This window comes from Ruegeria sp. SCSIO 43209 (assembly GCF_019904295.1).
Taxonomy (GTDB): domain Bacteria; phylum Pseudomonadota; class Alphaproteobacteria; order Rhodobacterales; family Rhodobacteraceae; genus Ruegeria.
Genome location: NZ_CP065359.1, coordinates 3,333,015 through 3,446,613 on the forward strand (window position 1 = coordinate 3,333,015; position 113,599 = coordinate 3,446,613).

A 113,599-nucleotide genomic window follows, 5' to 3' on the forward strand; every position below is an offset into this window, starting at 1 on the left:
TGTGATCCAAATGATCACCGATGCGATCCGAACGGTCCCGGCCATCCCTCTGTTCATGGCGATTGCGGCCTTTATCCCGCCGGAATGGTCGGCCGAGACACGGTTTTTCGTGATAACGGCCATATTGGGACTGGTCGGCTGGCCGACGCTGGCGCGGCGGGTGCGTACCCATCTGCTAACGGAACGCAATCAGGAATACGTGCTTGCGGCGAAACTGTGCGGCGCGTCGCCGGGCCACATCATCCGGCGTCACCTGCTGCCCAGCTTCACCAGCTACATCATCGTCGATCTGGTGATCTCGTTCCCCTATATGGTCCTCAGCGAAACCGCGCTCAGCTTTATCGGGCTGGGGCTGAAAGATCCGGTCAACTCACTTGGCGTGATGTTGCAGAATGTGACCAAGGCGGATGTTCTGCTGAATTACCAATGGTATTTCATCCCGGTCATCTTCTTTGTCGTTCTCGTGATGTCTTTCGTGTTCGTCGGCGATGGCCTGCGCGATGCGGCTGATCCTTATTCGGAGACCCGCAAATGAGCCTGATCGATGTCGAAAACCTGTCCGTTCAGTTCAAAACCGATGAAGGGTTGATCACGGCGGTCGAGGATGTTTCGTTTTCACTCGTCCCAGGCGAGGTGCTCGGGCTGGTCGGCGAAAGTGGATCGGGAAAATCAGTGACGGCAAAGTCACTGATGAAACTAAATCCACCCAACGCGATCTATGCGCCAGAAAGCCGGATCGATCTGCATCTCGACAGCGGCCCGGTTGATATCATGGCGCTGAAGCGGCCCAAGGACATGGAGATTGTGCGCGGCGGGGCGATCAGTATGATCTTTCAAGAGCCGATGGCCAGCTTTGCCCCCGCGATCACCATCGGCAAGCAGATGGTTGAACAGTTGCTGATCCACACGGACCTCAGCAAAAAGCAGGCCAAAGAACTATCGATCGAAATGCTGGACCGAGTGGGTATCCTTGAACCAGCGGCCCGGTTCAACCAATACGCTTTCGAATTGTCGGGCGGGATGCGTCAGCGGGCGATGATCGCCATGGCGCTTTCGACCAAGCCCAAACTGCTGATCGCGGATGAGCCGACAACGGCGCTGGACGTGACCATTCAGGCTCAGGTTTTGGATCTGATGAAGGATCTGGTGGCCGAGTTTGGCATGGGCATCGTCTTCATCACCCATGACCTAAGCGTCGTCGCCCAAACCGCCGACCGGGTTGCGGTGATGTATCTGGGTCGGATCATGGAAAGCGGACCTGTGCGTGAGGTGATCCGCCATCCGGCACATGCCTATACGCGTGGCCTGCTGAACGCGTTACCCAAACTCGATGATCTGGACGCACCGCTAACCCCGATCCCCGGCGATATCCCCTCACCTCTGGAGCGGCCATCAGGCTGCGTGTTCCATCCACGCAACCCGGAACTCAAACCCGGATCGCGATATGAAACGGAACGCCCACCCTTGACCGAGGTCAGCCCCGGCCATTTCGCAGCCATTTTCCCCGAAGACGTGCCAGGCCAGCCATGACAAACGCATTGATCAAAACCGAAAACCTGTCAGTCGAATTTCCCATTGGTGGCGGGTTGTTTAACAAGCGCACGCTAAAGGCGGTCGACAATGTCTCGATCGAAATCCCGCAAGGGGCATTTGTTGGAGTGGTCGGCGAGTCCGGCTCGGGCAAGACAACACTCGGCCGCGCATTGCTGAATGCGGTTCCAATCACCAGCGGTGGCGCAAGCTATGACGATGGTGAAGAGCAGTTCGATCTGACCAAAATGTCGGCAACCGATCTCAAGTCCTATCGCCGTCGGGCTCAGTTGATTTTTCAGGACCCTTACGCGGCGCTTAGTCCTCGGATGACCGTGCGTGATATCATAGCCGAACCGCTGGATGTGATGGGCCTGACCGCATCGCGTGAGGAAACCGATGCGCGGGTTCGCGAGATTGCGGGCAAATGCCGGTTGAACCTTGAACATCTGCGACGCTATCCGCACGCGTTTTCGGGCGGTCAGCGTCAGCGGATTTCTATCGCGCGGGCTCTGGCCTGCAACCCGCGTTTTGTAGTTGCCGATGAATGCGTGGCGGCGCTGGACGTGTCGATTCAGGCGGATATCCTGAACCTGCTGAAATCCCTTCAGCGAGATATGGGCCTGACCTTCATGTTCATCAGCCACGATCTGTCGGTTGTGGCCCATACCTGCGATTTTGTGGTTGTGATGTATCACGGCAAGATCGTCGAAAGCGCCCCAACGCGCGAACTGTTTGCCGCTCCCAAGCAAGACTATACCAAGCGGTTGCTGGATGCGATCCCATCGCTGGACCCCGATCATCGAATGCGTGCCTGATCAGGGCGCGCTGACCTGCGCCTGTCCGGTCTCGGTCAGCACAATCTCGGTCGCGCCATCTGCGCTGCGTTCGCTGGGCGGGACAAGGACATCGATGCCAGGCCGGTCGGGGCCAAAGGTGTTGCTGACCCGGCGGACCGAACTGAGAATGGCCAGCAGCGCCGGAGACGTCGCCGCCACGAAATGAGATGATCCCGCATCGCTGTTGAATGCAGTCGTGTCGATCACGCTGATCGGATATTCGGCCAACGCGTCGACTGAACTGATATTACCCAACCTCTGACTGTCCGCGGTGCCGCGCAGCCGAGCCGACAGGTTCAGAATCTTGTCCTTCTGGGACACCATCACCACAAACGGGTCGGGCGGGCTCTTGATGCTGTTCATCTGGGATCGGAACAGATCCACATCCAGATCAGGTGAGATCAGGATGACCCCCTCAAGATTGCGGCTTGCCCATCCCGGCTCGCGCAATTCGGCTTGCCGCATCATCTCCATCGATAGTGCGCTGCCCATCGAATGCGCTATCAGGACGACCCGCTTTACGCCCATTGATTTGAGCAATCTAATGGTCTGTTCCAGCCCGTCTCGGGCAAACAGCATACTGTCCAGATCATAGGCGTAACCGGTGCCGCGTGCCTTACTGGGCCAGGAATAAATCAGAATAGTTCCGGGGATACCGATATCATGGCTCAGCTGAGCGGCCCGAAATGCGGTCTCGGTCTGCGTGGCGTTATACCCGTGAACAAAGATGACCACGTCATCCACGCCACGCAGACGGGACTTCAGATCCTGCGGACCCGAGAACTCGGTAACATCGGCCACGACAAACTGTTTGTTCGGATTCGGGTTCGCGTATGAGAACTTGAGTTCACCCGGCGTGTGCGACGGCGGAATCGAGACGGTCATCTCAAGGTAACGCAATGCCTCGGCACGGTTAGCTCCGTAGCTGCCATCCGGCTCGCGCGCCCGGGTAGTGGCGGCAAAGACCGTGGCGGGGGTGCCGACCTTAAGGGCTTCGGGTGTGATCTCTGTGATAGACCGATCCGCACAGGCGGTCAGCACAGACAGCGTCACAATGATGATGAAATAGCGCAGCACGCTCTGCCCCTGTGAAGTTACAGGGCTACGCTACCGTATTCCCGCCCCGCGTCCAGCCTGAGGGCACGACTCATTGGCAAAATCCGGCTGGCACCTGTTACAAAACGTAACGGCTGAGGTCTGTGGATTTTGTCAGCTCGCCAAGATTGTCATTCACGAAACCTGCATCGACGGTGATCTCAGCCCCCGCCTGATCCGGTGCGGTGAACGAAAGCTCTTCGAACACGCGCTCCATCACCGTGTAAAGCCGCCGCGCACCGATATTCTCGATGCTTTGGTTCACATCCGCCGCAATCCGGGCCAAGGCTGCGATCCCGTCTTCGGTGAAACTGACCGTGACCTCTTCAGTGCCCATCAGGGCAGTATACTGCAGGGTCAGAGCGTTGTCGGTCTCGGTCAGGATACGTACGAAATCCTCTTCTGTCAGGGCGCGCAGCTCCACGCGTATCGGCAAACGGCCCTGAAGTTCTGGCAGCAGGTCCGAGGGCTTGGCGATGTGAAACGCACCGGATGCGATGAAAAGGATATGGTCGGTTTTCACAGGGCCATGTTTGGTGCTGACAGTGGTGCCCTCGATCAGAGGCAGCAGGTCGCGCTGAACCCCTTCCCGGCTGACATCGCCTCCGCGCGCATCGGATCGGGCGCAGACTTTGTCGATCTCATCCAGAAACACGATGCCGTTCTGTTCGACCGATTCCAAAGCCACACGGTTGACAGTTTCGTCATCCAGCAACTTGTCGGCCTCTTCGCCAATTAACGCCTCATAGCTTTCAGCCACAGTCATGCGTTTCTTGACGGTCCGTCCACCGAAGGCCTTGCCGAAGATATCACCCAGATTCATCATCCCCATCTGACCACCCGGCTGGCCCGGAATATCGAACATCGGCATCGGGTTCGTGGTATCGGACAGTTCCAACTCGATTTCGGTATCGTCCAGCTCACCAGCCTTCAGCTTCTTGCGGAACATCTCGCGCGTCGCTTCGCGGGCGTCGGTTCCTGCAATCGCCTCGATCACGCGATCCTCGGCGGCCTGATGGGCGCGGGCTTTGACATCCTCGCGCATATACTCGCGGGTTTGCAGGATTGCGGCGTCAGCCAGATCACGCACGATCTGTTCAACGTCCCGACCGACATAGCCGACCTCGGTGAATTTGGTGGCTTCAACTTTGATGAAGGGTGCGCGAGCCAGTTTGGCCAGACGGCGGCTGATCTCGGTCTTGCCAACGCCGGTGGGTCCGATCATCAGAATGTTTTTCGGATAGACCTCATCGCGGATGTCATCTGGCAACTGCTTGCGCCGCCAGCGGTTGCGTAGCGCCACGGCGACGGCGCGTTTCGCGTCTTTCTGCCCGATAATAAAGCGGTCCAGTTCCGAGACAATCTCGCGCGGGGTCAGGTCGGTCATATGTGTTCTATCCGTATGTTTCGCAGCGGAACCTAATCATACGGCGCGAAAACACAAGCCGATCACGAGAAGATCACGGCAACTCACGGGCAGCACACGGAATTTCGTGGTGATGTGAATCGCCAGATGCACAGCGTCTGCGGCATAACCTTTCGCGACGGACTCTGCGTCCGTATGACATTAGGGAGATACCTCATCATGATGACTCGTCGTTCGCTTTTTGTGAAAGCTGCAGCTACCGGCGCGGCCCTGTCTCTGGTCGGCACCACCGCTGCCCTGGCCGGTGGCGCAAAAAAGAAAGGCACATTTGAAGGCCGCTCGAACCACGTCACTACCGGTTCGGTAAAACTGGTCAAAGATGGCGAGCGTTACATCGTTGAACTGGGCGACGACTTTTCGCTGGACAACGGCCCCGACCCGCGTGTCGCATTTGGTAAGGACGGCACATACGCCCCAGACAGCAAACTGGGCGCGCTGCTGCACCTGACCGGCAAGCAATCCTATGCCGTGCCGCCAACCATGGATGTCTCGGGCTACAACGAAGTTTACATTTGGTGCGAGGTTGCCGGCGTCCCGCTGGGCGTTGCTTCGTTGAAGTAATCACACCCTTCAGGGGTCGGGCTTTCCGGCCTCTGACACGCCGTTAGGTGACAGGGCAACTGTCTGTTACACTCGCCCCAAGATATTGGAACTGGGGGCGTTTTCATGACCAAGATTGCCAAGATCACCCTGCTGTTTGTGGTCTTTGTTGACCTGATCGGACAAGGGCTGGTGTTTCCCATCATCAACTCCCTGATCATGGAAACGAAGTCCGGCTTCTTGCCGGAAAGCACGGCCATGGGCACAAGGCACTTTTATTATGGTCTGGTGATCGGCTGCTTCTTCCTGTCTTGGTTTCTGGGGGTGGTCTATGTCTCGAAGGTTTCAGACTCTATCGGGCGCAAGAATGCCCTTTTGGTCTGTTTGACCGGGGCGCTGGTCGGCTACGCCCTGACCATCGCAGCGCTTTATCTCAACAGCCTGCTTCTGCTGATCATTGGTCGTTCGATCACCGGGTTTACGGCTGGAAATCAGCCCATTGCGCAGGCGGCAATGATCGATGGCAGCACCGACGCTGCCGACCGCGACCGCAACATGGGTTATATTGTGACCGGTGTCAGCTTTGGCTTGGTCGGAGGACCGATCATAGGCGCGGTTCTGTCCGATGCAGCCTTATTGGGCAGCGCGGCGACATTGAAAACGCCTTTCTACGGGGCGTTTGTACTGGTCCTGATTGCAATCTTTCTTGTGACCGCGTTCTTCAAGGATACCAGAACCGAGCGTGAACCTTTTGTTTTCCGCCCACGCGACATCACCGACAGTCTTATTGCTGTGCGCGAGCACCCGCTGGTTCTGAAGATCATGCCAGTTTACGCCCTGTTCATGGTCGCCAACGTTACTTTCTATGTATTCGTCGACAACTTCCTGACCAGCGCGTGGGGTTATGGCGTAATTGGGGGCAGCATGGCGATGGTGGTCATTGGCGTTGCGCTGGCCTTTTCCAGCACTTTCCTTGTGAAACCAGCGCAAGAGAGGTTCAGCAAGCACCAGATCATCTACACCTCATTGGTCACCATGGTGATCTGTGGCTTTGCCTTCGCATTCAGCCCCAGCGGGGTGCTGAGCTATATTCCGGTCTTTTTCTTCTACTTCTTCTTCGGCGTTTCTTACCCGACGCTGCTAGGCCTGTTCTCATCCAGCGTTGCCGAAACGGATCAGGGCTGGGTCATGGGCGTGACCACAGCCGTGTTCTGCCTAGCAGGCGGTATCATGTCCCTGATCGGAGGCGGATTGATGAGCATCGACATCCGCGTCCCCTACTACATTGTCATCGTCACTGCCCTGATGGGCCTGATCGGGATGCATCTGAGGTGGAAGGGTAAAGAGATCAAAGCGCTATTGGCGTAAAGAGCAGCCGATAGAGCGGAGGGGGTCACCTACTCCTGCTCTTCCTCGATTTCTTCTTCGTCAAGTTTGCGCTGGCTTTCCTGTAATGGCGCGCGCTCTATCAGTGCCCAAATTTCCTTTTTGGTCTTCTTTGAAACAGCGCCTCTGGCTTCCAGCTCGATCAATAGCGAGCGTGTCTGATCTTCGGTACAGCCAATTGTTCTGCTGAGCCGTTCCAGAGTTTTGAACTTGTATTTGGTATCCCTCAACATGGACTCAAGCAGCTTCTTGCGAGGCTCTTTCCATGTCTTGGCGTGCTTCCGGTTCCGATATTCCTCAAGCACAATCGGCCCAACAATACCGCCAATCAGCCCACCAAATATCGCTGCCAGAACCGCACTCATGACCCGATCGTCTCAACCGTCAGATTGCCGTTGGTATACACGCAGATATCCGCAGCAATTGCCATAGCTTCACGCGCTACATCCTCGGCTGGTTTGTCGCTATCCATCATCGCACGGGCCGCCGCCAGGGCAAAGTTGCCGCCCGACCCGATTGCAGCGACGTTGTGTTCCGGCTCAAGCACGTCCCCTGCCCCAGTGATCACGAGCAGATCCTTGCCGTCGGTCACAATCAGCATCGCCTCGAGCTTCTGCAGATACTTGTCGGTGCGCCAGTCCTTGGCCAGCTCGACCGAAGCACGCGCCAGTTGGCCGGGCGTCGCCTCAAGCTTGGCTTCCAGACGTTCCAGCAGCGTGAACGCATCCGCCGTAGATCCGGCGAATCCGGCGACCACTTCGAACCCGCCCGGTGTCAGGCGACGCACCTTTCGCGCAGTGCCCTTGATCACGGTTTGGCCCAGGCTGACCTGCCCGTCCCCGGCGATGACAACCTGCCCGCCCTTCTTAACGCCAATAATAGTGGTGCCGTGCCATCCGGGAAAATCGCTGTCTGCCATGAATGCCTCCGTTATCCGTGCTGCCATATATGGGCCGGGCACGGGTTCTGCGCAACCGGTTCTAAAACTGCCCAAAAGATATGCAGTAAACGCAAACCGGGGCTGTTGAGTCAGCATTTGTGAGACTCAGCCGCCGGAGTTACATGAGGCTTACAACCGACAACGGGTCGGCTGTTTCTGTTAAAAGGACTAAGCACATGGCAAACGCAATCGCAAAAACCCATGCGCCGCGCGGAGCAGTCACCATCCTGCACGCAGTGGACGCATTCTCTCATGCATTCGAAAACGTTGTCGAATGGTACAAATCATATCAGACACGCAACGAACTGTCGCAACTGAGCGACGAGCAGCTGGAAGACGTCGGGCTGACCCGCGCTGATATCTCCAAGTTCTGATCCAGGATTTGAACACTTATAAGATGAGCCGCTCGATTGAGCGGCTTCTTCTTTTTCAGCTTTCGACGAATTTACCTGCGAGATCAGGCAGATAAGCCTCAACTGCAGCAGTGGCTACGACATGCCGGGTACCCGCCTCGGCATCCTCGACATCCAGTCCCCCTTTGACCGCCCGAACCGAGGCGCGGCCCCGCGGCAGATCCGAGGCGACAAGATCACAATCAACCTTCTCAGGCTGCTGAACGCCAATCGTGACCTCAACGCGCATCTCCTCATGACTGATGCCCAGTTTGGAAAACAGCGTGATGGACGAGTGGTGCAGCGCGTCCTGAACAGCGCGGCGCGCGGCCTTGGTATAGTCCTGACCATACAGATCGTTGCCGGTCCCCATCTCCAGAATGATGCGTTTTTCCGTCATCGGGCGGGCTCCATATCAAATGAGACAACGATCGCGGCGTTGGCGATCACCGTGCGACCTTCAGAATGGGGTTTGTCGATATCCAAGCCACCATGTGTGACCGTGATGTTGGGCTGGCCGTAAGGGAAAATGACCTTCAACGCCTGCGAATCCACCCGGTCCGGTTGCTGTACTCCGATTTCCGCGTCGATGATCATGGTCTCTTTCGGGAATCCGAACAATTCCGCCATATTGACCGAGTTATGCCAGAGCGCATCCTTGAGCGCGCGCAGCGCTGCTTCGGTATAGTCTTCGCGCCGAAGCGACGTACCCATACCGAATTCCACCAATACCCGAGTTTTGGGCATGTCGCCTCCTTATTCCTGATGACCCGACAATCTGCACGAGTTCTTGCGAATTGAAAGAACCAGTACAGTGAACTGCATCCGGCCAAACCACGAAACCCGAATGTTTGGTGTGTACCGCCGCTATCGACTAGAATTCTGTCTGTTTAAGCACACGATCTATGAAAGGTTTGATTCCATGACGTATTTTCGGCTCATGTCATCATTGTTGTTGTTTGGACTTCTGGCGCCAGGCGTATCCGCTGAAGTCATAGAAAACAAAGCGAAATTTATGAACCTGATCGTTGATAAGAAGCTGGTTCAGGGCGAAACCTGGGTGACAATTCACAAGGACGGCACGGTTGAGGGCAAAGGCCCGAAAGGTGGCAGTATCAGCGGCACGTGGGAGTGGAAAGACAGGTATTACTGTCGGAGAATCGTGATCGTCGGTGAAGTGATGCCCCATGACTGTCAGGTGGTTTCAATCGCAGACGACACCGTTACATTTACCCACAAAGACGGCGCGGGAGTATCGGTGAGGTGGACCATCAAGTGAGTCTAAACTCTTGTCACGCAGTGGCTTTCACAAAAAAAGGCGCCCAATGCGGGGCGCCTTTTTTTCGTTCGCACACTAGCGAAGGTCAGATCGACTCGTCGATCCAGCTTTGCAGGGCCGCTTTCGGGGCCGCGCCAGCGCGGTTCGAAACCACCTGACCGTCTTTGAAAATGAACAGCGCCGGAATGCCGCGCACGCCCATGGCCGCGGCTGAGTTTGGGTTGCTGTCGACATCGACCTTGGCAATCTTCACCTTGCCACCATATTCGCTGGCCAGCTCTTCCAGGGCGGGGCCGATCTGCTTACAGGGGCCGCACCACTCGGCCCAGAAATCCACCACGACGGGGATATCGGAATTCTTGACTTCGGCGTCAAAGGTGTCGTCGGTAACGGCTACGGTCGACATGTCTGTCTCCTGACTGGGAATGCTTGGGCTCAGAACCTAGGTGCGGCACCGGGCAAGGTCAAGATATAGGGTTCGGTGTCAGGGCGTCCGTCACCATATCGTGTGGCAACCACATCAGGTGCGCGGTTCGCGTCCACAAGATAGCGGTGCGGATACTGTGATTGGGATAGATTTGCGACAGGGCATGGGCGTAGGCCGCCATCTGGCGCAACAGCCCTTCGGGGCAGGATTCTGGCCCGGTCGGAACAGTCGCATTGGATTTGAAATCAATCACATGCACCTCTTTATCCGTGATAATCAGCCGGTCGATGACCCCATGCATTCGTGTGCCGTTCAGATCGGCAGAGACCGAAACCTCGGTCAGCGCATCCGAGCCAAAGACCGGTTTCAGATATTCGGCCGTCAGCACCGAAGTGGCCTCAGTCAGCAGATCTTGCCGCTCAACATCTTGCATATCGGCCAGAAGCCGTGCGCAAAGCTGCGGCCATTGATCCTGTGCGGCAGCAGGAAGATGTTCGAGCAACAGGTGCAGCTGCGATCCGCGTCGTTTCGCCGCCTCTTCATCCTGCCCCGCATCTCCGGGCAAGGCCTTCGCACCCCCTAGATCAGAGGGGCTGAGCGTTTCGGCTGGCGCGGGTGCATTTGGCGCGGGGTGGTCAAAAAATACAGGCAAATGCTGTTCGTTGTGCGGGATGCTGCCCTGTTCAACGGCAGACAAAGCCTCCCAATCTCCATGCGCCAGTCGAAGGGTCTGGGTGCCGGGCACCTGAGTAGCCCCTGCCCGCGCCATCGCGGCCTCAACCATCTGATACCAACTGTTGCCATCCTTGCCTACATCCCCGGCGGCCGCCACTATTAACCACTTTTCTGCCCGTGTTAGAGCCACATAGAGCAGCCTCAGCCGCTCATTCTCCTCGCGCGTTCTGGCTTCTTGGCGCGCAGCTGCGATCAATGCAGGTGAGGCATCAGAAGGCACTTTCCACAACGGAGTATCGCCCGCCATCATGATCTCGGCATCTCGTGGTGGCTGTCGTTTACCAGTGTCCGGCAGGATTACGATCGGTGATTCCAATCCCTTCGAGCCATGAACGGTCATCACCCTGATCATATTGCCGACTCCGCTCATCTGGCGCTTGATCTCCAGATCGTCGGTTTGCATCCAGACCAGAAAACCGGTGAGGCTTGGGATATCTGTCCGTTCATAGGCCAGCGCCTGCGACAGTAACGCGTTGATACCATCCTCAGCCTCGGCCCCAAGCCGACCCAGCAGTTTGCGTCGCCCGTCATGGCGCGTCAGGATACGTTCGATCAGATCATAAGGACGCAGAAAGTCGGTTTGACCGCGTAGGTCGTTCAGAATCGCAAGCGTTACCGGGAACTCCTCGGCACGATTGCGCAACGCTGCCCATAGATAAGTTTCCTCCCTGCGATGTGCCAGATCGAACAACTGTTGTTCCGTCCAGCCAAACAGTGGGGATTTCAGGACTGTCGCCAGTGACAAGCTGTCTTCGGGTGTGGCCAGAAAGCTAAGCAAAGCAGCCAGATCCTTGACCGCCAATTCCGCGCCCACCTTCAGGCGATCTGCCCCCGCGATGGGCAGACCCTCGCTTTTGCAGGCGCGAATGATCTCGGCAAACAGGTCCGAGCGGCGTTGGACAAGGATCAGAAAGTCGCGGGGCTGCACTTTGCGCCGGACAAATGTCCCCGACGCATCGCCATCATCGGGAATGGTGGCGCCATCCCTGATCATATCCTTGATCGACCGGGCAACCTGTTCTGCCAGAATGACGGTGTGATGCCGTGCGCCAGGTCGATCAACGGGATCGGTCCAATCGCTGTCATCCTCGTCTTCAACCTTCTCGATCACCGGCCATAGGTCGACGCGCCCAGGAAGATCGGCCTTGAATGCCCGGTGCAAGGCATCCTTGTGGAACCCGGCCTCTACATGGTTTTCGAACAGTATATCGACCAGCCCAAGGATCGCGCTGGACGAGCGGAACGAATATTCCAGCGTTGAATCCCACAGTTTAGAGCCTGATTCTCGGAGTTTTCGTCCAAATTCGGCCTGCATCTGGTCAAAGGCTTGCGGGTCGGCACCTTGGAAGGAATAGATTGACTGTTTCTTGTCGCCGACCACAAAGATCGTGCGCTCAACCCCGGATCGGGCCCCTTCCCCGCTGGTGAATTCTTGTGCCAGCTTTTCGATCACGTCCCACTGATCTGGGCTGGTGTCCTGCGCTTCGTCCACCAGAATGTGATCGATGCCACCGTCGAGCCGGTACAGCACCCATTCCGCCACCGCTGGGTCGTTCAGCACCTGACGTGCGCGCAGGATCAGGTCATCAAAATCCAGCCAACCCCTCACCTGCTTGCACCGCTCGTATTCCGGAAGGAAGGCCGCGGCAAAGCGATGTAATACATGGGTTTTCTGGGCCGCAACCAGCGCCAGTCGTTGTTCCCGCGCGGCTTCGACCCGCAGCATCAGGGCCTCGAGCTGGGGCATCCGATCTGCCAGCACCCCTTCACGCAGCGCCTTGGTTGGAAAGCTGTTGAGTTTTGCGGCAAAGGGCTCTTTCGCACCCTTACCCGACAATAGGACGTTTTCAAGTATCGTCAGTTTGCTGAGCCGGGCGTCGGTAAAGCCGACAAGCTTGTCGGCGGCCTTGGCATTGTTCCCTCCGCTTTCCGAAAGCGCGGGTAAAATGGACTGGATCAGTTCGACCTCACCGCCCAGAAACACGTTACGCAGCAGGACCTGTTCATCAAAACCTTCGGGCAGATCAAACCGTTGCAGAATGTCCGGCCATTGCAGCACATGTTCAAACTGATTTCGTTTCTGCGCAACAGCGGCAGTCAGTTTGTCAAAACCGGTATCGGTGACAAAGCGGGCAACGTCTTCGATCAATTCGGCCTGAGGGCCGTCGGCAAAACTTTCAATGATCTCTTCGCGCAGCAACGCCGCAGCCCGGTCTTCCATTTCGGAGAACTGAGGGCTGACCCCCGCCTCAAGCGGGAACCGTCGCAGCAGCGAAGCACAGAAGGAGTGGATCGTTTGGATTTTCAGGCCACCAGGCGTCTCAATAGCGCGGGCAAACAGGGTCCGTGCTTGCGCCAACCGGTCGGGATCGATCACGCCCGGTACGCCAAGTTCGACCAACTCAGACTGAAGGTCGCCGTCGCCCAACATTGCCCATTTGCCAAGACGTTTGAACAACCGGTTCTGCATCTCGCTGGCCGCGGCCTTGGTATAGGTCAGGCACAGGATATGCTGCGGCTGTACGCCATCCAGCAACAGCCGCGCCACCCGGTCGGTCAGCACCCGGGTTTTGCCCGAGCCCGCATTGGCCGCCAGCCAGGTTGAGGCGTCCGGGCGCGCGGCCTGAACCTGCCGTTCGGTGGCATCATTGCGGGGGGTCATGTCAGGTCCTCCGGTTCGGTTTCCGCCGAACGATCCCACTCGCCGAACCGGGCGAGGTGATCATAGTCCCCTATATCTGTGTCCTTGTGCAGCATCCTGCGTGAAGAGAACCCCTGATCAGGCTCTAAATAAGCTGAAATGAGCTCTTTCAGTTCGGCCAGCACCTTGTCGGTCGGCTCTTTTTGCAGCGGTGCGGGCACTTCTTTATAGGTGCCGCCCATGCCAATGAAGATCGCCTGTGCAACGGGAAGCGGATCGAATCCTTCGATACCGCCCTGCTCGGCCATTGCGGCCTCGATCAGCAGTTGTTTGTCGAATTTGGCTTGCTGACTTTCCGTTGGCGGAGTGCCCGTCTTGTAGTCGATGATACGCAAAGCCCCTTGCCCGCTTCGATCGATTCGGTCGGCACGTCCGGCAATGGTGAAGTCCAGCGGCGTCAACGCCAGCCGCATTCCAACTTCAAATGCTACAGGCCCGCCATCGGCGCGGCGGTGAATCTCGGCGGACAGAAAGCTATCGGTAATCCGCTCTAGCCGCGCCAGCCACAGCTTTCGGGCAGTTGGCCACGCAACGTGGTCGTCCAGCAGAGCTTTGGCGCGTTTCAGGAAATTTTCTCGGGTCAATAAAGCCGGATCCAGAACGCTGTCGCGCACGAATTGTTCCATCACCTCGTGGATGACGATACCGCGTAGCAGGGCATCTGGCGCCTGAACCAGCGGGTCCAGTTGTCTCAATCGCAGGACATGTCGGGCATATATGGCGTACGGATCGCGGATCAGGCGTTTGATTTCGGTCACCGATAGCCGCCGTGGCCGCGCCGCGACGGGTGGTCGTGGCGACGGGCGGTGCGCGGGTGCGATTCGGGGTGCATGTTCCAGCATCTCTGCCCAATCCAGCCACCGTTGGCCCCGCGCTTGCATTGCTTCTAACGCCCTAGTTCCACCCTGTTCAGGCAGGCCTTGCAACAGGTTGGTCATGCGGTTCAGCCAACGGGATGGTACGGTTTCCGCATCATCCGAGCGGGTAGCGCGGGTCAAAACCACCTCTGCAGCACCTGCCGCCTGCTGGAAGTCATGCGCGGACAGACCCATCCTGCGTTCGGGCAGTAAAAGACCGGCCTCATTGCGCATCTGACGGTTCAGCCAGGGGTCGGGTGCCGCAGCCTCGGGCCAGCTGCCTTCGTTCAAGCCACCCAGAATTAGCAGATCCGCACCCTGAACGCGCGCTTCCAGCGTGCCCCAGATCATCAGATGCGGGTGAGGTGCATCGCGGTCGCGGACTTCTTCACCTGCCAACAACGCGCCCAGAAGGTCGGCAAAGTCATGGGCGGTCATCGCGCCGCCATGCTGTGCTTCGGCTTCCAAAGTAGAGATCACCGCAAGCGCCTTCTGGCCCGCGTTCTTGTCCCACAATGTGCCAGATTCACCGGTTCCACCTGCCGAGATTATCTCGGCCAGCGTGCGAAGCCGGGCGACCCAGTCCGGCAGTGGCTGTTCGGTGGGGTCGTATTGATCGCAAAATGCCTGGGTAACCCAGCGGACCCAGTCCTCGGGCGCTTCAGTACGAATGGCGAAAGCGGTCAGGCTGGCGCTGTCGGGAAAGGGCGGGCCATAGCGACGCAGGTCAAGCTCAAGATCGCGGGTATGCAGCAGGTGGCTGCCCCGGTCGCCCCCGTCATGGCACAGTGGGTGTTTGAGCAGCGTCAGCAGAGCCTCGCTATCCAGGCGGCGCGCGAACAGCCCGGCGACATGGCGCAGGAACCGCCCGGGCGGAGACAGCTGCAGTGGCAGGCCCGCGCTGTCATCGGGCAGGATATTCCACCGGTCCAGTGCGGCGCTGACCTGCCGGGTTAGCATCCGGTCGGGGGTGATTAGCGCGGCGGTCTGGCCGGTCTCGGCCGCTTGCCGTAGGCGCAGCGCAATCGCCAAGGCCTCGGCCCGGGGCGAGGGTGCCTCGATCAGCGTCACATCCTTGGTCGCACCGTTCAGGTCGGGCAGGAGCGGGCCTTCAGCCATCCATGCGTCGGTGACCGGGGCAGGGCGCAATGCAAGCGAAATCAGCTTGTTACGGGCAGGTGAAGGGGCCTGATCCGTGGTCCATGGCCGGATTTGATCCGGGCTAAGCCCTAGCCCAAGCATCAGCTTGCGGAACCGGTATTGAGGATGATCCTCAGATGTCAGCGGGTTATCCAGATTGCTCCAAACATGTTCAGGCTGGTCGAAATCATAGCCGGGTAGCACCATCGCCCCCTGAGGCAGACGCGCAACCGCCTGCATCAGCATCAGGGTGGTCCCGCGAGACCCGGTAGAGCCTGCCAGAATGACAGGATGTTCGGGCGGCGACGCCTCCCAGCGCGCGATCAGGTTCTCGACCACGCGCCGCTGTCGGGCCTGCGCGTCCAGCGCCTCCGAACCGGATTCCATGAACTGATCAGCGATGCCTATAAAGGCCTGTGCCCGCGCCCAATGGCCGGACATGTCGCTGACATCCAGTTGCCTGATCGCATCGGGAGAGACACCTTCCCCCTGCATCTCGTCGATAAGCCCGGCCAGGCTGTCAGATAGATCGAACAACGAGGACCGGGCCGCCAGATCGGGTTGCTGGTCCAGTAGTTTTGCGATCAGCTGCGTCAGCTCCAGCCTGCGACGCAGAGGCGGGATTGCGGGTGGGATCTGCGCCAGATCGGCGCTTTCGCCAAGATCGGTGACCAAAGAGAGGCGTGGCAAAAGGCAAGCGGGACCCTGATCAAACAGATCGCGCACCCGGCGCGCCATCCGGCGGGTGTTGATTACCAGTTGCACCCGGGCCAGCGCGTCGGGCGGCTGCCCCACAAACCGCTCATGTAGCCCGTCAACCAACACCTTGGGAAAATCCGCTCCCGGAGGAACGGCGAAGACCCGGGGCAGGGCGCTGGGCTCAAACATCGGCAATCAACCCCTCGGCCAGATCAATACCCTCGGGACGCCCCACATCGCACCAGCGACCGGGGTAAGACAGTGCGAACAGGCGCTTTTGCTGCAGCATTCGATCCCACAATACGTTCAATGAAAACACGTCCTCAGCGATATCATGCAGCGCTTCGGTTTTCAGAATTTGTGCCCCGCCGTAAACAAGACCTGCACCGCGGACGATCCGCCCTGTGCTGTCCTGAGTGAAGTCACCAGGGCCTGTGTGGCCAAGGGTTTGCCCAACTGGAACGCACATCAGCAGCGCATCCATTTTATCTGGGTTCCACTGATCCTTCAGTAAATTCAGTGGGTTGGGCCCAGCCCAGATTGCGTCGCTGTTCAAGGTGAATACGGGGTCGGATCCAAGCAGAGGTAGCGCTGCGCGCAGCCCACCACCAGTATCCAGAATGCGCGGTTCTTCCCGCGATATCATAACGTCGCAGCCCGCCAGATGATCAGCCAACTGATCAGCGTGATAGTGCAGGTTGGCAACAACCCGCAGCGGCCTGAGTGCATCGACCAGATCCAGTGCGTGATCAATCAGGGGCCGCCCGGCCACCTCGATCAGCGGTTTGGGCCGGTCTTTGGTCAGGGCACCCATGCGGGTGCCAAATCCTGCGGCAAACAGCATTGCAGCTTGGGGGGTGCCGGTCATTGCGCCCTCAGCTTTTCCAGGTTTTTGGGGCTTGGGGCGGGCAGAGCGCTGCGCAACAGGTCTGCCACCGGCACCAACCCGGGATGTTCGAGATCGCGCATCAAATGTGCCCACGCAGCCGGGATCAGGTCGACGTAGTGTGGCTTTCCATAATCGGTCGCCAGCCGGGCAAAACCGCCCAGAATGCGCAGGTTACGCTGTGCGCCCAGAACAGCATATGCGGTGCGGAAATCATGCCCATCGACGCCGGTTGCGGTGATATAGCGGTCGATCATCCGCATCTCGATCCCGGCGGGCACAGTCCGACGCACATCCTGTAGCAGTGACATCAAATCATAGGCGGGATGCCCCAGCATCGCGCTTTGGAAATCCAGCAGACCGACACGCGCCAGACCTTCGCGCTCGGGCAGCCAGATCAGGTTTTCTGCGTGGTAATCGCGTTGCACAACAACCCGCGTTCCGCCGGTTTCCCGGTGCAGGATATCCGCAAAGCGCAGCTCGAACCGGGCGCGGGCCTCGTCGTCGTGCGATCCAAGAATGCCTTGTGCATATTTCGTGAACGACAACGCCGCCAATTCGGTCATCATAGCGGGGTCGTAACTGTCGAGCGAAAGCGTCGGCGCCGCGTGAAGATGGACAAGTACATCGGTTGCGGCGTCATACAGCGTGCGCTCAAGCGTCGGATCGTCCCGCAAGACGCGTGCGAACAGATCGTCGCCCAAATCTTCGAGCAACAGAAACCCGTATTCGCAGTCCTCGGCGTAGATTTCCGGCGCACTCAACCCAATGGAACGCAGGTATTTCGACATACGCACGAAGGGTTCAACAGCTTCGCCCTTGTCGGGCGGAGCATCCATCAAAACGGCGGTCCGGCCGGTGGCAGGGTCGGTCAGACGCTCGTACCGGCGGTTCGAGGCATCACCCGCCAAAGGCGTATGCCGTGCGCCGTTCCATGGTGTCTGCGCGATCAAGGCTTCTGCCAGAATGGCCCGGTTCGTCATTGGATCCCCTCCAGCTTGGCGTTCCATTTCGGGTCTGTCCACGACATCTTAAGTTGTCGCGTATCTTGTTCGTTGGCGTCTGTGGTGAACCGGATCAGTAAGGCCGGCTCTGGCGTCAGAGGACCCAGCTTTTCAGGCCACTCGATCAGGCAAATGCCGGCGTCGAAGGCGTCGACCAGCCCGAGCTCTTCGATCTCTTCCACGGCAGAAAGACGATAGAGGTCTGAATGCCAGACCTCTCCAAGCTGCGTCTCGTAAACCTGAACCAGAGTAAAGGTCGGCGAAGGCACATCTTCGGGAGCGGACAGAAGAGATTGAATCAATGCGCGTGCGAAATGGGTTTTGCCGCTGCCGATGGTACCTTCAAGCAGGATAGTATCGCCAGACTGCAATGCGCCTCCCAGTTTGGTGGCAACTTCAGCAGTGTCGAATGGGGATTTCGAGGTCAGAGTCAGCGGTGCGTTCATGGCGTCACAATGAACCTGCGCCGGGTCGGCTGCAACCGGTTCACGCGCTGATTTTTTGTATTTCCGTGATGTTCCTGACCGGGTTGTCCGAGGCGAAACGGACAATTGTTGCCCCGTTTTGCATGGGGCTGACCGTGCAGTTCAAAGAGCCGCCGGATTTTAGGATCAGTTCAGCCGACCATTCGGCCCGATTCTCGCGCGCGGTGACGAATTCGCGGATCTCGCCAAGGATCGGCGTGGCGGTGCAGTGCTCCTGCCATTGGCGTGTGATTTCCAGCACCGTTGCTGGTTCGAATCCTACTTCGCCGCTGTCGCCCCACAACACCTGATAAGCGTAATTTGTAATCGCCAGCGAACCGTCATCCGAAAACACCGCGATGGCATCAGCCAGCTTGTCCAGAATGGATTGCATAAGGTCCGTTTCAGCGCGGAACCGTCGGGTCAGTGTGATTTCGGCGGTGATATCTTCGAACAGGAAAGCCACGGCCCCATCGGGATGCGGGCGACCACTGACGGAATAGACCGATCCTGATGGCAGCGACCAGGTTTCCTGATAGTTCCCGTCCTGTGCCGCCTCCAGAAGGTCGTTCATCTGGCGCCGCCAACTGCGATAGTTCTTAGGCTCGGGCATCATATGCTGGTCGCGAAGCCGGTCAAAAAAGCTGGACAGGCTTGGGCGCAGGCTCAGGAAGTCGGGTGGCAGGGTGGTCAGATCAATCAGCGCTGGATTGAACAGGGCCAGTTGCCGGTTGCGGTCAAAGATCGCTAGGCCAATGGAGAGCTGTGCGAAGGTTTTGGTCATGGTCTGCACAAACTTGCGCTGCGCTGTCTCGGCTTCGACAATTGCGTTGATATCAACCGCGTAACACAACTGATCCTGTTCGTGCGCGACCCGGGTCAGATCAAACCAAAGCTTGGCGTCGCTGTCCCGGACCGGGATCGAGACGCGGGTTTTTCGGCTAAGCTGCGCCTCGTCCTTGTGAGAAGGAAACAGAGGGTCCGTCAGATCGGCATCCGGTCCCGCGATCTTGCGAACCAACCGTACATAGGCCGCATTGCACCAGCCCACCTTGTCACGGTGATCTATCAGCCAAACAGGGTAGGGCGCCTGCTCCATCGCCAAACGAATTGGATCGCGTTGGTCACGGCGTGGCGCAGGGATGGTCCCCGTCAGATCACGTAATTGAACCCGAATGATACCATCGATCCATTCGCACAGAACCTCGCGCTCGACTGTGCAGTCGATGGCTGAAACGGCGATGTTGCCCCCGGACCGGACAATCTCGGGCGTTTCGGGGAAAGCGGGAAAATCACGTTGCAGCAAACGCCGCAGATCAGCCCAGTTGCTGACGGATTCGTAACCTGCCAGCGCAATATCGGAGTGGCTGATCAACCGGTCGCCATCGAACAGGAAGACAACATCGAACAGCGCTCCGGGCGCTGACAGCCCGAAATCTCTTGTTTTGGCCTGATGGCGTGGCAAGAGCCACAATATCGCAAAGCTGGCCGAAACCACACTGATTGCGGCCAGAACGATCCATTCGGCCATTGCTCCAACCCCCGGGTAAAACGTTTGAATCTATATGAACAACAATGGTTAACGGGGTCTTAACTCAGATCTGGAACGGTTGGTTGGCGCCCGAGGGAACAGGAGTGTCCCCGGTTTGCGCGTCGATCAGCTTGCGCGGCCAAACGACATTGACGATCGCCCCCCTGCGGTCCGGTTGGTCAGTCAGGGTCTGATAAGGGTCCGCGCCATTGGCGAAGCTCAGTTCGGCACCGCTGCGTTCCAGCAGGGTTTTGGCGATGAACAGACCCAGCCCCATGCCTTCGTATTCCGGCCGACTACTGCGATCGGCGCGGCGGCGGCGCATGAATGGGTCACCAATCCGACCAATGATGTGAGAGGGATAGCCGCGCCCATCATCCATGATCGAAACGCTGATCCGATCAGAGGTCCATTCAGCTTCGACCCAGACCGTCGTCTGGGCGAAATCCACTGCGTTCTGGATCAGGTTGCGCAGCCCGTGAATGATCTCGGGCTTGCGCAGGATCGAGGGCTGCTGCACATCGCCATCCGCAACTGGTCCTTCGTCGAAATGCACCACTTTACCACGATTGATATGTGGCTCTGCCGCTTCATGGATCACGGTGGACAGAGGCGCCTGACGCAGGTGCAAATCATCTTTCCCAGCTCGGCCCATATCGCGCAGGATGTCGCGGCAGCGGTCAGCCTGTTCGCGGATCAAGGCTGCGTCCTCCATCAGCTCAGGCCGGTCGTCCAGCTCTTCGATCAGTTCTGAACTGGCCAGCTTGATCGTTGCCAGCGGCGTACCCAACTCATGTGCGGCGGCGGCCACCACACCACCAAGATCAGTCAGCTTTTGCTCGCGCGCCAGCGCCATATGGGTGGCCGAGAGCGCTTCGGACATCGATTGAACTTCGGAACTGATGCGGTGCGAATAGGCGCCGATGAAAACGATGGCGATGATAATCGCCGCCCAGTTTCCGAACAGCAAAATATCGGGGATATCCAGCACCAACCCCAGATTGGTTCTCAGCGGGAGGTGGAATTGCGCCAGCAACGTGGTCAGGATCACCGCAACGCTGCCGATGATCAGGGTCGAGCGGGTGCTCATTACATTCGCAGAAATCGTCACCGGGCCCAGCAACAGCAGCGCAAACGGGTTGTTTAGCCCCCCCGTCAGATACAACAGGATCGACAGCTGCAGCAGATCGAACAGCACCATCAGGAAGTTCTCGAATTCCGACAAGCGCTTGTTTTCGGGAAACAACAGAATCGCCGTGAGGTTACCCATCACCGAAATGCCGATGACGAAATAACACAATGCCAGCTCAAGCTGAACGTCGTAATATTTTTGTGCAACCGTGATGGCCGTAAACTGGCCGATAATGGCGACCCATCGCAGCAGGATCAGCGTGCGCAGCCTGATCCAGGTACTGCGCTCCTGCCCACGCCAAAGACTGGTGTTGGAATTCGTCATCTGTCGATTATGTCCTATTGCGTCGGTCCGACATGTTGATAGGTGTCCCGGCAGAATCGATCAACATCCCCTTTCGTATCAGGATACGCGCCATGGTTCGTCTTTATGCTATTCTCGCAACTGTTGTTCTTGCAATTGGTCTTGGCGCCATGTGGCTGTTGACGCGGGGCGGCGCGGACGACAAATACGCGCAGTGCCGCTCGTCTCAGATCGCGGGCGGGAGCGCGGCGATCGGAGGGCCGTTCGAACTGCTCAACGCCAATGGTGAGACGGTAACCGACAAGGATGTGATCACCGAGCCCACGCTTGTCTACTTCGGTTATACCTTCTGCCCGGATGTTTGCCCCTTTGACATGTCGCGCAATGTCGACACGATCGATTTGCTGGCCGAGCGCGGTCAGTCGGTGACGCCGTTGTTCATCTCGATAGACCCGGATCGCGATACCCCCGAGGTCGTGGGCGATTTCGCATTCAACCTGCATGAACGCGTGATTGGCCTGACCGGATCGCCCGAGCAGATCAAGGCGGCCAGCAAGGCGTACAAGACCTATTACAAGGCCCAAGACAAAAGCGATGAGTATTATTTGGTCGACCACTCGACCTTTACCTATCTGATGACGCCCGAGGACGGGTTTCTGGAATTTTTCAAACGCGATGAAACGGCCGAGCAGATGGCGGACAAGATTGGCTGCTTTCTTGATCAGGCCTGATCCTCAACAGTCGGTTTGACCTTTGGAATGGCGCTGCTATTACTCATGTTTAAGCCAAGAGGCATGAAATAGCGGAAAGACCCACATATGGCAGACAGTTCCCAGCTTGAAATCGGCCCCGACAAATCGCTGCTGCTGGTAGATGATGACGAGCCGTTTCTGAGACGTCTGGCCAAGGCCATGGAAAAACGCGGATTCGAGGTTGAAACCGCGGGTTCCGTCGCCGCAGGCCGCGCCATTTCCACAGCCCGCCCACCTGCCTATGCCGTGGTCGATCTGCGACTTGAAGATGGCAATGGGCTGGACGTGGTTGAAGTGCTGCGCGAAAAACGCCCCGACAGCCGGGTTGTGGTTCTGACCGGTTACGGCGCCATCGCCACCGCCGTTGCGGCGGTCAAAATTGGTGCAACCGACTATCTGTCCAAACCCGCCGACGCCACTGACATCACCAACGCTCTGTTGGCCAAGGGCGACGAACTGCCCCCGCCGCCGGAAAACCCCATGAGCGCCGACCGCGTCCGCTGGGAACATATCCAACGCGTTTATGAGCTGTGCGACCGGAACGTCTCGGAAACCGCGCGCCGGTTGAACATGCACCGCCGGACGTTGCAGCGGATTCTGGCGAAGCGTAGTCCAAGGTAGACCCGTAAACTTAATAGTGTGTTTTCCCGGGCCGTTCCAAACGACTTTCAGGGCGCGGGTTGAGCCTGAGTTTGGAGCCTCAGCGCGTAATTCTTAAGGCAGGCAGAGTGCGCGCACCCAACTTTAGGCAATAACAGCAACTCATCAACCTTTGCCTGTAGCTTGCCACCCATCGCCAGCATTCGATCATCCACAACGCTGTTCTGGTTGTACTTGTTCCAATACCTTTCACGAAACCGGCTGGACCGGTTGGGTGCATCTGTCGCTTTCGTGCCTTGCCCGCGCTGCCGCTTGAGCGCGAAACTGTCTCGCGTTTTCACCGGGTAGTGAATGACAGCAGCCCAATCGTGTGTAGACAGATGCTCGGGCGCGGCGCCCAGCGCATGTCTTCGTCGCAATCCCGAACGATACATGTGTTCGTGCATCGGCAGGCCCGCAGCATTTACAAATTGCGATCCATCGTTTCGAAAGTCCGGTCGCAAGTAGGGCCGGTGCAGGCCAAACCCCCGTATTTTATCAGACTTTCGAAAAAGCGTTTTGAAGTAGCGATGCAAGTTATGATCTGTATCGGCACGCTTTAGGAATCGTTGCGTGACCAGCCCCGGTTCCCACTTGTCGTTGCCCCCATTTCCGAAGATCAACCAATTCACGGCGATGCCCTCGGCGAAACCGGAACAGCGTTCGACGAGACCTGCGACCTGATTTTCATCGTTTGCACAGAAAAGAAACTCATCGCTATCAAGCCACATCAGCCAATCGGCATCGTTAAGCGAAGGATGCGCATAGGCCGTTTCCGCCGCTGTATGCTGTGGTACTTGCCCGGGTTTCAGATCTTGCAGAACATGGGAAATAACCCCGTTTTTATCCAGCGCATCAAGCAGCTCGGCGGTGCCGTCTGTCGAGTCATTGCTGTAAATCAGAATAGGATCAAACCCGACCAGCAGATGATACGCGACCCACTCAAGTATAAACGGCCCTTCATCCTTGGCGCAGGAGAACAGCCCGACCTTCATATCAGCTTGGCCTGAGTGGGTTTGATCATGATCGCGGTTCTTCCTTGCACGGCCTATCTTCTGAAGATGATATTACGTTGAGTTTGAAAGGCATTTTCATAGCCACGATCAGAAAGTGAGGCAAACAGGCGGTCGGCGCTATCACCAAGATTCACGGTTTCCAGCTGTAGATATTGGGGAAGCGCTGCATCTTCTGCGCTTTCAAGAAAAGGCATAAGAATGTTCGGCTCGTGCCCTTCAACATCAAGCTTGGCAAAATCGGCATCATGCAGATGTGTAAGCTCAAGCAGTGTTCGGGTCTGCACCTCAATCGTATCGTATTTTGATAGCTCCAGATACGCTGGGTCGTTTGCCAAACGCGCCTGACCAAGATTGGTGGCCGTGTCGCCCCGCTTTTCTATAATAAGCGTCGCTTCACCAGTTTCGCCCGCGATCGCGAAAGTGTTCAGCTCCACGTTGCCAAATCCGTTCAGAGAGCAATTATTGCTGAGGCGTTCGGCCAGTGTCGGATTAGGCTCAAACGCATGAATCCGGGAGTTCGGGCTAAGAATTGACGACAAGAAAAGTGAATACAGACCAAAATTTGCCCCGATATCCAAAACCTTGAGAGTCTTCCCCGCAAAGCTTTCTTTCAGCCAATTCAGCTCAAGCTCTTCCGGAGACCGGCCCTTCTGCCAGAGAGAGAATTCGCTGAAATTGTCATAAGGGTGCAGGTGGATTCGAATGCCCCGGTAGGCGATCAACTGTGGCAGCAGTGACTTTCGGATCAGATTGCGCACCCGCCCTCGGCCTGTCAGATTGTACGCTTCACGTAAACACGCGTTGGCATATTCCATCTGCGCGTTCGTGACCGGTATCTGGCTGTCTGCGTCGCTCATCTGAACCTGCGTCCGATTATGGTCTTGTTTTAGCGGAAAATTAGCATAGGCCGAGCTGCTGATCTATTGGCGACCTAAATGCTGCCCAACAATTCCTGATGCCGCGCGGTATAGGCCTGCCGCACCTCAATCGGGGGACGCAGTTTGATCTGCAACCCCTCTAATATTGCCTTGTCCGGACGACCAAAGAACTTTGATGCTTCGGTATCAGAAAAACCCGCGATCTGCGTCGCCTCCATCCAGGCGCTGATCTTGTCCGCCTTCTTGATCTGGCGTTTCACTGTTTTTGGTACCACGGCGGGCAACCCGAAACGTATATGAATCGCAGCAGCCAGCCGGTCGTCTAAATCACCATAATCCGGGCCAACGGCGGATTTCACCGGAGAGATCATGTCACCAATCACATATTCGGGGGCATCGTGTAACAGTGCCGCCAATCGCCATTTCGTCGGTGCATTTGGTGCGATGCGGCCAAAAAGCTCTTCCACCAGCAAGGAATGTTCGGCCACGGAATAGGCAAAATCCCCGTTGGTCTGACCGTTCCACCGCGCCACAAAGGCCAGCCCGTGCGCGATATCTTCGATCTCGATATCCACGGGCGTCGGGTCCAGCAAATCCAGCCGCCGTCCCGACAGCATTCTTTGCCACGCTCTGGGTTGTGTTGCCATTTTACCATGCCTTGTGAACTGGGACACGTTCAATTCGCGTTCTTGTGGTATGATGTATCTGTCTGGATCACATGCTGCCAACAATTTCTTGAGCATTCGTGCTTTGAACCTGCGCGATACGATCCCGACATCAAGGACTGAGGGGGGTGCTGACTCCTCCCAGTTGCGCCCTCTCGAAACGAAACTCGTATCGAAAGGAGCTTGCTATGTTCAAGCGTTTGTTTGCAATAACCCTGACCTTCGGAATGGCCGCAACCGCGCCACCCGCCTTTGCCCAGAACTGCGCAGAGCGCGAGCACGTGATTACCAAACTGCAAGACAATTACTCCGAGGAATTAACCTTTGGCGGTCTTCAGAAATCACGTGGCGGGCAGACGGTCATGGAGGTTTGGACCTCGAAGGAAACGGGAAGCTATACCGTTTTGGTGACCCAGGCGAACGGCATGAGTTGTATTGTCGCCGTTGGCACTGATTTTTTTGAAGCGATCCCCAAAATCAAGGCAGAGGGTACGCCAAGCTGATATTTTGTCACCAGACTTCCTGTTTCCGGCCATCTTCATTGCCTCATCCCGCAAGGGATGCTAGTGGCACTTCGGACTGTGAATTGCCGGAGTGGAGTACCTGATGGCCGGGGACTATATCGTTAAAGACATTTCAATGGCCGAGTTTGGCCGCAAAGAGCTGAATATCGCTGAAACGGAAATGCCGGGGCTGATGTCCCTGCGCGCCGAATATGGCGAAAGCAAGCCGCTGAAAGGCGCGCGGATCGTCGGTTCACTGCATATGACCATCCAGACCGCCGTTCTGATCGAAACACTGGTGGCGCTGGGTGCTGATGTGCGCTGGGCGTCGTGCAACATCTTCTCAACGCAGGACCACGCGGCGGCGGCGATTGCCGAGGCTGGTATTCCCGTTTTTGCCATCAAGGGCCAGACGCTGGAAGAGCATTGGGATTACCTGGACAAATCCTTCCTGTTCGACGAAGGCCCCAACATGATCCTGGATGATGGCGGCGACGCGACGCTGTACATCCTGCTGGGTGCACGTGCCGAGGCAGGAGAGGACATTATCCCCGTTCCCGGTTCGGAAGAAGAAGAGGTGATCAAGAAGCAGATCGCCAAGCGCATGGCCGCGTCTCCGGGCTGGTTCACCAAAATGCGCGACCAGATCCAAGGCGTCTCTGAAGAAACCACCACCGGTGTAAACCGCCTGTATCAGCTGGTGAAAGACGGCCACCTGCCGTTCCCGGCGATCAACGTGAACGACTCGGTCACCAAGTCGAAATTCGACAACAAATACGGCTGCAAGGAATCGCTGGTTGACGGTATTCGCCGCGCCACCGACACCATGATGGCCGGTAAGGTTGCCGTGGTCTGCGGCTATGGTGACGTGGGCAAAGGCTCGGCGGCTTCGCTGCGTGGCGCAGGCGCCCGCGTGAAAGTGACTGAGGTCGACCCGATTTGCGCGCTGCAAGCGGCCATGGACGGGTTCGAAGTCACCCTTCTGGAAGACGAAGTCGCAAACGCCGATATCTTCATCACCACCACCGGCAACAAGGACGTGATCCGTATCGAGCACATGCGCGAGATGAAGGACATGGCCATCGTCGGTAACATCGGTCACTTCGACAACGAAATTCAGGTGGCCAGCCTGAAGAACCACAAGTGGACCAACATCAAAGAACAGGTGGACATGATCGAGATGCCCTCGGGCAACCGCATTATCCTGCTGTCCGAAGGCCGCCTGCTGAACCTCGGCAACGCCACCGGTCACCCCTCGTTCGTGATGTCGGCCTCTTTCACCAACCAAGTTCTGGCCCAGATCGAGCTGTTCACCAAAGGCGATGAATACAAGAACGAAGTTTACATCCTGCCCAAGCATCTGGACGAAAAAGTTGCCCGTCTTCATCTGGACCGGATCGGCGTGAAGCTGACCCAGATGGACAGCGATCAGGCGGCCTATATCGGCGTGAAACCCGAAGGCCCCTATAAGCCGGAACACTACCGCTACTAAGTGCGAAAGACGCATGACCAAAGCTTCTGGACGCCGCCGAATCCTGCTTTCGGCGGCGTCTTTTCTTTTTGGCCTCTTAACGCTGTTGACCGTGTTGGGCGGCGGCGTTTGGTGGCTGCTTGCCCATCCCAATACGCCTGTACCCCCGCACTGGAACCCGCTGCGTGATCTGACCGTGACGGCCCCGGTCACCCCGGTCACCCCTTACCAGTTGAACCGCGCACTGGCGGATGACGCTTTATGCCGTGCAGCCTTGGCCGAGGCTGGAGCTCGGTTTGATCCGCTGGACGATCTGGTGGTGGACCAGAATTGCGGAATCGAGGGACGCGGCCGGTTGTCCGGTCTGGTGAACGCCCGCGTCACTGCAGTCGAGACCCGGTGTGCCACAACTTTGCGGCTTGTCATGTGGGAACACCATGTTGTGCAACCCGCTGCGCAGCAACTACTGGGGACTTCCGTCAGCAGATTGCGCCAGATCGGTAGCTATAACTGCCGGCGGATGCGCACCGCGCAAGGACAAGACAATGGTTGGAGCAGTCACGCCACTGCGGACGCGATCGACATCGTCGGAATGGATCTCTCGGACGGGCGCAGCTTGAACCTGCTGGCTGACTGGGACGCTGACGGGCCCGAGGCCGATTTTCTGCGCCAGATCTGGCGCGGAGCCTGTGACTGGTTCCGCGTGGTGCTTGGCCCTGATTACAACCGCTTACATGCCGATCACTTCCACCTGCAGGGGCCCGGCTGGGGCTACTGCCGATAGTACCTCAGCGTAGAGGTGGGATAAAATCGCCGCGGCCCTGTGGTGTGAAATCCAGCACATTCCACAAAGGCCAAGCTGCATCCACATGCCGGGGATGCCAGTCGCTGGGTTCAAAGAACAGCTCGGAACTCCAGAAGTGATGAATGCCATCAGGGAGCTGTTGAAAGACATTCAGGATGGGAAGCTGATCGCCCCCTTCGGTCTGGGCCAGATAGTCGCTCTGGTAATTCGTCCCCAGTGCAGAATAGAGCGGCAGCGCACTCCAACCCATCTCATCCTTGAGCGCCGAGAGTTTTTCGGGCGTATTCTGCGCCACTACGGCGACCGAGGCGTTCTGCTTCAGATGATGAACCTGAGAGTTCAGCCCGTCCAGAAACGCCGAACACATAGGGCAGGGGCGTTCCGCGTCGGGTCCGTACATCAGCGAATAGATGATCAGCGTATCCTTATCGCCAAACAGCGACGACATAGGCGCACCCTCGCCTGCCAGATCTCGGAACGCATAATCGTTAGGGGTTTTGCCTCCGGTTGGAAGAGAACGGCGCAAGGCCGCGACCTCTTCAACCTTTGCTCTCAGGTCCCGCTCGGCGGATAGAAGTGCATTACGAGCTGACCGATATTCGGTGGTTTCATTCGGTAACGTTACGGGCATGGGGACCTCCGGGAATCATAATTAACAAAAATGTTAAATAATAAATCTGAAAAAATCAAATCACCGAGTCCCGCGAAGTTCAGCCTAGGGGGAAACCTTGTGATTTTTCCCTTTTGGGAATTCCGCCGACAAGGCTAGTCTCTCGTGCATCGGTAAAAAGTTCCGTGACAATGGATTAAGGAGATTGGGACATGGGCAAACGCGACGAATTGATCGCCAAATACGCTGAAGATCTAAAAGGCAAATGCGGGATGGACCCCGATATGGACCTGCTGACCAAGGTCACCATCGGTTGTGGTCCGGCGATCTATGACGCGGATGCGTCGACAGTGGCGGCCAGCCAGGAAGGCGAGCTTGAGACGGTCAAGAACAACTTCCTCATCAAAAAGCTGGGCCTGTCGGATGGTCCCGAACTGATGGAAGGGATCAACAAGGCCATGGAGACCTATGGCATGTCCGAGCGTAACAAGTACCGCGCTGTCGTCTATTACATGCTGACCAAGCATTTCGGCAAAGAATCGGTCTATAGCTGATCCAGCCAAGAACCATTTCAGCACCCGTCGGTCTTACCGGCGGGTGTTTTGTATTTGATTGAAACTCTAAATACTTGGCGTTTGAAGCGCGGTTCTGAAATCGGCTAAGGTCAGGATATGACCAGGACGGTCAGAACCAATAGATTTCCGTATGCGTGTGGTGAGCTTGGGAGCACGCGGGGTAGGGAAGGTTCTGAAGTCGTCAGGGCCTTCCCTTTTCATTCAATCCGCCTCTGTCTCGCCCAAAGCGCAGATCAACTGCCATTCTGTATCGCTGACCGGCTGCACTGAAAGGCGTGAATTCTTGACCAGAACCATTTCACCCAAACGCTCATCCGCCTTGATCTGATCCAGTTTGACCGGAATTGTGAAAGACCGGACGGCTTTGATATCCACGCATTCCCAACGCTCATCATCGGTTGTGCTGTCGGGATGGGCCTCGGCACAGACTTCGACAATGCCGACAATCGCCTTGTCCTTTTGCGAGTGGTAGAAAAAACCCCGGTCACCAATCTGCATCTGACGCATGAAATTGCGGGCCTGGTAGTTGCGCACCCCATCCCATTCCTCGCCCGCGTCCCCCTTGCCGACCTGCTGATCCCAGCTCCAGGTCGAGGGTTCGGATTTGAACAGCCAATACGCCATCAGCCGATGACCTTTTTCCACGGGATCAATTCAACCGAGTCGAACAGGCCGGCCAGCGCGTAGGGGTCATTTGCGGCCCAGGCCTCAGCGGCGGCCAGATTCTCGACATCCAGTATGACCAGCGATCCGATCATCGCATCGCCGTCCAGTAACGGCCCGGCCTGCGCCACAACACCGGTTTCTTCAATGTAAGCCAGATGGGCGGTGCGGTTGTCCAGCCGGGTCTGTAGGGCACCAGCTTTATCCCGGGCGATCAGGGCGATGAGCATATTATTCCTCCTTGAGTGGGCGACCCAGCAGGGCCTGAATCGCGTCGGTGACACTGTAGGCACCGCTGCTGAGTTTCGCCACCGTTGCGCTGATGGGCATGTCTAACCCTTCGCTCGCTGCGATTTCGGACATGGCCTGCGCAGTGGCGACACCTTCGACGGTTGTTGTGGTGTCAAATGGCTTGTTTAGACCCAAACAAAGGCCAAAACGATAGTTTCGCGACAATTCGGATGAGCAGGTTAGAACCAGATCACCCAGCCCCGATAGCCCCATCAGCGTATCGGGCCGTGCCCCGCGCTGGGCGGCAAAGCGCTGCATCTCGGCAAATCCGCGCGTGATCAACGCAGCGCGGGCGCTATCGCCAAGCCCTGCACCAATGGCCGCGCCGCAACCAATAGCCATCACATTCTTTAGCGCTCCACCTAGCTCTGCCCCGATGGTATCGGCGGTACGATAAAGACGCAGATTGGCAGTTGTCAGCTCTTGCTGAAGCGCTTCACCCAGTTCGGCATCATCACAAGCCAGCGTCAACGCCGTAGGCAAACCGCGCGCGATATCATCGGCAAAGCTGGGGCCAGTCAGCAAGGCCGGAAGTGCGTCCGGAACGGTTTGACGGATGACTGCAATGGGACCCAGCCCCGTGGACAGTTCGATCCCCTTGCAGCAAGCCACCAAAACCTTGCCACCCAGTTCGCCGGTATATTGCGTCAACGCATCGCGCAGCTTTTGCATTGGGACGGCCAGTAACAACACATCGGATTGCGCCGCTTGTTCAAATTCAGCTGTCACTGAAACACTGGCGGGCAGTGTAACGCCCGGCAATCGTCGCGGGTTCTCGCGCCCGTGCCGCATCTGCGCTGCTTGCTCGGCATCTCGTGACCAGAGAGTTACAGGCCCATTGCCCGCCAAAGATATCGCCAGAGCGGTTCCAAATGCGCCAGAACCAAGGACGGCCACGCTCATGCCTTGGCCCCTTTTTTGCCGCTACCCAGCATTGCAGGGCTGGTTTGATCCAAGGGCCAGCGGGGCCGCGCCGTCAGGTCCAACCCATCTCGTGCACCGGTGCGGAATCGTTCCATACCCGCATAGGCGATCATTGCGGCATTATCAGTGCACAAAGCCAGCGGAGGGGCAGTAAATCGGGCGCCCATTTCCGCAGAAACAGTCTCTAATGCTGAGCGAATAGCGGAATTTGCTGCGACACCCCCGGCAACGGCAATAACCGGTTCTGACGGTGATGTCTCAAGATACTGGGCAATCGCGCGGCGGGTTTTCTCAGCTAAGGTATCAACAATAGCCTGCTGAAAACCGGCACACAGATCAGCGCGATCTTGTCGGGTCAGCCCCCCTTTTTCGGCTACGACCTTATCCCGCATCCGCATCAGCGCGGTCTTGAGTCCCGAAAAAGACAGGTCACATCCGGGGCGATCCAGAAGGGGCCGGGGAAGGCGGAAACGTTTGGCATCACCCGCGCGCGCCTCAGCCTCGACCGAGGGGCCACCGGGTTGCGGCAGACCCAACAGACGGGCGGTCTTGTCAAAGGCTTCTCCGGGGGCATCGTCGATCGTCCCCCCAAGGCGGGTGAACTGTTCCGGTCCATGAGCGATCAGATATTGGCAGTGACCACCCGAGACCAGCAGCATCAGGTAGGGAAAAGCAATCTCGTCGGTCAGTCTTGGTGTCAGCGCGTGCCCGGCCAAATGGTTCACCCCGATTAGCGGCAACCCGGTTGCTGCGCTTAGGCCCTTTGCGCACATCACGCCGGATATTACGCCGCCAATTAAGCCGGGACCGGCGGTGACAGCGATAGCGTCCAGATCATCTAAGCCAATTTCGGCGTGTGTTAGAGCCTGTTTGATGCAAATATCCAGCTTTTCCGCATGCGCACGCGCTGCGATCTCAGGCACAACGCCACCATAGGCGCTGTGCAACTCAGTCTGGCCATGCACCACGGATGACAGGATCTCGGCCCCTACGCCTGTGCCCTGCCGCACAACGGCGGCTGCGGTATCGTCGCAGCTGCTTTCCAGTCCAAGGACGGTAAGTGTTTGCACCATAGGCCTGATCCGTTGCATCATGATTGCCAAGCGGGGTATCACCCCGCGCGGATGCAAACAATCCCAAGGCCGAAGGCGCCGACCGTTGTATTTGTTGATGACCCGCCCTCGCGCCGCCTCGGACAGGTTCGTTGCGCAACTGCCGGACCACATTCGGCCGCAAGTCGCGGTTATCCATTCACCCTTGTTAAAGATCGAACCGCTGGGTGTCATGGTTGAGTCCGATGATTCTGCTGGACTGATCTTTTCCTCGGCAAATGGCGTAAACGCCGCCGCCGTATTGAATGTGGAACGCAGCCTGCCCGCCTATTGCGTTGGTCCGGTGACCACGCAGGCAGCGCAGGCGGCAGGGTGGGATGCTCAGATGCTGGGTGCGACGGCCGAAGGGCTGGTGGCCAATCTGCTGAAACTCAAGCCAAACAGCCCGCTGCTGCATCTGCGCGGAGAACACAGCCGTGGCAACGTGGCCGCGCGTTTGACTGAATCCGGGCTGACCACCCGAGAACAGCCGATTTATCGACAGCAACTTCTGCCGCTGAGTGATGAGGCTTCCCACGCCGCCGAGGGTGATCAGCCCATCATCGCCCCGCTATTTTCACCCCGCACAGCGCGACAATTTGCCGATGTCTGGGCCGGATCTGCGCCTCTGTGGCTGGCCGCGATCAGCGAAGCCACGGCGGAACCCCTTAAAACACTGAGTTTCGAGCGGCTGAAGATCGCGGATGAACCGACCCCGGACAAAATGCAGAAAGCCGTGAAAAAACTCGTGAAACACGTGATGCGGGTTGAGAGCGCGCCGGGTGCAGATTAACTTGGGTTAGTCTGTTGTTCATGTGTTTTGGGAATCGATAAGGGGATTAACGCGGTGGCTGATAAGAAGAAACCCGATCAGGAACCGGTCGAAGACCCCAGCGTCGAAGAGGTGGTAGAAGCCGCCGAGACCGAAAGTGATGCAGTGTCGGATGAGAAATCCGTTGACGCGGATAACGCTGCGGACGAATTGACTTCCGAAGCCGAAGCCGAAGCCGAAGCCGAAGCCGAAGCCGAAGCCGAAGCCGAAGCCGAAGCCGAAGCCGAAGCCGAAGCCGAAGCCGAAGCCGAAGCCGAAGCCGAAGCCGAAGCCGAAGCCGAAGCCGAAGCCGAAGCCGAAGCCGAAGCCGAAGCCGAAGCCGAAGCCCTGAACAGGGCCGAGCCGACCGAAGAAAAGCTGATCGAACGCACAGTCGAAAAACGCGGTGGGTTTGTTCCGGCTTTGTTGGGCGGGGTTATTGCTGCAGGCCTCGGATTTGCTGCAGGCAACAGCGGGTTATTGTCTCAAGGAGCAGATAGCTCGGACGCAATTTCCGCGCTCGAGTCGAAGCTGGCGGAACAATCCGATCAGATTGCCCAACTGACAAAAACTCTTGCTGAAGGCCCCGATGTCTCGGGCTTGTCAGATCAGATCAAGGCGTTGTCGGATAAGCTTGCTCCGGTCGAAAGCGATCTGACTGCCGTGAAGAGCAGTGTTGATGGCCTGACCGGCAAGGTCGACCCGCTTGAGGAACGCCTGACCGCGCTTGAGAAACAGCCGCTTGAAGCAAATGTCTCGCCCGAGGCCACAGCCGCGTTCGAGGCAGAATTGAAGAAACTACAGGATTCTCTGGCCGCTCAGCGTAGCGAAGTGGAAAAGATGGTCTCAGACGCGCAGGCTTTAGAGGCTAAAGCTTCGGCCGAAGCGCGCGCGGCGACCAACGCTGCCATCCTGTCGCGTTTGCATGGTCAATTGGATGCCGGTCAACCCTATGAAGATTTGGTCTCTGAACTGAAAGCCGGTGGTGTCGATGTACCCGATGCTTTGGCTGCATCTTCGAAGGACGGAGTTGAGACGCTTTCGGCGCTGCGCAGCTCGTTTGCCCCCGCAGCCCGCGCCGCACTGGCGGATGCCCGTGATGCCGATAAAGGCACCGGCTTGGTTGCTTTCTTGCAGCGCCAGACAGGCGCGCGGTCGGTGACCCCGCAAGAGGGCGACGATCCGGACGCGGTCTTGTCGCGTGCTCAGGCGGCGTTGGCGGATGGTGATGTCTCAAAGGCGCTGACCGAATTGAAATCCCTGCCCGAAGCGGCACAAACCGCATTGGCGGATTGGGCGCAGGCGGCGCAGACGCGGGTCTCAGCCGTCGAGGCCGCAAACACGCTTGCTTCAAGCCTGAACTCGAACTGAAGGACCTGCCATGCTGTGGTCATTGTTAAAGATCCTTGTTTTTGTTGCGATTATCGGCCTGCTGGCCATGGGTGCCGGGTTCTTGATGGAATCATCCGGCGGCGTGCAGATCACCGTCGCAGGCACCGAATACACACTGGGCCCGCTGCAATCAGTGATCGCGCTGGGCGTGCTGGTGTTTGCGGTCTGGTTGTTCTTCAAGCTGCTTACGCTGCTGATCGCCACGCTGAAATTCCTAAACGGTGATGAAACCGCCCTTTCACGTTATTTCGATCGCAGTCGGGAAAAGCGAGGATATCAGGCGCTGGCGGACGGGTTGATGGCGCTGGCCTCGGGTGAGGGGCGCGTGGCGATGACCAAGGCCAATAAGGCCGAGAAGCTGCTCAACAATCCGGAACTGACCAATTTGCTGGTGGCGCAGGCAGCCGAGATGACCGGTGATACCAAGAAAGCGTCCGAGACTTACAAGAAGCTGGTCACCAACAACGCCACGCGATTTGTCGGTGTGCGCGGGATCATGAAGCAAAAGCTGGCCGAAGGCGATGATGAAACCGCGCGCAAGCTGGCCGAGAAGGCTCTGGCCCTCAAACCCCGGCATGAAGAAACGCAGGATGTGCTGTTGAACCTGCAGACCAAAGCGCAGGATTGGGCCGGTGCGCGGTCCACGTTGACCTCGAAGCTGAAGGCCGGGTATTTGCCGCGCGACGTGTTCAAACGGCGCGACGCAGTCCTGGCTTTGTCCGAGGCCAAAGTGCTGCTGGACGACACGGCGACGGTCGAACAGCAGGAACATGCGATTGAGGCAAACCGCCTTTCACCCGATCTTGTCCCAGCAGCCGCCATGGCCGCGCGCGCCTATATCGAAAAGGGCAAACCGCGTGCAGCCACCAAGATTCTGAAAAAGGCGTGGGAAGTACAGCCTCACCCCGATCTGGCCCATGCCTTTGCCGAGATTGTGCCAGACGAAACACCTGAACAGCGGATCAAGCGGTTCACCGCTTTGACCCGCATTCATTCAGAGAATATGGAAACACGCCTGATTTTGGCCGAGCTGAACATCGTAGCCGAAGACTTCCCCGAAGCGCGACGCGCGCTGGGTGATGTTGTCGAAAAGCAGGGGGATGCACGGGCCTACACGCTGATGGCTGCGATTGAACGGGGCGAGGGCGCCTCGGACGCGGTGGTTCAGGGTTGGCTGGCCAAGGCGCTGAACGCACCGCGCGGGCCGCAATGGGTCTGCACCAATTGCCACGACATTCAGCCTGAATGGGGACCGGTGTGCCAGAACTGCGGCAGCTTCGATACGCTCAGTTGGCAGACGCCTCAGACGCCCGAGATTGCTAGTGCGACGGGTGTGCACATGCTGCCTCTGATCGTTGGCGCGCTTGAGGATCAATCAGAGGCTGAAGAGGCAGAGGAACCTGAAGAAAGTGCTGAAGAGTCACTTGAAGAGCCGGTCGAAGAGGACATGATCGAGGGAAAGGCTGAGCCGGTCACGGAGGAAGTCGCGCGACAGACCTAACGCGCGGTCTCGGCGTTGAAAGCGTCGTTCCGCAGCTTAAACAACCCGGCCCACCGATTCTGATTAAGGGCGACCAAAGCCATTATGTGCTATCGGCTGTCGTCGGCGACACCGGCACACAAGACGACTAAACCGATCCCGGCGGGTTCTGCACGTCCAGATAACGTTCGGCCGGAATCCTCACGAGACCTTTGATCCCCAAGGCAGTACGATCCGCATCATCCAACTGCGCAATCGCCCGTTCAACCGCTGTAAAAATCGCTTGCTGATCGTTACCCTCCGCAGTGATCAATGGCAGGCTAGGCGTCGGGTCCGTCCACTCTAACACCCGCAGAGATGCGGCAAACTCTTCATACTCAGCCATCAATCGCCAAGAAACCGCATCAAGGGCGGCGATATCTGCGTGACCTTCCGCAACGGACTGCGCCGACTTCAGGTGACCTTCGGTTTGCACACGGTGTTTGAACCAAAAGCCATGCGGCTCAAGATGCCAATAAGGCGCGGCGTAGCCAGATTGCGAAAATGTCTGGTTGTAAGCGAACACCGCTTCCCGAAACGCCATCAGATTTGTGCGTGGATCATCGGCGCGCACGACCAGAGCACTGCGGTAATAGCCGGGCGGGCACCCGTCGAGACCATAGTCTGGCGTGCCAACCAACGCGACCTTATCGTGTAGCCATGTCCGGTACGGCATGCCGCAAGTCTGGCTCAGCACCAGTTCCGGGTGCTGCCAGACCGAGAATTCCTCGGCGTCCTGCGACAGATGCTCAGGGCTCTCGATCCCGGCGCGGTTCAGATTGTCACGGATGAGGTTCCAGTATCGCAGATGTGCCTCATCAAGCTGAGGGCGGGCATACATCATCAGGCTTGCGATCATTGCATCTGCCCGAACAGTTCATACAGCTCTATCGTGGTTTTCACGCCGACCTTTTGCTGTATGCGCCCGCGATGAATTTCTACTGTGCGGGGGCTGATACCCAAGGCAGTTGCGATCTCTTTGCTCGACGTGCGCGCGGGGTGGGTCAGAATATGTTGCAAGACCTGCTCCTCGCGGTCGGTCAAAAGTCTGCGCTTGTCCGCAAGCATCTGACGTCGCGATTTCTCGGCGCGCAGACGGTCGCCTATTTCAAACGCGGCCTGTATCCGTTCGATCAGCACCTGCAGGTCAAAGGGTTTTTCCAGAAAATCAATTGCACCCGCCTTGGTGGCCCGCACGGATTCCGGAATGCCGCCATGACCCGAGATGAAAATGACCGGTATGGTCGACTCGCGCCGGTTCAGATGTTCCTGCAATTCCAGCCCGTCCATCCCGGGCATGCCATAGTCCAGGATCAGGCAACCTTTTGCATCCTCATGCACCTGATTCAGAAATGTCTGCGCATCGGCAAAATGCTCGACCCTTAGTCCGCGTTTGCTGAGCGACCGAGATAAGGCGACGCGCACATCTTCATCGTCATCGACGATATAAACGACCAGCGGCTCAAAGGTCATGCGTGATCCTCCTTGGGCTGATCGCGGCGCTGCAGGGTGAAACAGAAGCGCGCCCCGGACGTCTCAGTAGGCTCGTACCAAATGGCTCCGTCATTGGCTTTGACGATGGTCCGACAAATGGACAGGCCCAGCCCCATCCCGTCGGTCTTCTGGGTGTCAAACGAGTTGAACAAGGTGACACCATCGCTAATCCCGGGCCCGTTATCCTCAACCCGCACCTCGACCAGTTCATCGCTAGTCTTTGTAGTGATGGTGATTTTACCCTTGCCATCCGGATCCAGGGCCAAGGCGTCGATCGCGTTGCGCAACAGGTTAACCAGAACCTGAGCGATCTGCGTCCGGTTTCCGATGACAAGAGGAAGGTCGGTTTCTTCATAAAGCAGCTTGATCTCGTGTAACTTCGCCTCGGCGTCCATCAGGCTGACGGTTTGCCGGATCAACCCGTTCAGTTCAAACGGAGTCTGACGTCCGCGATCCTTACGCACCACATCACGCAGGGCGCGGATGATGTCGCCCGCACGGCGCGACTGGCGGTCGATATCCGAAAGGATTTCTATAACCTCAGGATCGGGATCGCCGATTTCATCCAGCGTGATCTTCGCGGCGTCGACATTATAGGAAATCGCGCTTAGCGGTTGGTTCAGCTCATGCGCCAGCCCCGAGGCCATCTCGCCCATCAGGTTGACCCGTGCCACATGGGACAAATCGCGGCTGAGGCGGCTTACTTCATCCTCGGCCTGCTTTCGATCGCTGACGTTGTCGATAATGGCAACCGCATGATCAGGGGTCCCGCTTTCATCGCGGATGAGGATGGCATTGACCCGCAACCAGATGGGGGATCCGTCTTTTCGGATAAACTGGTTCTCGGCGATGAACTCGGAATCCTGCAGCAGGGTTTCGCGGAACTTGACCGCGATCTGCTGTTCGTCTTCCGGCAGGATGTCGGCCAGCGTCATCCTCTCCAATTCATCCGGCTGATATCCCATGATATCGCACAGCTGTTCGTTGGTCCGCAGAAACCGCCCCGTTTCGGGCGAGATCTGCGCCATCCCGCGCGAGGCCAGATCGAAGGTGCGGCCATAGGCGGTTTCGAACCGTTGCCGTTGTCGAACTTCCTGTGTCAGAGCCGCACCGGTATCTTCCAGCTCGCGATAGGGGCTGTGCAGGCCTTCTTCGGTGGTGATCTCTCCGCTGCGCAATTGCTGGCTCTGGCTGGCAAAGGTGCGCACAGGGGCATAGATCCGGTCGGCCATGGCCAAACCAATTGCGCCCGTCAGAATGGCAATGGCAAGCGCGATCCAGACGCCTTGCGTCCGGTTCTTCTTGATCTCGCCAATAAAGTTGTCCTCGGCCGCATAAAGCCCGATCAACCAACGCAGCCCCGGCTCGGACACCTCGATAAGCATCGCCACATAGTCCTGACCGTTCAGCTGGAAATCGGTATGAACCGGTCCTTCCGTGTCGCTCAGACCGGTTTGCACGACATCTCCGAACGCCTTTTGCGCGATGGGGTCTGCGATTTGGTCCACACGCGTCAGCTCGGGCGCTTCCATATGTGCTTCCTGCCGGATCAGCACCAGCGTTGGATGCGCCAGCACCGCGCCATTTTCGTTCAGAACCAGCGCGGCACCGCGTCGTTCCGACCAGATGTCCAGCAGGAACCCCGACAGGGCGTCGATCTGGATATCGACACCCAAAATGGCACGGATAGCTCCGGTATCGTCCAATATGGGGACACTATAAGTGATCCCCGGCTGGCGCGTGGTGAAGAAGATATAAGGCTCTGTCCAGATCGGTGCTTTGGCTTCGGTCACCATTCTGAACCAGGGCCGGGTGCGCGCTTCATAGGTGTCAGTCTGGGTAGTGGCCGTTTCCAGCAATGTGAACTGATCGTTGCGCCATTGGAAATCGGCGGGATGTTCCGCGGTGCCGGGCAGGAATGGCGGAACGAACTTGGTGCGATAACGTCCGGGCTCTTCCGCGCGCATGACATAGACAAACCTGCCCGTCGCATCGGCCAGATACATCCCTGCGAGTTGAGGCGCGACCTGTAGCTGCTGAAAAAAATGGCTTTCCAATACGCCAGGATCGCTGATATCCAGTACGTCATTTTCAGCAAGTCGCCGAGTTGCATCCAAGGCCTGCCGGGCGGGGTTCAGAAAACTTTTGACTTGGCCGATGACATTGACACTGACTTCGTTCAGCGATGTTCGGGATTGCCGCAACAGCGCGTTCTCCGAGCTGACAAAGGTCGACAGGATCACCGAAAGGATGGCGATGAACTGCAGCCCACCCAAACACAGCGCAAGCGTGGCGCGCAGCGATCTTCGCCTGCGGGCTGGCTCAGTGTGGTCCTGGCGTATTTCTTGTTGCCCTGCGTAGTTCAATTCTTGTCCAAACGACCTTCTGCACGGGTCGGTATCACAGTCACAGAATGTGATCAGTTACCCTCTTTCCCCTATATCTGAATCCAAGCCTATACGTAATCTACCGTATAGACACCTGCTGTTTGGTTTCGCTTTCCTCTTTATCATCGGGGGGCCTGATTCCAGTGCGATTTTTTCTGTTGTGTTCTGAAAGGTTTCAGGCACCCCACAGATCAAAAAAGACTGACAACAGGAGTGTCAAAGTGTTCAAGAAAACCTCAATCACCGCATTTGCCGCGGCGGCCCTGATGGCACCAGCGGCATATGCTGAAGAATTTATCACGATCGGAACTGGCGGCGTTACGGGTGTCTATTACCCGACGGGTGGCGCGATCTGCCGTCTGGTCAACAAGGGCCGGAAAGAGCACGGGGTCCGGTGTTCGGTGGAGTCGACTGGGGGGTCGGTTTACAACATCAACACCATTCGCGAAGGCGAGCTTGAGTTTGGGGTGGCACAGTCGGACTGGCAGTACCACGCATTCAACGGCAGCTCGAAATTCGAAGAAGCCGGCCCGTTTGAGAACCTGCGTGCCGTGTTCTCGGTACACCCAGAGCCGTTCACGGTTGTGGCGCGTGCCGACGCGGGTATCTCGAATTTCGAAGACCTGAAGGGCAAGCGCGTCAACATCGGCAACCCCGGTTCCGGTCAGCGCGGCACCATGGAAGTGCTGCTGGGCGAAATGGGTTGGACCACAGACGATTTCGAACTGGCGACCGAGCTGAAGGCGGCTGAACAGTCGGCTGCCCTGTGCGACAACCAGATCGACGCGATGGTTTACACCGTTGGTCACCCCTCGGGTTCGATCCAGGAAGCCACCACCGCGTGCGACTCGGTTCTGGTGAATGTCAGTGGTGACGCGGTTGACAAGCTGGTGGGCGACAACTCGTTCTACCGTACCGCAACCATCCCCGGTGGCATGTACCGCGGTTCGGATGGTGACACATCGACCTTTGGTGTGGGCGCGACCTTCGTGACTTCGGCAGATGTGTCGGAAGACGCGGTTTACGCGGTTGTCAGCTCGGTCTTCGAGAATTTCGATGACTTCAAAAAGCTGCACCCGGCATTTGCCAACCTGAAACCGGAAGAAATGATTGCGGATGGCCTGTCGGCACCGCTGCATCCGGGCGCTGAGAAGTACTACAAAGAAAAAGGCTGGATTCAGTAACCAGACCTGACACGGGGCGCCTTTCGGGGCGCCCCGATTCATATCCGGGCTAAACCGGAGACAAGACGGCCGTAAAAACCAAGGCCGAAGGACAGGGAGATACCAACATGAGTTCCGACACACAGGGCAATCGCCCTCTTTCCGAAGAAGAGCTTCAGGAACTGGTTGCCTCATCAGATGCAGGCGCGCGTGATCCGGCGGGAAATGTCGGGCTGTTTCTGGCGATCGTTGCGGTTTTGTGGTCGGTGTTTCAGGTCGTTCTGGCCTCTCCCCTATCGAATTATCTGCTGCCGGGCAGTGTAGTGAACAACTCACGCCAGATTCATCTGGCCTTTGCGATGTTCCTGGCCTTTTCGGCCTATCCGGCACTGAAATCCAGCCCGCGGAACTACATCCCGATTCAGGATTGGATCATGGGGATCGTGGGCGCATTTCTGGCCCTCTATGGCTATTTCTTCTACCAAAAGATCGTCGATGCGGGCGGTCTCGCAGACGATACGGACAAGTGGTTTGCTCTTGTTGGCCTGCTGTTGTTGTTCGAGGCGGCGCGTCGCGCGCTTGGCCCGGCAATGGCGATCATCGCCACGATCTTTCTGGCCTACGTATTCTTCGGTTCCTCCGAGTGGGTGCCCGAGGTGATCCGATGGAAAGGCGCCAGCCTGCAAAAGGCGATGAGCCATATGTGGATCACGTCCGAAGGCGTCTTTGGCATCGCGCTGGGCGTTTCAACCAAGTTCGTCTTCCTCTTCGTGCTGTTCGGCGCGCTGCTCGATAAGGCGGGCGCGGGCAACTACTTTATCAAGATGGCCTTTGGCGCGCTGGGGCACCTGCGCGGTGGCCCGGCCAAAGCGGCTGTTGTTGGTTCTGCGGCGACCGGCCTGATCTCGGGCTCGTCCATTGCGAACGTTGTCACGACCGGCACCTTCACTATCCCACTGATGAAGCGTGTGGGCTTTTCCAGCGAACAAGCGGGCTCGGTTGAGGTCGCTTCATCCGTGAACGGCCAGATCATGCCACCGGTGATGGGCGCTGCTGCCTTCCTGATGGTGGAATATGTAGGCATCTCATACGTTGAGGTGATCACCCACGCCTTCCTGCCCGCTGCGATTTCTTACATCGCGCTCGTCTACATTGTACACCTTGAAGCGGTGAAGCGGAACATGCCGACACTGGGCGACCGCGTTGTTTCGATGGGTCGTACGATTGGCGGCATGGCGCTGTTCTTCGTGGGCTTTGCCGGGCTGTGCTATGGCATCCAGTACCCGATCAAAGCGATTGTCGCGCTCATGCCCGATGCGTCGGGTCTGGTCCTGTCGGCGCTGATCGTTTTGGCCTATCTGATCCTGCTTTGGCTGGCTTCCGGAGTAGAGGACTTGGTGCCTGACGATCCTAATGCCAAAGAGGTTGAACTGCCGGTAATTGCCGAAATCTACAAGGCCGGTCTGCATTACCTGCTACCGATCATCGTGCTGGTCTACTTCCTGATGATCGAACAGAAATCACCGGGCCTATCAGCCTTCTGGGCGACTTCGCTGTTGTTCGTGATCCTGCTGACTCAAAAGCCGCTCAAATCTATTTTCCGGGGTGAAAGCGACACTGCAAATGCCTTCAAGGCCGGTGTTGTTGATCTGTGGAATGGTCTGATCGACGGCGCGCGCAACATGATTGGTATCGCGCTGGCGACCGCCACCGCGGGTGTGATCGTGGGCACCGTAACGCTGACCGGAGTGGGTCAGGTGATGGCTGACCTGGTCGAGTTCCTGTCGGGTGGCAACCTGATCGCCATGCTGGCGCTGGTCGGTCTTCTCAGCCTGATCCTCGGAATGGGCCTGCCGACCACGGCGAACTACATCGTCGTCAGCTCGCTGATGGCGGGTGTCGTTGTCGAACTGGGTGCGCAGGACGGCTTGATCGTGCCGCTGATCGCGGTGCATCTGTTTGTGTTCTACTTCGGCATCATGGCTGATGTGACGCCGCCAGTTGGTCTGGCGAGCTTTGCCGCCGCCGCCGTCTCGGGCGGGGATGCGATTAAGACTGGTTTCACCGCCTTCTTCTACAGCTTGCGCACCGTGGCACTGCCTTTCGTGTTCATCTTCAACACTGACCTGTTGCTGATCGATGTGGGCTGGGTACAGGGCATCTTGGTGGCCGTCTCTGCGACCATCGCGATCCTGATCTTCACTGCCGGCACCATGGGCTGGTTCCTGACCAAGAACCGCATCTATGAAAGCGTGGCGCTGATTCTGATCGCCTTTGCGCTGTTCCGTCCGGATTTCTTCATGAACCGCATCGCACCGCCCTTTGCGCAGATCGAACCGGCACAGCTGACACAGGCCGTGGGTGAGGCCGCACCCGGCAGCACCATGCGGATTGAGGTCGCAGGTCCGGACTTTGACACTGGCAATATGACCGAAACCACCGTTGTTCTGGACATTCCGGAAGGAGCCGACGGTACAGCACGCGTTGACGCTCTGGGCCTGATGACGCTGGAAGAGGATGGTCTGGTCAAGCTCGACGAGCCGATGTTCGGTACACCGGTCGCGGATGAGCTGGATATGTTCGACTATTATGCTGACGATGCCGTTCGCATCACCAGCATTCAGGCCCCGCAAAGCCAGCCCGCGAAAGAGCTGATCTTTATCCCGGCGCTGATCCTGTTGGGTCTTGTCGCCTTCCTCCAGCGTGGCCGTGCCGCAAAACAGGGAGAACCCGCATGACCCAAGCAATTCTGTGCGCCGTGGATATCAGCAATGGCGATCTTGATGTTGCTGTCCTTGAACGCGCCGCAGCGCTGGCCGAAATGGATGGCGCGCGGCTGGATGTCGTGACCGTGACACCCGACTATGGCGAAGGTTTCGTCAGCAGTTTTTTCGAGCCCCACCACCACGAAAACGTGATTGAAGAGGCTCATGAAAAGCTGGTCGCCCTCTGCGCCGCCACGCTGGGGGAAGAGCGCAACGCCAAGGTCCGTCATGTGGTGGCAACTGGCAGCGCCTATCAGGAGATCCTCAAAACCGCGGAAGGCGCGGGCTCGGACTTGATCGTGATCGGCGCGCATAAGCCTGACTTGAAGGACTATTTGCTTGGTCCGAATGCGGCGCGGGTCGTGAGGCATTCGCACACGTCAGTATATGTTGTGCGGTAAATCGATCGGATTTAAGCTGAGAATCTGCCATTTGAAGTTTGTTACTCAGTAGCCAATCTCGCAGATCCTTACCGGGAGATTTCTATGATGAAGACATTCATGAAAACCGGCGCCGTTCTGGCGTTGGGTGTTGTCGCTTGCGCGGCCAATGCGCAGGACCCTGCGCCGGAATATGGCTATGGTTGGGAGGACAAAAACTCGGTGACTGGCACCGAGTTCATGGTCTCGGCCGCCAATCCCATTGCTGCCAAAGCCGGATATGATGTGCTGGCCGCAGGTGGCACAGCCGCAGATGCGATGATTGCCGTGCAGCTGATGCTCAATCTGGTTGAACCGCAATCATCGGGCATCGGCGGTGGTGCGTTCATGCTGTATTGGGACGCGTCGGCTAAAACTCTGACCACCATTGATGCGCGCGAAAAGGCCCCCGCGAAAGCCACGCCTGAACGGTTCCTGTTGCCGGACGGGGAAAAGATGCCGTGGCCCGAAGCTGTTGTAGGCGGACAATCTGTTGGCGTTCCGGGCATTCTGCGCCTGATGGAAGTGACCCATAACCTCTATGGCAAGAAAGACTGGGCCTCGCTGTTCCAGTCTACCATCGATCAGGCCGAGCAGGGGTTTGAGGTTTCGCCCCGCATGGCAAACTCGATCCAAAGCACGATTGAACGTGAGCGCTCAGTCGGTGTGTTCCCGGCGGGCAAAGCGTATTTCTTCAACGAAGATGACACGCCGCTGCAGGCTGGAACCTTACTACGGAACCCCGAGTTTGCCGAAACCCTGCGCATTCTGGCCGATCAGGGCGCAGGCGCCTTCTATAGCGGCCCCATCGCCGAAGATATCGTGGCGGCAGTGGATGCCACATCCAAGGTGGAAAACAATATTACGCTTGAGGATCTGGCCGACTACCGCGTCAAAATCCGCCCCGCCGTCTGCGCCGATTATCGCGGCTACGATGTCTGCGGAATGGGTCCGCCAACCTCCGGCGGCCTGACCGTCGGGCAGATTCTGGGGATACTCAGCAACTTCGACCTCGAAGGCACTGGGTGGAACGCCGAGATGGCGCATCTCTATGCCGAGGCCGCCAAGCTGGCCTATGCCGACCGCGCGCTTTACATGGCCGACGGCGATTTTATCGATGTACCGGTCAAGGGTCTGCTGGACGCGGACTATCTAAAGCTGCGCTCGGAGATGATCGACCCTGCTGCAGCCAGCGAGAAGCGTCAGGCAGGTGAGCCGCCACGTGATCACACCGCCCTGTTCGCGCCCTCGCAAAACCCGGGTCGTCCCGGCACCAGCCATATCGTGATCCGAGATCAGTACGGCAACGCGCTGTCGATGACGACCACTATTGAGACCGCCTTTGGCAGCCGGGTTTTTGTGCGGGGTTTCCTGCTGAACAACGAACTCACCGATTTCGACCGCGCACCAAAGGATGGCGACCGTCTGGTGGCCAACCGCGTTGAGGGTGGCAAACGCCCGCGCAGTTCGATGTCACCAACTATCGTGATGAAGGATGGTGAGCCCTATCTGCTGATCGGCTCGCCCGGCGGTAGCCGCATTATCAACTATGTGGCCAAAACGATCATTGCGATCCTGGATTGGGAAATGGACCCGCAGGATGCCATCGAAACCGGGCATTTCGTGCATCGCAACGGGTCTGCGATGGATCTTGAGCAGGGAACATCCGCTGCCGAATTCGCAGATGCTCTGACCGCCAAAGGTCATGAGGTCAAACAGGTCGATCTTAACAGTGGGCTTCACGCCGTCCTGATCAAGGATGGCCAGCTGATCGGAGCGGCTGATCCGCGCCGCGAAGGCGTGGCACTAGGCCAATAAAGGCGAACTGCAAAAGGGCTGTTGGACAATTGTACCACGCAGCCCTTTTCTCTTGCTTTAACAGCGTACTCGTCCGATAGGGCGGTATGTTCAAAAGCCGCGCAATAACCTTCATTCTGATCACACTGATGATTGATGCCATCGGTATCGGCATCGTGTTCCCGATCATGCCCGACCTGATGGATCGCGTCGGTGCGGGCAACACCGGACAAGGAGCTTTTTGGGGTGGGCTGCTGATGGCCGCCTATGCCGGGGCGCTGTTCCTGTGCGGACCCATTGTCGGCAGCATTTCGGATGCGGTTGGCCGCAGGCCGATCCTGATCGCAGCGCTGACCATGTTGGCGCTGGATTATGTGATCATGGCGCTGGTCGAAACATTCTGGCTGCTTCTTCTGGGGCGAACGCTCGCGGGGCTTGCGGGGGCGACCTATATCACCGCAACGGCTTACATTGCTGACATATCATCACCGACCGAGAAGGCGGCGAATTTCGGTCTGATCGGGGCGGCCTTCGGGATTGGGTTTGTGCTTGGCCCGGCCATCGGCGGCATCGCTGCCGGGATCAGCATTACTGCGCCGTTCTGGATTGCTGCGGTCTTGTCCGCCGCCAACGCCCTGTTCGGAGTCTTCGTCCTGCCCGAGAGCCTGAAACCAGAAAAACGCCGCCCCTTTGGCAAGCGCGACCTGAACCCGTTCAAATCGATCTTTGACTCCTTCCGCTTTCCGGGGCTGGCAGTGCCGCTGCTGTGCATTTTCATCTTTGAATTTGCCAACATGGTCTACCCCACCCTCTGGGCCTTCTGGATACGAGAGGTGTTTGGCTGGTCCACGCTGTATATCGGCCTGTCGCTGGCCGCATACGGCGTGCTGTTGGCCTTCGTCCAAGCCGGACTGATGCCGGTCTTCATTCGCTGGATCGGCGATTACCGAACCCTGCTGCTGGGGATGGTATCGGCATTGGTCGGAATGATCGGCTTTGGGTTTACCGTAACGGTTACGGCACTTGTCATCTTTATTCTGCTTGCCGCGCTGTCCGACCTCGTGCCCGCCTTGATCACGGCTATGGCCTCGAACCAGGCGGACGAAGACCGGCAGGGCGTGGTGCAGGGAGTCATCGCGTCACTGTCTTCTGTCGCTGCGGTTCTGTCGCCTTTGGTGATGACCGGCATCTTTCAGGCGTCGGTCGATGGCGAAGGCACTTATATGCCCGGCGCACCGTTTTTTTTCTCGGCGGCTCTGGTCTTGGTGATGATGCCGTTGGTGTTCCGTCTGCGCGGGCACGCATCGGTTTGAAACGAAAAACGCACCCGCAGCGGACTGCGAGTGCGTTGAATTTTCGAGGCACGAGGCGCTTACTGAATTTCACCCATGCAGAGATACTTCATCTCAAGGAAATCCTCGATCCCGTATTTCGAACCCTCACGGCCTAGACCGGATTGTTTGACACCGCCGAACGGGGCGACTTCGGTCGAGATCAGGCCAGTGTTGATGCCCACCATGCCCGATTCCAGCGCCTCGGCCACACGCCAGACGCGCGCCAGATCGCGGCTGTAGAAATACGAGGCCAGGCCGAACTCGCTGTCATTGGCCATGCTGACGACGTCGTCTTCTTCCTCGAATTTGAACAGCGGAGCGACGGGGCCGAAGGTTTCGTCCTTTGCCACAACCATGTCGCGGGTTACGCCAGTCAGAACGGTGGGCTCAAAGAATGTCCCACCCAGATCCGAGCGTTTGCCGCCCAGCGTTACAGTCGCCCCTTTGGAAACCGCGTCCGAGATATGTTCTTCAACTTTGTCGACCGCCGCCTGATTGATCAGGGGACCTGTGGTGATGCCGTCGCCAAAGCCGTCGCCGACATTCAAAGATTTTGTCTTCTCGGCCAGCTTGGCAGCAAACTCGTCATAGACGCCCGCCTGCACATAGATGCGGTTGGCACAGACGCAGGTCTGGCCATTGTTGCGGAACTTCGCGATCATCGCGCCATCCACGGCGGCATCCACGTCGGCATCGTCAAAGACGATGAATGGTGCGTTACCGCCCAGTTCCAGCGACATCTTCTTGATGGTGCCCGCCGCCTGACGCATCAGGATCTGTCCTACACGGGTCGAGCCGGTGAAGGTGATCTTGGCGACCTTGTCATTGGTGCAAAGCTCATTACCGACGCCTGAGCTGTCGGTGCCCGGGATCACGTTGAACACGCCCGCCGGTATACCCGCACGTTCACCCAAAACCGCCATCGCCGTCGCCGACAGCGGCGTCAGCGTCGCTGGGCGCGCCACAAAGGTACAGCCCACGGCCAGCGCCGGGCCAACTTTTCGCGCGATCATCGCGTTCGGGAAATTCCAAGGCGTGATTGATCCCACTACGCCCACGGGCTGCTTCAGCACCACGATGCGCTTGTCGCGCTGGTGGCCGGGGATGACGTCGCCGTATACACGCTTGGCCTCTTCCGAGAACCACTCGATAAAGGACGCGCCATATAGGATTTCACCGCGCGCCTCGGGCCAGGGTTTACCCATCTCGGCGGTCAGGATGGTTGCCAGATCGTCTGCGTTTTCGACCATCAGGTCGAACCATTTGCGCAGAATGGCGGCGCGTTCCTTGCCAGTCTGAGCAGCCCATTCCTTCTTCGCAGCGTAAGCTGCATCGATGGTCTGTGTTGTGCCTTCAATGCTGACATCTGTCACATTGGCGATCAGATCACCAGTCGCGGGGTTGTAGACAGGGAACGTTGCCTCACCTTCGACCCATTCACCGTTGATATAGGCGCGGGGTTCCAGAAGGCTGGGATCTTTCAGCTCCAGCTTGGTCACTTTGGTATCCAGCATGTTCAGGCTCCTTTGGCAGCGTCGATCGAGGCTTCGAGGATATCCATGGCCTCGGCGAAGATTTCGTCCTGCACCGTCAACGGCGCGAGGAAACGAATTACGTTCCCATATACGCCACATGTCAGCAGGATCAATCCACGCTTCAATGCCTCGACCCGTATGGCGTTTGCCATATCGGGATTCGGGGCGCTGCCGTCGGTCGTGTTGAACTCGGCCGCAACCATAAGGCCCGGACCACGAATATCTACAATCTCGGGCGTGCGGGAACGGATCGATTCCAGACGCTGTTTCAAGCGCGAGCCCAGCTCATTGGCGCGCGTGCACAGGTCTTCTTCCTCGATCACATCCATCACAGCATGGGCGGCGGCGATCCCCAGCGGGTTGCCGCCATAGGTTCCGCCCAAACCACCCGGGTGCGCGGCGTCCATCAGCTCGGCACGACCGGTGACGGCAGCCAGCGGCAGACCACCGGCCAGACCTTTGGCCATGGTGGTGATATCAGCAGAGACGTCATAAGCGTCCATCGCGAACAGGTTGCCGGTGCGGGCAAAGCCGGTCTGTACCTCATCGGCAATCAGAACGATGCCATGTTCGTCGCAAAGCGCGCGCAGACCACGCATCAACTCAGCCGGAGCGGGGTAGAAGCCACCTTCGCCCTGAACCGGTTCGATGATGATCGCGGCCACCCGGCCCGGATCAAGATCGGCCTTGAACAGTTTAGTCAAAGCACCCAGCGAATCTTCGGTCGAGGTGCCATGCAGATCGATCGGGAACGGGACGTGATAGGTATCGGGCATCATCGCGCCGAAGCCCGCTTTATAGGGCTGAACCTTGCCGGTCAGCGACATGCCCATGAAGGTGCGGCCGTGAAAAGCGCCGCCAAAGGCCACTACAGCCGGGCGGCCAGTGGCAGCACGCGCGATCTTGACGGCATTCTCGACCGCCTCGGCACCTGTAGTGACAAAGACGGTTTTCTTGGTGAAGTCGCCGGGCACCTTCTCGTTCAGGCGCTCGGCCAGGCGGATGTAGCTCTCATAAGGCAGAACCTGATGGCAGGTATGGGTGAAGTTCGCGGCCTGTTTCTGAACAGCCTCCATCACCTTGGGGTGGCAATGCCCGGTGTTCACAACGGCGATGCCTGCGGCGAAATCAATATAGCGTTTGCCTTCGACATCCCAGACCTCGGAATTCACGGCACGGTCCACATAGACTTGCGTTTGCATCCCCACGCCCTGCGCGATCGAGGTATTCCGGCGTTCAGCAATCTGAGCGTTCAGCATCTTGCGTCCTTTCCCGTTTCCGGGCGCGGTGCCCGTATGTTTGACTGCGCGACTGTAGTATCTGCGCCTGCAAGCGAAAGCCTGTTTCTTGTGATTCATAAGCCATTGATTTACCGTCCCGGCAGGATCAAGTGTTGCGGATACTGAACATGAAGAACACCAGCCAAGAGGATTTGACCCTCGGATTGCGCCTGCGAACCTTGCGAGAGCGTGCAGGCTTATCTCAGCGGGCGCTGGCCAAGAAGTCGGATGTGCCGAACTCAACCATCTCACTGATCGAGTCGGGCAAGATGAATCCATCGGTTGGTGCGTTACGGCGTATTCTGCAAGGCATACCGATTGGCATGTCCGATTTCTTTTCCTTCGAAATCGAACCTGAGCAGACCGTGTTTTACGCCTCAGAAGAACTTACTGAGATCGGAAAGGGTGGGCTGTCTCTGCGGCAGGTAGGATCAAACCTGCATGGTCGCGCGATGATGATCTTGCAGGAAACTTACGAGCTAGGGGCTGACACCGGTCGCGTGATGTACGGGCATGAGGCGGAAGAGGGCGGTATTGTCATTTCGGGTCGGGTGGAGGTGACCGTGGGTGATAAGCGCAAGGTACTGGGACCAGGCGATGCTTATTATTTCGACAGTCGCACCCCGCACCGGTTCAGGCAGGTCGGCCCCGAAGTTTGCCGGGTCATCAGCGCCTGCACTCCGCCTACATTCTAAGCATCACGGCAGAAATTTCAGCACTATGCATCATAGTGTTGCAGTATCTCCTGGTTTGATCCACAGTATGATGCATAGTGCGGGAAATTCCTGCAGATAATCCAGGGTGTCCGCCGCCCAATTCAGAGAGTACCGGAATGAAAAAGAAACCTGCCACTCTGCCACGTGGCTATCGCACCTGCACCGCATCGCTTGCCGTCGCCGACGTCGATGCCGCGCTAACTTTCTACGAAAGCGCCTTTGATGCGAAGATACAGGCCTATGACGCGGATGAGGCCCCCGGCTTTGCCTCGATCAAGATCGGCAACTCGATGCTGTTTGTCACCGCCGGATGGGGTGCGCACGGCCCCGCCATTCCGGGCACAGTTACTCCGATTGGGCATCATATGTATGTCGAAGATGTGGACACTGCCCTTGCAGTCGCGTTGGAAAGCGGTGCCAGCCTGATCGCTGAGGCGGCGGACACCTATTGGGGCGAACGCTGCGCCACGATTGCCGATCCGTTTGGTCATGTCTGGACGTTGGCGACCCGCGTCGAAAACCTGAAGCCAGCTGATATCAGTGAACGGCGCAAAGCGCTGCTGGACGCGGCGCAGATCGAGGCTGCATGAACGACGCCCCCCTTCCCACATTCACGATCCGTCAAAACGATCTGGCCATTCTCGCGGCTGAGGGTCGCATCGGCGACTATCCGGTCGCCGTTCGCACGGCGCGTGAGGTGATCAGCGGCGGCTTTGCCAACCACTCGGCGCATCCCAATACCTGGACTGTATACTTTCTGGTCGATGGCCAATGGGCGCTGGTCGAATCCACGCGCGGGCTGCGGCGGGAGTGGTCCAGCCTTGATCGGCTTGAGAAATGGCTGCGCAGTTGCGGATTCCGGTTCTTCTGGGTTCGCAACGACATCGATTTTGTGGAACCGCAGGCAGAAGATACCGCCGAGGAAGCCGCAGTATGAGGGCAGTCGCCTCGGAAAACCATAGCCTGAGGACAGCAGGCTTGCGTGACCACACGGTTTTATGTTCCGATGAAGAACGCCGGATCAAATCGGCGGTCGCAATCGGCAAGAAAATGAGAAGAAACGAAAAATGACCCCTTTTGCGATAACCGGAATCCAGATGCATGTCGGTGCGTTGCAGTCGAATGTCGACGCGATGCTGCACCGGATCGACATTATGATGGCGCGGTTCCCTTGGACCCAGATGGCCCTGTTCAGCGAACTGGCGCCTCATGGTCCGCTCGACCGGTTTGCACAGCCCTTTCCCAATGACGACCTGTCGCGCTTTCAGGATGCCGCTCGGCGTTATGGGATCTGGCTGATCCCCGGTTCGATGTTCGAAAAGCACGAAGATGGACGGATTTTCAACACCTCGGTGGTGATCAACCCCGAAGGTGAGATCGTCTCAAAATACTCCAAGATGTTCCCGTTCAAACCTTATGAACAGAACATCGCATCGGGTACCGAATTCTGCATCTTTGATGTGCCGGATGTGGGCCGGTTTGGCCTGTCGATCTGCTACGATATCTGGTTCCCCGAAACCACCCGCCACCTGACTAGCCAAGGGGTCGAGGTTCTGCTGCACCCGGTTCTGACCGGCACAACCGACCGCGAGGCCGAGCTGTCGATCGCCAAGGCGACCGCTGCGCAGTTCCAATGCTATGTGTTTGACGTGAACGGGCTGGCCGCCGGGGGCGTGGGCCGCTCGCTGGTCGTCGACCCATCGGCCACCGTGCTGCACCAATCCGCAGGGCAAGAGGATATTTTCCCGATTGAGATCGATCTTGATCAGGTTCGCCGCCAACGCGAGGTCGGACTGAAAGGTCTGGGGCAGGTTCTCAAAAGCTTCCGCGACCGCGAGGCGGAGTTCCCGGTCTATGACCGGACTAGCGGGGCGGATGCCTATCTGCACACGCTCGGCCCGCTGCGCATTCCGCAGAAAGGCGACGTTGCGGGCGTCGCTGCATCCGACCCCAGAACGGCGCTGGGATATACTGAAGACGCCGCGACCAAGCCCGACAATCTGTATCTCTATAAAGGGCGCTCTGGCACAGACTGATACCGGCCCAGCTTTTCGGTATCGGCAGAAAGGAAAAATTTCATGCACGGCATTTCCGATAGCGAAAAGCTCCACACCATCTCGGACTACTACAGCGCCTCGCAATTGAGGGCAGACCGGTGGAGCGCGCTGCGGGAAACGGCCGAGTCCCTGGATCAGGGCGGTAACGAAAAAGATCGGGACCGGGCACGGCAGTTGCTGCAGGCGCTGGCCCCGATCGAGGTGTATTTCGCTTTTCCGGGCGGATCGGCGTTCGACTATCTGCGTCGTTTGCTGGACCATGGGAACTTTGGCGATTTCTCAACCGCCGTGCGCCGGGTGTCGCGGGCGCTGACCTCAGGGGCCTATCGTCGCCGCTCGATCCCGCTGATCGCGGATGAGACCGAGGTTGATGAGTTCGAGGACGAGTCCACCCAAAGCCATGAAGCCCGCGCGCTGGGCCGCCCATATTTCGAGGTGATGATCGTTGACAAGGTCAACGAACATCAGGAACGGTTCCTGCAAACCAGCCTGCAACGGATGCGCCGCAGCGAAGATCCGTTTATTTATGAAACCGTTGTCGTTCCCAGTGTCGAGGATGCGCTGATCGGGGTTCTGTTCAACCAGAATGTACAGGCGGTCATTGTTCGCCCGGGCCTTAGCCTGAAGTCCAAGAACGAAACCAATGTTTTGGGCCGCTATATCAGCCTCTATGGCGAGGGCGCCGATCTTGATGCGCTGTCCCCCTCGGAATACGGCCCTGAAACCTGCCGCAGGATCGGCATGCTGCGCCCCGAGCTGGACGCTTATCTAATCACCGACCGTTCGGCGGAAGATATTGCCGGTCTCGATCTGGGCCTGTGCCGGCGGGTCTTCTACAATCAGGAAGACTTTCTGGAATTGCACCTGAACATCCTGCGCGGGGTGCAGCGGCGCTATAAGACACCGTTCTTCACGGCGCTCAAGGAATACTCAAAACAGCCCACGGGCGTGTTCCACGCGATGCCGATCAGCCGGGGTAAATCGATTAGTCGCAGCCACTGGATTCAGGACATGGGGGCGTTCTACGGATCAAATATCTTCATGGCGGAAACTTCGGCCACGTCTGGCGGGCTGGATTCGCTGCTGGAGCCGAAGGGCCCGATAAAAGAGGCGCAAGAGGCTGCCGCACGCGCATTCGGCTCTAAACAGACGTTTTTTGCGACTAACGGCACCTCGACCTGCAACAAAATCGTTGTGCAAGCACTGGTACGGCCCGGAGATATCGTGCTGATCGACCGCGATTGCCACAAATCGCACCACTACGGCATGGTGCTGGCGGGGGCGAGCGTCGTCTATATGGACAGCTATCCGCTGCACGATTACTCGATGTATGGCGCGGTGCCAATCCGAGAGATCAAGCACAAACTGTTGGCCCTACGCGCTGCTGGGAAGCTTGATCGTGTGCGGATGGTGCTGCTGACCAACTGTACATTCGATGGCATCGTCTACAATGTGCAGCGGGTGATGCAGGAATGTCTCGCGATCAAGAAAGACCTGGTTTTCCTGTGGGATGAGGCGTGGTTCGCCTATGCAAGGTTTGCGCCCAATTCTCGTGTGCGCACGGCAATGCGGTCGGCCAATATCCTGCGCGAACAGTTCCGTTCGACGGAACATGCCGAGGCCTACGAGGCCCAACAGGCGGCTCTCGAAGGTGCAGATGACGAAACATTGCTAAACGCCCGCCTGATCGCGCCGCCTGACGCGCGGGTCCGGGTCTATGCGACGCAATCAACCCACAAGACGCTGACCTCATTGCGGCAGGGTTCGATGATCCATGTCAACGACCAGCAGTTCAAAGGCGCGGTGGAAGAGGCCTTTCACGAGGCCTATATGACCCACACCTCGACCTCGCCCAACTATCAGATCATCGCCTCGCTGGATGTGGGCCGCAGGCAGGTCGAGATCGAAGGGTACGAGTTCGTCCAGCGGCAGGTCGAAAGCGCGATGGCAATCCGCCGGGCCGTGACGACCCATCCGCTGCTCAGAAAGTATTTCAAGCTGGTCACGGCGGGCGACATGATCCCCGAGCAATATCGCGAAAGCGGCATGACCAGCTATTTCGATCCCGATCAGGGATGGGCCGATGTTTGGGATTGCTGGGCCAAGGACGAGTTTGTTCTGGATGCCACCCGCATCACGCTGCATGTGGGCGCCACGGGCTGGGACGGCGATACGTTCAAGACCAAGATCCTGATGGATAAATACGGCATCCAGATCAACAAGACCTCGCGCAATACCGTGTTGTTCATGACCAATATCGGCACCACACGCAGCTCGGTCGCTTATCTGATCGAGGTTCTGGTCGAGATCGCCAAGGAGTTAGACGATCTGATGGACGATGCCTCGAAGATGGAAAAACGGGCCTTTGAAAAGCGCGTCAGCAACCTGAGCGAACACGTCCCACCTCTGCCTGATTTTAGTCGGTTCCACGATGCGTTCCGCTGTGAAGCAGGTACCGAAGCCGGTGACATCCGTACGGCGTTTTTTCTGTCCTATGACGAAGACAATTGCGACTACGTCGAGCCCGACAAGGAGATGTTGGAACGGCTCGAAGCCGGGGAAGAGATGGTCTCGGCCACCTTCGTGATTCCCTATCCGCCGGGTTTTCCCATTTTGGTACCGGGGCAGGTGATCAGCCCTGAAATTCTCAAATTCATGCAGGAACTGGACGTGTCAGAGATCCACGGATTCCGTGCCGATCTGGGCCTGCGCATTTTTACCGAAGACGCTTTGAAATCAGTAAAGAACCCCTAAGGGGTCAGGGAGGACAACAATCATGCCAAAGAAGGTGCTGAAAAACATCTCGGAAATCCGCCGGTATTTCCATACCAACAAGGACCCGATCTATTTCGTATCGGCAACCAATTTCAACCTGTTGGGGCTGGATGAATGGGTGATGAACTTCACCTATATCTGCTACATGGATTGCTTTGACGGGCGACATCCGAACGTGTTTGTGCCTTCGGAAATGCCGCATGATGAGTTTCAGTCCATCGAAGACATCAACAATTATCTGCTGCAGCACAAAGAGGTCATCGACCTGGTCAAGCGGCGCGGTGGCAAGCCCAAGTTTGTCTTCCTGATGTTCGACGAGACGACTGAGAAGCTGGTCAAGGAGCTGGGCGGTCAGCTGTGGTTCCCCAAAGCCAAGCTGCGCACCAAATGTGACAACAAGATCGAAACTGTCCGTATCGGCAATAAGGCGGGTGTGCCTTCGGTGCCCAACACGCTGAGCGTTGTCAAAAGCTATGATCACCTGAAAAAGATCTGCGAAAAGGCCGGATTGGGGAATGATCTGGTGCTACAATCCGCCTTCGGCGACAGTGGCCATACGACGTTTTTCATCAAGTCCGAGGCCGATTTCAACAAGCACAAAGACGAGATCATCGGCGAAGGCGAGATCAAGATCATGAAGCGGATCGACTGTCGCGGGGCGGCGATCGAGGCCTGTGCGACCTCGGAGGGTACCATCGTTGGCCCGCTGATGACTGAGCTTGTGGGCTTCAAGGAACTTACCCCCTATCGCGGCGGCTGGTGCGGGAATGAGATTTTCTCAACCGCCTTTCCACCGAAAGCACGTGAACAGGCGCGGCAATTGACCTTCCAATTCGGGGAAGAGCTGCGCAAATCAGGCTATCGCGGCTATTTCGAACTCGACTTCCTGATCGATAAGAAAACCGACGAACTGTGGTTGGGCGAATTGAACCCCCGTATCACTGGCGCCAGCTCGATGACCAACCACGCGGCCTTTGCGCACGCTGATGCGCCACTGTTTCTGTTCCATCTACTTGAGTTTTCAAAGAAGCCCTTCGAGCTGGATGTCGAGGAACTGAATGCCCGCTGGGCGGATCCGGACATGATCGACAGCTGGTCGCAAATGGTAATCAAACACACCGATGACAGTGTCGACCGGATCACGCAGGCCCCACAGTCGGGCATCTACAAGATGCTGGAAGATGGCCGCGTCGTGTTCGACCGGTTCGACTATCACCGCCGCGCGGTGGGCGAGAACGAAGCGTTCTTCCTGCGTATCTCGAATGTCGGTGATTACCGCTATGAGGGCGCTGATTTGGGTATCCTCGTGACTCGCGGGCGGTCGATGACCAAGGGCTTCAAACTGACGGACAAATCGAAGAAGTGGATTCATGGGATCACTTCGGCTTATACGGCTGAACCGCTGCCCGCGGCACAGCCGATGGAAGACCCCGCGTTCAAAATTATGTAGAAAGCCCCATGGCGCTTGTTTTTCGCTCAATCGACGAGGAACAGCCCGGTCCCAAGCTGGCCGGGCTGTTTGCCGAATACTGGCCCGCCTACCGCAAATGGTGGGCGCAAGAGGGATATTCGGCCCGCCCCACCTATCGCGAATGCCTCCGCGCCTTGCAAAAGCACATGCCCGAGATTCTGCCGCTTTATGAAGAGATCGTCGAATTGGTCGGCGGCAGCGACAGCCAGGCGCGGTTTCTCAGCTTTTACTGCCCGCCGAAATATCTTTCGGGCTGCAGCCAGGCGATTTGGCGTGGCAAGACACCGTTTCTGGTGCGCAATTACGACTACCATCCAAAAACCTTTGACGCCGCTCTGCTGAAAACCCGCTGGGACGGGCGCGGGATCATCGGGATGAGCGACGGCGTTCTGGGTCTGCTTGATGGCATCAACGATGCCGGTCTGACGGTCTCGCTCACCTTTGGCGGGCGGCGCGAGGTCGGCGACGGCTTTGGCGTGCCGCTGATCCTGCGCTATGTCCTTCAAACCTGCGAGACCACTGCGCAAGCGGTTGACTGCCTGTGCCGCATCCCTTGTCATATGAGCTATAACGTCACCGTTCTGGATGCGAAACACAATCACAGCACGGTGTACCTTGCCCCGGACCGGCACCCGCAAATCTCGGACCAGCCGGTCGCGACAAACCATCAGGGCCATGTCGAATGGTCCACCCATGCGCGCTTTACGGCCACCGTGGAACGCGAAAGGTTCTTGCTCAACCGTCTCAACCAGCACCCGGAAAGCGAGAAGCGGTTTATCGATGCGTTCCTGCGTCCGCCGCTTTATTCAACGGCTTTCAGATCAGGTTTCGGCACGCTCTATACTGCGGTCTATCGGCCTGCGAAGAAGCAGTTGCAACTGCTTTGGCCCGGTGCCAGCTGGGACTTGTCCTTCGATGGCTTCAAAGAGGGTGAGCTGAGCCTGATGTTGCCCGACGAGGCCGAGCCTGCAGTCTGACAAGCGCGATCGCCCTTCTAAACTTCTTGCTCTTGGACGGGCGACGCAATAATGGGAGCGCGACGCGCGGCAGTTTCAAACAAGGCCCGGCGGGATCAACACCACATATTTCTATGACGCGATAGGACCACGGAAAGCATGACCGGTACCTCCCCAAATTGGCTAAGACTGCTTCCTTACTTCGCCACCGCATTGGTGATGGTCCTGGTCTGGTCCTGGTATCTGACTGATCTGGGTGTTGGGAACATCTATCACTACGATGAATTCTACACTTATGACCGCAGTACAGGCTTTGCGCGCAATGGGGACTGGCTGGCGGTTTATTCCAACAACGAACCTAGCCTGAAAAAACCGCCCATGCAGTATTGGATGTCTGCGCTGCTGATGGAGTTTGGCGTATCTGATATTCTGGCCTTGCGCCTGCCGTCGATGATCTTTGCGCTGGGCGCGCTGATGGCAACGGCCGTACTGGCGCGGGTGATGATCCCGGACAGCCCCTGGGCCATGCTGCCTTCGGTCCTGCTGGTGGCCACGTCGCTTCAGTTCTGGCAACACGCCACATCCGCGATGCTTGATACCGGTGCGGTTTTCTTTTCGACCCTTGGAATTGCAGCCCTGTTGGCAGCGTTGGAAAAGCCGAAATACTGGCCTTATTTCGGCGCAACTCTGGTGTTGGCCGCCTTGCAGAAAAGCCCAACCCCGCTGGCCTTTCTAGCGCTGGCACTACTGACGCTGAAGTTGACCAACAGATGGCAGACGGAACCGTTCAGCGAGATCTGGCAGAACAGAACGTTTCGCCGGACGCTCAAAATTGCGATCCCGCTGGCCTTCGCCTGGCCGATCCTGCAAGAGCTTCGGTTCCTCTTTGGCGACTCGCTTGATGGCAACATCAAAGGCGAGATGCTGGATCGTTTTCGCCCATCGCTCAGCGATCGCGGCTTCGGGAAACTCTATGATCTGATCATCGCGGGCGAGCCGTGGTTGCGGCTACTGGGTTTTGTCGGCATCTGCGCTCTGCCATTTCTGCAAAAGCGGCCCAGACTTCTTGCTGCAACAGGGATAGCAGCGTTCTTCGTTATCATGATGTGGGCCGCAGCCGGCAAGGTTTATGCACGCTACACCCTGCTGATCCTGCCGATGCTGATGGTCGCGGCAACCGGTTTGTTGTTTTCGGTCAAGCGCCTGCGCTGGGCCGGGATGGTGGCCGCGCTGGGTCTGGTCTTTGTTGCAGGCGGCCTGTTCTATGACCGCGATGCCACCGATCTGGGCAAGGGCCGCGTGCGCTTGGGCGTGCCCGAGGCCGAGATTTTGACCCCTTTGGGTGCAATGCTGCAGCCGGATGAAACCCTGCTGCTCTGCGCCTATGACCGCAAGTTGCGCGTACCGCCCGGGGCCGCATCGGTCTTTGCTTCCAACGGTAGGCGCTTTGCCTACCTCAGACGGCTGGAGCTGCACAAATACCTCGACAGGTTCGGCTATACCACCGGCCCTCTGCGAGGGCTCTGTTCGGAGGGTGAGTTGTCTGAGCTGGCACCTGACCTGATCGGGCTCGAGACGCAGCCAACTGCGGTTGACGGTTTGGTCTATTGGTCAGCAACCGGTGTCACGCCCGCCCCTGAATAGGAGACACGGTGCAATCCGCCCCATCGCTGAACAATGCCCCAACAAGTTGCGCTGATGTTGGCCTGCCATGCGGTGACCACTTGAATTTTCGCCGTTGATCCCGCAAAAGCCCTGAGACTGAAACAAGTAAAGCTATCCACTATGCATGCTGATCATGATGCCAACGCTGACAATCGACCCACTGTGTCGATCGTGATTCCCATGCATAACGAACAGGGGGCTGTTCCTGGTCTTATCCAGGGCATCTGCACTGCTGCGACCGAATTGCCCGCGTTCGAGATTGTCGCGGTTGATGATGGATCGACCGATGGCACTTTTGCGGCGCTGCAACAGATGCAGAAAGACTGTCCGCAACTGCGCATCCTGCAGCACAAAACGGCCGGTGGCCAAAGTGCTGCCGTGCATTCCGGCGTCAAGGAGGCACGCGCGGATATCTGCTGCACGCTGGATGGCGACGGACAGAACCCGCCGGAAGAGCTGCCAAAGATTTGGGCGCCGCTGGTGTCGGGTGGTGATGCCTCGATTGGCCTGGTGGCGGGGCAACGGGTTGGCCGACAAGACACTGCGTCAAAGAAGCTTGCCTCGCGCTTTGCCAATGCACTGCGGGGCTGGATGCTGAAAGACGGCACACGTGACACCGGCTGCGGTTTCAAGGCGTTCCGACGGCAGGCTTTCCTTGATCTGCCCTTTTTCAATCATATGCACCGTTATCTGCCCGCCCTGTTTAAGGCCTATGGCTGGAATATCGCGCTGGTGGATGTGGCGCATCAGCAGCGTTTGTCGGGCGAATCCAAATACACCAATTTCGGGCGGGCCATGGTCGGCATCTGGGATCTGTTCGGCGTCGTCTGGCTGACCCGCCGCGCCAAATCCGTTTCCGCAACCGAGGCGTCCCGGTCATGAAAGAAACCATTCTGGAAATCCTGCACGTCGACAGCCCGACCGAGGCGCTCTGGGTCTTTATCGGTCTGGCCGGTCAGCTGATGTTCAGCGCCCGGTTTATCGTGCAATGGATCACGTCCGAGCGCGCCAAGAAATCCGTCATCCCGATGGCGTTCTGGTACCTTTCGATCGGCGGCGGGCTTATCCTGCTGAGCTATGCGATCTATCGCCGTGACCCGGTCTTTATTCTGGGTCAGTCGATGGGCCTGTCCATCTACCTGCGCAACATCTTCCTTATTCGCGCTGAAAACCGCTGATTGATCGTAACGCTTCTTTACGACCTGCCACCCATTACAAGTTTGTCGGCTGCACCCGTTCAGCGGGTAGCGGCCTACGGCTGCGTTGTGTGAACAACCTCTTATTGTTTCTGAAATTTTCGTGCTAGTATCCCGCGAATAGATTTTCAGAATTGTACTCGGAGGATATTTTCTCTTGCCCGATAGCTCACCCCGGTTGTTCAGATTGCGCCCTCTGGAAAAGACGGATCTGGGAACAGTTGCGCGCTGGTTTCAGGATATCCATGACCTGGCACTGTTCGACCGAACGTCGCGCATTCCTCAGAACCTGGTACAGACCGAACAATATTGGGAAGACGCGATAAACACCTCAAAGGACTGCTGCAAATGCTGGTTCGCAATCGAATCTGACAGTGGTGATCTGGTGGGGATGACCGGGCTTGAAGCAATTTCCAGCGTCAACAGGGATGCGGTGGTTCCGGTTTTTGTCGACAAATCCATCCGTCGACATGGCGTGGCGGTGCGTTCGGTTGCGCTGATGCTGGATTTCGCATTCCGGCAATTGGGGCTGAACCGTATCACCTCGTATTACCGGGCCGACAATCACAGCAGCCGTGATCTGATCCAGCGAATCGGCTGTGAGATCGAGGGCACGATGCGTCAGGCCTGGTTCGCGGATGGGCAGTTCCATGACATGGTTGTCGTCGGCATGTTGAAGCAGGACTGGATCGCGCGTCGAGAGGTGCTCGCGCAGGAGTTAGGCACCCAAACAGTGGTCAGTTTTGATGCCTCTGGGTGGTCTTGGCCCCCCGATTCCGGTGCAGATACCTAAAATGTTACGTATTCTGAGTCATTTTTTGCTAAAACAGTCCTGTCGGATTCGACATGACAACACAATTGAGTATTGCCAGTGAACACGACCGGTTCGGACGCATCAATAAAACAGAAACTAGGCGCGGTGCTTTTTGCCGACGTTGTCGGCTATTCCCGCCTGATGAGCGAGAACGAGATGGATACGTATAACGCGTTGAAGTCTTTGCTTTCGCAGCTTGAATCGGCTTGCTCAAAGTATCAGGGCAAAATCATCGAAGTGCGCGGTGACGGCATCCTTGCCTTATTCGACACGGCGACCAGTGCGGTAGAGTTCAGCATCGAACTGCATCGGATCGCTGCGGAACATAATCAGGCGCGCGATGATGAGCACAACATCAAATTCCGCGCTGGCGTTCACATGGGCGAAGTTCTGATGGACGAACGCGGTATCCATGGTGACAACGTCAATATCGCTGCCCGCCTGCAGGAGATTGCCGAGCCAGAACGGGTTTATGTCAGCGCAGCCGTCTATGAACAGATCCGTAACCGCCTGCGCTATGGCTATGAATTCCTCGGTCCCAAGCAGCTCAAGAACATCATGTCTCCGGTCGCGACCTACTGTGTCCGAACCGAGGTCGAGGGTGCAACAATGGCCGCAACCCTACGTCCTGAGATGCAGCTGGAAGTGCTTGAAAGGCCCGATAACCCGTCGGTTGCGGTGCTGCCCTTTACTAGCCAAGGCGGGGATGAAGATGACAGCTGGGTCGCCGAAGGTCTGACCGACGACATCATCATGAACCTGTCCAAGTTCCGGAACCTGTTCATCATTGCCCGGAATTCCTCGTTCTTCTTCAAGACCCAGTCGATGTCGCCGCAAGAGGCCGCTCGGCGTCTGAACGTGCGCTATATCGCGCGCGGCAGTGTGCGCCGCTCGTCCAGTCGTATCCGGATCACGGCCGAGCTGATTGACGCCAACACCGAACGCACCATCTGGGGTGAACGGTTCGACCGTAAGCTCGATGATATCTTCGACATCCTGGATGAGGTGACCGAGTGCATCGTTGCCGCCACTGCAGTCATGATCGAGTCGCATGAAAAGCTGCGCATGGTGCAGGCAATCCCGTCAGACCTGCGGGCTTATGGTTCGGTTCTGCAGGGGCAGCACCATATTTTCAAATACACCCGCAACGACAACCGCAAGGCGCAGCATTGCTACGAATCCGCGCTTGAGCGCGACGGCGGGTATGCACGGGCCGCGGCGGCGCTGTCACGCACGCTCAACATCGATTGGCGCTATTCCTGGACCGAAGACCCAAACAGCGCGCTGGACAAGGCGCTGTCGCTGGCTCAGCGTGCGGTGGAGCTTGACCCCACAGACGCGCGCGGGTTTGGAGAGCTGGGCTATGTGCAGCTTTATCGTAAAGAGCATGACTCGGCGATCGAATCCTACAAACGCGCCCTGCAGCTTAACCCCAACGATGCGGACATGCATTCGGACTACGCCGATGCGCTGGCCCATTGGGGCGACAACGAAACCGCCATCAAACATCTGCAGCAGGCGATGCGCCTGAACCCCTATTTCCCCGATCAGTACCTGTGGCATCTGGGCGGGGCCTATTACAATCTCAAACGCTATGACGACGTGATCTCATGCGTGAACAAGATGAACAACCCGACCGAGGGGCAGCGCGTGCTGGCCGCCAGCTATGCCCATAAGGGCGAGCTGGAAATGGCCCGCCAGATCGCCGACAAACACCGCGCAGCGCATCCCAATTTCTCACTATCGCGCTGGGCCAAGGTTCAGCCAGACCGCCTGTCTGACGACACGCAGCATTTTGTCGAGGGGCTCAAAAAGGCCGGGTTCTGAGCTGCTGCCCGATCTCGCCTATAAAATCAACTCGCCTGTTCGCGGTCGAACTGCATGCGTAACCGCCTGACTTCATCCATTTGTTCATGCGACCAGAAGACGAGCGGTTTCAGCATTTCAAGCAAGCTTCTGCCCAAAGGTGTCAATTCATAAGACACTGCCACTGGCGGTCCGGGATCGACGGTGCGGGTCAAATAACCATCACGTTGCAACCCGCGCAGGTTTTCGGTCAACACACTTTGTGTGATGTCTCCGATACAGCGCTTGAGATCGCCAAAGCGTTTCGGCTCATCCTCCAGCGCAAGGATGATGATCATCCGCCATTTGCCCGTCACATTGGACAGTACGGAACGGATTGAGCAGTTGGAAGCTTCTGACTTGTTGGCAACACCAATTGGTAGCATCTCAGTCTCTGGTATTGTTTCGAAACTTAATCGCACAATAGCGTCACGTTGGCCTCGGTACAACTCCCTGAAAATTCAGGCAGTAGCCTCAAGCATACCAGGTCATTTTAAAGTACGTAATTGAAATGTAGTATGGATTTGCTACCACGTATCCAGTAGATACGAATCACAGGAAATCAACATGTCCCCCAAAGAACTTGTAATCGCACTTTTTACGGCTGCCTTTGCTGAACATGATCCGGAGGCAGCGCTACAGCTCGTTACCCCGGACTATATTCAGCACAACCCGCAAGTCCCGACCGGAGCCGAAGGCCTGGCCGGCCTGATCCCTTTGGTCGAACAATCCGGGATGACTGCAACTACCCACCGGGTCATCACCGAGGGCGATATGGTTGTATTGCACAGCACGTTCGACAACGCGGACGCTTTTGGTGCACCGACCCTCGCCGCCTTTGACATATTCCGCGTCGAGAATGGCAAAGTTGCTGAACATTGGGACAATTTGCAGCCCGTTCCCGAAACAACAGTGTCGGGCCGTGGCATGACAGATGGGCCGACCGAGATCACCGATCTTGAGAAAACAGAAGAAAACAAGGCGCTGGTTCTGGGGTTTGTGCGTGACGTTCTGGGCGGTGCCGCGCCTGAGAAAGCTCCGATGTATTCCGTGGTCTATATGCAGCACAATCCAATGCTTGCCGATGGGATCGATGGCCTGATCAAGGGCACCAAAGCCTGGGCAGAGCAGGGGAATGTGATCACCAAATTCGAGCCGCAGATTGTGGTGGCCGAAGGCAACTTTGTATTTGTCGCCTCAGATGCCACCGTCAGCGGGAACCCTTGGGCCTTCTTCGACCTATGGCGCGTCGAAGATGGAAAGATCGTTGAACATTGGGACGTCGTTTCGCCTACGCCAGCCGAAATGGCGCACGAAAACGGCAAGTTCTGATCTTCGAAAGGGATGGCGGGTCAGGCATAAATGGCCCGCCAACCCAAAGCAGACGTTGGAATAAAACCAAACGTCAATCGGTCAGGATCATTTCAACCTTCCTATTCACCACGTGCCTTTGCGCCGCTGACTTTGGCACCTGACACCTTAGCACCGGACACCTTGGCCCCGCTGACCTTCGCGCCCGAGACCTTGGCCCCGCTCACCTTGGCGCCCGAGACCTTGGCTCCGGACATCATCGGTGCGTCATACTCAAAATAGACGTCCAGCAGCACGTCTTCGATCTGACCGGCTGCGATATCCATGCGGATGGTGTAATCGGCCTGATCGTAGTTCCAGACGCGAATATCATTGGCCATCTGGTAATCCGCTGCCGCGACGCCCGAAACCGAGGGGTTCATCGGCGCGCGTGCGGCCTGTTGCGTGGTGTCCGGCGCGTTAGCGTCATTGCTGGTCTGCAGCTTGAAGCCATGGGGCAGGTTGCCACCCGTCGCGCTCTCGCCTTCGCCATGCACCAGAAAGATCGTGGGTTCCGGCATCTCGTAATAGGTGCCGTCATAGGCGAAGCCGTAAATCCGGGCCAGCCGTGCATCGCCTCCGAACTGGTCCCCGATGAAATTATTGACGCCACGACCCCTCCGGCGGCCATCCTGTTCGATGAACAGCTGTTCCGAGTGCCGGTTCGCGATCTGCTGCCAGTGGGTATGTTTGAACTGACGTCCGCGACGGATGTAGACAAACGAGTCGTGCGGAACCTTCTTCCGCTTGTCGAACTTGAACTTGTCGCCGTCCTTGATGACCTTGTAGATGCCGGACTTTTCGTTTGCCGCATCCCCGACCTGGACCAGAACACGATCGTCTTCCCGGACATGTACGCCGTCGATTTTGGTGAATTTCTTACTGAAGTCGTAGTCTTCCTCAACCTCTTCGGCCAACCGGACCGAGCGTTGTTTCAGTTTTAAATCACTTAACTCTCGCCCAAACAGTAATACCTCGGAAAAACTGAGTAAGGACTCAGACATATCACTTTCTCCCTATCGGGGGTCGACGCTGCCGATTGCCTCGCCTGTCCCGGTTTGCGCATTCAGTGCGCGTTGAATGTCACTATTATCACCCCGTGCGCGTAACCTGCCACAATAGCGGGGGAAAAACAAAGACTTTAAGGTTCATTCACCTCGGGTGACAGCGTACGAACCGACGCGGCATGGCTCGTCCCGTCGGGCTTGGTCAAACGGGGGCCGGGCGCTGTCAATCCGATGTGGCGCATGCGGAAATTGCCTTCGATAATCTGCCGGAATGCGCCGCCGGTGACCTCGTGATCGACCATGACCAAGGCGCGTTCAACGCCGAAGTAGCTCAGCATATTGGGGTCCAATTTCTCCCACGCATCTGCAAGATAGGACCCCAGCAAATCACGCGCTTCGATCAGGGCAACCCGAAAGCCTTCGGGGTCGGCTGCGTAATGTTCGTCGAACAGGTCCTGCATGATCGCATTGTATTCGTCGGTCCCTTCCAACTCGTCCGAGAGCTCCTCCATCTCCGGGTCGATCACGTCATGTGCTACCAGTCGTTCGTGGTAGATATCGACCAGAATATCGAACATCGCCCCGGTCAGTGGTTCTGACAGGGCGTGTTCACTGGACCACCCGTGCGAGAATTCAGAAAGCGTCCGGTCATTGGCGGCGATCCGAATTTGCGAGTTCTGCGACAGCTCTGCAAAGCGGCTCAGCCGGTTATAGGTATAAAGGTTGCCGCGCGTGTTTTTCAGCAATTCATCCACGACCGAGCCGAAATGCAGCGACGCCAACAGCGCCACCATATCGGCCGCCGATTCATGGAACCCATAATATTCGCCGGTCGCATCCTCTTCGGATGGCATGCCGACCACGCTGTAGATGATGGCATGGCCGATCTCATGCGCGACCACATCGAAGTTCAGGCTGTAGGGGCGGTATTCGTCACGGATATCGCGAGTGCCACCGGTTTCCAGAAATCCCCAACCGATATGCGCGTTATCTAGACTTGGCAGCAACGATAGCTCAAGCCGCTCGAAATCACGCGCGAAATGCCAGGGGATCGGGCGATTAAAATAGCCCTCCCACACATCCATGGTGAAATGGGCCGCTCCGAACAGATGGGCGGCTTCAAAGGCCGGGTCCTCGGGATCGATATGGATGAAATTGCCAAACTCATCGGGCTCGGGCGGCGGCAGGATATAGCCGTCCCATGCGGGCAGATACATCTCGGGGCCGTCTTCACCCTCGATCATCGCGCCATAGGGGGTCGTTTTGTCGACCGGGTACATCGCATACATGCGGGGGCCCGATGGGCCTGGGCCTATGGTCCCTTGCGGGGCCGATATTTCAACCAGTTCGGGCTTGGAATTCGGCTCTAAAAAGGGCGATTGCGGATATAGTAAGAACCGCGTGCCGGGGGGGTCATTCTCTAAATAGTCGGGCCAGATTGCCATTTTTCCCTCCCGTTATCCGCCTGCGCGCAGACCTGTTGCCAAGCCTGGCTCTTGATCAACCTGATCGCCGCTGGTGTGGCAAAACAGGAACTCGGCTTCAATCAGATCGACCAAGGCATCGCGCCCCTCAAGGCCAAGCCCGATCGCGTAGGAGTCAAGATCATCCGGCACCCTCTGGTCAAGACGTGTTTCAAAATACCAGACCAAGGCACGCGTTCGAATTGCGGCGTTGCTCGTGTCCAGCGGCAGCGCCGCTTTGCGCTGGGCCCGGTCGCGCAACGCGCTGTAGTCGCCCGAGCGTCGAAGCTCGGCTAGCAAAGCGGCATCCATTGTCTCGGCCAGCGTTTGGATTGCGATATCGACACGGGATTTGTCGGCCAGCATCGCCTCGTACTGCACAAGGGTCAGGTCATTTTCTTCCAGCCATTCGAGCAAATCCGCATGGCGGGGTAGCCGGGCCTCCAGCCGATGTTCGGTCATCTGCTTGACCACGGCGTCTTTATCCGGGTCCAACCCCTGTCGGCGGGTCTCGTCCTTAGACAGCAAGCCTAGCGCTGCGCGATCACGCAGATGCGCGTAGAGAACCGGATCAAGCCGCAGCTCATCCACTAGCGCCCGCGCCTCGCTATCCTGTTGTGCGGCTTCCCGATCCACACGAGCGCAGAGGTCACGCCAGACCAGCGTCCGTTCGGTGCGATGTGAGTCTGACACATTCGTTCCAGCATTCAGAAAGCGGGCCATCTCAGCCAGCATCGCGCGGGCGTCATCCCCTTTCGCATCCACCTGCCCCTCGGGCAACCATCGTTGAAAGGGTTGCGGGTCCGAAGCGCCCTCAAGGATGCGATCCCAAACCCGGTCACGGTAGTGCAGGTCTTTCGCCTTTTGCTGCAACGCGTCGCCCGTCTCAGACGACAACACACCCGCTGTCTTGGCTTGCGCAATGGTGGCGCGGATCGAGACCATAGGCTCGCTCAGCGGTGGAAAGCCAAGCTCGGCAGGGCCGTGCAGCACCGCTACCTCGTCATCATCTTCGATGGCACCATTCAGGTAACCCTCAAAAATCTGGCCGATCCCGATCATCCCGAAATCCGCCAGCTCTGCCGCGCGCAGCGCACCCATGCTGGCACTGCCAAAGACCGGTATACCTTGCTCCAAGGCCCACAGGATTTCCTTGTGCCAGACCGAGGGCACCCCGTCGAAATACCCGTCTATAATCCCGATCGCACGCGGCTTTTCCCGCACTGCCCGATACACATCGCCCTGCTGAACCGGGGGTAGAATAGTGGCGTTCAGATGTTCGCGTACGGCTTCGGCCCGTAGTGTCGGCCCGACAAAAACAACCACACTCATGACATCACCGCTCGCGCACGGGGGCCTGCGACAAAGTCGGGATCGTCATGGGGCGCTTCCAAGCCCGGTATCACCGCGCGCACCACTGCGATGTCAATTTCGGGTCGCGACAGATCAACAGTGACCACCTGATCTATGCCTGCCTCGGACAGGCGCGCCAGCAACAAAGACAGGTCATCCGTGAAAGATCCGGTCACGTAGGTTGGGCATTCGGTGAAATCACCGATGGGCGCCGAGCCATCGATCAGTTCGCGGATGTATCCGCTGCGCCAGTTCCGGGCAGTGTCTGAGAACTCTTCCGGGTCCAGATCATCCCGCGCCCCGGAGATATAGGTCAGCCGTGTTTGCGCCGCTTCGGTCAGCGCCCGCAGCAGGGCAATGGCGCGATCCGGGTGGCAGCCGTCGCCGATGCCGATATGGCCCGTGGTGCCTCCGTCCTCACATATCGCGCAGCGAAAGCTGGCGATGCCGATGTCCGAGGTCGTGTCCCAGATTCCCAAATCAAGCCCCGCCGCAGAAATCTGTTCCATCGCCTGAAGGCAACGCGGGTCGTCCACTGTACGGGGATTAACACGCGGGGTTGCGCCCTGATGGTGCCACAGCGTTGTGGCGTCACGCTCGATCAACTCGCAGATCGCGTGGCAACTGGCTTCGGTCAGGTTGTTGCCGGACGCCAGCCCGTTTGTCGTTCGCGGAAACGCCCGCTGCCCAGCCACGGGCGAGGTGGTATAATCGGTGTCCACCATCTCATACGGCACCCAGCAGGGCTGGCTCGAGGGCAGATCGCGCCCCAGCACCCACAGTATCGCCTGATGAGGGTCGAACTGCCCGCCGGTGACGCTGGGCAGACGGTCGGCATCGACCACATACTCCACCGCCAGATCAGCAAAGCTGGACAGCCGTAGCGGCAGTTCGATCCGCTCTGCGTGCCAGGATTCAATCGCTTCCATCACGCCCGAAGCCCGGGCTGCGCTCAGCGACAGCCCCTTGCCCAGCGACACCGCGACCGAGCGCGAGTTTGGCCGCGTCACCATCACTGTCGGCAATCCAACCCGGTCCAGTCCCGTCAGGTTGGCGATCCGGGTTATGCCCATCTGCTTGAGGAATGGTTTGACGATGGCCAGGGTCTCTTCCGGGTCGCGCAGCCGGTGGGTGTCTAGCACATAAGACTTCTGCGAATTCCCGGACATCCAAATGACCTTGCCAAATATCTGATAAACCACCGTAACCCGCCGGGCGGATCATGTTGGCGTCAGGATGCGGGATGAATGCGTAGTGGTCAACCGCGCACCGGCCCGGCAATCCACGCTTGCATGACCCGCGCGCTGCCGTTAAACGAGCTTCCGCATCGCCTCAATAGCTCAGCTGGTAGAGCAGGTCCTTCGTAAGGACAAGGTCGGGGGTTCGAGTCCCTCTTGAGGCACCATCCTCTTACGACAAGTCTTACCCGCGCTCAGATACTCATCTCGATACGCGCGCCCGGAAAACGCGATATCAGCGCGTTTGTTTTGGCACGCGGGGTTACGCATAGGGCGGTTGAGAGCCCGTCTGCCAATGCTGCCTGCGAGGCTGAGATTGATACAGCCTGATAGGGCGCACCCAACCCTTTCGGGTTCAGGACATGCCCCTGATCGCCCTGCAGCATGGTGCCTTCGGGGGCCGAGGTTGCGACGGCGCGGTCCTGCAGTGTGATCCGTTTGGCGACAGCACCGTCGGGCTTGGCCAGCCCGACGCGCCACGGCTCGCCATTGCTCCGCTGGCCAAGGGCGGCGACTTCGCCCATATCCACCAGCACATCGCGCAGATCGAAGGATCGCATCAAAGCGGCAATCCGGTCAGTGATCGCACCTTGAGCAATCCCGTTCAGGGTAATCGCCGAGCGTCCGGGATGCGGCAGGCGGATCTCACCGGCGCTTACGTGAACCTTGTCCCAACCAATCGTCTGGCGTGCACGTTCCACCTGCGGCCCCGCCGCGCCACTGGCGAGTGCTAGCCACAGGGGCTGGATCGTCGGATCAAACACCCCGCCCGAAGCGTCGTGAAGCGTGGAACACAGGCTCAGCACCTCCAGCAGCTCAGGCGCCGGGGTGACCAGGTGGCCGATCCGGTTAAGCTGACTGATCTGCGAGTGCGTCCGGTAGAGGCTGAATATATCCTCCAGCCGATTCAGCTCTGCCTCGACCGCAGCAAAGATCGGCGCGGCCTGTGCGTCCGTCGAGCCTTCCAGCCTCAGGCTGGCGGGTGCGCCCAGCGCGATACCGCGCCATTGGGCGACGTTGCCAGCAGCGGCGGGTACGGCGGCGCAGGCGGCTGAGATGGCCAGGAAACGGCGGCGGGTCAGAATGGTCATGCGGGCGTCTCCAGCGCGAGGTTCAAATCGACGGGGCCCAGCACTTCGGCATCAGGAATATCAGACAGTGGCAGGGCGGCGCCGCCATATTCGGCAATGAACGCCTCTGCCGCAGCGGGGTCGCCAAAGGGCACGACTTCTCGCGCACCCATGCCACCGGCCACATCGGCGCCGACGACAAAGGTCGCACCATCGGCTGCGATCCAGTTGGAAATCCCCGGTTGCCGCCAGCTGGGCGCGACGCTCATGTCACTGACATAGACAGCGGTGATCTTAGCATCGCGTTCGGGGCTTTTCAGATAGGCCAGCATGTCGCGCACCTGCGCAAAGAACAAAGGCGCGGGATAGCCTTCCAGATGGATCTGCCCTTTGGGCCCGCCGTGTTCCGCGATGTTCATCTGGCAGAAATAACTCAGCGCATCCGGGGTGAGATCAACCGGGTCGGGGGCCTCGGCCACCTCTTCTTTGCAGGCCGTCAACGCGACCAGAGCGATCAGGGCAAGGTATCTCATGGCTCAACTCTCCGAAATGCGAGACGCGCAAGGGCAAAGCCCAGCACCGGCCAGATCAGCAGCGAGGCGGGCGCGGCCCAAACGGGCAGAGCTTGCGCCGCTCCGGTCATGCCGGAGGCCATGGCGACGCCCTCGGTTGCGGCGATGTTCCACAAACGGAATGCGTCGGCCGGGTTGGCCACCATCACCCATGGAAAGACGGATTGGGTGAAGGTGCCGCCCTTGTCCATGACGACGGCCCCCAACAGGCCCAAATCATAGAGGACGACAAAAACCAGCCAGAGCCCGGCCGACAAACCTGCCGCCGCCGTGGCCCCCTTTGCCAAAGCGGACAGCAGGTATCCCAGCGCCAGAAACACGGCGCCCAGCAGGATAGATGTGAGGATCAGGCGGGCCAGAGCCATCAGGCTTTCCGGACCCGCGCCGCCAAAGAAGGCGGCCACTGCGCCTGCGGTGCCGAAACCGACGATCATGGCGAAGGCCAAAGCGGCCAGATGGGCGGTGAACTTGCCCAACAGGATTTCTCCGCGCCCCGCCGGGTAGGACAGCAGCAGCGACAGGCTGCCGCGATCCACGTCGCCCGCGATGGCGTCAAAGGCGATCATCAGCGCCAAGAGCGGTGCAAGATAGACCGACAGCGTGGTCATCGACGCGACCGAGACGGTCAGCATGTCGACTCCCAACGTGCCGGTTGGTGCGCTGCCCGCAAAGGTCAGCGCCAAAGCGAACAGCACCATGATCAATGTGGCGACCAGCAGCCAGCGATTGCGGCGCAGGATCAGCATTTCGGTGCGGGTGATGGCGAGGAAGCGGGTCATTGCAAATCCTCCTGTGCGTAGTGGCGATAGAGGTCTTCCAGCTTGGGCGGGGTCATCTCGACATCCGCCACCGCGTCGCCCAGCCCGGCGATCCGGCGCAGGGCCTCCATCTTGTCAGCGGGGGTGCAGAGCAGTTCCACCGATGCGCCGTTGATCCGGTTGCCACCCAGTTCTGCGGCCAGCGCATCGGCATTGGCGCTGGCGCGCACCTTCAGGCGGATCGGCAGACCGGCCAGCGCCGACAGGTTGTTCAGCGTGTCGTCGGCGACCATCCGACCCTTGCGCATGATGGCGATGCGGTCGGTGCGGGCCTCGACCTCGGTCAGCGCATGGCTGGCGATTAGAACGGCTGTGCCTTGGGCAGCCAGTTCGTCGATGATGGCGTACAGGTCCTGCCGAGAAATCGGGTCCAGCCCGCTTGTCGGCTCATCCAGCAAAGCCACTTTCGGTTGACCCAACAGCACCTGCGCCAGACCCAGACGTTGCCGCATGCCTTTGGAATAGGTACCGATCCGGCGGTCCAATGCGTCGCTAAGACCAACGCGCTCCAACAGGCCAAGCACGTCGGCCTTTGCGCCTGAAAGCTGCGCAAACAGGGTCAACTGCTCGCGCCCTGTCAAAGCGGGATGAAACGACACCGCTTCGGGCAGATAGGCCGTCTCGCGACGCGCCTGCGCGCTGCCGGGGGTGGCATCTCCGATCCGAATGGCTCCGCCATGGATCGGCGTCAGGCCGAGGATGGATTTGATCAGCGTCGACTTGCCCGCACCGTTATGGCCCAACAGCGCAACGCGCTGACCGGGGGCAAGAGACAGGGTGATATCGTCAAGAACGCGGTTTTTTCCACGGTCCTTGAGAACATGGTCGATTGACAGGGCCTTATCCGTCATGAGGCACCTTTTTCATAGCTGGGGGTTCAGGGGCTTGCATCAATGGGTTGCTGTCTATCACACCCCCCGGCAACAGCGCCGGGAAGGCCGATTGAGACCAGCGCACCAGCTGCACGGCAGGGGAGCCGAGCAACAATTTGGCTGAGGGTTGGGTCCACAGCACATGGTCCATACTGTCATTGGGGCGATAGGGGGCATCGGCAATGCCGTTGCCATCCACATCATAAGCGGCGAAATCGGACCAGTAGTTGCCGCGCCCGTCCTCGGACCACTCGACCCATTTGGTCGAGACGTATTTCACCTGCGTCCGGTTTCCGATGAATGAATTGCCAACGATGCGGTTGCGCTCGCTGCCAGCGGTAAAGTGGATGCCGATGCCGCACCCCTCAAACCAGTTATCAGTGAACTCGTTCTTGTTCGAGTTATAGAGGAAGGTGCATTTCTCTTTCGCACCTTTCACAACGTTTCCGGTGATGGTGCTTTTGTTGGCATAGTTCAGCATGACGCCATGTTCGCGGTCGCCGATCGAGACGTTATTGGCCACGGTCACATTGGTCGTGAACATCACCGCGTAGCCCAGATCATTGCCGATCGAGACGTTGTCGCTGACCACCGAATTGTCGGCATACATGTAATGCACGGCAAAACGCAGATCGCGAAACAGGTTGCCGGTGAAGGTGTTCTTCTTCGACGAGTTTACAAAGATTCCGTCGCGGCCATAGCGAATATCGTTGTCCTCAACCACCGCACCCGGCGCGTTCCAGACATAGACGCCATTGCCACGCTCGTTCATGCGCTGGTCTTGCCGCCCTTCAATCCGGTTTCGCCGGACGATACTGTCCTTGGCCCCATGGATGTCGATGCCATAGAGATTGCCCAGCAGCACATTGTCTTCGACCACCGGCGCATGGGCCGTCTTGGTCAACTGGATGCCGCTGTCGATCCCGTCATGGTCCGAGCCCGATCCGATCACCGTCAGACCGCGCACGGTCACACCCGGCCCGGTCACGGTGATGACGCTGCCTTCGCCTTGTCCGTCGATGGTGGCCTGTCCCAGCCCGTCAATCGTGACGGGCCGGTCCAGAACCAGCGTTTCTGTGTAAACGCCGGGGCTCAGGCGGAGGGTGTCCCCATCCGCCGCCTGCGCCAGTATCTCGTTGATGGCCCCTGCCCGGTTGGGCACATCCCAATCCGCCGCCCAAAGGGGCGAGCCGAGCAGGAGCGGTATGAGCAGGGACCAACGCATGGTTATGCGCTCCGCGGCTCAACGAACATCCGGCCGCGCATCTCCATGTGCAGCGCGTGGCAGAACCACTGGCAATAGAACCAGTGCACGCCCGGACGGTCGGCAATGAAGGTGACCGAAGCGGTGGCCTGCGGCGCAACCTCCATCGCGATGCCGAAGTTCGACAGACACAACCCGTGGGTCACGTCATCCACGTCATCCAGGTTGGTGACATACAACGTTACCTCGTCACCCTGTTTGACGGTGAACTTCTCAAGGCTGAACACCGGCGCGGTCGAGGTCATGTAGACCCGCACCTTGTTGCCATCGCGGATCGGCTCCTCGGCGCCCTCTTCAAGGTCCACACCATCGGCGGCAGCCTGCTGGCGCGCTTCTTCCCACATCGGATCGTTGCGATCCCAGACATTGACCGGGTTCACCTTGGACCGGTGCACGAGGATCGAGTCATGCGGTTCCGCGAAGGTCGGGCCGTCATGGACCACCTTCATCTTATCACCCGAGATATCGATCAACTGCTCGTTTTCCGGCTTCAGTGGCCCGACGTTCAGGAAGCGGTCTTTCGAGAACTTGTTCATCGAAATCAGCCACTTGCCATCAGCCTCAGCCGTTTCGCCCATCGAGGTCGAATTGTGGCCCGGCTGATAATGCACATCCACTTTGTCGAGGATCGGATCAACATCCGCACCACCGAAGGCTTCGATGGCCTTGGCGATGTCCCACTTCACCACCTGGCTGTCCAGGAACAGGGTGGTGTAGGCGTTGCCTTTGCCATCAAACGCGGTGTGAAGCGGGCCAAGACCCAGCTGCGGTTCCGCCACGATGGCCGAGCGTGGATCGGCATTGTCGGCAAACAGCGCATCGACCTTTTCCACATCGATCACGGATACGGTCGGGGACAGCTTGCCGTTGATCATGATGTGTTTCTTGTCGGGTGCTGCGTTCACTCCGTGCGGCGAGTTCGGGATCGGGATGTAACGGGTCAGGTTACCGCCCGCCTCTTTGCGCCCGTCCACGACCTTGACGCCGTTCAGCTCCTGATAGTTGCCAGCAGCAATCGCGTCTTCGATGCCTTTCAGGTTGAACACGACCACGTGGTCCAGCTCATTCTCGGTCATCTCGGCCAGGTTCATACCCATTTCCGAGTTATACGAGGTCGAGAATGCGTATTTGCCCTGATAGTCGCAGTCAGTGTTGTCGAGGTTGCCCGACACCATCACCTGCCATGCGATCTCCATCGTGTCACCGTCGATGGCAGTGAAGATGTTCACATATTGCGACGGATCATCGAGGATCTCGCCATCATTGACCAGCGGTGCCTCGTGTTCGCCATTGGCGAAGATATAGCCGGTGCGCGGGTATTTCTGCGGACGCAGACCGTGGATGTCATGCGCGTTCGGGATTTCGATGATCTTGTCGCATTTCATCACGTCGCAGCGGATGCGCGCGACGCGTGTGTTGGCCTTGTCATTCATGAACAAATAGCGGCCATCATAGGTGCCATCGGTGAAGGACATGTGCGGGTGGTGCAGGTCGCCATTGTCGTAGGTGACTTTGCCATTGGCGGCCAGGTACTGCTTGGTCTCTGGCAGCAGCCCTTCGGTCAGGATCTTCAGCGACTCGTTGGTCTGGCCCCAGCCGGTGGCCGAGCAGCGGTTGAATACCGGAATGCGCATCAACTCGCGCATCGACGGCACGCCGAGGATACGCACCTCGCCGGTCTGACCCGAGGACCAGAAGCCGTAATATTCGTCCAACTCGCCGGGCTCCAGCGCGGCATTGGCGGCGGCGCTGGCCTCTTTCGCGGTCATCAGGGTGCTGCCCAGACCGGTTCCGGCCAACACGGCGCCGGTCGCAGAGGCACCCAGCAGTCCGCGGCGTGTGACATTCAGTTTCTTATCGTGTTCCGACATGATCGTTCCTCCTTTTTAGGAAACGGTTTGCGGTTTGGCGTTCGGATGGTTCGCCGGTGGTTGTCCGAGGGGGGTTTTCGGTTGAACCGACCCTGTCTTGGCCCGCCGTTTCAACTGGCGGATAACGACGGGACATTTGTCCTCGGACTGGTAGAGCACCTGACAATGCAGGCAGGTGACGCACTCGTTCGGATTGATCTCACCGGTGGGGTGGATCGCCTGAACGGGGCATTCGTTGGCGCAGGTCTGACAGGGGGTGCCGCAATCCTTGTAGCGGCGCAGCCAGTCGAACATGCGGATACGGGCAGGGATCGCCAGCGCACCACCCAAGGGGCAGAGATAGCGGCAATAGAACCGTTCGATGAACAGCCCGATCCCCAGCAGGGTCAGCGCAAAGACCACGAAGGGCCAGTCGCGCATGAATTTCAGAATGATCGCAGTTTTGAACGGCTCGACCTCGGCATAGGTCTCAGCCAGCGGGATCGAGACAAAACTGATCCCGAACAACACGAGGAAGATCATGTATTTCGCGGGCCAGAGCCGCTCATTCAGGCCCCAGGGCAGTGTCCATTGCGGCACCTTGAAGGCCCGCGCGATCTTGTTGGTCAGTTCCTGCAGCGCGCCAAACGGGCACAGCCAGCCGCAATAAGCACCCCGACCCCAGAACAGCAGCGCGGCAGCGACAGCGAACCATTGGATGAAGACCAACGGGTCCAGCAAGAAGGCATCCCAAGAGAAGCCGGTGCGCAGACTGCCTGCCAGCGCCATCAAGTTCACGACGCTCAGCTGCGCATTGGCGTACCAGCCGATGAAGAACAGCGTCATGGTCAGGTATCCGATGCGGAACCAATAGAAGACGCGGGCGTTCATGGTGGCGTGGAACTGGAAGAAGAATGTCGCTGTCAGCACCAAAAGCATGACGCCCAGCACCCCGATCTCAACCGTGCGATCCTTCCAGATGCGTTTCCAAAGCGCGGCCTTGGCTGCTGCCTCGCCGGTGGCGTCATCGACGACTACAGGGGCCGTAACGGGCAGCAGATACTGCTCGGGCAGTTTGTAGCCCAGATCGAAGGTCAGAAAGGTCTTCTCAACCGCGCCCACAGCCCGCTGCGCCAACAGTTGCAGGCGGAAGGGCTCGGCCGGATCAAACTCGGCCTCAGCGGGGATCTTGAAGATGTCCAATTCCGTGAAGCTTGGGGCATCGGGTGCCGCAACCTTGCCTAACCGGCGCTGCTGCTTGTCGAAGAATCGCACCGAATTGTCGCCTTGGATCAACTGAATCCGGTCGAAAATCCCGCCCCGGACATAGCCCGAGCCCTTGAAGCTGTAGGCCCCACGCCCCAGCACCAGAATGGCCTGCTCGCCTTCGTCCAGCCAGTCGACCATGTTTTGATATTCGGCCTCACCCAGCAGCGACTTGCCGATCGACGGCACGGATACCAACGCCATATGCATATCAATATAGGTGTCATCTGGTTCGCCGGGTTCAGGGCGTTTGATGGCGCGCTGATCTCCGGTGGCTTCGAACGCAGCGTTGACCTGCCCGATATCCAGCGTTAGTCGCCGGACCGAGCCGTCGCCGGACAGGGTGGTCCAGTCGTATACCGCATCCTGCGCCAGATCGACTTCGCGTTTCGGCCCATCGGCCTGCAGCGGAGACAAACCGCCCAACCCCAACGCCCGCGCCACCTTGATGCCGCCGCGCACAAGACTGTCATCAATCACCATGATCGTGACGGTGGCCCCCGAGATGATATCGAGGTCATGCCCCTCACCGCCGGTTTCAGCCTCAACCTTCAAGTCCAGACCGGCATAGCCTTCGGTCAGCTCAACCATGCGCGCGTTGGGGATGCCAATCAGAACGATGGGCTCCGAGTGTTTGACCAATTGCACACCGGTCAGCACCGCTTGATCATCGATGGCGGCGACCACATGGATCGGTTTGCCGGAATAGCCGGTGGTGCCAACGAAGTCAGAGGTTAGGAAGGCCCAAGCAACGGTCTCGCCGGCCTTCAGAACGGGTGCAACCGGAACGTCATCGCGGACCGGCCCAATGGCATCAGCACCGGGGGCCAGATCGGCGGGTTCAATCTCGGGCAGGAAGCTGGCGAGGCTGTCGGCATGGGCACTAATCGCCATCAGGCAGGACAGGGCAAGGGCCAGCATTATATGGATTGCGCGACTTACGACCACGGCGCACCTCCGATACTTAGGGTGGACGCCATGGACGCGCGCAGGGCGCGTTCAGCAGTTTCTTGGGTCGGGCGCGGAGGTCCCCGGGTTTCGGGCCACAGCTTATGCGACTTGTACAACATGGAAGATTTGCTGTTCTGAAGCTGTACAACACGGAAGTTTCCGATTTGCGGTATCTGCACCAGCTCGGGTGCGGGCGCTGCACTGGTGACAGCGCACAGCGCGCAATCGGCGCATTTTGGGCAGTACGCGGTCGGGTCTTCGGTGTCCTCCTCAAGATCAACTTCAACCCAGACCGCGCCGCCTTCCGAGCAGATCTCCATCCAGACACTTTCACCGGGACTCGCCAGCACCGGTCCAAAGGCCTGCAACAACAGAAGGAATATGCCTGCCAACCCACATGCCGCGCGAGTTGCGCGTACAGGGAGATTGTGCAGAGGGATCAGGGCAGGCATGGAGTCTCCGACTCGGAAAGCTATGCCTTTGGGGTATTGGATTCTACCGAGTCGCGACTTGACTTAGGTTAGGTGAAGCAAATTTCTGATTTTCTTTTCAAATCAATCGTCTGCCTCATCCATCAGGCCACGCACCCAGCACCCTGCCAGCCATGAGGCGGGCACGCCCAAGGGGATGGACCATAAGATCGCAGGTACTGGTTCAATCGCACCAAACCCCGCGCTGTGCAGGATCAGCCCAGCCAGAAACAGGTTGATGGCCACAGTCAGAGCCGTGGCCGGATAAAGCAGGATGGCCAGCTTCCAGACCGGCCATTTGCCTTCAGTGGCTGGTGCCTTCCGAGAAGGTGATTTTGTTCCAGACATTGTACTTCCCAGACGGTTTGCGCATCGGCAGGCGGCGGACCTCTTCCAGCGTTTGCGCGTCATAGACGATCACCGCGCCGTCATCTTCCCAGATCGAAACCAGCGCGTGACTGCCATCCTTGGTGAATTCTACATGCGCCACGGTCTTACCCGGCGCGGGGCGCAAAGTTCTCACGATTTCAAGGCTTTGCTTGTCGATCACGTGCATGGCATCCTTGTTCGGGCCAAAGAACACATCGGCCCAGACGTAAGGCGAGTTCTCATGGCTGCGCATGAAAAATCCTGGCCCTTCGGTTTTGATCCGCTTGACGGTTTCCCATGTTCCCGTGTCGATCACCGAGACCGTGCCATCGGTCAGATGCGGCGTAGCCATCACGGTGGTGTCGCCCTGCTGCCAGGTGATCCCCGAACCTAAGTGAGGCATCCCCGGCAGGTCCAGATCTGCGATCTTATGACCGATCACCAGATCAATCACCTGCCCGCCCTTGCCATCACGCGAGGCGCCCATAACGTATTCATAACTTTGATCGAAAAAGAAATCGTCCAGATAATCAGGCGTGGTGATCTTGCGCACGGGGAACGGGTCGGGGTTCTTGAACTGCCCCTCGATGCGGAAATCGTGGCCTATACCGGATTGCGGCGGGTTGGCCCCGTAGAACACCTCCCAAATCTCGGGGACATCCTTCAGCGCCAGAACAAAGCTTTCGCGCGGCGGTGCTTGATAAACGGCGGAAACACGGCTGGGAACGCCCTTTTTGCTTTTGACTTCAATGACTTTCGCGACCGACAAGTCCTCTGTCGACAGCAGGGTCAGTGAGTTCGGTAAATAGTTCGCTACTGCCACCCATTTGCCGTCACCCGACATGGCGATGTTGCGGCTGTTTAACCCCGCGCGCACGCGGCCCACCTGTTTCAGCGCCCAGATATCATATTTCTGCACCCAGCCATCGCGCGACATGATGAAGACATAGCGCCCATCGGGGCTGAACTTCGGCCCACCATGCACGGCGAACGGGGTTTCGAACCGATCCAGAACCTCGAACGTATCGCCGTCCAGCACACTGACATGATGATCGCCTGTTTCCACCACCAGCGTGATGTTCATCGGGTCGCTGTCCCAGACAGGCGCGTCAACCGATACGTACTCATCATCCAGAGTCCGGCTGGCCATGATATCGGCCTCACCCCATTCGGGATCGGTCTCCAGCGGAGATTTCAACCATCCCGCCAGTTCCTCGATCTGCAACGCGTCCAACTCGTGCGAAAACGCAGGCATCTGGGTGGCCGTACGCCCTTCGGCAATCACCGCCGCCACGCGTGGCCCACGCATCCGTTTCAACGTCTCGGGGATCAGCGCCGGACCGACCCCACCCAGACGGTTTTCGCCATGACATGAGGCACAGAATTCAGCATAATCCGAAGGTGCATCAGCCCAAGCTGCGCCGGTCAGCAGCAGCGAGCAGAATGTGCCGATTTTCAAGGTGTCAAAAGAATTGATGCGCCGGATCATGGCTTTTCCCTCGGAACGGCGTGACCTGCAGACGCTCGCCTGCGCCCTGCACGCCGATTTCTTCGTTTGATAGATAGCAGGCCGGGTCCTCGGCCCACGGGTCGCCGGTCAGTTGCAAGGCACGGATGCGGGTGTTGCCACCGCAGACATCCTTTAACTGACAGGCCCCGCAACGCCCCTTCAAAGGACGCGGACGGGTACGCAGCATGGCGAGCATCGGGTCATCGCTGGTCCAGAGTTCCGAAAACGATTTGGTCTTCACATTGCCAACAGTGTAATCGGACCAATAGGTATCGGGATGCACGCGGCCGAGGTTGTCGATATTGGCCACGCCCAAACCGCTAGAGTTGCCACCCCACGCCGCAAGATGTTCCCGCACATTGGCAGCTTTGTCATGGTCGAAATGCGACCGAACCCAGTTCAGGAAATACCCGGCATCGGCATCGTTATTGCCAGTCACGATATCCAGCGGACGACCGCCCGAGACGGCTTCCCACGCGCGTTCCAACAACAAATCCAAACCCTTACGGGTGCGCAAATGCTCGGCATCCTCGCCTCGGTTCTTGTCACCGCGCCCGGCATAGACGAGGTGAGACAGGTAGAACTTGTCGACACCCTCGTCGTCGCACAGTTGCAGCAGGTCAGGCAGGTGGTGCTGTGTGCCCTCGGTCAGGCAGAAACGCAGGCCCACCTTGATACCGCGTTTCTTACATTCGCGTACGCCGCGCAAAGCATCGGCAAAAGCCCCTTCGACGCCCCGGAACCAGTCATTCGTGGCCCCGATCCCGTCTAGCGAAATGCCGACATAGTTGAAGCCCACGTCGGCGATCATGTCGGCGGTTTCGTCGTAAATCCGCGTACCGTTGGTCGACAGTGCCAGCATCGGCACCAGATCGCGGGCGCGTTTGGCGATGTCGAAGAAATCGAACCGGTCCAGCGGTTCCCCACCCGAGAGGATCAGGGCCGGGACGCGGAATTGGCCCAGATCCTCAAGGGTTACCATGGCTTGCTCGTGACTGAGCTCACCGGGGAACGCGACATCTGCTGAAACGGTGTAACAGTGGCGGCATTTCAGATTGCAGCGCCGCGTCAGGTTCCAGATCACTACCGGCTTCACCGGGCCGGGACGGCGTCTGCGCACCGGTGTCGGTTTGACGAGCTGCTGCATGTATTCGGTAAGGCGGAACATGTCTCAGCCTTTCTTTTTCAACCGCAGCCCTGTCTTCTTCAGGATGCGCGTGGAATAGAGGATGTCCTTGGCCCGGCAGGCATCGCCCAGAATTGCGAAGATCTCGGCGCGTTTTTTCTCGACTTCGTCCCGGTCAGAGCCGTGGACCATGGCGAACAGGTTATAGGGCCAATCGGGCAGGGCGCGGGGACGTTCGTAGCAGTGGGTGACAAAGGGCAGCGCCCCGATCCGTGCGCCCAATTCCGCGACCTGGCTGTCGTCTACATCCCAAACAGTCATTCCGTTTGCCGTCATCCCCAGCTTGTAGTGGTTCGGAGCGGCGGCGATGCGGCGGATAACACCATGGGATTTCAGCTCTGCCAGACGATACAAAAGGGCATCCTCGTCCAACCCAAGCTTTTCGGCAACGGCTGCGTAAGGCGCAGGCACAAGCGGCAGACCGCTTTGCAGCGCTTCGATAATCTCTCTGTCCTGAACGTCGATCATGCTGCCACCCGGAAGCCGATGAAAAATTCCTGTAGTTTGGGGAAACGGAGAACTTCGATCCCCGTTTCCCGTTCGATCGCATCAGCGGCGGCCTCGATCCCCTCAGGCGTTTCGGTGGCCAGTACGAACCACATGTTCAGCCGGTGCGTACGCTCATAATTATGGGCAACCTCGGCGTGCGCATTGACTTTGGTCAGGACGGTTTCGAATTCATCCTCTGGCACGGCCATGGCGCACAGGCAGAACGCTCCACCCATTGCAGCGGCGTCGAAAAACGGGCCGAAACGTGTGATGATCCGCTGCTCTTTCATTCGTGCGAGACGGGTTAGGAGTTCGTCTTCGGGAATCCCAAGTTCCTGGGCTACACTGGCAAAGGGATGCGCGGTCAGCGGCAGGTCATCCTGCATCCGGTTCAGGATTACGCGGTCGGTCGCGTCCATAGTCATGCTGCTGCCTCTTTCGGTTGGATCAACGCGCCGGTCTGTTTGAAACAACGGGTCGAGAACAGGACTTTGCGCTGCGCGCCAAATAGTTCGGGCAGGGCGGCGGCCCCGGCCAAAACCTCCATTGCCTCAGGGCGCGAACGCGCATGGATCATGGAATAGAGACGATAGGGCCAGACATTCTCGACCGGGTTGCGCTCATAGCACAGTGTCACACCTGGATGCGCTGCCAGTGCCGGGCCAGCGCTGCTGACCTGCTCGGCTGGCATATCCCAGACTACCATTGCATTGGCGGACCAGCCCAAAGCGCGGTGGCGTACGATGACCCCCAGGCGAGAGATGATCCCGGCCCGGTGCAAGGCGGCTACGCGATCCATCACGTCGTCTGTGTCGCGGTCCAGGGTTCGGGCCAGCGCCGCATAAGGATCTGAGACCAGCGACAGGCCGGAACTGAGGGCCTGCAACAGGGGGCGGTCGCCTTCTCGCATTGCCGAACGATCCACTTTTTGCGGGCCAGGGGCATTGCGGGTCTCGCCCGACATACGAAAGCCCAGATCAATGTTGAACGGCCGAACCAGCCGCAAATCCAGAACCCGCAGCCCCGAGCGCTGCGAGATCCTTGCGAGGGTGTCGTTCACATGCGCCCGGTCCGGGCCAGTGGCCACAAACCAAAGGTTCCAGTCATCCTCGCGCTGGTAATTGTGGTTCACACCTGGTTCCGCATCGATCAGCGCCGCGACCTCTTCCAGCAGTTCTTCCGGAGCCGCCACAGCCGCCAGCGTACTGGCGGAAACCGCGCCGGGTGCGATAGTCGCACCAACCCGCGTTATGCGCCCGGTTTTGCGCATCCGGGCCAGACGGTCGAGCACCTCTGCCTCTTCCAGCCCAAGGGCGTCGGCCAGAACCTGAAACGGGCGCTCTACGATGGGAAAATCACGCTGGAAATCGTCCAAAAGACGGCGGTCGATCGGGTCGGTGATATGCTGCATGTCAAAGCCCCGTTCTGTGTGCACGTGCGGTGAAGAAAATGCCCGAGGGGCTGTCGGCCTCAATCTCGCGCAGTTTTTCAAACGTTTGCGTGTCGTAGACCATAACCTTGTTGGCGTCGCGCACGCTGATCCAGACCTCATGCCCTCGCGGAGTGAACTCCATATGCAGTACGGCAGGGCCGGGTTTGAATTCGTGAATGATCTCCTTGGTCACAGAATCAATAACCTGAATGGTGTCGTTCAAAGGGTGGGCAAAGTTTACCCAAACCTGCCGCCCGTCAGGACGGGCCATGGCAAAGACCGGCTGACCATGGGTCTGCGTACGTCCGGTCTCGGTCAGAGTGTCGGCGTCGATCCACAGAACCTCGTGATGGCCGACGGCAGGCAGCACAAATTCGCGCCCCGTCAGCGCCCAGCCTTCGAGGTGAGGCATCTTGTAGACCGGCATCTCCTCTTGCCCGCGCCCATAGTTGGGCAGCACGCGGATGGGTTCGGGCGTCTCGGCCCAAAGGTCCAGCGCGGTCAGGCCATCCTCGCCAAACAAGCCGGTGATATAGGTGCGGCCATTTGCGGTGATCAGCGCGTCGTAAGGATTCTTGCCCATTTCGGGGATCTTGGTGATCGCGGGTGCGCCGTTGGAGAAATCAGCAATCCAGGTCTCGCCCGTGTCCCACATGGTAAAAACAAACCGGCGGCCGGGTGCATCGACCAATCCGATGGTTTTGCTATCGGTAGGAATGTCCGCGACCATCTCCAGCGTTTCCGCATCGAAGACGCGTACACCGCCAGGTTCATAATTCGATACAGCGACCAGCTCGCCGTCATCCGAAATGGCACCGCCAATGGCGTTGCCCGCCTGCACGACCCGGTTCACGATCTGGCGGGTGACGATATCCACCTTAGTCAAGCCGCCGTCTCGTCCAAATACATAGGCAAAGCGCTCATCGGGTGAATAGACCAGCGAGGCATGGGACAGATCGCCCAGACCTTCGATCCGCGCCAGCGCTGCGCGGTCGGATTGGTCCACCAGAAGAACCGAACCCTTGGCGCGTTCGATCACAAGTCCTAGGTCGCCGGTCGCCGTGGGTTCAGCCTGGGCGGTGGTCATCATAAGGGCGGCGGCGAGGGTAAGGATGAGCTGTTTCATTGTGCCTCCTGTGCCAGCAGGTAACGGGCGATCCATTCGGCCTCTTCTTCGCTGATCAAGGGCCGCCATGGGGGCATCGCGGTGTCGGGGATGCCGTCGAGGATCACGCCGGTCAGTACCTCGGCATCGTAGTGTTCCAGTGTTTTGGACCGCAGATCAGGGCCGAGGCCGCCTTTCAGCGATAACCCATGGCATGAGCCGCAATCCTGATGGACAAGGCGTTTCAGTGCGTTGGGGTCAAGTGTGTCAGCAGCGAAGGCCGTGGTGGCAACAAGCACTGCGGAAGTGAGAACAGCACGTGCCGCCCATCCTTTGCGTCCTCTCACAGCCGGTTGCTGTGCAGGCCTTCTGGAACAGAACTTAGCCATGCGCCCGCTCCAAAAGGTCGGCCACAGGCCGTTCTGCGTAAAGTGAAACTACCTTGCCGATGATGAACAGCGTGGGCGCCTTAAGCCCGGCCTTGCGCACATCAGCGGCCAGCCGATCCAGCCGGGATACCATCCGGCGCTCATCAGGTGTGGTCGCTTTGCCTACCGCCAAAACCGGAGTTGAGCCGGGCAGGTTCTCGGTCATCAGTCCCATGGCGATCTGGCCGATATTGGCGACGCCCATATAGACGACCAAGGTCGAGTCCGGGTCGGCCAGACGTTTCCAATCCAGATCCAGCACCTTGTCGGCCTGTCGGTGCCCGGTGACATATTGCACCGAGGTCGCCAGCCCACGATGGGTCAGCGGCACGCCTGTCGAACAGGATGCCCCCTGCGCTGCGGTAATGCCCGGCGCGTATTCGACTGGGATGCCGTTTGCCATCAGGTGCGCGGCCTCTTCCGATCCACGCCCGAAGATCATCGGATCGCCGCCCTTGAGGCGAGCAACGGTGTGACCGGCGCTGGCTTCTTCGACGAGGATTTCGTTGATGCGATCCTGCGGCACGGTATGACACTTGGGGGCCTTCCCAACCGGGATCAGCCGTGCGCCATCAGAGTGCAGATTGAGGATATCGGCCGAGACCAGACGGTCATAGACCACCACGTCCGCCTCTTGCAGCATCCGCAGCGCGCGCAGGGTCATCAGTTCGGGGTCACCGGGGCCTGCGCCAATCAGAAAAACCTTACCGCTCATGTGCAAACTCGCTTGGTCTGAATGTCTTCGGAGCCCGGAATTCCTGCGCGATCAGGGGACGTTGCTGGGTGAGCCGGGCGTGTCATGCGGCCAGACTGGCGTAATCGGAAAGGAACCTCCTTGACTAAAGTTAAGGAGCGCGGGAATTGCCCCGCGCTCCTTTCGGCTTGCCTGTATGATTGCCTCGGCTCAGGGTTCGACGGTGATCATGCCGATCATGTTCTGTGTCTCCCAATGTGGGCCGCACAGATAGTCCTGCGGACCCGGGATGAGGAAGGTCAGGTCAACCGTCTCCTCAGGAAACAAACGGTCGCTTTCGGGCTCGCTGCCGTCTTTCAGTAGGACCGAGTGACTGGTGCGCTTATCGACATTCACCCAGCGCACGGTTGTGCCCGGTTTCACGGTTAGCTCGGCTGGGCAGAACGTGTATTTGTACATCAGCACCACATCGGCATCCTCAACGGCGGAGGAGGGCTGACCGAACAGCTCGACATAGCGTTCTTCGGCTTCGGCACACAGCGCGGCGGTGTCCTCTGCCCATGCGGGCGCGGCCAGAAGCAGCAGCGCAGGGAGAAGGTGTTGGGGTTTCATTGTCCAAGTCTCCTCTTTTAAGCGGAAGGGGCCGGATTGCCCGGCCCCTCTTCCTTATTGTTTGACGACGTTGATGAAGGCATTGTCGTCGTCCAATGCCAGGCTGGTATCCAGCGTCACGTGGTGGAACCGTGCGGCGGCAAAGTCATCGTGGATGGCAAAGCCCACCGTATAGGTCTGACCGGCCTCCAGCGGCACGTCACCGGCTGCGCCCGAGTTCAATGGGCGGGTGAAGACCACGGTCCACATACCTGCATCAAGGCTGGCCGAGGCGGCGATCTCACCGTCATTGACCACGCGCTGTTCCAGCAGATAGCCGTTGGTGGCGCTGCCGTCCGCGTAGACGCGCATCAGGTCCAGATAGGTGCCATCGGCCAGATACTGCTCGATCTGATCGGCGGCCTGCAGCTTGTCCCAGCCACCCAGCGCCTTACCGCGGCGGCCTTTGATCTCGACCTCGGTGCGGCTTTCGCTGATGTATTTGGTCACAGTGTCCTGCGTGCTCAGCCGACCCGAGACATCGCCATTTGCGGCAATCGCCTCGGCACCCGGGTCAAAGGGCATGTAGCTGTTGTCTGCATGGCAGGAGGCCCAGCAGCCCACTTGATCGCCCAGCTCGATCCCTGTGCCAGTGATCATCATGGCCACCTTGATCTGGTTGTCCGGGTCCATCTTGCCACCATCCACAAACGGGGCAGGGTTGTGACCCGCATCCGGCCATTGCAGACGGATATAGAGGGTCTCATCATCATGTGCGGCTTGAACGGTGGCGTCTATCACGCCGCGTTTGCCCGGGATCGGGGTTGGTTCCAGATCCCCACCGGCCACGATCTTGTTGCCGATCGCGTCCAGTTCGGCAGCGTGACAGGTGGTGCACTTATCTCCGCCCTTGGTCAAAGGACGTGCTCCTCCGTGGGATCTGCCGTTCTGAACCCATTCAAACGAGGCCTGACCAGGATAGAACAGTTTCATATCTGCACCGGGGACAGCGGCCCAATCGATATTTGTGCCAACTCCGCTGCCGCCACCTGCCGGGGCTGCGGCTTCTTCGCCAGAAGCTTTGGCACGCTCTTCCGCGACGGCTGCGTCAACCGCTGCTGCGATCTGGGCCTGTACGGCCTCTTGCTGGGCTACACGCGCGGCTTTCTCAGCCTCGGCATCGGCGGCTTCTTTGGCTTCGATGCGTTCGAGACTGGCCAGATATTCGGCCGGGATTTCGCGAATGAAAGCGGGGTTCGGCGCTTCAAGCTTTTCCAGATACTCTTCGTCGGCCCGGTCGCGGGCGTCCGAGTGCGCAATCCCCTTGTGGCAGTCAATACAGGTCTGACCGACGGTCATCGCGTTCAGGTGCTGCTGACGGGCGCGGGGTTTCTGGAACTCGGGCATCATCGACTCGAAGTCATGGCAGTTGCGGCACTCGCGCGAGTCCGTGGATTTCATCCGCTCCCATTCGTTCATAGCCAGATGTACGCGCTTGGCTTCAAACTTTTCGCGGGTGTTGATGGTGCCGACCACCTTGCCATACAGTTCTTTGGACGCCTTGATCTTGCGGATGATCTTGTGAGTCCAATCCTTGGGCACGTGACAGTCGGAACAGACCGCGCCTACGCCCGAACGGTTCACGTCGTGGATTGTGCCGGTGTATTCTTCGTAAACGAAATCTCGCATCTCGTGGCACGAGACGCAGAATTCCTTGGTGTTGGTAGCTTCCATAGCGGTGTTGAACCCGCCCCAGAAGATGATGCCGGCGGCAAAGGCCGCAGCGATCCCGGCCACGGGCATTCCCCACAGGAAATACCGGCGCCAGATTGGTTTTTTCTTTTCCGGTTCGGAGGTCATATCCGGTCTCCGTTTTGGCTTCTTTTTCTGGCCCTGGATGTCAGGCCTGTGGATTTGGCTGATGAGTCAAACGAGGAAAGGGCGGGCGAGGGGCCCGCCCTTTCCGGTGCTGAGTACAAAACCCGTCAGGTGACGTGGTTCGAACGGTTGTAGACGTTGAACTTGCCGGTGGGTGCAAACAGTCCCTTCACGCGGCCGATCTCTTCCAGCGTCTTGGCGTCGAAGATCACGATCTCTCCATTTGGCTCTTTCGAGGTCGAGCGGTTCCACTTGGACACCCAAACCTCGGATCCGTCTTGGTTGAACTCGAAGTGAACGGCGACGTTGCCTTCCTCTTCTGTGATCTGGATCGTTTTCACGATCTCACCGGTTGCCTTGTCGATGACCTGCACCGATTGCTGGATCTCAGGCTCGGGGTGCTTGGTCTGGTCGGCCCAGATGTAGTCCGAGTTCGGATGGGTCCGGATGAACAGACCGGGTCCGTCGGTTTCCACCTCATAGCAGACCTTCCAGGCATCGTCCGGGCGGCCTTCGGGGTCGTTGCCCCAAACGGTAACCGTGCCTTCGCCCAAGTGGGTCGTACCGGCAACAGGACCGCAATTCGGGTCATCCCAGTTGGCGCCCGGGCCGGGGTGCGGCAGCGGCGCGGTATCGATCATAGCTTCCAGCTTGTGAGTCTCGGTATCGACCACGACCATCTTGTTCGACGCGTTTGCGGCGATCTGGAAATAACGGCCGGTCGGATCAAAGAATCCGTCATGCAGGAACTTTGCGCTGTCGATCTTGTCGATACGCAGGTTGTCCAGATCGGAGTAGTCCACCTGCCACAGCTGACCGAGTTCCTTGACGGCCACGATCCACGTGGGCTCGTTCGGGGTGGTGTAGATGGCGGCCACGCGGGCCTCTTCCACATAATCCCCGTCCACGTTGTAGCCGCGGGTCGAGACAACCTTTTTCGGCTCCATGGTTTCGGCGTCGACGATGGCGAAATGAGGGGGCCAATAGGCGCCACCGATGACGTATTTACCGTCACCCGATACCGCCACGTCGCGAGCGTCATAACCAATGGTAACCTCGGCAACCAGCATGTTCTCGGGGTTCTGCCACAGGTCGATCTTGGTCATCTTCCCGTCGCGGCCCATGGTGTACCAGAAGCGGCCCGGGTTTTCCGGTTCTTCCAGTTTGTGATGTTCCGAGGCTTTCAGAACGTGCACCGCATAACCGGTCGGGATATGCGCCAGCACTTCCTTGGTGTCACCGTCGATCACGGCCACCTTGCCCACGTCACGCTCGATGACCACGAAGAAGTTTTCCCAGTTGCGGCCATGCAGCGGCTCGGTCGGGTAGTCTTCGGGTTCGACATAGACCTTGCGGGTCGCCATCATCTGCTCAAGCGACATTTCTGGCGGTTGGGGCGGCTCCATCTGGATGTAGGTCGCCATATCGCGGATTTCTTCTTCGGACATCACGTCCGAGAAGTTGTTCATCCCGCCTTCGGTGCCCCATGCGATGATTTTTTCCAGCCGCTCCTGCCCCAGTTTCAGGGTGCCCGACTCGGTTACGGTACCATCGTCATTCTTCGTTTCAACCAGCGGCTCAAGGCTTTTGCCGGTTGCCCCTTTGCGCAACACACCGTGACAACCGGCGCAGCGTTCAAAGTAAAGTTGTTTTGATGATTCAAAGGCTTCCTTGCTCAGGGTTGGCTCTTCGGCAAAGACTGGCGCAGCGACGCTGCCCAGCAACATTGCCAAACCGACCCCTAAGGCGCGGCCAGTTCTGTTGTAGCTGATTCCAAGTGACATGATCACTCTCCATTTGCTGGTGAGGCAGGTCCTAGGGTGAAACATCGCGCGTTTGTCATCCTTGACGAAAGTCAACGGAGCGCGCGCAAATTGGAAATTGACGGGCTATAATGAGCCATAAAACAAAGGGAAAACCTGAGTTTCAGGGACATGTTTGTCGGATGCTTGATTTCGGTTAAGTCCATCGCTGGTCGGCCTTGCTAGACCTGTACCAACAGCCATTGAGGCCGAGGAGAACAGGCATGTCGGCAGTGATCGCGCGCGTATTGGGCGAGGGGTTTCGCATCTTTTTCCTGTCCGCCGGACTTTTTGGTCTGTTCGCGGGAGGCGCGTGGGGTTTTTGGTTGATGACGCAGACCGGGTTGGTCGGATACGAAGACCCAACCTATTCCATGAGTCCCCCAATGTGGCACGCGCATGAGATGATCTTTGGCTATGCCACAGCAGCTCTGGGCGGGTTCTTTCTGACGGCTGTTCCCAACTGGACCGGGACCCCAGAGGCGCGCGCTAGGTTCATCATGCTGGCCGCAGGTCTCTGGTTGGCCGGGCGGGTATCGATGTGGTTCTCCGGTGCGCTGCCGCCGGTTCTGGTCGCTGTGTTCGATCTGGTCTTTGTTCCAATTCTGGCGGCAAAGATTGCTACTCAGCTGATCCGACGCCCCAAACCGCAGAACATGGTATTCCTTTTGCTGCTCAGTGCGATCTGGATTGCCAACTTGTTAACCCATTTAGAGTGGATCGGTGTGACCAGCGATACGCTGGACATCGGATTGCGGGCGGGGTTGCTGACGCTCTGTAGCCTAATCGCGATACTTGGCGGGCGCATTACGCCAGCTTTCACCCGAAATGCGATGAAACGCGCGGGAGAGCCCGAATCCAACTGGCCTATTTCGGTAGGAACGTTTGATAAAGCCGCTATGGGGCTTGCACTGTCACTGCCGCTGAGCGTGCTCGTCTTTGGAATCGGACCTGTATCAGGCGCTATCGCGCTGATGCTTGGCGTTGCTCAGATCCTGCGCATGGCACGTTGGCGCGCACGCTGGGCACTGCGGCAGCCGATCCTGATCGCGTTGCATCTGGGGCTGGGCATGCTGGCGCTGGGCCTGATCCTGTGGGGGCTGGCAGTGCTGGGGTTCGGCAGCGAGATCGGGGCGCTGCATGTTCTGGGCATTGGTTGCGTCGGCGGCATGACCCTTGCCGTGATGAGTCGGGCCGCCCTCGGCCATAGTGGCCGTGCCCTCGTGGCCCCGCCACCCATGGCGATCGCTTACGGTTTGATGGCGGCAGCCGCAGTTTTGCGCTGGGTCGGGTCGGCGTTTGACCAGGGATATCTGGTTGCGATGCTGGCCTCAGATGGGCTGTGGATCTGCGCCATCGTCTTGTATCTGGTTGCGATGTGGCCAGCGTTGACCGGGCCACGTCTAGCGGCCTGAGCAACGGTTCTTAGATCAAGAAGGTCGGAGCAACGCCCTGTCATTCTTAATATGTCGTTGCAGCAAAGTATGGATTTGTCTTCCGCGTTTTGGAATCTGGCGGGCTGCGATTGGTTGATGGTCTGGCAAAGCTAACTCTGGGAAGAGCGCAACAATTTCGGCCAGCGCCTCGGGCTGTATTCCTTTCAAGGCTTGCTTGCCTGTGAATAGGCTTTCTGACGGCGCGCCTTCCGCCAGCACGATCTCATGCCGGTCGAACAGAATATGGAAATACACCACGCCCTGAGCTGTCTCGTCGACGGTTATGCCGGGTATGCCGACCAGCTTATGGGCTGGGACCAGAACCTCTTCGCTGTCGAACATGCGAACGGCGATACTCGAACGGATCAACATGCGATGCTGCGGTGAGACCAACAGATCACGTCGCGGCAGGTTGCTTCCCAGGCTGCCCGCTGTGATTCGGATCGGGCGCAGCTTGGGATTGAGCGCAAATTCAGACCTATCCAGAGCGCGCGCGCCGATCCAGCGAATTGGTTGTGGCCCATGATCCAAGGTGACAACCATGTCACCAGCGGAAAGCGTTTCTATCGCGACATCACCATCAGGTGTCGCGATAAGCGTTCCGGCTGAGAAACAAGGAACATCAACGATGGAACCGGGGTCAGTCGTGTCCGGTGCGTTGCTCGGTGTAACGTTGACGACGCTCATCGAATACGTCACCCCGGGATCTAGGGGCTCAGAGGTTATGTAGCCAGCGTTGGTTCCTTCAACCTCGACAAGGTACACAGTGATTGTCCCACCGCCGGGATTCGTCAGAATGTAGGATTCTTCCAGATAGATGTCGCCGCTCAGAAACGTTGTCGAACCATCAAGGTTTGTTACCGTTCCGATCTGTGTATCGTCGTCGCCATTTTCGTTGTTGAATCTGTCGCCGTTGAAAACATCCCCGGTATCGGGAACTGGCGGGCCAAACCCATTTCGAATGAAACCACCGGCCTCGTCCTCAACATTGAATACCCTTCGGTCTGTCGCGGGGTCATAGCTTGCGTCCAGGGTGATCGTATCAGGCCCAATTGTATTCACCGTAATGACGCCGGGTGCGTATCCGATGTATGAGTAGTTCGCCATTCTTTAACCACCACGCTTCAGGTGCCATCTAAGCACCTCTATTCACCGATAAATCGAGAACGCTCGCTTCAACTTTTCGAACGTCCGGAAACATGCTGTTCTAAGTACTATTTTTCAAGGCAATCTGAGGGCATTTTAGTGATACTGACGCAATTATGACCACAGGTGTCCAATTCCGCGCTTACTTTGGCATGCTTGACTTTCGTTAAGGCAGCCCTGCGACCCACCCGCCATTGTCATCAGACTAGCTAATCTGCGCAAAGGAGAGCGCAATGCGAGAAGTCATGACAAAGAGCATGGCTCGCAACATATTCTATGGCGGGTCACTGTTCTTCATCCTCATCTTCCTGGCCCTGTCGGCCCACTCGCACTGGTACATCGTCAACTCCGAGAATTCGGCGAAGCTTGATGACAGTGTGGTTCGGGGCAAACATGTCTGGGAAAAACATGCCTGCATCAACTGTCACACGATCCTGGGCGAGGGCGCCTACTACGCGCCGGAAGTCGGGAATGTGATGACCCGCTGGGGTGTGCTGGACGACCCGGAATCGGCCTTTGAAGCGCTCAAGGGCTGGATGGAGGCGCAGCCGACCGGCATTCCCGGTCGTCGGCAGATGCCCAATTTCAACCTCAGCGACGAAGAGATCCGCGATCTGACCAACTTCTTGATCTGGACGGACAACATTGATGCGCAGGGCTGGCCGCCCAACGAGGCAGGCTGAGAAAGGGAACGGAGCAATGAAATACGAATCCCAAAAAATCGCCTACGCCTACTTCGCAGTAGCGATGGCCCTGTTCGCGGTACAGGTAATCGGCGGCCTGCTAGCCGGTTTCATCTATGTATTCCCGAACTTCCTGAGTGAGCTTCTGCCGTTCAATATCGTACGGATGCTGCACACCAACTCTCTGATCGTCTGGCTACTGCTGGGCTTCTTCGGTGCGGCCTACTTCCTGATCCCCGAAGAGACCGAGCGCGAGATTCATTCGACCAAGCTGGCCTATCTGCAGTTGATCATTCTTGTGGTTGGCACGCTGGGCGTGGTCGTGACCTATGTCTTCAACCTGTTCGAAGGCAACTGGCTGCTGGGCAAAGAGGGGCGCGAGTTCCTTGAACAACCCAAATGGGTCAAGGCGGGCATCGTCGTGGCCGCGCTGATGTTCCTTTACAACGTGTCACTGACCGTTCTGAAGGGCAAGAAGACGGCAATATCGAGCATCCTTGTTCTGGGCCTCTGGGGTCTGGCGCTGCTGTTCCTGTTTGCTTTCTACAACCCGGGCAACCTGTCGCTCGACAAGCAATACTGGTGGTATGTCGTCCACCTATGGGTCGAAGGCGTATGGGAGCTGATCATGGCCTCGATCCTGGCCTACCTGATGCTGAAGCTAACGGGCGTTGACCGTGAGGTGGTCGAGAAATGGCTCTATGTCATCGTCGCCGCCGCGCTGTTCTCGGGCATCCTTGGGACAGGTCACCACTACTATTGGATCGGTACACCCGGCTATTGGCAGTGGATCGGTTCGATCTTCTCAAGCCTCGAGGTGATCCCGTTCTTCGCGATGATGGCCTTTGCCTTCGTCATGGTCTGGAAGGGCCGTCGTGACCACCCTAACAAGGCTGCTCTGCTGTGGTCACTGGGCTGTGCAACGCTTGCCTTCTTCGGTGCCGGTGTCTGGGGCTTCCTGCACACGCTGCACGGGGTGAACTACTATACCCATGGCACGCAGATTACCGCAGCCCACGGTCACCTGGCTTTCTACGGTGCTTATGTCTGCCTCAACCTGGCGATCTTCAGCTATGCGATGCCGATCCTGAAGAACCGTGATCCCTACAATCAGGTTCTGAACATGGGCTCGTTCTGGCTTATGACCAGCGGCATGGTCTTCATGACCTTCGTCCTGACCTTCGGTGGTACCGTGCAGACTCACATGCAACGTGTGGTCGGTGACTACTTCATGGACGTGCAGGACCAGATCGCGATCTTCTACTGGATGCGTCTTGGCTCTGGTGTGGTCGTGGTCCTTGGTGCGCTGCTGTTCATCTACTCGATCTGGGTGCCCCGGAAAGAGGTGATTGAACCCGGTGCCTCTGAAACCCCGGCGGAGTAATGGATATGGATGGCTCCATGAAACTGAATGAGGGGGCGGCGAACGCCCCCTTCTACCTCGCCCAAAGCGATGAATGCGATGTGTTCACCGCCGCCTACAACAACGACCTGCCGGTTTTGCTGAAAGGTCCAACAGGTTGCGGTAAGACCCGCTTTGTGGCCCATATGGCCGCCAAGCTTGGCCGCCCGCTTTACACCGTGGCCTGCCACGATGACCTCGCCGCCGCCGACCTGATCGGTCGCTACCTGTTGAAGGGCGGCGAAACCGTCTGGGTTGATGGCCCTCTGACTCGTGCGGTGCGCGAAGGCGCGATCTGCTACCTTGATGAGGTGGTCGAAGCCCGCAAGGACGTCACCGTTGTGCTGCACCCGCTGACCGATGACCGGCGCATCCTGCCGATCGACCGCACCGGTGAAGAGCTCGAGGCCGCGCCCGGTTTCATGCTGGTGGCCTCGTACAACCCCGGATACCAGAATATCCTGAAAACCCTGAAACCCTCGACCAGGCAGCGGTTCATCTCGCTGGAATTCGACTTTCCGTCGCCCGAGATGGAGGCCGAAGTCGTCGCGCAAGAAAGCGGTCTGCCGCTTGAACGCTGTAAACCGCTGGTACGCCTTGCAGGAAAGTTGCGCGGGCTTAAGGGTCAGGACCTTGAGGAAGGCGTGTCCACCCGTCTGGTCGTTTATGCCGCGACGCTGATCGCACAGGGCATGTCCACCGACCGCGCCATCCTCGCCGCAATGATCGAACCTCTGACTGATGATGAGGATATCAAACGCGGGCTCCTCGATCTTGTCACGGCTGTCTTTGGGTGAGGCCGGCCGATGGTCAGGATCGATTTTGAGCCATGGGAACCCGAAGAAACGATCGGGAAACTGTGGCACACCCTTGCCAGTCGCCTTGATGCACCTGAAGTGCATGATGGAGCCGCGGTTGACCTCTCAGAGGTCGCAGGGCGGCTGGCAGTCCTCTTTCGAGGACTTGGGGGTAGTCCGGGCGTAGAATTGCGCCCGGTCTCGCCCGAGATTTCGCGCCACCGTCTGGGGTGGCGTCGTCGTCTGGCAACCGAGGCCGAGATGATGCCGCGTGCGTCGTTCGATGGCGAAGTTCTGCGTTTGCCGGATCGGCTGGCGGTGTTTCCCGCGCGTGAAGCCAACGGTGCGCTTTATGTCTGGCTGGCCGCCGCCGCTGCACATGCCGGAACTCGTATCGACGAAGACGACCCGTTGCGCGCCGACCTGCATGCGCTTGTCGCCGCCCGACAGATGGTCGAGGCGGCGTTGCACAACGCCCCCGGCCTGCGCCCGCTTTATACCGAGCTGTGCAAGGGCGTGCTGTATCAACGCGACATTTCCGGGCTGCCACCCGTCGAGGCAGCGGTTGAAGAACTGGTCCGCCACATGCTGGGCGACCCCGCGCCTTTGTCGCCAAAGGTTGAACATCTTCTAGCGTTGGATGACGACCTCACCGCCCCGCGCGGCTATCAGCATTTCCGGCCTGTCCCGCTGTGGCCCGAGTTGCGCCCGGTCGGGTTCTCCGAACATAACGAAGTGGAGAACCCCGAAACCGAAGGACCGCCCGAGGAATCCGGCGAAAAAACCCACCGTGCCCGCCGCCGCAAATCGGATCAGGCCAACCGCAGCGACAGTTTCATCCTGCACAAGTTCGAAGCGATCCTCAGTTGGGCTGAGTTCCTGAACATCAACCGGCGCATCGACGATGACGATCCTGATAACGCCAAGAAAGCCGCCGATGATCAGGAAGAGATTGGCTTGGGTCAGATCTCGAAGGCGCCGCCGACCAAACTGAAACTTCATCTGGACCTCGCTCCGGAGGACGTGAACCGCGAACGCCTGTCGGGACGGGTTTTGTATCCCGAATGGGACGTGCGCATCGGCCAATACTTGCCCGATCATGTCAACGTTCTGACCTCGGATGCCGAGATTCGCGAAGATGCCGCCGAGTTCGGCAAAGACCCCGCCACTGCCCGCCGCATCCGCGCCGTGAAACGCCAGTTCGAGGCGCTGCGCCCGGGCCGCGTGATGACGCGCGGTCATCTGGATGGTGATCAATTGGATATCGAGGCAGCCGTTCGGGCGCAGGTAGACCGTTGTGCCAATGGCGAAGGCACCGAACGTATTTGGATGCAATCGCGCCCCGAGGCGCGCGATTTGGCGGTGTCTATCCTGCTGGATGTCAGCCGCTCGACCGAAAGCGCCGTCACAGGCCGCGCCGTAATCGACATTGAACGCGAGGCTCTTGCGGCACTCGCCTGGGGTCTGAACGCCTGCGGCGACGATTTCGCCATCCACGCCTTCAGCTCGCTGAAACGCCAGCGGGTTTATGTGCAGCGCTGTAAACGCTTCGATGAGCCGATGGGTAGTTTGGTGGAACAGCGCATCGCCTCGCTGCGCCCCGGCCACTATACCCGCCTCGGCGCCGCAATACGCCATTGTTCCGCCGATCTGGCCGGCCAATCGCGCAAACGCCGGTTGCTATTGATCATCACTGACGGCAAACCCAACGACCTGGACCATTACGAGGGTCGCCACGGTATCGAAGACACCTGCATGGCCGTGCGCGAGGCGCGTAGGGCAGGGCAATCGGTCTTTGGCGTTACCATCGACAAAACCGGCAAAAGCTGGTTCCCGCGCATGTTCGGTCAAGGCGGCTTCGCCGTCATCCCCGACCCGCACCGGCTGATCATGGCCCTGCCTCAGATCTACCGCCAACTGGTTGGAGCATGAGTGACGCCTCATTGATCGATGAGCTTCCGGGCGAGCTGCTGATGTGGGTTCTGATCATCTCGGAATTGCTGGTTTTCGGCGCGGGCCTGATTGCCTTTATGGGCGTGCGCCTGACCGACCCGACAGGATTTGCCGAGGCTCAATCGCACCTTTACCGGACAGGGGCAGCGCTCAACACGGTGGTGCTGGTCACCTCGGGCTATCTGGCGGCGCAGGCGCTGCAGTGGCGAAAAATCGCGCGCCGGGGCGTGGCTCGAATGGCCTTGATCACTGCCGCCGCGCTGGGTGTCGTGTTCCTGATCATCAAAGGTGCGGAATACGCGGGCAAAGCTGCACAGGGGATCACCCATGAGACCCACCCATTTTTCCTGTTCTATTATCTGCTGACCGGGTTTCACGCCGCACATGTGTTGGCAGGGGTCGGTATCCTGCTGCTGGTCGCCTGGCGTGACGATCCACGCAACATTGAGGCAGGTGCACAATTCTGGCACATGGTCGATCTGGTCTGGATCCTGCTTTTCCCCGTGATCTACCTGCTGGGATAATTCCGATGCCTGCAGCACCATCTTTTCCCAAATACTGGCGAAGGGCGCTCCATAATTCGCTCACACGTGCATGGCTGACCCTTTTGGTGCTCAGCGTCGCATCAGCACTGCTGACTGTGCTGCCCATCCCGCCAGCCGTTCTGGCGGGGTGTATTCTGGTCCTCGCACTGGCGAAATGTCGCGTTATCCTGGCTTGTTATCTTGATCTCGTAAACAGCCCGGCCTGGCTGCGAGGTGTCACCATGGTGCTGACGGGCTTTGCCATCATTGTCTTCGCCCTCTACCTGATCTGACTCAAAAAACGCCGCCTCCGGGGAGACGGCGAAGTATTACGCTAGGGGGCGCTTCTTGGTTACTGGGCTGCCATCGGCATGCGCGCAATCTGACAGCGTTGCCAGAGGGTGGACAGCGCGCCAACCAGATGCTCGATATCCTCATCCGTATGTACCGGAGACGGCGTGATCCGCAGACGCTCGGTCCCTTTTGGTACGGTGGGATAATTGATCGGCTGAATGTAGATGCCGAACTCTTCCAGCAGCGTGTCCGAGATGAACTTGCACTTCACCGGATCGCCAACCATCACCGGGATGATGTGGCTGGGGTTAGGAATATGAGGAATACCTTCCGCATCCAAACGAGCCCGAACCTGCGATACACGGGCTTTCTGCAGGTCGCGTTCAGCATTCGATTGTTTCAAATGCCGGATCGAGGCCGCGGCCCCGGCCGCGATCGATGGTGGCAGGGCGGTGGTAAAAATAAACCCGCTGGCGAAGCTGCGCACGAAATCGCACAGCGCAGCCGAGGCAGCAATATACCCGCCCACCACACCGAACGCTTTACCAAGCGTGCCTTCGATCACCGTCAGGCGATCCATGAGGCCTTCTCGTTCAGCGATACCACCGCCGCGTGGCCCATAGAGGCCAACGGCATGAACCTCATCCAGATAGGTCATCGCGCCGTATTTGTCGGCGAGATCGCAAATCTCTTTGATGGGGGCGATGTCACCATCCATCGAATAGACCGACTCGAACGCGATCATCTTTGGCGCATCGGGATCAGCTGCGGCCAGTTTGGTTTCAAGGTCATCCAGATCGTTGTGTTTCCAGATCACCTTCTGCGCCCGCGAGTGGCGGATGCCTTCGATCATCGAGGCATGGTTCAGTGCATCAGAGAATACGATCAGGCCGGGGATTTTCGCGGCGAGAGTGCCAAGGGCTGCCCAATTCGAAACATACCCGGAAGTAAACAGAAGCGCGGCTTCCTTTCCATGCAGATCGGCCAGTTCGGCCTCAAGCAGCACGTGGTCGTGAGTGGTGCCTGATATGTTTCGCGTGCCCCCGGCCCCCGCGCCACAGCGATCCAATGCGTCATGCATTGCATCGATAACAGATGGGTGCTGACCCATGCCAAGATAGTCATTCGAACACCAGATCCGCACATTTCGCTGGACAGATCCATCCGTCTGACGTGCGTTCGGGAAAGAGCCACAGCGACGTTGCAAGTCTATGAAAACACGATAGTTCCCTTCATCCCGAAGGTCACTGAGGCTTTGATTGAAATAACGCTCGTAGTCCATGTTACGTGCTCCCCGGAATACTGGCTTTGAGCCGAGAATAGGGCAGCGAACCAAGCCGCAACATGACAATAGTCAAGTTTAGACAACATAAAACTATGGTGCACAACTGCCGGCTCTGGCATAGCGTGGAACAGGGATGGACCGACCGCGCCCATGCGCCGGCAGGAAATAACAGGGGTATTCTCTTGTCTCACGAAGCACAAAAAGCGATCGCACGTCAGTCGCTGCTGCTGCGCAGTTTACCGGAACAGCATGTGGAAACACTGCTGAGCCACGCGATCTGGCGTCAGTATGACCGTGGTGAGACAATATTCCTGCAGGAGGAAAAAGCGCAGGCCATCCACGTCGTGCTTGAGGGTTGGGTCAAGCTGTTCCGCATGACCCCCACCGGGGCCGAAGCCGTCGTGAGCGTCTTCAAACGTGGTGACAGCTTCGGTGAGGCCGTAGCTCTGCGTAACGTTCCCTATCCTGTATCCGCCGAGGCCGTATCGGCCTGTGATGTCATGCATATCCCCAGTCCGATCCTGATCTCTTTGATGAGAGAGGACCCTGAGATCGGTATTTCTATTCTGGCCGCGACCTTTACCCATCTTCACTCGTTGGTGGCGCAGCTAGAGCAACTCAAGGCTCAGACCGGAGCGCAACGCGTGGCCGAGTTTTTGTTGAATCTCTGCGACAGCGACAAAGGCGGATGCGAGGTTTTGCTGCCCTACGACAAGATGCTCATCGCAGGCCGTCTGGGGATGAAGCCGGAAAGCCTGAGCCGGGCGTTTTCGCGGCTCAAGGCGGTGGGTGTGAAGATCAACCGCAACCACGCCGAAATCTCGGATATCGCGCTTTTGCGGGACTATGCGGAAAGCGATCCGGCGGAAAACTGGGGGCGGTGACCCCGGAATTGCCGCCGGGCCCGACCAACCACTTCAGACGGTTGCGCCCTTGCGGCGAATGGCGGTGCCCAGACTTCCGGCGCAGAGACCAACGATAATTGCGATCAGCAGCGCTATCGTTCCAACGTGGGAAATCTGCCAACCGGCAAAGAGCAGAGGCGCGATTAGGCCAACCAATCCACCCATCAGTGCACCCAACCAGTATTGGCGCGTCATCATTCCCAGTGCCAGACCCAGAATGCCGGGCAGACCCAGTACGTTACCGCCGATGGTTCCAAGTATCTCTAACATCTCAGTCCCCACCTTGTTCCGAGCTTTTGTTCAGGAACGCGCGGATGTCGTCCCCTGATGCTGCAGCGTGTTCCTGCAGAACCTCACCATCTACCTCTTTCGCAATCTTCTCATACGTTTCCAAATAGTTGGGTGGGAGACTGTGTGCGATGCCCTGGTGGCAATCGATGCAGGTCATGCCGGTGTCGATTGCGCGCTGGTGTTCGCTGGCTGCGCGGGTTTCCTGAAGGGTGAAGTCCATATAGTCAAAGTTGTGGCAGTTGCGGCATTCCCGGCTGTCGGATTCCTTCATCTTCTTCCATACGGCCGACGCCATGGAAAGACGATGGTCCTCATACTTCTCTTTCGTGCTGATGGTGCCTGCCAGTTCGTGGTAGACGTCCTTCACGGCCATGATCTTGGCCTTGATCTTGTGGTTCCACTCGTCCGGGACGTGGCAATCGGAACAGATGGCCCGCACGCCGGAATCGTTATTGTAATGGACCGTTTCCCGATATTCGCCCAGATTGGTTTCCATCGTGTGGCAGGATACGCAGAACTCTTCCGTGTTGGTCAATTCCAGTGCCCAGTGGAACCCACCCCAGAACAGGATGCCTGCCAGAAACCCGGCCAGTAGTGTAAAGCCGACACTGAGGACGGCGATCGGGCTCCAGAACCAGGTCCAGAGGCGCCGGATGAGCCCTTGTTTTTCTTGGGAGTCGGACATGTCACGCTCTCCTTTTCGACCTGAGTTTAGTTTCCGGAGGAAGGTTCAAAAGTGTTGTCGACCAGCGGCAGCGCATCGGCCTGCGGCACGTGGCACTGATTGCAGAAATACCGTGTGCCGGCGATCTGATCCAACTCTCGCCCTTCGCGGTCCAGATAGTGAGTCATCGACAACGTCGGAGCGTTGCGCTCACCAGCCTTGGTCCAGTCATGGCAGGAGAGGCACTGATTGGTGCGCAGGTCGATCTGGTACTGTTCGATCGAATGTGGGATCAGCGGCGGCTGCTGGCGATAATTACGCTGCATTCGGCCTTCGACTGTCCGATGCACCTGATCCAGAACGGCGGGCTCATCGACTTCGGCACCGCGTAGGCTGTTAACTCCGGCAGACTGCGCGAGGGCCAGGCCACCGAGGAGCAGCGGCGGGATCAGGGCAAGGCCCACTAGGATCGGCTTTTTCATCTTCTCACTCCTTCAAAAAGGTCTTGAGGCGCGCGGCTGGGGCGCGGCGGTTGATTCCGGTGGCGCGACGGTCAGGGCGTCGAACCGATGGGTGAATTTGAAAACGTCTTCAGCGCAGACATCGATGCAGCGACCGCAATTGGTGCAGTCGGGCGACAGGATCAGCGGGTTGTCTTTGCCTTTCAGCGCCGGAGAGATCACATGGTTTTCCGGGCAAACCGCGTAGCAGTCCATGCAATCGTCACAGGCGTTGCGATTGGCGGCGCTGACCCGCAGCATCGCCTTGCTGCCCACCAGTCCGTAGAATGCGCCTACGGGGCAGACATGGCCGCACCACCCATGGCGCGAGACAAGCAAGTCAAACAGGAAGATCGCGGCGACCATCGCCCAGACGAAGCCCATGCCAAAGATCAGTCCGCGATGCAGCATGGTGATCGGGTTGACCAGTTCCCATGCAATTGCGCCGGTCAGGCCGGACACGACCAGCACGGTGGCCATGATCCACAGCCGCGTTCCGCGTTTGGGCTGCCAGCCTTTTTGCAGGCCCAGCTTGCGGTGCAGCCAGTGCGCGCCGTCGGTTACAGGGTTGATCGGGCAGACCCACGAGCAATAGACGCGGCCTCCGACCAGCGCGTAGGTAACCAGAACGATGACGGCACCAATGGCGGCGGTCAGCTCGGGCCAGTGCCCTGCGATCAGACTTTGCAGAAAGACAAACGGATCGGTCAGGGGCAGTACGCCTAGGGTCAGCGACCCGGCCAGAGTGCCCTGCACGATCCAGAGGCCGAACCACGGGCCCAACAGGAACAGTACCAGGAAGAACACCTGGCTGGCGCGGCGCAGCAGCAGGTATTTATGGGCACTCAGCCAACCTTTGGCGGCGATAGCTTCATGCCCCAGCGGCATGTTTGTGCGGACGGTCATTGAGTGACCTCCGGCAATTTGAAGCTGGGCTCAAACCCGCCCGGTGCGACAAGGTTATCGGTGCCCGGTCCCGGCAGGCGATCAGGCAAATCGATGATACCTTCGACGACGGGCGCGCCTTTGGCTTCTTTCTCTTCCCAGCCCTTGCGGTAATGGTCGGCGCTGCTGCCCCGGGCCAGTCGGGCGGGCAAAACCTTAATTGCGGCTTCAGGAAGAACGCAGCTTTTCTCGCAAACGCCGCAGCCGGTGCAATGATCGGCGTGAACGGTCGGAATGAAGATCGCGTGGCTGCCTGAGCGGGCATTATGCTCGGTTTCTAGCGTGATTGCCTCGTCGATGACGGGGCATACGCGATAGCAGACGTCGCAGCGCAGGCCGAGGAAGTTCAGGCAGTTTTCCTGATCGACCAGAACGGCCACGCCCATCTTGGCGTCGTCGATATTGTCCAGCCCGGGGTCCAGTGCACCGGTCGGGCAGGCCGCGACGCAGGGGATGTCGTCGCACATCTCGCAGGGAACATCACGGGCGGTGAAATACGGCGTGCCGGTGGCCACCGCATCGACACCCAGCTCGGCCAGTTTCAGCGTGTCATAGGGACATTCCCGCACGCACAAACCGCAGCGAATGCAGGCTGATAGAAAGTCTTTTTCCGGCAAGGCACCGGGAGGTCGCAATGCTTCGGCCGGCAACGCCCGTGCGTCCCGCGCCAGCCAGGCCAGCAAGGACCCTGCTGCGACGCAGCCACCCGCTGCGCGCGCCGAGTCCTGCAGGAACCGGCGCCGCTGCGGCGAAAGGGGTGTGCCAACACGAGACATGGGGACGACCTTTGCCTTGCCAGCCTTTTACGCGCGCTCGACCTTACAGGCGCATTTCTTGAAGTCGGTCTCTTTCGACAGCGGGCAGGTTGCGTCTAGCGTCAGCTTGTTGGTTAGCTGGCCTTCGTCGAACCACGGCATGAACACCAGACCACGCGGTACTTTGTTCCGGCCTCGGGTTTCGACACGGCTGTTGACCTCGCCGCGGCGGGTAGACAGAACGATCTCCTGTCCGCGCCGCAGACCACGCTCGCGCGCATCATCCGGGTGCATGTAGACAACGGCGGCGGGATAGGAGCGGTGCAATTCGGGCACGCGGCGGGTCATCGAACCTGAATGCCAATGTTCCAGCACACGCCCGGTGCAGAGCCACAGGTTGAATTCCTCATCCGGTACCTCGGGGGCGGGTTCGTATGGCGCGAAGATGATCTTGGCCTTGCCGTCCTTATGGCCATAGAATTTCACGTCTTCGCCTTCAGGCACATACGGATCATAGCCTTCTCGGAAGCGGTACAGTGTTTCCTTACCATCCACGACTGGCCAGCGCAGGCCACGCGCCTGGTGGTAGGTTTCGAATGGGGCCAGATCGTGCGCGTGGCCGCGCCCAAACTCGGCATATTCCTCGAACAGGCCCTTTTGCACGTAGTAGCCAAAGTGCTCGGACTCGTCGTTGTCGAATCCTTCTGCGGTCTCTGACAGCGGGAACTTGTCGATCGTGCCATTGGCGAACAGCACGTCATACATGGTCTTACCACGATGTTCTGGCATGGTCGCCAGCAGTTCCTCGCCCCAAACCTCTTCAACGGTGAAGCGTTTGGAGAACTCCATCAACTGCCACAGATCGGATTTCGCTTCGCCCGGAGCTTTGACCTGTTGCCGCCAGAATTGGGTGCGACGCTCGGCGTTGCCATAGGCGCCTTCCTTCTCGACCCACATGGCGGTAGGCAAGATCAGGTCAGCCGACAGGGCTGTTACAGTAGGATAGGGATCGGAGACGGCAATGAAGTTCTCCGGGTTGCGATAGCCGGGATAGCCTTCTTCGTTGATATTGGGCGCGGCCTGCATGTTGTTGGTGCACTGCACCCAATAGGCATTCAGATCGCCGTCCTTCAGCTTGCGGTGCTGCAAAACGGCGTGGAATCCGGGTTTGGGTGGGATGGTGCCCGCAGGAATTTTCCACGCGGTCTCGCAAATCTCGCGGTGTTTATCGTTTGCCACAACCATATCAGCCGGCAGACGGTGAGCGAAGGTTCCGACCTCACGTGCCGTACCACAGGCCGAAGGTTGACCGGTGAGCGAGAAGGGCGAGTTTCCGGGTTCGGAAATCTTACCCACCAGCAGGTGCACATTGTACATCAGCGAGTTCACCCACGATCCGCGAGTATGCTGATTGAAGCCCATGGTCCACAGGCTCATCACTTTGCGGTTGGGGTCGGCATATTGCTGGGCCAGACGCTCAAGCTGAGCGGCAGGAACACCGGAGAGTTCCGATGTGTATTCCAGCGTGTATTCCGATACCGCTTCGGCATATTCTTCGAAGCTGATCGGCTCCATCTTGCCAGAGTTTGGATTCTCTGCCTCTTCCTGCAGCGGGTTGTTATCGCGCAGTCCATAGCCAATATCGGTGGCGGTCTTGGTGATGTTGACGTGTTTGTTGACGAACTCTTCGTTCACCGCGCCGTTCTGGATAATGTAGTTGGCGATATAGTTCAGGATCGCCAGATCGGTCTGCGGCGCAAAGACCATTCCATTGTCGGCCAACTCGAACGAGCGGTGTTCATAGGTCGACAGTACATGCACTTCGGATCCCGGTTTGGTCAGACGTGTGTCGGTCAGGCGTGACCACAGAATCGGGTGCATCTCGGCCATGTTCGAGCCCCAGAGCACGAATGTGTCTGCGTGCTCGAAATCGTCATAGCAGCCCATTGGTTCATCAATGCCGAAGGTGCGCATGAAGCCGACAACCGCCGAGGCCATACAGTGGCGCGCGTTCGGGTCGATGTTGTTGGACCGGAAACCAGCCTTCATCAGTTTGGCAGCGGCGTAGCCTTCCCAAACGGTCCACTGGCCCGAGCCGAACATGCCGACACTGGTCGGGCCTTTCTTGGCCAATGCCTCTTTCCACTTGGCAGCCATGACGTCGAAGGCTTCGTCCCAGCTGACGGGTTCGAATTCACCGTTCTTGTCATATTCGCCGTTGGTTTTGCGCAGCATCGGCGTGGTCAGGCGGTCTTTGCCGTACATGATCTTGGACAGGAAATAGCCCTTGATACAGTTCAGACCGCGGTTCACCGGCGCATCCGGGTCGCCTTGCGTGGCGACCACGCGCCCGTCTTTGGTGCCAACCAGAACCGAGCATCCGGTGCCGCAGAACCGGCAGGCGGCTTTGTCCCAACGGATATCAGGGTTGCCGACCTGAGCGCTGGCTTGTCCGGTCGCAAGGGGAAGTCCTGCGGCTGATGCTGTCGCAGCGGCGGCGGTTGATTTCAAAAAGGTCCGGCGGGATTCAGAGATGGTCATGACATGGGTCTCCGGCTTTAGATCTGGCGAGAAGCGTTAAGGTGCGGACGGGTCTCCGCGAGGTCTTCGAAATGGTGGTAGGTCAGGGTCAGAGAGATCACACCCGGGATCTGGTGCAGATCCATGATCGTCTCGGACGCCATTTTTTCCGGCGTATCCTCGACCACAACAACAATGCGGCCATCCTCGGATGCCGCGTGAACTTCTGCCCCGTTTGTACCTGCAATCGCGGCCTGTGCACTCTGCGTGGTTTCGGGGGTTACATGGACGAGGCATCCACAGATATTCATAAGGCTACCTCCTGAGTGGGCGGGGTGTGGCGTTCAAAGCTGACAGAACCGGCAGGACAGGCGCTGGCACAAGCGCCACAGCCGGTACAAATATCGGTGTCAAGTTGCGGTTCAGCACGACCACCGGTTTGCAGCCGAAAGCGGATCGCATTGTGGTCGCAGACATCCTGACAGACCCGACAACTGACACCATTCATCGACAGGCAAGAGGCCGACACCGCAGCGCGCCAAGGCCAATCGGCCACGTGTTCAGGATTCAGCGCCCCGGTCGGGCAAGCGTTGGCGCAATCACCGCAAAAAGTGCAGGGGCCTGCATCCAATTGCACAACAGGCCAGCCTTGCGCGTCGAAACGGATGATATCTTCAGGGCAGGCCTCGCGGCATTCGTCGCATTGGGTGCAAAGCTCAAGAAACTCGGTCACCGCACCCGGTGGGTGGATGGCTGATGTATCCTCGCGCAGCACTTTCCCTTTCAGGAATGCGCGTCGGCTGGCTAGCTTGTTCATTCGCTCGCGACCTTTGAGTGATCGACAGGGGTTGGCCTGCCTGACTCGGGTGTTAGCGTAGCACAGCGTGTAAGGAATTGACCTAGATCATTTTTGAACTGCTTATTTTTTCAGCATCCAGGGGCGGCAACACCCGAATATCAGGCGCGTTTCTCACCGATTGTAGCAACGCCAAGAACCGAAAGCACCTTTGCCTCGATCTGTTCTGCGTTCATTCCTGCGACGGCGTACATATCCGCCGGGCTCGCCTGATCGATGAAGATATCCGGCAGCACCATCGAGCGATACTTCAACCCTTCGTCAAACACGCCCTCATCCGCAAGCAATTGCGCAACATGGCTGCCAAAGCCGCCGATGGCCCCTTCCTCGATGGTGATCAGTGCCTCGTGATTGGCAGCCAGATCAAGGATCAGGTCCCGATCCAGCGGTTTGGCAAAGCGTGCATCGGCGATGGTGGGCTTGATCCCGCGCGCCGACAGCGCCTCTGCTGCTTTCTGCACTTCGGCCAGCCGCGTACCGAAAGACAGCAGCGCCACCCGGGCACCTTTCTGGATCAATCGGCCCTTGCCGATCTCCAATACTTCTCCGCGCTCGGGCAGATCAACGCCCGCTCCTTCGCCGCGAGGATACCGGAAAGCGATCGGGCCATCGTCATGTGCCGCCGCAGTGGCGACCATGTGCATCAATTCGGCCTCATCTGCAGCCGCCATGACAACCATACCCGGAAGGTTGGCCATGTAAGCAATATCAAACGACCCCGCATGGGTCGCACCGTCTGCCCCAACCAGACCCGCACGGTCGATGGCAAATCGCACCGGCAGGCGTTGGATCGCCACATCATGCACAACCTGATCATAGCCACGCTGCAGGAAGGTTGAATACATCGCACAGAAAGGCTTCATCCCCCCGGCGGCCAACGCAGCCGAGAAGGTCACGCCATGCTGTTCGGCAATCGCTACGTCGAAACAGCGCGACGGATAGCGCTCGGCAAACAGGTTCAGCCCGGTCCCGTCCGGCATCGCGGCTGTAACCGCGACGATCTTGTCATCCCGCGCTGCTTCATCGACCAGTGTCTTGCCAAAGACCGAGGTATAGGAAGGCGCGTTCGAAGGCGCCTTTTTCTGCTCGCCCGTCACCACATCGAACTTGGCGGTCGCGTGACCCTTGTCGCGGGCCTGTTCGGCGGGGGCATACCCCTTGCCTTTCTTGGTCAACACATGGATCAGGATCGGTCCGCTTGCCTTCGCCTTGACCGCACGCAGAACCGGCAGCAACTGGTCCAGATCATGCCCGTCGATGGGGCCGAGATAGGAAAAGCCGAGCTCTTCAAATAGCGTCCCACCCATAGCCATGCCTTTCAGCATATCCTTGGCGCGCTTTGCCCCTTCGCGGAAGGGTTCCGGCAGCAACGATACCGCACCTTTGGCAGCAGCTTTCAGATCGTGAAATGGTTCTTCGGCATAGATGCGCGATAGATAGTTCGACAAGGCGCCCACTGGTGGTGCAATGCTCATCTCATTGTCATTGAGAATTACGATCAAGCGTTTCTTCAGATGGCCTGCATTATTCATCGCCTCAAAGGCCATACCGGCGGACATAGAGCCATCGCCGATCACAGCGATCGCATCGCCCAGCCCTTCAGGCGTAACGCCGCCTAGATCACGCGCGACAGCAAAGCCTAGCGCGGCACTGATTGAGGTACTGGAATGTGCAGCGCCGAATGGATCATAGGCGCTTTCACTGCGCTTGGTGAATCCGCTTAGGCCGTCTTTTGTGCGCAGGGTGCGAATTCGGTCCCGGCGTTCTGTCAGAATCTTGTGCGGATAACACTGGTGACCTACGTCCCAGATGATCTTGTCTCGTGGCGTGTCGAATACCGCGTGCAACGCCGTGGTCAGCTCGACGACACCCAGACCCGCGCCCAGATGCCCTCCGGTCACCGACACTGCTGAAATCGTCTCGGCCCGCAACTCATGTGCGACCTGATGCAACTGCGCATCTGAAAACTGCTTCAGATCCGCTGGGCGGCTCACAAGGTCCAACAAGGGCGTATTCGGGCGGTCAGACATTTGGCGTTCCTGGCTTAGCTGTCCCGGGCAATAACGAAGCGGGCAGCCTGCTTCAAGGTTTCTGCAGCGGAGCCATGTTCGTCCAGCGCAGCACAAGCCTGTTCCACAAGCTCAATTGCACGGGATCTGGCGGCGTCCAGACCCAGTAGCGAGACAAAGGTCGCCTTGCCCGCCTCGGCGTCTTTCTGCAGCCGCTTTCCGGCCTTTTCGGCATCTCCTTCGACATCCAAAATGTCATCCGCGATCTGAAAGGCAAGCCCAAGCGCCTGGGCATATTGGCGCAAGGGGGTGGGATCGGCCTGCGCCAATCGCGCACCCGCGCAGGCGGACCATTCGATCAACGCACCGGTCTTGCCCGCTTGCAGATGTGTAATCTCATCCAGTGTCAGCGGCTCCGCCGCCGTCTCAGCGGCGATATCCAGCGCCTGACCCAGAACCATACCCTGTGCGCCGCTCGCTTTTGCCAGTGTTAGAGCCAATTCAGCGCGTATTTCAGCGTTTCCAACCTCTGGCCGAGCGCAAAGCTCAAACGCAAGTGTCTGCAGCGCATCCCCGGCCAGAACGGCGGTGCCCTCATCCCATTTCACGTGCACCGTCGGGCGTCCACGCCTCAGGTCGTCATCATCCATGCAAGGCAGGTCGTCATGGACCAGAGAGTATGCATGCAGCGCTTCGATACCCGTCGCTGGCCAGATTGCCCGAGCTGTATCGACGCCAAGCAACCGCGCGCTTTCCAATACCATAAACCCTCGCAGACGCTTGCCGCCCTCGGTGGCATAGGCCATGGCCCGTGTCACATCCAGATCATCCAGCGCGCTCAGAACCAGATCGAAATGGCTCTGAATCAGCGCGGCATCCTGTGCCAGCTTTTCACGAAACATTTACTGACCTTCGACAGGCGTCGTCCCGGTTGGCTGACCACCTGCGTCCAGAGTGATCGCGGCCACTTTTTCCTCAGCACGCTTCAGCTCATCCTCGCAGCGCTTCTTCAATGCGGCGCCACGTTCGTACAGCGCAATCGATTGATCCAGCGCCACATCACCACGTTCCAACTGGCCAACCACGGCCTCAAGCTCTTTCATCGCTTGTTCGAACGTCATCTGTTCAACTGGGGTATCGGTCATCGTGCTGCCTTTATCAGTTCTTCCACATGGGCGCGTGTCGCCTCGGCCAATGCGTTCAGATCATAACCGCCTTCCAGAGTCGAGACGATACGGCCATCACACACTTCATCGGCAATCTTGCACAGCTCCGCCGTGATCCAGGCGAAATCGCCAGTGGACCAATTGAGATTGGCCAACGGATCATCCTGATGCGCATCAAACCCAGCGGATATAATGATCAGTTCCGGCCTGAACGCCCGCAGACGCGGAAAGGCTTGCGCCTCATAGGCTGCCCGCATCTCGGCCCCACCCGTGCCCGGAGCCAGTGGTATGTTCAAAACGGTCTCATAAGCACCGGTCTCATCCGGGCGGCCCGAGCCCGGCCATAAGGGCATCTGCTGGCTGGTAATCACCAAAGCGCGTTTCTCATCCCACAGCAGGTCTTGCGTGCCATTGCCATGATGCACGTCGAAATCCACCACTGCCACGCGGTTCAACCCGTGATGATCCAACGCGTGCTTTGCAGCCAGCGCGGCATTCCCAAACAGGCAGAACCCCATGGCCGTCTCGGTCTCGGCATGATGCCCCGGAGGCCGAATAGCGCAAAACGCGTTCGGCGCTTCGCCGCCCAGAACTATATCAACGGCCCGCACGGCGGCACCTGCCGCACGATAGGCTGCATCAACAGATCCCGGAGACATGAACGTATCCCCATCAATCTGCTTGAACCCATCCGGGGGCCTATGGTCGAGAATATCGCTGATATGGTTCTGCGGATGCACCCTTAGCAGATCATCATCCGCCGCCAACGGCGCCGTCACACGCTGAAGATCCAGCCCCTCAAGCGCATGCAGGATATGCTCTAACCGCGCCACCCGTTCCGGATGTCCCTCAGGTGTCACATGGTTCAAACAATCTGCATGGGTCAATAGGGCGGTTTTCATCAGGATCCCATTTTCATCTGGCTAAAAATACCTTCGCCGAAGGCTTAAAATCGCCGCGTAGCGGCAAAATCAATCCGGTGCCAACATATACCCTGCACCCCGTACGGTCTGCAGATACCGGGGTTGCTTCGGATCTTGCTCAAGCTTACGACGCAAGCGGGTGATCTGTACGTCCACAGCGCGCTCCTGTGCCTGACCTTTGTCACGCCCTAGATCTTCGACCAGCTTGGCACGGCTGATCGGTTCGCCGGGTTGAGCCGAGAATATTTTCATCAACTGGCTTTCGGTCGCGGTTAGGCGCACCGGGTCTTCGCCCTGCCACATCTCACCGCGTTCGATATCATAGCGAATGGGCCCAAGATGTAGAATCTTCGCCGCCGTGTCCTGTGCAGGTGTCTCTGGCATCCGACGCAGAATGGCGTTGATCCTCAGCAGCAACTCTTTCGGCTCGAATGGCTTGGCCAGATAGTCATCCGCACCCGCCTCAAGCCCGGCAATCCGATGCTCGGTCTCGCCCTTGGCCGTCAAAAGCAGGATCGGGGTGGAATGGGTGTCGCGCAGGGATCGGGTCAGGCTAACGCCGTCTTCGCCGGGCATCATCACATCCAGTACAATCAAGTCGAAATCGAGCCCCGACAAAACCCGCCGTGCGTGCGCTGCATCCCGCGCCGCGGTTACAAGAAAACCGCTGCGCATCAGGAATTTCTTGAGCAAATCACGAATACGCTCGTCATCGTCGACGATCAGAAGATGGGCGTCCATTTCGCTCATGAAGTCGTATCCCGCAGTTTCGTATATGCACGACGCATATCAGCATCCATCATCGCTTCAAGCACTTTGCGAAACCCGGCCACCGCTTCGGGGCCCGCATCTTTGTAGGCCGCACGCATCCGGGCGCGCTGGGCGTCAGATAGTTTGGCCTCGAGTGCCTTTCCCTTATCCGTCAGAAATAGGTGGCGTTCTCGTTTGTCCACTGTCCCGACCCGGCTTTCGACCAACCCATCTTCAATCAGGCTGCGCAAGACGCGGTTCAGCGATTGCTTCGTGACACCCAATATGGCCAGCAAATTATTGACGGTTGTTCCCGGCGCACGGTTGATGAAGTGGATGGCCCGGTGATGCGCCCGGCCATAGGCCAATTCAGTCAGGATGCGATCAGGATCAGCGGTAAAACCTCGATAGGCAAAAAACATGGCCTCGATGCCCTGCCTCAGTTGTTCATCTGTCAGAAACAACAGGCTTTCTCCGCCAAAGACCGGGGCGGGACGGATGTCGGTCATGTTGGGCCTCATTCGCAATATAATCTGACTTTATGTCAGCCTTATTGACATTCCAAGAGCGCACAGGTATCGAATCGCAGTTTTTGCGCAACATTGTGTCCGATACGGACCTAAACGGCGCAACATTTGGAAATATCGACCGGTTCAGGAGGTTTCGCATGGCTGGATATGACGATCGCGACGGTGTCATCTGGATGGATGGCGAATTGGTGCCCTGGCGTGAGGCCAATGTGCACATCCTGTCCCACGCGATGCATTATGCGTCTTCGGTGTTCGAGGGTGAGCGCGCTTACAACGGCAAGATCTTCAAGAGCCGCGAACATTCCGAACGCCTGATCGCGTCGGCAGAGGCGCTGGATATGCCGATGCCATACTCGGTCGATGAGATCGAGGCCGCCAAGGAAGAAGCGCTCAAAGCCAGTGGTCTTCAAGATGCGTATGTACGTGCGCTGGTCTGGCGCGGTTCGGGCGAGGATATGGGTGTGGCGTCCGCCAAGAACCCGGTTCGGATGGCCATCGCTGTTTGGCCTTGGGGTGCCTATTACGGTGACGCTAAGATGCAAGGCGCCAAGTTGGACATTGCCGAGTGGAAACGACCCAGTCCGGAAACCATTCCAGTCCATGCCAAGGCAGCAGGTCTTTACATGATCTGCACCATTTCCAAACACAAAGCTGAGG

At 58.4% G+C, this 113,599-nt stretch carries 111 protein-coding genes and 1 tRNA gene (2 of these 112 only partly in view); 44 read left to right on the forward strand and 68 right to left on the reverse strand.

What is annotated here, in order from left to right:
- The 3 genes in view from I5192_RS16545 to I5192_RS16555 are tightly spaced (each overlapping or abutting the next) and all read left to right on the forward strand, a layout consistent with a single transcriptional unit that may run on beyond the window.
- Window positions 1-535, forward strand: the end of a protein-coding gene (locus I5192_RS16545; RefSeq protein ID WP_223117324.1) for an ABC transporter permease. Its footprint begins 596 nt before the window's first position; 535 of the gene's 1,131 nt are visible here — the last part of the coding sequence; its start codon lies off the left edge, out of view; it ends in the stop codon at window positions 533-535.
- Window positions 532-1,530, forward strand: a complete 999-nt coding sequence (locus tag I5192_RS16550; RefSeq protein ID WP_170397793.1) for an ABC transporter ATP-binding protein — start codon at window positions 532-534, stop codon at window positions 1,528-1,530. Before I5192_RS16545 ends, I5192_RS16550 begins: the two co-directional genes overlap by 4 nt.
- Window positions 1,527-2,348, forward strand: coding sequence for an ATP-binding cassette domain-containing protein (locus tag I5192_RS16555; RefSeq protein ID WP_223117325.1), 822 nt, complete (start codon window positions 1,527-1,529; stop codon window positions 2,346-2,348). The genes I5192_RS16550 and I5192_RS16555 overlap by 4 nt, the downstream gene beginning before the upstream one ends.
- Here I5192_RS16555 and I5192_RS16560 read toward each other — a convergent pair whose 3' ends face one another.
- Together I5192_RS16560 and hslU are read right to left on the reverse strand one after the other, a co-directional pair.
- Window positions 2,349-3,446, reverse strand: a complete 1,098-nt coding sequence (locus I5192_RS16560; RefSeq protein WP_170397799.1) for an alpha/beta hydrolase — start codon at window positions 3,444-3,446, stop codon at window positions 2,349-2,351.
- 97 nt (window positions 3,447-3,543) lie between these two features.
- Entirely contained in the window at window positions 3,544-4,851 is a 1,308-nt protein-coding gene (hslU, locus tag I5192_RS16565) for an ATP-dependent protease ATPase subunit HslU (RefSeq protein ID WP_170407914.1), read from the reverse strand.
- 198 nt (window positions 4,852-5,049) lie between these two features.
- On the opposite strand from hslU, the gene I5192_RS16570 reads away from it, so the two are divergent.
- Both I5192_RS16570 and I5192_RS16575 read left to right on the forward strand, forming a co-directional pair.
- Window positions 5,050-5,451 carry a DM13 domain-containing protein gene (locus tag I5192_RS16570; protein ID WP_170397803.1) on the forward strand — a complete coding sequence of 134 codons (402 nt, stop codon included), beginning with the start codon at window positions 5,050-5,052 and terminating at the stop codon, window positions 5,449-5,451.
- A 105-nt stretch (window positions 5,452-5,556) separates the two neighbouring features.
- On the forward strand, window positions 5,557-6,798 hold the full coding sequence (locus I5192_RS16575) for an MFS transporter (protein WP_170397806.1): 1,242 nt from the start codon (window positions 5,557-5,559) through the stop codon (window positions 6,796-6,798).
- 29 nt (window positions 6,799-6,827) lie between these two features.
- Here I5192_RS16575 and I5192_RS16580 read toward each other — a convergent pair whose 3' ends face one another.
- Window positions 6,828-7,181: a hypothetical protein gene (locus tag I5192_RS16580; RefSeq protein ID WP_170425354.1), complete on the reverse strand. Its 354-nt coding sequence runs from the start codon at window positions 7,179-7,181 to the stop codon at window positions 6,828-6,830.
- A complete protein-coding gene (gene hslV, locus I5192_RS16585; RefSeq protein ID WP_170397812.1) occupies window positions 7,178-7,735 on the reverse strand; it encodes an ATP-dependent protease subunit HslV in 558 nt (185 codons plus the stop codon). The genes I5192_RS16580 and hslV overlap by 4 nt, the downstream gene beginning before the upstream one ends.
- Before the next feature lie 197 nt (window positions 7,736-7,932).
- Here hslV and I5192_RS16590 point away from each other — a divergent pair, with 197 nt between their 5' ends.
- Window positions 7,933-8,130, forward strand: coding sequence for a DUF1127 domain-containing protein (locus tag I5192_RS16590; protein WP_170397815.1), 198 nt, complete (start codon window positions 7,933-7,935; stop codon window positions 8,128-8,130).
- 55 nt (window positions 8,131-8,185) lie between these two features.
- Here the strand turns inward: I5192_RS16590 and I5192_RS16595 are convergent, their stop codons facing one another.
- Window positions 8,186-8,548, reverse strand: a complete 363-nt coding sequence (locus I5192_RS16595; protein ID WP_170407917.1) for a Lin0512 family protein — start codon at window positions 8,546-8,548, stop codon at window positions 8,186-8,188.
- Window positions 8,545-8,895: a Lin0512 family protein gene (locus I5192_RS16600; protein ID WP_223117326.1), complete on the reverse strand. Its 351-nt coding sequence runs from the start codon at window positions 8,893-8,895 to the stop codon at window positions 8,545-8,547. The genes I5192_RS16595 and I5192_RS16600 overlap by 4 nt, the downstream gene beginning before the upstream one ends.
- 268 nt (window positions 8,896-9,163) lie before the next feature.
- Between I5192_RS16600 and I5192_RS16605 the strand changes: the two genes are divergently transcribed.
- The gene (locus I5192_RS16605) at window positions 9,164-9,427 is read left to right on the forward strand and encodes a hypothetical protein (protein ID WP_170397824.1); all 264 of its coding nucleotides are present in this window, start codon (window positions 9,164-9,166) and stop codon (window positions 9,425-9,427) included.
- A gap of 85 nt (window positions 9,428-9,512) precedes the next feature.
- On the opposite strand, the gene trxA is transcribed toward I5192_RS16605, so the two are convergent.
- The 8 genes from trxA to regB form a co-directional block, all read right to left on the reverse strand.
- Window positions 9,513-9,833 carry a thioredoxin gene (gene trxA / locus I5192_RS16610; RefSeq protein ID WP_170397826.1) on the reverse strand — a complete coding sequence of 107 codons (321 nt, stop codon included), beginning with the start codon at window positions 9,831-9,833 and terminating at the stop codon, window positions 9,513-9,515.
- 58 nt (window positions 9,834-9,891) lie between these two features.
- Window positions 9,892-13,251 (reverse strand): double-strand break repair helicase AddA, encoded by a 3,360-nt coding sequence (gene addA / locus I5192_RS16615; RefSeq protein ID WP_223117327.1) that lies wholly within the window; start codon window positions 13,249-13,251, stop codon window positions 9,892-9,894.
- Window positions 13,248-16,175, reverse strand: coding sequence for a double-strand break repair protein AddB (gene addB, locus I5192_RS16620; RefSeq protein WP_223117328.1), 2,928 nt, complete (start codon window positions 16,173-16,175; stop codon window positions 13,248-13,250). Before addB ends, addA begins: the two co-directional genes overlap by 4 nt.
- Window positions 16,168-16,854, reverse strand: a complete 687-nt coding sequence (locus tag I5192_RS16625; protein ID WP_170802446.1) for a nucleotidyltransferase family protein — start codon at window positions 16,852-16,854, stop codon at window positions 16,168-16,170. Before I5192_RS16625 ends, addB begins: the two co-directional genes overlap by 8 nt.
- Entirely contained in the window at window positions 16,851-17,855 is a 1,005-nt protein-coding gene (locus I5192_RS16630; protein WP_223117329.1) for an aminoglycoside phosphotransferase family protein, read from the reverse strand. Before I5192_RS16630 ends, I5192_RS16625 begins: the two co-directional genes overlap by 4 nt.
- On the reverse strand, window positions 17,852-18,322 hold the full coding sequence (tsaE, locus tag I5192_RS16635) for a tRNA (adenosine(37)-N6)-threonylcarbamoyltransferase complex ATPase subunit type 1 TsaE (protein WP_170407927.1): 471 nt from the start codon (window positions 18,320-18,322) through the stop codon (window positions 17,852-17,854). Before tsaE ends, I5192_RS16630 begins: the two co-directional genes overlap by 4 nt.
- A 40-nt stretch (window positions 18,323-18,362) precedes the next feature.
- A complete protein-coding gene (locus tag I5192_RS16640) occupies window positions 18,363-19,871 on the reverse strand; it encodes a PAS-domain containing protein (RefSeq protein WP_223117330.1) in 1,509 nt (502 codons plus the stop codon).
- A 64-nt stretch (window positions 19,872-19,935) separates the two neighbouring features.
- A complete protein-coding gene (gene regB / locus I5192_RS16645) occupies window positions 19,936-21,327 on the reverse strand; it encodes a sensor histidine kinase RegB (RefSeq protein WP_223117331.1) in 1,392 nt (463 codons plus the stop codon).
- A 92-nt stretch (window positions 21,328-21,419) separates the two neighbouring features.
- Here regB and I5192_RS16650 point away from each other — a divergent pair, with 92 nt between their 5' ends.
- On the forward strand, window positions 21,420-22,037 hold the full coding sequence (locus I5192_RS16650) for an SCO family protein (protein ID WP_170407931.1): 618 nt from the start codon (window positions 21,420-21,422) through the stop codon (window positions 22,035-22,037).
- Window positions 22,038-22,124: 87 nt separating this feature from the next.
- Complete coding sequence (locus tag I5192_RS16655) at window positions 22,125-22,679, forward strand: ActR/PrrA/RegA family redox response regulator transcription factor (protein WP_039542641.1); 555 nt, start codon at window positions 22,125-22,127, stop codon at window positions 22,677-22,679.
- 47 nt (window positions 22,680-22,726) lie between these two features.
- Here I5192_RS16655 and I5192_RS16660 read toward each other — a convergent pair whose 3' ends face one another.
- From I5192_RS16660 to I5192_RS16670, 3 genes are all read right to left on the reverse strand, one after another.
- Window positions 22,727-23,692, reverse strand: a complete 966-nt coding sequence (locus tag I5192_RS16660) for a glycosyltransferase family 2 protein (RefSeq protein WP_170513477.1) — start codon at window positions 23,690-23,692, stop codon at window positions 22,727-22,729.
- A gap of 53 nt (window positions 23,693-23,745) precedes the next feature.
- Window positions 23,746-24,570: an FkbM family methyltransferase gene (locus tag I5192_RS16665; protein WP_223117332.1), complete on the reverse strand. Its 825-nt coding sequence runs from the start codon at window positions 24,568-24,570 to the stop codon at window positions 23,746-23,748.
- A 74-nt stretch (window positions 24,571-24,644) separates the two neighbouring features.
- Window positions 24,645-25,238, reverse strand: a complete 594-nt coding sequence (locus I5192_RS16670; RefSeq protein WP_170397878.1) for an HD domain-containing protein — start codon at window positions 25,236-25,238, stop codon at window positions 24,645-24,647.
- A 206-nt stretch (window positions 25,239-25,444) separates the two neighbouring features.
- Between I5192_RS16670 and I5192_RS16675 the strand changes: the two genes are divergently transcribed.
- The 3 genes from I5192_RS16675 (at window position 25,445) to I5192_RS16685 (ending at window position 28,014) form a co-directional block, all read left to right on the forward strand.
- Entirely contained in the window at window positions 25,445-25,759 is a 315-nt protein-coding gene (locus I5192_RS16675) for a hypothetical protein (protein ID WP_170397881.1), read from the forward strand.
- 103 nt (window positions 25,760-25,862) lie between these two features.
- A complete protein-coding gene (ahcY, locus tag I5192_RS16680; RefSeq protein WP_170733772.1) occupies window positions 25,863-27,251 on the forward strand; it encodes an adenosylhomocysteinase in 1,389 nt (462 codons plus the stop codon).
- A gap of 13 nt (window positions 27,252-27,264) precedes the next feature.
- Complete coding sequence (locus I5192_RS16685; RefSeq protein WP_223117333.1) at window positions 27,265-28,014, forward strand: extensin family protein; 750 nt, start codon at window positions 27,265-27,267, stop codon at window positions 28,012-28,014.
- Between the two features lie 4 nt (window positions 28,015-28,018).
- Here I5192_RS16685 and I5192_RS16690 read toward each other — a convergent pair whose 3' ends face one another.
- Window positions 28,019-28,666 (reverse strand): DUF899 family protein, encoded by a 648-nt coding sequence (locus I5192_RS16690; protein ID WP_223117334.1) that lies wholly within the window; start codon window positions 28,664-28,666, stop codon window positions 28,019-28,021.
- A 191-nt stretch (window positions 28,667-28,857) separates the two neighbouring features.
- Here I5192_RS16690 and I5192_RS16695 point away from each other — a divergent pair, with 191 nt between their 5' ends.
- Complete coding sequence (locus I5192_RS16695) at window positions 28,858-29,199, forward strand: DUF2853 family protein (protein ID WP_170397892.1); 342 nt, start codon at window positions 28,858-28,860, stop codon at window positions 29,197-29,199.
- Between the two features lie 222 nt (window positions 29,200-29,421).
- Here I5192_RS16695 and I5192_RS16700 read toward each other — a convergent pair whose 3' ends face one another.
- Genes I5192_RS16700 through tsaD form a run of 4 tightly spaced genes read right to left on the reverse strand, consistent with a single transcriptional unit; the run spans window position 29,422 to window position 32,171 of the window.
- Entirely contained in the window at window positions 29,422-29,844 is a 423-nt protein-coding gene (locus tag I5192_RS16700; RefSeq protein ID WP_170737102.1) for an EVE domain-containing protein, read from the reverse strand.
- Window positions 29,844-30,113 (reverse strand): YciI family protein, encoded by a 270-nt coding sequence (locus tag I5192_RS16705; protein ID WP_170407946.1) that lies wholly within the window; start codon window positions 30,111-30,113, stop codon window positions 29,844-29,846. Before I5192_RS16705 ends, I5192_RS16700 begins: the two co-directional genes overlap by 1 nt.
- 1 nt (window position 30,114) lies before the next feature.
- Window positions 30,115-31,077, reverse strand: coding sequence for an NAD(P)H-dependent glycerol-3-phosphate dehydrogenase (locus I5192_RS16710; protein WP_223117335.1), 963 nt, complete (start codon window positions 31,075-31,077; stop codon window positions 30,115-30,117).
- Window positions 31,074-32,171: a tRNA (adenosine(37)-N6)-threonylcarbamoyltransferase complex transferase subunit TsaD gene (gene tsaD, locus I5192_RS16715; protein WP_223117336.1), complete on the reverse strand. Its 1,098-nt coding sequence runs from the start codon at window positions 32,169-32,171 to the stop codon at window positions 31,074-31,076. Before tsaD ends, I5192_RS16710 begins: the two co-directional genes overlap by 4 nt.
- 97 nt (window positions 32,172-32,268) lie before the next feature.
- On the opposite strand from tsaD, the gene I5192_RS16720 reads away from it, so the two are divergent.
- The 3 genes from I5192_RS16720 to I5192_RS16730 are packed head-to-tail and all read left to right on the forward strand — an operon-like array spanning window position 32,269 to window position 35,893.
- A complete protein-coding gene (locus I5192_RS16720; protein ID WP_170733777.1) occupies window positions 32,269-32,982 on the forward strand; it encodes a uroporphyrinogen-III synthase in 714 nt (237 codons plus the stop codon).
- Window positions 32,983-33,036: 54 nt separating this feature from the next.
- Complete coding sequence (locus tag I5192_RS16725; protein WP_223117337.1) at window positions 33,037-34,371, forward strand: COG4223 family protein; 1,335 nt, start codon at window positions 33,037-33,039, stop codon at window positions 34,369-34,371.
- 10 nt (window positions 34,372-34,381) lie between these two features.
- Window positions 34,382-35,893 carry a heme biosynthesis protein HemY gene (locus I5192_RS16730; protein ID WP_170513508.1) on the forward strand — a complete coding sequence of 504 codons (1,512 nt, stop codon included), beginning with the start codon at window positions 34,382-34,384 and terminating at the stop codon, window positions 35,891-35,893.
- Between the two features lie 127 nt (window positions 35,894-36,020).
- Here I5192_RS16730 and I5192_RS16735 read toward each other — a convergent pair whose 3' ends face one another.
- Genes I5192_RS16735 through I5192_RS16745 form a run of 3 tightly spaced genes read right to left on the reverse strand, consistent with a single transcriptional unit; the run spans window position 36,021 to window position 39,771 of the window.
- A complete protein-coding gene (locus I5192_RS16735) occupies window positions 36,021-36,770 on the reverse strand; it encodes a phosphate/phosphite/phosphonate ABC transporter substrate-binding protein (protein WP_170636615.1) in 750 nt (249 codons plus the stop codon).
- Window positions 36,767-37,384 carry a response regulator transcription factor gene (locus tag I5192_RS16740; RefSeq protein ID WP_170397932.1) on the reverse strand — a complete coding sequence of 206 codons (618 nt, stop codon included), beginning with the start codon at window positions 37,382-37,384 and terminating at the stop codon, window positions 36,767-36,769. Before I5192_RS16740 ends, I5192_RS16735 begins: the two co-directional genes overlap by 4 nt.
- Window positions 37,381-39,771, reverse strand: a complete 2,391-nt coding sequence (locus I5192_RS16745) for an ATP-binding protein (RefSeq protein WP_170397935.1) — start codon at window positions 39,769-39,771, stop codon at window positions 37,381-37,383. The genes I5192_RS16740 and I5192_RS16745 overlap by 4 nt, the downstream gene beginning before the upstream one ends.
- Before the next feature lie 242 nt (window positions 39,772-40,013).
- On the opposite strand from I5192_RS16745, the gene I5192_RS16750 reads away from it, so the two are divergent.
- From I5192_RS16750 to I5192_RS16770, 5 genes are all read left to right on the forward strand, one after another.
- Window positions 40,014-40,976, forward strand: coding sequence for a TAXI family TRAP transporter solute-binding subunit (locus I5192_RS16750; protein WP_170397937.1), 963 nt, complete (start codon window positions 40,014-40,016; stop codon window positions 40,974-40,976).
- Between the two features lie 107 nt (window positions 40,977-41,083).
- Window positions 41,084-43,693: a TRAP transporter permease gene (locus I5192_RS16755; protein WP_170397940.1), complete on the forward strand. Its 2,610-nt coding sequence runs from the start codon at window positions 41,084-41,086 to the stop codon at window positions 43,691-43,693.
- Window positions 43,690-44,121, forward strand: a complete 432-nt coding sequence (locus tag I5192_RS16760; RefSeq protein ID WP_223117338.1) for a universal stress protein — start codon at window positions 43,690-43,692, stop codon at window positions 44,119-44,121. The genes I5192_RS16755 and I5192_RS16760 overlap by 4 nt, the downstream gene beginning before the upstream one ends.
- An 84-nt stretch (window positions 44,122-44,205) precedes the next feature.
- On the forward strand, window positions 44,206-45,957 hold the full coding sequence (ggt, locus tag I5192_RS16765) for a gamma-glutamyltransferase (protein ID WP_223117339.1): 1,752 nt from the start codon (window positions 44,206-44,208) through the stop codon (window positions 45,955-45,957).
- An 86-nt stretch (window positions 45,958-46,043) separates the two neighbouring features.
- The gene (locus I5192_RS16770; RefSeq protein ID WP_223117340.1) at window positions 46,044-47,249 is read left to right on the forward strand and encodes an MFS transporter; all 1,206 of its coding nucleotides are present in this window, start codon (window positions 46,044-46,046) and stop codon (window positions 47,247-47,249) included.
- Between the two features lie 59 nt (window positions 47,250-47,308).
- Here I5192_RS16770 and I5192_RS16775 read toward each other — a convergent pair whose 3' ends face one another.
- A complete protein-coding gene (locus I5192_RS16775) occupies window positions 47,309-48,784 on the reverse strand; it encodes an NAD-dependent succinate-semialdehyde dehydrogenase (RefSeq protein WP_170609187.1) in 1,476 nt (491 codons plus the stop codon).
- A 2-nt stretch (window positions 48,785-48,786) separates the two neighbouring features.
- On the reverse strand, window positions 48,787-50,064 hold the full coding sequence (locus tag I5192_RS16780) for a 4-aminobutyrate--2-oxoglutarate transaminase (protein WP_223117341.1): 1,278 nt from the start codon (window positions 50,062-50,064) through the stop codon (window positions 48,787-48,789).
- 149 nt (window positions 50,065-50,213) lie between these two features.
- Here I5192_RS16780 and I5192_RS16785 point away from each other — a divergent pair, with 149 nt between their 5' ends.
- The 12 genes from I5192_RS16785 (at window position 50,214) to I5192_RS16840 (ending at window position 63,562) form a co-directional block, all read left to right on the forward strand.
- A complete protein-coding gene (locus tag I5192_RS16785) occupies window positions 50,214-50,780 on the forward strand; it encodes a cupin domain-containing protein (protein WP_170425413.1) in 567 nt (188 codons plus the stop codon).
- Between the two features lie 137 nt (window positions 50,781-50,917).
- Window positions 50,918-51,391: a VOC family protein gene (locus I5192_RS16790; RefSeq protein WP_170397960.1), complete on the forward strand. Its 474-nt coding sequence runs from the start codon at window positions 50,918-50,920 to the stop codon at window positions 51,389-51,391.
- Window positions 51,388-51,738: a hypothetical protein gene (locus I5192_RS16795; RefSeq protein WP_170397963.1), complete on the forward strand. Its 351-nt coding sequence runs from the start codon at window positions 51,388-51,390 to the stop codon at window positions 51,736-51,738. The genes I5192_RS16790 and I5192_RS16795 overlap by 4 nt, the downstream gene beginning before the upstream one ends.
- A 130-nt stretch (window positions 51,739-51,868) precedes the next feature.
- Window positions 51,869-52,837: a carbon-nitrogen hydrolase family protein gene (locus tag I5192_RS16800; protein WP_170407972.1), complete on the forward strand. Its 969-nt coding sequence runs from the start codon at window positions 51,869-51,871 to the stop codon at window positions 52,835-52,837.
- A 42-nt stretch (window positions 52,838-52,879) separates the two neighbouring features.
- Window positions 52,880-55,612, forward strand: coding sequence for an aminotransferase class I/II-fold pyridoxal phosphate-dependent enzyme (locus I5192_RS16805; protein WP_223117342.1), 2,733 nt, complete (start codon window positions 52,880-52,882; stop codon window positions 55,610-55,612).
- Window positions 55,613-55,634: 22 nt separating this feature from the next.
- Window positions 55,635-57,083, forward strand: a complete 1,449-nt coding sequence (locus I5192_RS16810; RefSeq protein ID WP_170407976.1) for a biotin carboxylase — start codon at window positions 55,635-55,637, stop codon at window positions 57,081-57,083.
- A gap of 8 nt (window positions 57,084-57,091) precedes the next feature.
- Entirely contained in the window at window positions 57,092-58,081 is a 990-nt protein-coding gene (locus tag I5192_RS16815; protein ID WP_170425427.1) for a C45 family autoproteolytic acyltransferase/hydolase, read from the forward strand.
- 138 nt (window positions 58,082-58,219) lie between these two features.
- On the forward strand, window positions 58,220-59,704 hold the full coding sequence (locus tag I5192_RS16820) for a glycosyltransferase family 39 protein (RefSeq protein WP_223117343.1): 1,485 nt from the start codon (window positions 58,220-58,222) through the stop codon (window positions 59,702-59,704).
- Window positions 59,705-59,845: 141 nt separating this feature from the next.
- Window positions 59,846-60,607, forward strand: a complete 762-nt coding sequence (locus tag I5192_RS16825) for a glycosyltransferase family 2 protein (protein WP_170407982.1) — start codon at window positions 59,846-59,848, stop codon at window positions 60,605-60,607.
- A complete protein-coding gene (locus I5192_RS16830) occupies window positions 60,604-60,903 on the forward strand; it encodes a lipid-A-disaccharide synthase N-terminal domain-containing protein (RefSeq protein ID WP_039542759.1) in 300 nt (99 codons plus the stop codon). The genes I5192_RS16825 and I5192_RS16830 overlap by 4 nt, the downstream gene beginning before the upstream one ends.
- A gap of 175 nt (window positions 60,904-61,078) precedes the next feature.
- A complete protein-coding gene (locus I5192_RS16835) occupies window positions 61,079-61,714 on the forward strand; it encodes a GNAT family N-acetyltransferase (protein WP_223117344.1) in 636 nt (211 codons plus the stop codon).
- Between the two features lie 78 nt (window positions 61,715-61,792).
- Window positions 61,793-63,562 (forward strand): adenylate/guanylate cyclase domain-containing protein, encoded by a 1,770-nt coding sequence (locus I5192_RS16840; protein ID WP_170407986.1) that lies wholly within the window; start codon window positions 61,793-61,795, stop codon window positions 63,560-63,562.
- Window positions 63,563-63,588: 26 nt separating this feature from the next.
- Here I5192_RS16840 and I5192_RS16845 read toward each other — a convergent pair whose 3' ends face one another.
- Window positions 63,589-63,966, reverse strand: a complete 378-nt coding sequence (locus tag I5192_RS16845) for a helix-turn-helix domain-containing protein (RefSeq protein WP_223117345.1) — start codon at window positions 63,964-63,966, stop codon at window positions 63,589-63,591.
- 181 nt (window positions 63,967-64,147) lie between these two features.
- Here I5192_RS16845 and I5192_RS16850 point away from each other — a divergent pair, with 181 nt between their 5' ends.
- Entirely contained in the window at window positions 64,148-64,912 is a 765-nt protein-coding gene (locus tag I5192_RS16850; RefSeq protein ID WP_223117346.1) for a nuclear transport factor 2 family protein, read from the forward strand.
- 101 nt (window positions 64,913-65,013) lie between these two features.
- Here the strand turns inward: I5192_RS16850 and I5192_RS16855 are convergent, their stop codons facing one another.
- From I5192_RS16855 to I5192_RS16870, 4 genes are all read right to left on the reverse strand, one after another.
- Complete coding sequence (locus I5192_RS16855; protein WP_170397991.1) at window positions 65,014-65,934, reverse strand: pentapeptide repeat-containing protein; 921 nt, start codon at window positions 65,932-65,934, stop codon at window positions 65,014-65,016.
- 137 nt (window positions 65,935-66,071) lie between these two features.
- Window positions 66,072-67,382, reverse strand: a complete 1,311-nt coding sequence (locus I5192_RS16860) for a hypothetical protein (protein WP_223117347.1) — start codon at window positions 67,380-67,382, stop codon at window positions 66,072-66,074.
- A 12-nt stretch (window positions 67,383-67,394) separates the two neighbouring features.
- A complete protein-coding gene (locus I5192_RS16865) occupies window positions 67,395-68,732 on the reverse strand; it encodes a TfuA-like protein (RefSeq protein WP_223117348.1) in 1,338 nt (445 codons plus the stop codon).
- On the reverse strand, window positions 68,729-69,922 hold the full coding sequence (locus I5192_RS16870) for a YcaO-like family protein (RefSeq protein ID WP_223117349.1): 1,194 nt from the start codon (window positions 69,920-69,922) through the stop codon (window positions 68,729-68,731). The genes I5192_RS16865 and I5192_RS16870 overlap by 4 nt, the downstream gene beginning before the upstream one ends.
- A gap of 160 nt (window positions 69,923-70,082) precedes the next feature.
- On the opposite strand from I5192_RS16870, the gene I5192_RS16875 reads away from it, so the two are divergent.
- Window positions 70,083-70,158 (forward strand) — tRNA-Thr (locus tag I5192_RS16875).
- A 27-nt stretch (window positions 70,159-70,185) separates the two neighbouring features.
- Here the strand turns inward: I5192_RS16875 and I5192_RS16880 are convergent.
- The 20 genes from I5192_RS16880 to I5192_RS16975 form a co-directional block, all read right to left on the reverse strand.
- Complete coding sequence (locus I5192_RS16880) at window positions 70,186-71,082, reverse strand: FAD:protein FMN transferase (protein WP_223117350.1); 897 nt, start codon at window positions 71,080-71,082, stop codon at window positions 70,186-70,188.
- A complete protein-coding gene (locus tag I5192_RS16885) occupies window positions 71,079-71,594 on the reverse strand; it encodes a nitrous oxide reductase accessory protein NosL (protein WP_223117351.1) in 516 nt (171 codons plus the stop codon). The genes I5192_RS16880 and I5192_RS16885 overlap by 4 nt, the downstream gene beginning before the upstream one ends.
- Entirely contained in the window at window positions 71,591-72,412 is an 822-nt protein-coding gene (locus I5192_RS16890) for an ABC transporter permease (RefSeq protein WP_223117352.1), read from the reverse strand. Before I5192_RS16890 ends, I5192_RS16885 begins: the two co-directional genes overlap by 4 nt.
- Window positions 72,409-73,302, reverse strand: a complete 894-nt coding sequence (locus tag I5192_RS16895; protein ID WP_223117353.1) for an ABC transporter ATP-binding protein — start codon at window positions 73,300-73,302, stop codon at window positions 72,409-72,411. The genes I5192_RS16890 and I5192_RS16895 overlap by 4 nt, the downstream gene beginning before the upstream one ends.
- On the reverse strand, window positions 73,292-74,548 hold the full coding sequence (locus I5192_RS16900; RefSeq protein WP_223117354.1) for a nitrous oxide reductase family maturation protein NosD: 1,257 nt from the start codon (window positions 74,546-74,548) through the stop codon (window positions 73,292-73,294). Before I5192_RS16900 ends, I5192_RS16895 begins: the two co-directional genes overlap by 11 nt.
- A 2-nt stretch (window positions 74,549-74,550) precedes the next feature.
- Window positions 74,551-76,458: a TAT-dependent nitrous-oxide reductase gene (gene nosZ, locus I5192_RS16905; protein ID WP_223117355.1), complete on the reverse strand. Its 1,908-nt coding sequence runs from the start codon at window positions 76,456-76,458 to the stop codon at window positions 74,551-74,553.
- Window positions 76,459-76,473: 15 nt separating this feature from the next.
- Entirely contained in the window at window positions 76,474-78,624 is a 2,151-nt protein-coding gene (locus tag I5192_RS16910) for a NosR/NirI family protein (RefSeq protein WP_255612152.1), read from the reverse strand.
- Window positions 78,625-78,641: 17 nt separating this feature from the next.
- Entirely contained in the window at window positions 78,642-79,106 is a 465-nt protein-coding gene (locus I5192_RS16915) for a DUF2946 family protein (protein WP_170737087.1), read from the reverse strand.
- 102 nt (window positions 79,107-79,208) lie between these two features.
- Window positions 79,209-79,472 carry a hypothetical protein gene (locus I5192_RS16920; protein ID WP_223117356.1) on the reverse strand — a complete coding sequence of 88 codons (264 nt, stop codon included), beginning with the start codon at window positions 79,470-79,472 and terminating at the stop codon, window positions 79,209-79,211.
- Complete coding sequence (locus I5192_RS16925; RefSeq protein WP_223117357.1) at window positions 79,429-80,982, reverse strand: nitrite reductase; 1,554 nt, start codon at window positions 80,980-80,982, stop codon at window positions 79,429-79,431. Before I5192_RS16925 ends, I5192_RS16920 begins: the two co-directional genes overlap by 44 nt.
- Window positions 80,957-82,171: a heme d1 biosynthesis radical SAM protein NirJ gene (nirJ, locus tag I5192_RS16930; RefSeq protein WP_223117358.1), complete on the reverse strand. Its 1,215-nt coding sequence runs from the start codon at window positions 82,169-82,171 to the stop codon at window positions 80,957-80,959. Before nirJ ends, I5192_RS16925 begins: the two co-directional genes overlap by 26 nt.
- 3 nt (window positions 82,172-82,174) lie before the next feature.
- Window positions 82,175-82,657, reverse strand: a complete 483-nt coding sequence (locus I5192_RS16935; protein ID WP_223117359.1) for an AsnC family transcriptional regulator — start codon at window positions 82,655-82,657, stop codon at window positions 82,175-82,177.
- Window positions 82,654-83,103, reverse strand: coding sequence for an Lrp/AsnC family transcriptional regulator (locus I5192_RS16940; protein ID WP_170513576.1), 450 nt, complete (start codon window positions 83,101-83,103; stop codon window positions 82,654-82,656). Before I5192_RS16940 ends, I5192_RS16935 begins: the two co-directional genes overlap by 4 nt.
- Window positions 83,100-84,089: an AsnC family transcriptional regulator gene (locus I5192_RS16945; RefSeq protein ID WP_223117360.1), complete on the reverse strand. Its 990-nt coding sequence runs from the start codon at window positions 84,087-84,089 to the stop codon at window positions 83,100-83,102. Before I5192_RS16945 ends, I5192_RS16940 begins: the two co-directional genes overlap by 4 nt.
- Before the next feature lies 1 nt (window position 84,090).
- On the reverse strand, window positions 84,091-85,236 hold the full coding sequence (locus I5192_RS16950) for a cytochrome D1 domain-containing protein (RefSeq protein ID WP_223117361.1): 1,146 nt from the start codon (window positions 85,234-85,236) through the stop codon (window positions 84,091-84,093).
- Window positions 85,233-85,604, reverse strand: a complete 372-nt coding sequence (locus I5192_RS16955; protein ID WP_255611990.1) for a cytochrome c — start codon at window positions 85,602-85,604, stop codon at window positions 85,233-85,235. The genes I5192_RS16950 and I5192_RS16955 overlap by 4 nt, the downstream gene beginning before the upstream one ends.
- Window positions 85,597-86,358, reverse strand: coding sequence for a uroporphyrinogen-III C-methyltransferase (gene cobA / locus I5192_RS16960; protein WP_223117362.1), 762 nt, complete (start codon window positions 86,356-86,358; stop codon window positions 85,597-85,599). Before cobA ends, I5192_RS16955 begins: the two co-directional genes overlap by 8 nt.
- A 189-nt stretch (window positions 86,359-86,547) precedes the next feature.
- Window positions 86,548-86,949: a plastocyanin/azurin family copper-binding protein gene (locus tag I5192_RS16965; protein ID WP_170514408.1), complete on the reverse strand. Its 402-nt coding sequence runs from the start codon at window positions 86,947-86,949 to the stop codon at window positions 86,548-86,550.
- Window positions 86,950-87,003: 54 nt separating this feature from the next.
- Window positions 87,004-88,788, reverse strand: a complete 1,785-nt coding sequence (locus tag I5192_RS16970) for a NapC/NirT family cytochrome c (protein ID WP_223117363.1) — start codon at window positions 88,786-88,788, stop codon at window positions 87,004-87,006.
- A 125-nt stretch (window positions 88,789-88,913) separates the two neighbouring features.
- Window positions 88,914-90,590, reverse strand: a complete 1,677-nt coding sequence (locus I5192_RS16975; RefSeq protein ID WP_170398146.1) for a cytochrome D1 domain-containing protein — start codon at window positions 90,588-90,590, stop codon at window positions 88,914-88,916.
- 242 nt (window positions 90,591-90,832) lie between these two features.
- Between I5192_RS16975 and I5192_RS16980 the strand changes: the two genes are divergently transcribed.
- Window positions 90,833-92,023: an NnrS family protein gene (locus I5192_RS16980; protein ID WP_170648306.1), complete on the forward strand. Its 1,191-nt coding sequence runs from the start codon at window positions 90,833-90,835 to the stop codon at window positions 92,021-92,023.
- A gap of 15 nt (window positions 92,024-92,038) precedes the next feature.
- Here I5192_RS16980 and I5192_RS22555 read toward each other — a convergent pair whose 3' ends face one another.
- On the reverse strand, window positions 92,039-93,151 hold the full coding sequence (locus tag I5192_RS22555; protein ID WP_255611991.1) for a Hint domain-containing protein: 1,113 nt from the start codon (window positions 93,149-93,151) through the stop codon (window positions 92,039-92,041).
- A gap of 272 nt (window positions 93,152-93,423) precedes the next feature.
- Here I5192_RS22555 and I5192_RS16990 point away from each other — a divergent pair, with 272 nt between their 5' ends.
- From I5192_RS16990 to I5192_RS17015, 6 genes are read left to right on the forward strand one after another with little or no spacing between them, the layout of a single operon-like run.
- The gene (locus I5192_RS16990) at window positions 93,424-93,873 is read left to right on the forward strand and encodes a cytochrome c (RefSeq protein WP_170398152.1); all 450 of its coding nucleotides are present in this window, start codon (window positions 93,424-93,426) and stop codon (window positions 93,871-93,873) included.
- 16 nt (window positions 93,874-93,889) lie between these two features.
- Complete coding sequence (locus I5192_RS16995; protein ID WP_170398155.1) at window positions 93,890-95,257, forward strand: cbb3-type cytochrome c oxidase subunit I; 1,368 nt, start codon at window positions 93,890-93,892, stop codon at window positions 95,255-95,257.
- Window positions 95,258-95,262: 5 nt separating this feature from the next.
- On the forward strand, window positions 95,263-96,072 hold the full coding sequence (locus tag I5192_RS17000; protein ID WP_170398158.1) for a CbbQ/NirQ/NorQ/GpvN family protein: 810 nt from the start codon (window positions 95,263-95,265) through the stop codon (window positions 96,070-96,072).
- 9 nt (window positions 96,073-96,081) lie between these two features.
- Window positions 96,082-98,004 carry a nitric oxide reductase activation protein NorD gene (locus I5192_RS17005; RefSeq protein WP_223117364.1) on the forward strand — a complete coding sequence of 641 codons (1,923 nt, stop codon included), beginning with the start codon at window positions 96,082-96,084 and terminating at the stop codon, window positions 98,002-98,004.
- Complete coding sequence (locus tag I5192_RS17010; protein ID WP_223117365.1) at window positions 98,001-98,549, forward strand: cytochrome c oxidase subunit 3; 549 nt, start codon at window positions 98,001-98,003, stop codon at window positions 98,547-98,549. Before I5192_RS17005 ends, I5192_RS17010 begins: the two co-directional genes overlap by 4 nt.
- Window positions 98,550-98,554: 5 nt before the next feature.
- On the forward strand, window positions 98,555-98,842 hold the full coding sequence (locus I5192_RS17015; protein ID WP_223117366.1) for a cytochrome C oxidase subunit IV family protein: 288 nt from the start codon (window positions 98,555-98,557) through the stop codon (window positions 98,840-98,842).
- Window positions 98,843-98,901: 59 nt separating this feature from the next.
- Here the strand turns inward: I5192_RS17015 and hemA are convergent, their stop codons facing one another.
- The gene (gene hemA / locus I5192_RS17020) at window positions 98,902-100,125 is read right to left on the reverse strand and encodes a 5-aminolevulinate synthase (RefSeq protein WP_223117367.1); all 1,224 of its coding nucleotides are present in this window, start codon (window positions 100,123-100,125) and stop codon (window positions 98,902-98,904) included.
- Window positions 100,126-100,310: 185 nt separating this feature from the next.
- Between hemA and I5192_RS17025 the strand changes: the two genes are divergently transcribed.
- Window positions 100,311-101,012, forward strand: a complete 702-nt coding sequence (locus I5192_RS17025; protein ID WP_170398170.1) for a Crp/Fnr family transcriptional regulator — start codon at window positions 100,311-100,313, stop codon at window positions 101,010-101,012.
- A 33-nt stretch (window positions 101,013-101,045) separates the two neighbouring features.
- On the opposite strand, the gene I5192_RS17030 is transcribed toward I5192_RS17025, so the two are convergent.
- The 14 genes from I5192_RS17030 to I5192_RS17095 all read right to left on the reverse strand — a co-directional run bounded on the left by I5192_RS17030 (window position 101,046) and on the right by I5192_RS17095 (window position 112,921).
- A complete protein-coding gene (locus I5192_RS17030; RefSeq protein WP_170408114.1) occupies window positions 101,046-101,303 on the reverse strand; it encodes a hypothetical protein in 258 nt (85 codons plus the stop codon).
- 1 nt (window position 101,304) lies between these two features.
- Window positions 101,305-102,009, reverse strand: a complete 705-nt coding sequence (locus I5192_RS17035) for a NapC/NirT family cytochrome c (protein WP_170398176.1) — start codon at window positions 102,007-102,009, stop codon at window positions 101,305-101,307.
- 26 nt (window positions 102,010-102,035) lie between these two features.
- Complete coding sequence (locus I5192_RS17040) at window positions 102,036-102,470, reverse strand: nitrate reductase cytochrome c-type subunit (RefSeq protein ID WP_170398181.1); 435 nt, start codon at window positions 102,468-102,470, stop codon at window positions 102,036-102,038.
- 12 nt (window positions 102,471-102,482) lie between these two features.
- Window positions 102,483-103,394, reverse strand: coding sequence for a quinol dehydrogenase ferredoxin subunit NapH (napH, locus tag I5192_RS17045; RefSeq protein WP_170566662.1), 912 nt, complete (start codon window positions 103,392-103,394; stop codon window positions 102,483-102,485).
- On the reverse strand, window positions 103,391-104,209 hold the full coding sequence (gene napG, locus I5192_RS17050; RefSeq protein WP_223117368.1) for a ferredoxin-type protein NapG: 819 nt from the start codon (window positions 104,207-104,209) through the stop codon (window positions 103,391-103,393). Before napG ends, napH begins: the two co-directional genes overlap by 4 nt.
- A 27-nt stretch (window positions 104,210-104,236) precedes the next feature.
- Window positions 104,237-106,729, reverse strand: coding sequence for a nitrate reductase catalytic subunit NapA (gene napA, locus I5192_RS17055; protein WP_170636638.1), 2,493 nt, complete (start codon window positions 106,727-106,729; stop codon window positions 104,237-104,239).
- 17 nt (window positions 106,730-106,746) lie between these two features.
- A complete protein-coding gene (locus tag I5192_RS17060; RefSeq protein ID WP_170425561.1) occupies window positions 106,747-107,019 on the reverse strand; it encodes a chaperone NapD in 273 nt (90 codons plus the stop codon).
- Window positions 107,016-107,525 (reverse strand): ferredoxin-type protein NapF, encoded by a 510-nt coding sequence (gene napF / locus I5192_RS17065; RefSeq protein ID WP_170408124.1) that lies wholly within the window; start codon window positions 107,523-107,525, stop codon window positions 107,016-107,018. Before napF ends, I5192_RS17060 begins: the two co-directional genes overlap by 4 nt.
- A gap of 140 nt (window positions 107,526-107,665) precedes the next feature.
- Window positions 107,666-109,594, reverse strand: a complete 1,929-nt coding sequence (gene dxs / locus I5192_RS17070) for a 1-deoxy-D-xylulose-5-phosphate synthase (protein WP_223117369.1) — start codon at window positions 109,592-109,594, stop codon at window positions 107,666-107,668.
- Between the two features lie 14 nt (window positions 109,595-109,608).
- Entirely contained in the window at window positions 109,609-110,475 is an 867-nt protein-coding gene (locus tag I5192_RS17075; RefSeq protein WP_223117370.1) for a polyprenyl synthetase family protein, read from the reverse strand.
- On the reverse strand, window positions 110,476-110,718 hold the full coding sequence (locus tag I5192_RS17080; protein ID WP_170613140.1) for an exodeoxyribonuclease VII small subunit: 243 nt from the start codon (window positions 110,716-110,718) through the stop codon (window positions 110,476-110,478).
- Window positions 110,715-111,641: a histone deacetylase family protein gene (locus I5192_RS17085; protein WP_223117371.1), complete on the reverse strand. Its 927-nt coding sequence runs from the start codon at window positions 111,639-111,641 to the stop codon at window positions 110,715-110,717. The genes I5192_RS17080 and I5192_RS17085 overlap by 4 nt, the downstream gene beginning before the upstream one ends.
- Before the next feature lie 69 nt (window positions 111,642-111,710).
- Window positions 111,711-112,412: a response regulator gene (locus tag I5192_RS17090; RefSeq protein ID WP_170513633.1), complete on the reverse strand. Its 702-nt coding sequence runs from the start codon at window positions 112,410-112,412 to the stop codon at window positions 111,711-111,713.
- Window positions 112,409-112,921 carry a MarR family winged helix-turn-helix transcriptional regulator gene (locus I5192_RS17095; RefSeq protein ID WP_170398209.1) on the reverse strand — a complete coding sequence of 171 codons (513 nt, stop codon included), beginning with the start codon at window positions 112,919-112,921 and terminating at the stop codon, window positions 112,409-112,411. Before I5192_RS17095 ends, I5192_RS17090 begins: the two co-directional genes overlap by 4 nt.
- Before the next feature lie 158 nt (window positions 112,922-113,079).
- Here I5192_RS17095 and I5192_RS17100 point away from each other — a divergent pair, with 158 nt between their 5' ends.
- On the forward strand, window positions 113,080-113,599 hold the 5' portion of the coding sequence (locus I5192_RS17100; protein ID WP_170398212.1) for a branched-chain amino acid aminotransferase. Its footprint extends 347 nt past the window's final position; 520 of the gene's 867 nt are visible here — the first part of the coding sequence; the start codon lies at window positions 113,080-113,082; its stop codon lies off the right edge, out of view.

Coding starts and splice junctions, on each gene's coding strand:
- I5192_RS16550 (WP_170397793.1), top strand. CDS start 532: ATGAGCCTGATCGATGTCGAAAACCTGTCCGTTCAGTTCAAAACCGAT.
- I5192_RS16555 (WP_223117325.1), top strand. CDS start 1,527: ATGACAAACGCATTGATCAAAACCGAAAACCTGTCAGTCGAATTTCCC.
- hslU (WP_170407914.1), bottom strand. CDS start 4,851: ATGACCGACCTGACCCCGCGCGAGATTGTCTCGGAACTGGACCGCTTT.
- I5192_RS16570 (WP_170397803.1), top strand. CDS start 5,050: ATGATGACTCGTCGTTCGCTTTTTGTGAAAGCTGCAGCTACCGGCGCG.
- I5192_RS16575 (WP_170397806.1), top strand. CDS start 5,557: ATGACCAAGATTGCCAAGATCACCCTGCTGTTTGTGGTCTTTGTTGAC.
- I5192_RS16580 (WP_170425354.1), bottom strand. CDS start 7,181: ATGAGTGCGGTTCTGGCAGCGATATTTGGTGGGCTGATTGGCGGTATT.
- hslV (WP_170397812.1), bottom strand. CDS start 7,735: ATGGCAGACAGCGATTTTCCCGGATGGCACGGCACCACTATTATTGGC.
- I5192_RS16590 (WP_170397815.1), top strand. CDS start 7,933: ATGGCAAACGCAATCGCAAAAACCCATGCGCCGCGCGGAGCAGTCACC.
- I5192_RS16595 (WP_170407917.1), bottom strand. CDS start 8,548: ATGACGGAAAAACGCATCATTCTGGAGATGGGGACCGGCAACGATCTG.
- I5192_RS16600 (WP_223117326.1), bottom strand. CDS start 8,895: ATGCCCAAAACTCGGGTATTGGTGGAATTCGGTATGGGTACGTCGCTT.
- I5192_RS16605 (WP_170397824.1), top strand. CDS start 9,164: ATGAACCTGATCGTTGATAAGAAGCTGGTTCAGGGCGAAACCTGGGTG.
- trxA (WP_170397826.1), bottom strand. CDS start 9,833: ATGTCGACCGTAGCCGTTACCGACGACACCTTTGACGCCGAAGTCAAG.
- addA (WP_223117327.1), bottom strand. CDS start 13,251: ATGACCCCCCGCAATGATGCCACCGAACGGCAGGTTCAGGCCGCGCGC.
- addB (WP_223117328.1), bottom strand. CDS start 16,175: ATGTTTGAGCCCAGCGCCCTGCCCCGGGTCTTCGCCGTTCCTCCGGGA.
- I5192_RS16625 (WP_170802446.1), bottom strand. CDS start 16,854: ATGACCGGCACCCCCCAAGCTGCAATGCTGTTTGCCGCAGGATTTGGC.
- I5192_RS16630 (WP_223117329.1), bottom strand. CDS start 17,855: ATGACGAACCGGGCCATTCTGGCAGAAGCCTTGATCGCGCAGACACCA.
- tsaE (WP_170407927.1), bottom strand. CDS start 18,322: ATGAACGCACCGCTGACTCTGACCTCGAAATCCCCATTCGACACTGCT.
- I5192_RS16640 (WP_223117330.1), bottom strand. CDS start 19,871: ATGGCCGAATGGATCGTTCTGGCCGCAATCAGTGTGGTTTCGGCCAGC.
- regB (WP_223117331.1), bottom strand. CDS start 21,327: ATGACGAATTCCAACACCAGTCTTTGGCGTGGGCAGGAGCGCAGTACC.
- I5192_RS16650 (WP_170407931.1), top strand. CDS start 21,420: ATGGTTCGTCTTTATGCTATTCTCGCAACTGTTGTTCTTGCAATTGGT.
- I5192_RS16655 (WP_039542641.1), top strand. CDS start 22,125: ATGGCAGACAGTTCCCAGCTTGAAATCGGCCCCGACAAATCGCTGCTG.
- I5192_RS16660 (WP_170513477.1), bottom strand. CDS start 23,692: ATGAAGGTCGGGCTGTTCTCCTGCGCCAAGGATGAAGGGCCGTTTATA.
- I5192_RS16665 (WP_223117332.1), bottom strand. CDS start 24,570: ATGAGCGACGCAGACAGCCAGATACCGGTCACGAACGCGCAGATGGAA.
- I5192_RS16670 (WP_170397878.1), bottom strand. CDS start 25,238: ATGGCAACACAACCCAGAGCGTGGCAAAGAATGCTGTCGGGACGGCGG.
- I5192_RS16675 (WP_170397881.1), top strand. CDS start 25,445: ATGTTCAAGCGTTTGTTTGCAATAACCCTGACCTTCGGAATGGCCGCA.
- ahcY (WP_170733772.1), top strand. CDS start 25,863: ATGGCCGGGGACTATATCGTTAAAGACATTTCAATGGCCGAGTTTGGC.
- I5192_RS16685 (WP_223117333.1), top strand. CDS start 27,265: ATGACCAAAGCTTCTGGACGCCGCCGAATCCTGCTTTCGGCGGCGTCT.
- I5192_RS16690 (WP_223117334.1), bottom strand. CDS start 28,666: ATGCCCGTAACGTTACCGAATGAAACCACCGAATATCGGTCAGCTCGT.
- I5192_RS16695 (WP_170397892.1), top strand. CDS start 28,858: ATGGGCAAACGCGACGAATTGATCGCCAAATACGCTGAAGATCTAAAA.
- I5192_RS16700 (WP_170737102.1), bottom strand. CDS start 29,844: ATGGCGTATTGGCTGTTCAAATCCGAACCCTCGACCTGGAGCTGGGAT.
- I5192_RS16705 (WP_170407946.1), bottom strand. CDS start 30,113: ATGCTCATCGCCCTGATCGCCCGGGATAAAGCTGGTGCCCTACAGACC.
- I5192_RS16710 (WP_223117335.1), bottom strand. CDS start 31,077: ATGAGCGTGGCCGTCCTTGGTTCTGGCGCATTTGGAACCGCTCTGGCG.
- tsaD (WP_223117336.1), bottom strand. CDS start 32,171: ATGGTGCAAACACTTACCGTCCTTGGACTGGAAAGCAGCTGCGACGAT.
- I5192_RS16720 (WP_170733777.1), top strand. CDS start 32,269: ATGACCCGCCCTCGCGCCGCCTCGGACAGGTTCGTTGCGCAACTGCCG.
- I5192_RS16730 (WP_170513508.1), top strand. CDS start 34,382: ATGCTGTGGTCATTGTTAAAGATCCTTGTTTTTGTTGCGATTATCGGC.
- I5192_RS16735 (WP_170636615.1), bottom strand. CDS start 36,770: ATGATCGCAAGCCTGATGATGTATGCCCGCCCTCAGCTTGATGAGGCA.
- I5192_RS16740 (WP_170397932.1), bottom strand. CDS start 37,384: ATGACCTTTGAGCCGCTGGTCGTTTATATCGTCGATGACGATGAAGAT.
- I5192_RS16755 (WP_170397940.1), top strand. CDS start 41,084: ATGAGTTCCGACACACAGGGCAATCGCCCTCTTTCCGAAGAAGAGCTT.
- I5192_RS16760 (WP_223117338.1), top strand. CDS start 43,690: ATGACCCAAGCAATTCTGTGCGCCGTGGATATCAGCAATGGCGATCTT.
- ggt (WP_223117339.1), top strand. CDS start 44,206: ATGATGAAGACATTCATGAAAACCGGCGCCGTTCTGGCGTTGGGTGTT.
- I5192_RS16770 (WP_223117340.1), top strand. CDS start 46,044: ATGTTCAAAAGCCGCGCAATAACCTTCATTCTGATCACACTGATGATT.
- I5192_RS16775 (WP_170609187.1), bottom strand. CDS start 48,784: ATGCTGGATACCAAAGTGACCAAGCTGGAGCTGAAAGATCCCAGCCTT.
- I5192_RS16780 (WP_223117341.1), bottom strand. CDS start 50,064: ATGCTGAACGCTCAGATTGCTGAACGCCGGAATACCTCGATCGCGCAG.
- I5192_RS16785 (WP_170425413.1), top strand. CDS start 50,214: ATGAAGAACACCAGCCAAGAGGATTTGACCCTCGGATTGCGCCTGCGA.
- I5192_RS16790 (WP_170397960.1), top strand. CDS start 50,918: ATGAAAAAGAAACCTGCCACTCTGCCACGTGGCTATCGCACCTGCACC.
- I5192_RS16795 (WP_170397963.1), top strand. CDS start 51,388: ATGAACGACGCCCCCCTTCCCACATTCACGATCCGTCAAAACGATCTG.
- I5192_RS16800 (WP_170407972.1), top strand. CDS start 51,869: ATGACCCCTTTTGCGATAACCGGAATCCAGATGCATGTCGGTGCGTTG.
- I5192_RS16805 (WP_223117342.1), top strand. CDS start 52,880: ATGCACGGCATTTCCGATAGCGAAAAGCTCCACACCATCTCGGACTAC.
- I5192_RS16810 (WP_170407976.1), top strand. CDS start 55,635: ATGCCAAAGAAGGTGCTGAAAAACATCTCGGAAATCCGCCGGTATTTC.
- I5192_RS16815 (WP_170425427.1), top strand. CDS start 57,092: ATGGCGCTTGTTTTTCGCTCAATCGACGAGGAACAGCCCGGTCCCAAG.
- I5192_RS16820 (WP_223117343.1), top strand. CDS start 58,220: ATGACCGGTACCTCCCCAAATTGGCTAAGACTGCTTCCTTACTTCGCC.
- I5192_RS16825 (WP_170407982.1), top strand. CDS start 59,846: ATGCATGCTGATCATGATGCCAACGCTGACAATCGACCCACTGTGTCG.
- I5192_RS16830 (WP_039542759.1), top strand. CDS start 60,604: ATGAAAGAAACCATTCTGGAAATCCTGCACGTCGACAGCCCGACCGAG.
- I5192_RS16845 (WP_223117345.1), bottom strand. CDS start 63,966: ATGCTACCAATTGGTGTTGCCAACAAGTCAGAAGCTTCCAACTGCTCA.
- I5192_RS16850 (WP_223117346.1), top strand. CDS start 64,148: ATGTCCCCCAAAGAACTTGTAATCGCACTTTTTACGGCTGCCTTTGCT.
- I5192_RS16855 (WP_170397991.1), bottom strand. CDS start 65,934: ATGTCTGAGTCCTTACTCAGTTTTTCCGAGGTATTACTGTTTGGGCGA.
- I5192_RS16860 (WP_223117347.1), bottom strand. CDS start 67,382: ATGGCAATCTGGCCCGACTATTTAGAGAATGACCCCCCCGGCACGCGG.
- I5192_RS16865 (WP_223117348.1), bottom strand. CDS start 68,732: ATGAGTGTGGTTGTTTTTGTCGGGCCGACACTACGGGCCGAAGCCGTA.
- I5192_RS16870 (WP_223117349.1), bottom strand. CDS start 69,922: ATGTCCGGGAATTCGCAGAAGTCTTATGTGCTAGACACCCACCGGCTG.
- I5192_RS16880 (WP_223117350.1), bottom strand. CDS start 71,082: ATGACCATTCTGACCCGCCGCCGTTTCCTGGCCATCTCAGCCGCCTGC.
- I5192_RS16885 (WP_223117351.1), bottom strand. CDS start 71,594: ATGAGATACCTTGCCCTGATCGCTCTGGTCGCGTTGACGGCCTGCAAA.
- I5192_RS16890 (WP_223117352.1), bottom strand. CDS start 72,412: ATGACCCGCTTCCTCGCCATCACCCGCACCGAAATGCTGATCCTGCGC.
- I5192_RS16895 (WP_223117353.1), bottom strand. CDS start 73,302: ATGACGGATAAGGCCCTGTCAATCGACCATGTTCTCAAGGACCGTGGA.
- I5192_RS16900 (WP_223117354.1), bottom strand. CDS start 74,548: ATGCGTTGGTCCCTGCTCATACCGCTCCTGCTCGGCTCGCCCCTTTGG.
- nosZ (WP_223117355.1), bottom strand. CDS start 76,458: ATGTCGGAACACGATAAGAAACTGAATGTCACACGCCGCGGACTGCTG.
- I5192_RS16910 (WP_255612152.1), bottom strand. CDS start 78,624: ATGCTGGCCCTTGCCCTGTCCTGCCTGATGGCGATTAGTGCCCATGCC.
- I5192_RS16915 (WP_170737087.1), bottom strand. CDS start 79,106: ATGCCTGCCCTGATCCCTCTGCACAATCTCCCTGTACGCGCAACTCGC.
- I5192_RS16920 (WP_223117356.1), bottom strand. CDS start 79,472: ATGTCTGGAACAAAATCACCTTCTCGGAAGGCACCAGCCACTGAAGGC.
- I5192_RS16925 (WP_223117357.1), bottom strand. CDS start 80,982: ATGATCCGGCGCATCAATTCTTTTGACACCTTGAAAATCGGCACATTC.
- nirJ (WP_223117358.1), bottom strand. CDS start 82,171: ATGTTCCGCCTTACCGAATACATGCAGCAGCTCGTCAAACCGACACCG.
- I5192_RS16935 (WP_223117359.1), bottom strand. CDS start 82,657: ATGATCGACGTTCAGGACAGAGAGATTATCGAAGCGCTGCAAAGCGGT.
- I5192_RS16940 (WP_170513576.1), bottom strand. CDS start 83,103: ATGACTATGGACGCGACCGACCGCGTAATCCTGAACCGGATGCAGGAT.
- I5192_RS16945 (WP_223117360.1), bottom strand. CDS start 84,089: ATGCAGCATATCACCGACCCGATCGACCGCCGTCTTTTGGACGATTTC.
- I5192_RS16950 (WP_223117361.1), bottom strand. CDS start 85,236: ATGAAACAGCTCATCCTTACCCTCGCCGCCGCCCTTATGATGACCACC.
- I5192_RS16955 (WP_255611990.1), bottom strand. CDS start 85,604: ATGGCTAAGTTCTGTTCCAGAAGGCCTGCACAGCAACCGGCTGTGAGA.
- cobA (WP_223117362.1), bottom strand. CDS start 86,358: ATGAGCGGTAAGGTTTTTCTGATTGGCGCAGGCCCCGGTGACCCCGAA.
- I5192_RS16965 (WP_170514408.1), bottom strand. CDS start 86,949: ATGAAACCCCAACACCTTCTCCCTGCGCTGCTGCTTCTGGCCGCGCCC.
- I5192_RS16970 (WP_223117363.1), bottom strand. CDS start 88,788: ATGACCTCCGAACCGGAAAAGAAAAAACCAATCTGGCGCCGGTATTTC.
- I5192_RS16975 (WP_170398146.1), bottom strand. CDS start 90,590: ATGTCACTTGGAATCAGCTACAACAGAACTGGCCGCGCCTTAGGGGTC.
- I5192_RS16980 (WP_170648306.1), top strand. CDS start 90,833: ATGTCGGCAGTGATCGCGCGCGTATTGGGCGAGGGGTTTCGCATCTTT.
- I5192_RS22555 (WP_255611991.1), bottom strand. CDS start 93,151: ATGGCGAACTACTCATACATCGGATACGCACCCGGCGTCATTACGGTG.
- I5192_RS16990 (WP_170398152.1), top strand. CDS start 93,424: ATGCGAGAAGTCATGACAAAGAGCATGGCTCGCAACATATTCTATGGC.
- I5192_RS16995 (WP_170398155.1), top strand. CDS start 93,890: ATGAAATACGAATCCCAAAAAATCGCCTACGCCTACTTCGCAGTAGCG.
- I5192_RS17000 (WP_170398158.1), top strand. CDS start 95,263: ATGGATGGCTCCATGAAACTGAATGAGGGGGCGGCGAACGCCCCCTTC.
- I5192_RS17005 (WP_223117364.1), top strand. CDS start 96,082: ATGGTCAGGATCGATTTTGAGCCATGGGAACCCGAAGAAACGATCGGG.
- I5192_RS17010 (WP_223117365.1), top strand. CDS start 98,001: ATGAGTGACGCCTCATTGATCGATGAGCTTCCGGGCGAGCTGCTGATG.
- I5192_RS17015 (WP_223117366.1), top strand. CDS start 98,555: ATGCCTGCAGCACCATCTTTTCCCAAATACTGGCGAAGGGCGCTCCAT.
- hemA (WP_223117367.1), bottom strand. CDS start 100,125: ATGGACTACGAGCGTTATTTCAATCAAAGCCTCAGTGACCTTCGGGAT.
- I5192_RS17030 (WP_170408114.1), bottom strand. CDS start 101,303: ATGTTAGAGATACTTGGAACCATCGGCGGTAACGTACTGGGTCTGCCC.
- I5192_RS17035 (WP_170398176.1), bottom strand. CDS start 102,009: ATGTCCGACTCCCAAGAAAAACAAGGGCTCATCCGGCGCCTCTGGACC.
- I5192_RS17040 (WP_170398181.1), bottom strand. CDS start 102,470: ATGAAAAAGCCGATCCTAGTGGGCCTTGCCCTGATCCCGCCGCTGCTC.
- napH (WP_170566662.1), bottom strand. CDS start 103,394: ATGACCGTCCGCACAAACATGCCGCTGGGGCATGAAGCTATCGCCGCC.
- napG (WP_223117368.1), bottom strand. CDS start 104,209: ATGTCTCGTGTTGGCACACCCCTTTCGCCGCAGCGGCGCCGGTTCCTG.
- napA (WP_170636638.1), bottom strand. CDS start 106,729: ATGACCATCTCTGAATCCCGCCGGACCTTTTTGAAATCAACCGCCGCC.
- I5192_RS17060 (WP_170425561.1), bottom strand. CDS start 107,019: ATGAATATCTGTGGATGCCTCGTCCATGTAACCCCCGAAACCACGCAG.
- napF (WP_170408124.1), bottom strand. CDS start 107,525: ATGAACAAGCTAGCCAGCCGACGCGCATTCCTGAAAGGGAAAGTGCTG.
- dxs (WP_223117369.1), bottom strand. CDS start 109,594: ATGTCTGACCGCCCGAATACGCCCTTGTTGGACCTTGTGAGCCGCCCA.
- I5192_RS17075 (WP_223117370.1), bottom strand. CDS start 110,475: ATGTTTCGTGAAAAGCTGGCACAGGATGCCGCGCTGATTCAGAGCCAT.
- I5192_RS17080 (WP_170613140.1), bottom strand. CDS start 110,718: ATGACCGATACCCCAGTTGAACAGATGACGTTCGAACAAGCGATGAAA.
- I5192_RS17085 (WP_223117371.1), bottom strand. CDS start 111,641: ATGAAAACCGCCCTATTGACCCATGCAGATTGTTTGAACCATGTGACA.
- I5192_RS17090 (WP_170513633.1), bottom strand. CDS start 112,412: ATGAGCGAAATGGACGCCCATCTTCTGATCGTCGACGATGACGAGCGT.
- I5192_RS17095 (WP_170398209.1), bottom strand. CDS start 112,921: ATGACCGACATCCGTCCCGCCCCGGTCTTTGGCGGAGAAAGCCTGTTG.